Origin of the sequence: Bradyrhizobium pachyrhizi (assembly GCF_029714545.1) — a bacterium.
Lineage (GTDB): Bacteria > Pseudomonadota > Alphaproteobacteria > Rhizobiales > Xanthobacteraceae > Bradyrhizobium > Bradyrhizobium pachyrhizi.
Window position 1 is genome coordinate 1,815,245 of sequence record NZ_CP121667.1, and the last position, 115,343, is coordinate 1,930,587.

The 115,343-nt window shown below is 65.3% G+C and carries 100 protein-coding genes and 1 pseudogene (2 of these 101 running past the window's edge); 50 read left to right on the forward strand and 51 right to left on the reverse strand.

Features of this window, described 5'->3' with window-relative positions:
- Nucleotides 1-568: the beginning of a glucosamine inositolphosphorylceramide transferase family protein gene (locus tag QA639_RS08270; protein WP_283089513.1), read on the reverse strand. 986 nt of this gene lie to the left of the window's left edge; the window shows 568 of its 1,554 coding nt (coding positions 1-568); it begins with the start codon at nt 566-568; the stop codon falls past the left edge of the window.
- Nucleotides 569-583: 15 nt separating this feature from the next.
- On the reverse strand, nt 584-1,774 hold the full coding sequence (locus QA639_RS08275) for a glycosyltransferase family 4 protein (protein ID WP_428841171.1): 1,191 nt from the start codon (nt 1,772-1,774) through the stop codon (nt 584-586).
- 279 nt (nt 1,775-2,053) lie between these two features.
- Here QA639_RS08275 and QA639_RS08280 point away from each other — a divergent pair, with 279 nt between their 5' ends.
- Nucleotides 2,054-4,159, forward strand: coding sequence for a GumC family protein (locus QA639_RS08280; protein ID WP_283089515.1), 2,106 nt, complete (start codon nt 2,054-2,056; stop codon nt 4,157-4,159).
- 120 nt (nt 4,160-4,279) lie between these two features.
- Here QA639_RS08280 and QA639_RS08285 read toward each other — a convergent pair whose 3' ends face one another.
- Entirely contained in the window at nt 4,280-5,605 is a 1,326-nt protein-coding gene (locus tag QA639_RS08285) for a lipopolysaccharide biosynthesis protein (protein WP_428841172.1), read from the reverse strand.
- A gap of 618 nt (nt 5,606-6,223) precedes the next feature.
- Between QA639_RS08285 and QA639_RS08290 the strand changes: the two genes are divergently transcribed.
- Nucleotides 6,224-7,444, forward strand: coding sequence for an FAD-dependent oxidoreductase (locus QA639_RS08290; RefSeq protein ID WP_283089516.1), 1,221 nt, complete (start codon nt 6,224-6,226; stop codon nt 7,442-7,444).
- A 24-nt stretch (nt 7,445-7,468) separates the two neighbouring features.
- Here the strand turns inward: QA639_RS08290 and QA639_RS08295 are convergent, their stop codons facing one another.
- The gene (locus QA639_RS08295; RefSeq protein ID WP_283089517.1) at nt 7,469-8,599 is read right to left on the reverse strand and encodes a GNAT family N-acetyltransferase; all 1,131 of its coding nucleotides are present in this window, start codon (nt 8,597-8,599) and stop codon (nt 7,469-7,471) included.
- Between the two features lie 463 nt (nt 8,600-9,062).
- Between QA639_RS08295 and QA639_RS08300 the strand changes: the two genes are divergently transcribed.
- The 3 genes from QA639_RS08300 (at nt 9,063) to QA639_RS08310 (ending at nt 12,300) form a co-directional block, all read left to right on the forward strand.
- Entirely contained in the window at nt 9,063-9,908 is an 846-nt protein-coding gene (locus QA639_RS08300; RefSeq protein ID WP_283090557.1) for a WecB/TagA/CpsF family glycosyltransferase, read from the forward strand.
- Between the two features lie 83 nt (nt 9,909-9,991).
- On the forward strand, nt 9,992-11,281 hold the full coding sequence (locus tag QA639_RS08305; protein ID WP_283089518.1) for an O-antigen ligase family protein: 1,290 nt from the start codon (nt 9,992-9,994) through the stop codon (nt 11,279-11,281).
- Nucleotides 11,278-12,300, forward strand: a complete 1,023-nt coding sequence (locus QA639_RS08310; RefSeq protein WP_428841145.1) for a glycoside hydrolase family 5 protein — start codon at nt 11,278-11,280, stop codon at nt 12,298-12,300. Before QA639_RS08305 ends, QA639_RS08310 begins: the two co-directional genes overlap by 4 nt.
- Nucleotides 12,301-12,327: 27 nt before the next feature.
- On the opposite strand, the gene QA639_RS08315 is transcribed toward QA639_RS08310, so the two are convergent.
- Entirely contained in the window at nt 12,328-13,539 is a 1,212-nt protein-coding gene (locus QA639_RS08315; protein WP_028334883.1) for an amidohydrolase family protein, read from the reverse strand.
- Nucleotides 13,540-13,726: 187 nt separating this feature from the next.
- Between QA639_RS08315 and QA639_RS08320 the strand changes: the two genes are divergently transcribed.
- Entirely contained in the window at nt 13,727-14,947 is a 1,221-nt protein-coding gene (locus QA639_RS08320; RefSeq protein ID WP_283090558.1) for an MFS transporter, read from the forward strand.
- 118 nt (nt 14,948-15,065) lie between these two features.
- Here QA639_RS08320 and QA639_RS08325 read toward each other — a convergent pair whose 3' ends face one another.
- The 5 genes from QA639_RS08325 to clpB all read right to left on the reverse strand — a co-directional run bounded on the left by QA639_RS08325 (nt 15,066) and on the right by clpB (nt 20,324).
- Complete coding sequence (locus QA639_RS08325; protein WP_028334885.1) at nt 15,066-15,257, reverse strand: hypothetical protein; 192 nt, start codon at nt 15,255-15,257, stop codon at nt 15,066-15,068.
- Between the two features lie 81 nt (nt 15,258-15,338).
- On the reverse strand, nt 15,339-16,154 hold the full coding sequence (locus tag QA639_RS08330) for a family 1 encapsulin nanocompartment shell protein (protein WP_283089520.1): 816 nt from the start codon (nt 16,152-16,154) through the stop codon (nt 15,339-15,341).
- Nucleotides 16,147-17,208 (reverse strand): Dyp-type peroxidase, encoded by a 1,062-nt coding sequence (locus QA639_RS08335; protein ID WP_283089521.1) that lies wholly within the window; start codon nt 17,206-17,208, stop codon nt 16,147-16,149. The genes QA639_RS08330 and QA639_RS08335 overlap by 8 nt, the downstream gene beginning before the upstream one ends.
- A 148-nt stretch (nt 17,209-17,356) precedes the next feature.
- On the reverse strand, nt 17,357-17,611 hold the full coding sequence (locus QA639_RS08340; RefSeq protein WP_028334888.1) for a DUF2171 domain-containing protein: 255 nt from the start codon (nt 17,609-17,611) through the stop codon (nt 17,357-17,359).
- A gap of 100 nt (nt 17,612-17,711) precedes the next feature.
- Complete coding sequence (clpB, locus tag QA639_RS08345; RefSeq protein ID WP_283089522.1) at nt 17,712-20,324, reverse strand: ATP-dependent chaperone ClpB; 2,613 nt, start codon at nt 20,322-20,324, stop codon at nt 17,712-17,714.
- Nucleotides 20,325-20,992: 668 nt separating this feature from the next.
- Between clpB and QA639_RS08350 the strand changes: the two genes are divergently transcribed.
- The 5 genes from QA639_RS08350 (at nt 20,993) to QA639_RS08370 (ending at nt 24,214) form a co-directional block, all read left to right on the forward strand.
- Nucleotides 20,993-22,372 carry a hypothetical protein gene (locus QA639_RS08350; RefSeq protein ID WP_283089523.1) on the forward strand — a complete coding sequence of 460 codons (1,380 nt, stop codon included), beginning with the start codon at nt 20,993-20,995 and terminating at the stop codon, nt 22,370-22,372.
- 83 nt (nt 22,373-22,455) lie between these two features.
- Nucleotides 22,456-22,638 carry a hypothetical protein gene (locus QA639_RS08355; RefSeq protein WP_050386906.1) on the forward strand — a complete coding sequence of 61 codons (183 nt, stop codon included), beginning with the start codon at nt 22,456-22,458 and terminating at the stop codon, nt 22,636-22,638.
- Between the two features lie 125 nt (nt 22,639-22,763).
- Nucleotides 22,764-23,666: a J domain-containing protein gene (locus QA639_RS08360; RefSeq protein WP_283089524.1), complete on the forward strand. Its 903-nt coding sequence runs from the start codon at nt 22,764-22,766 to the stop codon at nt 23,664-23,666.
- On the forward strand, nt 23,663-23,938 hold the full coding sequence (locus tag QA639_RS08365) for a chaperone modulator CbpM (protein ID WP_283089525.1): 276 nt from the start codon (nt 23,663-23,665) through the stop codon (nt 23,936-23,938). The genes QA639_RS08360 and QA639_RS08365 overlap by 4 nt, the downstream gene beginning before the upstream one ends.
- 51 nt (nt 23,939-23,989) lie before the next feature.
- Nucleotides 23,990-24,214, forward strand: a complete 225-nt coding sequence (locus QA639_RS08370) for a hypothetical protein (protein WP_016843345.1) — start codon at nt 23,990-23,992, stop codon at nt 24,212-24,214.
- An 86-nt stretch (nt 24,215-24,300) separates the two neighbouring features.
- Here QA639_RS08370 and QA639_RS08375 read toward each other — a convergent pair whose 3' ends face one another.
- Both QA639_RS08375 and ybaL read right to left on the reverse strand, forming a co-directional pair.
- Nucleotides 24,301-24,534, reverse strand: a complete 234-nt coding sequence (locus QA639_RS08375; RefSeq protein WP_283089526.1) for a hypothetical protein — start codon at nt 24,532-24,534, stop codon at nt 24,301-24,303.
- Between the two features lie 61 nt (nt 24,535-24,595).
- Nucleotides 24,596-26,317, reverse strand: coding sequence for a YbaL family putative K(+) efflux transporter (ybaL, locus tag QA639_RS08380; protein WP_283089527.1), 1,722 nt, complete (start codon nt 26,315-26,317; stop codon nt 24,596-24,598).
- Between the two features lie 114 nt (nt 26,318-26,431).
- Between ybaL and QA639_RS08385 the strand changes: the two genes are divergently transcribed.
- The 11 genes and pseudogenes from QA639_RS08385 (at nt 26,432) to QA639_RS08435 (ending at nt 39,011) form a co-directional block, all read left to right on the forward strand.
- On the forward strand, nt 26,432-27,097 hold the full coding sequence (locus QA639_RS08385) for an HAD family hydrolase (protein WP_283089528.1): 666 nt from the start codon (nt 26,432-26,434) through the stop codon (nt 27,095-27,097).
- A 9-nt stretch (nt 27,098-27,106) separates the two neighbouring features.
- Entirely contained in the window at nt 27,107-28,060 is a 954-nt protein-coding gene (locus QA639_RS08390) for a sugar-binding transcriptional regulator (RefSeq protein WP_283089529.1), read from the forward strand.
- Nucleotides 28,061-28,475: 415 nt separating this feature from the next.
- Nucleotides 28,476-29,789, forward strand: a complete 1,314-nt coding sequence (locus QA639_RS08395) for an ABC transporter substrate-binding protein (protein ID WP_050386839.1) — start codon at nt 28,476-28,478, stop codon at nt 29,787-29,789.
- Nucleotides 29,790-29,998: 209 nt separating this feature from the next.
- A pseudogene (locus tag QA639_RS08400) lies at nt 29,999-30,870 on the forward strand (carbohydrate ABC transporter permease).
- A gap of 4 nt (nt 30,871-30,874) precedes the next feature.
- Nucleotides 30,875-31,705 (forward strand): carbohydrate ABC transporter permease, encoded by an 831-nt coding sequence (locus QA639_RS08405; RefSeq protein ID WP_069279505.1) that lies wholly within the window; start codon nt 30,875-30,877, stop codon nt 31,703-31,705.
- A 16-nt stretch (nt 31,706-31,721) separates the two neighbouring features.
- On the forward strand, nt 31,722-32,729 hold the full coding sequence (locus tag QA639_RS08410) for an ABC transporter ATP-binding protein (protein ID WP_283089530.1): 1,008 nt from the start codon (nt 31,722-31,724) through the stop codon (nt 32,727-32,729).
- Between the two features lie 93 nt (nt 32,730-32,822).
- Nucleotides 32,823-33,596, forward strand: a complete 774-nt coding sequence (locus QA639_RS08415) for an SDR family NAD(P)-dependent oxidoreductase (RefSeq protein WP_283090559.1) — start codon at nt 32,823-32,825, stop codon at nt 33,594-33,596.
- Nucleotides 33,597-33,638: 42 nt separating this feature from the next.
- Complete coding sequence (locus QA639_RS08420; RefSeq protein ID WP_283089531.1) at nt 33,639-35,291, forward strand: FGGY-family carbohydrate kinase; 1,653 nt, start codon at nt 33,639-33,641, stop codon at nt 35,289-35,291.
- A gap of 9 nt (nt 35,292-35,300) precedes the next feature.
- Nucleotides 35,301-36,239, forward strand: coding sequence for a carbohydrate kinase family protein (locus tag QA639_RS08425; protein WP_283089532.1), 939 nt, complete (start codon nt 35,301-35,303; stop codon nt 36,237-36,239).
- A gap of 406 nt (nt 36,240-36,645) precedes the next feature.
- The gene (locus QA639_RS08430; RefSeq protein WP_283089533.1) at nt 36,646-38,355 is read left to right on the forward strand and encodes a pyrroloquinoline quinone-dependent dehydrogenase; all 1,710 of its coding nucleotides are present in this window, start codon (nt 36,646-36,648) and stop codon (nt 38,353-38,355) included.
- Between the two features lie 89 nt (nt 38,356-38,444).
- Nucleotides 38,445-39,011, forward strand: a complete 567-nt coding sequence (locus QA639_RS08435) for a c-type cytochrome (protein WP_244482525.1) — start codon at nt 38,445-38,447, stop codon at nt 39,009-39,011.
- Between the two features lie 352 nt (nt 39,012-39,363).
- Here the strand turns inward: QA639_RS08435 and QA639_RS08440 are convergent, their stop codons facing one another.
- Complete coding sequence (locus tag QA639_RS08440; RefSeq protein WP_038377577.1) at nt 39,364-40,182, reverse strand: class I SAM-dependent methyltransferase; 819 nt, start codon at nt 40,180-40,182, stop codon at nt 39,364-39,366.
- A gap of 299 nt (nt 40,183-40,481) precedes the next feature.
- Nucleotides 40,482-41,396 carry an ankyrin repeat domain-containing protein gene (locus tag QA639_RS08445; RefSeq protein ID WP_283089534.1) on the reverse strand — a complete coding sequence of 305 codons (915 nt, stop codon included), beginning with the start codon at nt 41,394-41,396 and terminating at the stop codon, nt 40,482-40,484.
- 223 nt (nt 41,397-41,619) lie between these two features.
- On the opposite strand from QA639_RS08445, the gene QA639_RS08450 reads away from it, so the two are divergent.
- On the forward strand, nt 41,620-43,041 hold the full coding sequence (locus QA639_RS08450; RefSeq protein WP_283089535.1) for an amidase: 1,422 nt from the start codon (nt 41,620-41,622) through the stop codon (nt 43,039-43,041).
- Nucleotides 43,042-43,076: 35 nt separating this feature from the next.
- Here QA639_RS08450 and bla read toward each other — a convergent pair whose 3' ends face one another.
- Nucleotides 43,077-43,976 (reverse strand): class A beta-lactamase, encoded by a 900-nt coding sequence (gene bla, locus QA639_RS08455; RefSeq protein ID WP_283089536.1) that lies wholly within the window; start codon nt 43,974-43,976, stop codon nt 43,077-43,079.
- A gap of 100 nt (nt 43,977-44,076) precedes the next feature.
- On the opposite strand from bla, the gene QA639_RS08460 reads away from it, so the two are divergent.
- Entirely contained in the window at nt 44,077-45,039 is a 963-nt protein-coding gene (locus QA639_RS08460; protein WP_050386846.1) for a LysR family transcriptional regulator, read from the forward strand.
- Between the two features lie 187 nt (nt 45,040-45,226).
- On the opposite strand, the gene QA639_RS08465 is transcribed toward QA639_RS08460, so the two are convergent.
- The 7 genes from QA639_RS08465 to QA639_RS08495 form a co-directional block, all read right to left on the reverse strand.
- The gene (locus tag QA639_RS08465; protein ID WP_028334909.1) at nt 45,227-46,195 is read right to left on the reverse strand and encodes an ABC transporter ATP-binding protein; all 969 of its coding nucleotides are present in this window, start codon (nt 46,193-46,195) and stop codon (nt 45,227-45,229) included.
- Nucleotides 46,192-47,172 (reverse strand): ABC transporter ATP-binding protein, encoded by a 981-nt coding sequence (locus QA639_RS08470; RefSeq protein ID WP_283090560.1) that lies wholly within the window; start codon nt 47,170-47,172, stop codon nt 46,192-46,194. Before QA639_RS08470 ends, QA639_RS08465 begins: the two co-directional genes overlap by 4 nt.
- Nucleotides 47,169-48,086 (reverse strand): ABC transporter permease, encoded by a 918-nt coding sequence (locus tag QA639_RS08475; RefSeq protein WP_283089537.1) that lies wholly within the window; start codon nt 48,084-48,086, stop codon nt 47,169-47,171. Before QA639_RS08475 ends, QA639_RS08470 begins: the two co-directional genes overlap by 4 nt.
- Entirely contained in the window at nt 48,052-49,008 is a 957-nt protein-coding gene (locus QA639_RS08480) for an ABC transporter permease (RefSeq protein WP_016842735.1), read from the reverse strand. Before QA639_RS08480 ends, QA639_RS08475 begins: the two co-directional genes overlap by 35 nt.
- Nucleotides 49,009-49,287: 279 nt before the next feature.
- The gene (locus QA639_RS08485) at nt 49,288-51,078 is read right to left on the reverse strand and encodes a peptide ABC transporter substrate-binding protein (protein ID WP_283089538.1); all 1,791 of its coding nucleotides are present in this window, start codon (nt 51,076-51,078) and stop codon (nt 49,288-49,290) included.
- 470 nt (nt 51,079-51,548) lie between these two features.
- Nucleotides 51,549-52,967: a M20 family metallopeptidase gene (locus tag QA639_RS08490; protein WP_157346681.1), complete on the reverse strand. Its 1,419-nt coding sequence runs from the start codon at nt 52,965-52,967 to the stop codon at nt 51,549-51,551.
- A 219-nt stretch (nt 52,968-53,186) separates the two neighbouring features.
- The gene (locus QA639_RS08495; protein WP_283089539.1) at nt 53,187-54,278 is read right to left on the reverse strand and encodes a mandelate racemase/muconate lactonizing enzyme family protein; all 1,092 of its coding nucleotides are present in this window, start codon (nt 54,276-54,278) and stop codon (nt 53,187-53,189) included.
- A 349-nt stretch (nt 54,279-54,627) separates the two neighbouring features.
- Between QA639_RS08495 and QA639_RS08500 the strand changes: the two genes are divergently transcribed.
- A complete protein-coding gene (locus tag QA639_RS08500) occupies nt 54,628-54,978 on the forward strand; it encodes a hypothetical protein (RefSeq protein WP_050386850.1) in 351 nt (116 codons plus the stop codon).
- Between the two features lie 139 nt (nt 54,979-55,117).
- On the opposite strand, the gene QA639_RS08505 is transcribed toward QA639_RS08500, so the two are convergent.
- The 4 genes from QA639_RS08505 to QA639_RS08520 form a co-directional block, all read right to left on the reverse strand.
- On the reverse strand, nt 55,118-55,330 hold the full coding sequence (locus QA639_RS08505; protein WP_028334916.1) for a hypothetical protein: 213 nt from the start codon (nt 55,328-55,330) through the stop codon (nt 55,118-55,120).
- Between the two features lie 399 nt (nt 55,331-55,729).
- Nucleotides 55,730-56,104 (reverse strand): response regulator transcription factor, encoded by a 375-nt coding sequence (locus tag QA639_RS08510; protein ID WP_028334917.1) that lies wholly within the window; start codon nt 56,102-56,104, stop codon nt 55,730-55,732.
- Nucleotides 56,101-56,967, reverse strand: coding sequence for a S1C family serine protease (locus QA639_RS08515; RefSeq protein ID WP_028334918.1), 867 nt, complete (start codon nt 56,965-56,967; stop codon nt 56,101-56,103). The genes QA639_RS08510 and QA639_RS08515 overlap by 4 nt, the downstream gene beginning before the upstream one ends.
- Before the next feature lie 96 nt (nt 56,968-57,063).
- On the reverse strand, nt 57,064-58,092 hold the full coding sequence (locus QA639_RS08520) for an AraC family transcriptional regulator (RefSeq protein WP_283089540.1): 1,029 nt from the start codon (nt 58,090-58,092) through the stop codon (nt 57,064-57,066).
- Between the two features lie 249 nt (nt 58,093-58,341).
- On the opposite strand from QA639_RS08520, the gene QA639_RS08525 reads away from it, so the two are divergent.
- Both QA639_RS08525 and QA639_RS08530 read left to right on the forward strand, forming a co-directional pair.
- Nucleotides 58,342-58,791: a cupin domain-containing protein gene (locus QA639_RS08525; protein ID WP_157346685.1), complete on the forward strand. Its 450-nt coding sequence runs from the start codon at nt 58,342-58,344 to the stop codon at nt 58,789-58,791.
- A 121-nt stretch (nt 58,792-58,912) separates the two neighbouring features.
- A complete protein-coding gene (locus tag QA639_RS08530) occupies nt 58,913-60,406 on the forward strand; it encodes a flavin-containing monooxygenase (RefSeq protein WP_283089541.1) in 1,494 nt (497 codons plus the stop codon).
- Here QA639_RS08530 and QA639_RS08535 read toward each other — a convergent pair.
- A complete protein-coding gene (locus QA639_RS08535; protein ID WP_283089542.1) occupies nt 60,403-61,128 on the reverse strand; it encodes an alpha/beta hydrolase in 726 nt (241 codons plus the stop codon). The two genes, QA639_RS08530 and QA639_RS08535, sit on opposite strands and share 4 nt — an antisense overlap.
- 140 nt (nt 61,129-61,268) lie before the next feature.
- Here QA639_RS08535 and QA639_RS08540 point away from each other — a divergent pair, with 140 nt between their 5' ends.
- Nucleotides 61,269-62,249 (forward strand): helix-turn-helix domain-containing protein, encoded by a 981-nt coding sequence (locus tag QA639_RS08540; RefSeq protein WP_283089543.1) that lies wholly within the window; start codon nt 61,269-61,271, stop codon nt 62,247-62,249.
- 20 nt (nt 62,250-62,269) lie between these two features.
- Nucleotides 62,270-63,337: a maleylacetate reductase gene (locus tag QA639_RS08545; RefSeq protein ID WP_283089544.1), complete on the forward strand. Its 1,068-nt coding sequence runs from the start codon at nt 62,270-62,272 to the stop codon at nt 63,335-63,337.
- On the opposite strand, the gene QA639_RS08550 is transcribed toward QA639_RS08545, so the two are convergent.
- Nucleotides 63,338-64,792, reverse strand: a complete 1,455-nt coding sequence (locus QA639_RS08550) for a GH1 family beta-glucosidase (RefSeq protein WP_283089545.1) — start codon at nt 64,790-64,792, stop codon at nt 63,338-63,340.
- 248 nt (nt 64,793-65,040) lie between these two features.
- Between QA639_RS08550 and QA639_RS08555 the strand changes: the two genes are divergently transcribed.
- The 7 genes from QA639_RS08555 to QA639_RS08585 all read left to right on the forward strand — a co-directional run bounded on the left by QA639_RS08555 (nt 65,041) and on the right by QA639_RS08585 (nt 76,845).
- Nucleotides 65,041-67,707, forward strand: coding sequence for a M1 family metallopeptidase (locus tag QA639_RS08555; protein ID WP_283089546.1), 2,667 nt, complete (start codon nt 65,041-65,043; stop codon nt 67,705-67,707).
- 78 nt (nt 67,708-67,785) lie between these two features.
- Nucleotides 67,786-69,438, forward strand: coding sequence for an acetolactate synthase large subunit (locus QA639_RS08560; protein ID WP_283089547.1), 1,653 nt, complete (start codon nt 67,786-67,788; stop codon nt 69,436-69,438).
- Between the two features lie 245 nt (nt 69,439-69,683).
- Nucleotides 69,684-71,324, forward strand: a complete 1,641-nt coding sequence (gene pgm / locus QA639_RS08565) for a phosphoglucomutase (alpha-D-glucose-1,6-bisphosphate-dependent) (RefSeq protein ID WP_283089548.1) — start codon at nt 69,684-69,686, stop codon at nt 71,322-71,324.
- A 23-nt stretch (nt 71,325-71,347) separates the two neighbouring features.
- Complete coding sequence (locus QA639_RS08570; protein ID WP_028334928.1) at nt 71,348-72,304, forward strand: NAD-dependent epimerase/dehydratase family protein; 957 nt, start codon at nt 71,348-71,350, stop codon at nt 72,302-72,304.
- Nucleotides 72,297-73,172, forward strand: a complete 876-nt coding sequence (locus QA639_RS08575; protein WP_057019254.1) for a dihydrodipicolinate synthase family protein — start codon at nt 72,297-72,299, stop codon at nt 73,170-73,172. The genes QA639_RS08570 and QA639_RS08575 overlap by 8 nt, the downstream gene beginning before the upstream one ends.
- 97 nt (nt 73,173-73,269) lie before the next feature.
- Nucleotides 73,270-74,358: a S1C family serine protease gene (locus tag QA639_RS08580; RefSeq protein ID WP_283089549.1), complete on the forward strand. Its 1,089-nt coding sequence runs from the start codon at nt 73,270-73,272 to the stop codon at nt 74,356-74,358.
- Nucleotides 74,359-74,517: 159 nt separating this feature from the next.
- Nucleotides 74,518-76,845 carry a xanthine dehydrogenase family protein molybdopterin-binding subunit gene (locus tag QA639_RS08585; protein WP_283089550.1) on the forward strand — a complete coding sequence of 776 codons (2,328 nt, stop codon included), beginning with the start codon at nt 74,518-74,520 and terminating at the stop codon, nt 76,843-76,845.
- Between the two features lie 100 nt (nt 76,846-76,945).
- Here QA639_RS08585 and QA639_RS08590 read toward each other — a convergent pair whose 3' ends face one another.
- Genes QA639_RS08590 through QA639_RS08600 form a run of 3 tightly spaced genes read right to left on the reverse strand, consistent with a single transcriptional unit; the run spans nt 76,946 to nt 80,164 of the window.
- Nucleotides 76,946-78,142: an acyl-CoA dehydrogenase family protein gene (locus QA639_RS08590; protein WP_157346705.1), complete on the reverse strand. Its 1,197-nt coding sequence runs from the start codon at nt 78,140-78,142 to the stop codon at nt 76,946-76,948.
- Between the two features lie 13 nt (nt 78,143-78,155).
- Nucleotides 78,156-79,301, reverse strand: a complete 1,146-nt coding sequence (locus QA639_RS08595) for an acyl-CoA dehydrogenase family protein (RefSeq protein WP_157346707.1) — start codon at nt 79,299-79,301, stop codon at nt 78,156-78,158.
- Between the two features lie 8 nt (nt 79,302-79,309).
- Nucleotides 79,310-80,164: an enoyl-CoA hydratase gene (locus QA639_RS08600; protein WP_082190771.1), complete on the reverse strand. Its 855-nt coding sequence runs from the start codon at nt 80,162-80,164 to the stop codon at nt 79,310-79,312.
- A gap of 160 nt (nt 80,165-80,324) precedes the next feature.
- On the opposite strand from QA639_RS08600, the gene QA639_RS08605 reads away from it, so the two are divergent.
- The 3 genes from QA639_RS08605 to QA639_RS08615 are packed head-to-tail and all read left to right on the forward strand — an operon-like array spanning nt 80,325 to nt 82,357.
- The gene (locus QA639_RS08605) at nt 80,325-80,942 is read left to right on the forward strand and encodes a LemA family protein (RefSeq protein WP_028334935.1); all 618 of its coding nucleotides are present in this window, start codon (nt 80,325-80,327) and stop codon (nt 80,940-80,942) included.
- A 21-nt stretch (nt 80,943-80,963) separates the two neighbouring features.
- Nucleotides 80,964-81,860, forward strand: coding sequence for a TPM domain-containing protein (locus tag QA639_RS08610; RefSeq protein WP_157346709.1), 897 nt, complete (start codon nt 80,964-80,966; stop codon nt 81,858-81,860).
- A 2-nt stretch (nt 81,861-81,862) separates the two neighbouring features.
- On the forward strand, nt 81,863-82,357 hold the full coding sequence (locus tag QA639_RS08615) for a TPM domain-containing protein (RefSeq protein ID WP_028334937.1): 495 nt from the start codon (nt 81,863-81,865) through the stop codon (nt 82,355-82,357).
- 208 nt (nt 82,358-82,565) lie between these two features.
- On the opposite strand, the gene QA639_RS08620 is transcribed toward QA639_RS08615, so the two are convergent.
- The 3 genes from QA639_RS08620 to QA639_RS08630 form a co-directional block, all read right to left on the reverse strand.
- Nucleotides 82,566-83,180 carry a glutathione S-transferase family protein gene (locus tag QA639_RS08620; protein WP_028334938.1) on the reverse strand — a complete coding sequence of 205 codons (615 nt, stop codon included), beginning with the start codon at nt 83,178-83,180 and terminating at the stop codon, nt 82,566-82,568.
- Between the two features lie 227 nt (nt 83,181-83,407).
- A complete protein-coding gene (locus QA639_RS08625; protein WP_028334939.1) occupies nt 83,408-84,217 on the reverse strand; it encodes an MBL fold metallo-hydrolase in 810 nt (269 codons plus the stop codon).
- Nucleotides 84,214-84,588, reverse strand: coding sequence for a Crp/Fnr family transcriptional regulator (locus QA639_RS08630; RefSeq protein WP_018273297.1), 375 nt, complete (start codon nt 84,586-84,588; stop codon nt 84,214-84,216). Before QA639_RS08630 ends, QA639_RS08625 begins: the two co-directional genes overlap by 4 nt.
- A gap of 204 nt (nt 84,589-84,792) precedes the next feature.
- Between QA639_RS08630 and QA639_RS08635 the strand changes: the two genes are divergently transcribed.
- From QA639_RS08635 to QA639_RS08645, 3 genes are all read left to right on the forward strand, one after another.
- Nucleotides 84,793-85,866 (forward strand): hypothetical protein, encoded by a 1,074-nt coding sequence (locus QA639_RS08635; protein WP_028334940.1) that lies wholly within the window; start codon nt 84,793-84,795, stop codon nt 85,864-85,866.
- A 90-nt stretch (nt 85,867-85,956) separates the two neighbouring features.
- Nucleotides 85,957-87,504: a hypothetical protein gene (locus QA639_RS08640; protein ID WP_283089551.1), complete on the forward strand. Its 1,548-nt coding sequence runs from the start codon at nt 85,957-85,959 to the stop codon at nt 87,502-87,504.
- Nucleotides 87,505-87,603: 99 nt separating this feature from the next.
- Entirely contained in the window at nt 87,604-87,768 is a 165-nt protein-coding gene (locus QA639_RS08645; RefSeq protein WP_283089552.1) for a hypothetical protein, read from the forward strand.
- A 26-nt stretch (nt 87,769-87,794) separates the two neighbouring features.
- Here the strand turns inward: QA639_RS08645 and QA639_RS08650 are convergent, their stop codons facing one another.
- Together QA639_RS08650 and putA are read right to left on the reverse strand one after the other, a co-directional pair.
- A complete protein-coding gene (locus QA639_RS08650; RefSeq protein WP_028334942.1) occupies nt 87,795-89,000 on the reverse strand; it encodes a CaiB/BaiF CoA transferase family protein in 1,206 nt (401 codons plus the stop codon).
- A gap of 303 nt (nt 89,001-89,303) precedes the next feature.
- The gene (gene putA, locus QA639_RS08655) at nt 89,304-92,312 is read right to left on the reverse strand and encodes a bifunctional proline dehydrogenase/L-glutamate gamma-semialdehyde dehydrogenase PutA (protein ID WP_028334943.1); all 3,009 of its coding nucleotides are present in this window, start codon (nt 92,310-92,312) and stop codon (nt 89,304-89,306) included.
- A gap of 114 nt (nt 92,313-92,426) precedes the next feature.
- Between putA and QA639_RS08660 the strand changes: the two genes are divergently transcribed.
- The 3 genes from QA639_RS08660 to QA639_RS08670 all read left to right on the forward strand — a co-directional run bounded on the left by QA639_RS08660 (nt 92,427) and on the right by QA639_RS08670 (nt 95,933).
- Nucleotides 92,427-92,891 carry an Lrp/AsnC ligand binding domain-containing protein gene (locus QA639_RS08660; protein WP_024583796.1) on the forward strand — a complete coding sequence of 155 codons (465 nt, stop codon included), beginning with the start codon at nt 92,427-92,429 and terminating at the stop codon, nt 92,889-92,891.
- Between the two features lie 119 nt (nt 92,892-93,010).
- Nucleotides 93,011-93,634: a hypothetical protein gene (locus tag QA639_RS08665; RefSeq protein WP_428841173.1), complete on the forward strand. Its 624-nt coding sequence runs from the start codon at nt 93,011-93,013 to the stop codon at nt 93,632-93,634.
- Between the two features lie 208 nt (nt 93,635-93,842).
- Nucleotides 93,843-95,933 (forward strand): tetratricopeptide repeat protein, encoded by a 2,091-nt coding sequence (locus QA639_RS08670; RefSeq protein ID WP_283089553.1) that lies wholly within the window; start codon nt 93,843-93,845, stop codon nt 95,931-95,933.
- 198 nt (nt 95,934-96,131) lie between these two features.
- On the opposite strand, the gene QA639_RS08675 is transcribed toward QA639_RS08670, so the two are convergent.
- The 5 genes from QA639_RS08675 to QA639_RS08695 all read right to left on the reverse strand — a co-directional run bounded on the left by QA639_RS08675 (nt 96,132) and on the right by QA639_RS08695 (nt 100,482).
- The gene (locus QA639_RS08675; protein ID WP_016842427.1) at nt 96,132-96,332 is read right to left on the reverse strand and encodes a cold-shock protein; all 201 of its coding nucleotides are present in this window, start codon (nt 96,330-96,332) and stop codon (nt 96,132-96,134) included.
- Between the two features lie 283 nt (nt 96,333-96,615).
- On the reverse strand, nt 96,616-96,927 hold the full coding sequence (gene sorB / locus QA639_RS08680; protein ID WP_028334946.1) for a SorB family sulfite dehydrogenase c-type cytochrome subunit: 312 nt from the start codon (nt 96,925-96,927) through the stop codon (nt 96,616-96,618).
- Between the two features lie 11 nt (nt 96,928-96,938).
- The gene (sorA, locus tag QA639_RS08685; protein WP_157347150.1) at nt 96,939-98,138 is read right to left on the reverse strand and encodes a SorA family sulfite dehydrogenase catalytic subunit; all 1,200 of its coding nucleotides are present in this window, start codon (nt 98,136-98,138) and stop codon (nt 96,939-96,941) included.
- 208 nt (nt 98,139-98,346) lie between these two features.
- Nucleotides 98,347-98,574: a hypothetical protein gene (locus tag QA639_RS08690; protein WP_028334948.1), complete on the reverse strand. Its 228-nt coding sequence runs from the start codon at nt 98,572-98,574 to the stop codon at nt 98,347-98,349.
- 162 nt (nt 98,575-98,736) lie between these two features.
- Nucleotides 98,737-100,482 carry an adenylate/guanylate cyclase domain-containing protein gene (locus QA639_RS08695; RefSeq protein ID WP_428841146.1) on the reverse strand — a complete coding sequence of 582 codons (1,746 nt, stop codon included), beginning with the start codon at nt 100,480-100,482 and terminating at the stop codon, nt 98,737-98,739.
- A gap of 220 nt (nt 100,483-100,702) precedes the next feature.
- Here QA639_RS08695 and QA639_RS08700 point away from each other — a divergent pair, with 220 nt between their 5' ends.
- Nucleotides 100,703-102,244, forward strand: a complete 1,542-nt coding sequence (locus QA639_RS08700) for a glycosyltransferase family 39 protein (protein WP_283090563.1) — start codon at nt 100,703-100,705, stop codon at nt 102,242-102,244.
- A gap of 115 nt (nt 102,245-102,359) precedes the next feature.
- On the opposite strand, the gene QA639_RS08705 is transcribed toward QA639_RS08700, so the two are convergent.
- Nucleotides 102,360-103,391, reverse strand: a complete 1,032-nt coding sequence (locus QA639_RS08705; RefSeq protein ID WP_283089554.1) for a YcjF family protein — start codon at nt 103,389-103,391, stop codon at nt 102,360-102,362.
- Nucleotides 103,388-104,851 carry a YcjX family GTP-binding protein gene (locus QA639_RS08710; protein WP_283089555.1) on the reverse strand — a complete coding sequence of 488 codons (1,464 nt, stop codon included), beginning with the start codon at nt 104,849-104,851 and terminating at the stop codon, nt 103,388-103,390. The genes QA639_RS08705 and QA639_RS08710 overlap by 4 nt, the downstream gene beginning before the upstream one ends.
- A gap of 194 nt (nt 104,852-105,045) precedes the next feature.
- Between QA639_RS08710 and trhA the strand changes: the two genes are divergently transcribed.
- Entirely contained in the window at nt 105,046-105,741 is a 696-nt protein-coding gene (trhA, locus tag QA639_RS08715; RefSeq protein WP_028334953.1) for a PAQR family membrane homeostasis protein TrhA, read from the forward strand.
- Between the two features lie 148 nt (nt 105,742-105,889).
- Nucleotides 105,890-106,684, forward strand: a complete 795-nt coding sequence (locus QA639_RS08720) for an SDR family oxidoreductase (protein WP_157347142.1) — start codon at nt 105,890-105,892, stop codon at nt 106,682-106,684.
- A gap of 114 nt (nt 106,685-106,798) precedes the next feature.
- On the opposite strand, the gene QA639_RS08725 is transcribed toward QA639_RS08720, so the two are convergent.
- Nucleotides 106,799-107,413: a TetR/AcrR family transcriptional regulator gene (locus tag QA639_RS08725; RefSeq protein WP_244978702.1), complete on the reverse strand. Its 615-nt coding sequence runs from the start codon at nt 107,411-107,413 to the stop codon at nt 106,799-106,801.
- Nucleotides 107,414-107,504: 91 nt separating this feature from the next.
- Between QA639_RS08725 and QA639_RS08730 the strand changes: the two genes are divergently transcribed.
- Nucleotides 107,505-109,061, forward strand: a complete 1,557-nt coding sequence (locus tag QA639_RS08730) for a 4-hydroxyphenylacetate 3-hydroxylase family protein (RefSeq protein ID WP_038377579.1) — start codon at nt 107,505-107,507, stop codon at nt 109,059-109,061.
- Nucleotides 109,062-109,141: 80 nt separating this feature from the next.
- On the opposite strand, the gene mdlC is transcribed toward QA639_RS08730, so the two are convergent.
- The 4 genes from mdlC to QA639_RS08750 form a co-directional block, all read right to left on the reverse strand.
- Entirely contained in the window at nt 109,142-110,770 is a 1,629-nt protein-coding gene (mdlC, locus tag QA639_RS08735; RefSeq protein ID WP_028334956.1) for a benzoylformate decarboxylase, read from the reverse strand.
- 141 nt (nt 110,771-110,911) lie between these two features.
- Nucleotides 110,912-111,799 (reverse strand): BJP family subclass B3 metallo-beta-lactamase, encoded by an 888-nt coding sequence (blaBJP, locus tag QA639_RS08740; protein WP_283089556.1) that lies wholly within the window; start codon nt 111,797-111,799, stop codon nt 110,912-110,914.
- 128 nt (nt 111,800-111,927) lie between these two features.
- A complete protein-coding gene (locus QA639_RS08745; RefSeq protein WP_283089557.1) occupies nt 111,928-112,311 on the reverse strand; it encodes a tautomerase family protein in 384 nt (127 codons plus the stop codon).
- A 98-nt stretch (nt 112,312-112,409) separates the two neighbouring features.
- Nucleotides 112,410-112,916, reverse strand: a complete 507-nt coding sequence (locus tag QA639_RS08750) for a winged helix-turn-helix transcriptional regulator (RefSeq protein WP_283089558.1) — start codon at nt 112,914-112,916, stop codon at nt 112,410-112,412.
- 113 nt (nt 112,917-113,029) lie between these two features.
- Between QA639_RS08750 and QA639_RS08755 the strand changes: the two genes are divergently transcribed.
- Nucleotides 113,030-113,629 carry a VOC family protein gene (locus QA639_RS08755; protein WP_283089559.1) on the forward strand — a complete coding sequence of 200 codons (600 nt, stop codon included), beginning with the start codon at nt 113,030-113,032 and terminating at the stop codon, nt 113,627-113,629.
- Between the two features lie 119 nt (nt 113,630-113,748).
- Here the strand turns inward: QA639_RS08755 and QA639_RS08760 are convergent, their stop codons facing one another.
- From QA639_RS08760 to hisC, 3 genes are all read right to left on the reverse strand, one after another.
- A complete protein-coding gene (locus QA639_RS08760; protein ID WP_028334959.1) occupies nt 113,749-113,937 on the reverse strand; it encodes a Rossmann-fold NAD(P)-binding domain-containing protein in 189 nt (62 codons plus the stop codon).
- 107 nt (nt 113,938-114,044) lie between these two features.
- Nucleotides 114,045-114,935 carry an MBL fold metallo-hydrolase gene (locus tag QA639_RS08765; RefSeq protein ID WP_157347135.1) on the reverse strand — a complete coding sequence of 297 codons (891 nt, stop codon included), beginning with the start codon at nt 114,933-114,935 and terminating at the stop codon, nt 114,045-114,047.
- 94 nt (nt 114,936-115,029) lie between these two features.
- Nucleotides 115,030-115,343: the end of a histidinol-phosphate transaminase gene (gene hisC, locus QA639_RS08770; RefSeq protein WP_283089560.1), read on the reverse strand. Its footprint extends 739 nt past the window's final position; 314 of the gene's 1,053 nt are visible here — the last part of the coding sequence; its start codon lies beyond the right edge, outside the window; the stop codon is at nt 115,030-115,032.

Sequence of the window (115,343 nt, forward strand, 5' to 3'; positions counted from 1 at the left end):
CAGGATTTCGCGGCGCGCTGGCCGCCGGCACAGCCAGTTGCGGCACCAGTCGCGGAGCCCCCGACAGGATCGGCGGCAGCATGGACAAGGTACGCGCCATCACCGTTTCGAGCCCGCTGCTCAGGCCGGCGGCGATTTCCGCCGAGGGATGGCCGCGGTCCATCACCGCGCCGTCGAGCTCGTTGACGATTTCAATCACCGGCAGGTCGCCGGCGAGAATGGCGGCCAGTGCGGCGGCTTCGCCCGCCTGTCCGTTGAAGCGTGGACGGAGGTAGAGCCCGGCGGAGCAGTTCGGGTCCCGCGCGGCAGTGGTGAAGTCGACCACCACATCGGGGTTGCCCATGCGCGGTCGTTCCGCAATCGTTTTCAGCCTGTCGGCCTCGCCCGCCTTGCCCTTGCGCAGCACGATGCGTTCGAGCTCGAACAGCATGTCGAGGCCGGCGGGCCTGGGCCCCGGCGTCGTCGTCCAGGCGATTTGAACGGGAATATCCTGATCGTTGACGCGCAGCGTCTCGCGACGCATCCAGAGCCGCGCCTGCGCTCGATCGCAGCGAAACTCGATAATCATGTCCAGCCCAATTTCCTAGTGCGCGTCCACTCCTACGGCATTGCCGAGAATCCGGACGTATTCCTCTATCATGGCATCCAACGAATAACGCGACTTCAGGCCTACGGCGCTTTGCCGCAGCTGGTCGCTCAACAAACGATCGGTCAGGACTTTCGATACGGCGGCCGAAAACTCTGCCTCGTTAGCCGCGTCAACGAAGACCGCCGCGGGCCGTCCGTCATAGGACAGCACCTCGCGCAGCACGGGTAGATCGTTGACGACGCAGGGGATGCCGGCGCTCGCGGCTTCGACCGCGGCGAGGCCGAAGGTTTCGGCCTGCGTCGGAAATACGAAGACGTCGAGGCACGCCAGAAATTCGGCCATCTGGCGCGGTGGAATCTCGCCGATGAAGTGCAGCCGGTCCGCGACATCAAGCTCGTTCGCCAGGGCTCGCAGCCGTTCCTCATCCGCGCCTTGCCCGGCGAGGGCAAGATGCCAGGATTGGTCGGCGGCCAGCAGGCGTATCGATGCATCGAGCCGCTTGTGCGGATGCAGCCTTGCCGCGCAGCCGAGCAGCGTGCGATCCGGGGGTAGCTTGAACTGCTGCCGCGCGACGTTCTTCGGCAGGCTGTGCGACTTGTCGTCGAAGCCATGGGGGACGTGCGTCATGCGCGCGCGATAGGTCGCGGGATAGCGCGCGTATTCACGTTCCATGTCGCGCGAGTTCAGCGTGATACACTGGAAGAAGCCGGTCGAGCCCATGATGATGTCGGCGGCTCGCACCGGCATGCTCATCGACATCGCCGAGGACACCTGGTTGGCGATCACCGGGGCGCGGCTGACGAAGCGCGAGACGCCTCCGCCGATCACATTGCCGAAGTGCTGGAAGGTCAGCACGACATCGGGCCTGAGGGTCCTGAGATGACCGGCGAGCGTCCACAGCATCCGCAGCAGCGCCAGCGGGTTTCCCGGACGGCTCGGCGCGCAATAGAATGTATTGGGCGGCTCGTCGAACGAATCCGATTTGCGGAAGAAGAACAGGTTGGCGACGTCATAGCCGCGCGCGCTGAGGCCCGCGCCGAGCAGCCGCGATATCTCCTGCGCGCCGGCGTTCTCGGCCTGGGTCTGCACCAGGACGACACGCAGCTTTGGCTTGCCCACGTTCGATTGATCGCGTGATGCGGTCGATGCCTCGCGCAATTCTGTGCTTGGCCTGTAATGGAGCACGGCTTCCTCACCCGTCGAAGGAGTGGAATCGTCCCCCTCGCTATTGCGCGCGTACTTATCACGCGAGGCGCGCTCGTAGACCGAGTAGCGCGTGTTGAGGTTACTGCTCATTTCGTGCGATCAGACATTGCCAGCAATCGTGAGCCATTGTTTCACACATAGGGTACAGCCGGCTCGTTAACTAATTGGTTACGTCCGCATGAGGAGGGGGTAACCGTGGATTAACCATAGATATTTACGTTGGAGCAGTACTGTCAGTTGAATTCGAGTCACAGCCCCATGAAGTTCGGTAGCCGCGTAGGCCCGAGACGTTCCGAAGCCACGGAACCCGCCGCGTCGTGGGAAACTGCCGGCGTGCAGACCAGCCAATCCTCTGCGGAAACCACCAAAGGCGTGCTTAGCATTCCCGGCGTGGTGGCTTTTTTCCGCGAGAACGGTCAACGCATTCTAATGCTCGCCGCGGTGATCTTCGCGGTCGGCGTCATTCTGCTGATGTTGATTCCGGCGCGCTATGCCGCGACCGCGCTCGTCGTGGTCGACCCGCGCGAGCAGCGCGTGACCACCGATCAGGACGTCCTGCCGGGCATCGGTCAGGATGCCGCAGCACTGCAGAGCTATGTCGAGATCGCCAAATCCGACGGATTTCTCGGGCCGCTGATCGAGCAACTCAAGGTCGCCGAGGACAGCGACATCTCCGGCGGCAGGACCGACCCGACGCGCCTGCTCGACCGGTTTCGCAACCGGCTCGACATCTCCCGGCGCGGATTGACCTATGTCATCGCCATCAAGTTCACGTCCAACAACCCGCAGCGCGCGGCGTACTACGCGAACGCGGTGGCTGAGGCGTTCGTCGCCAGCCAGCGCGGCACGCGCAGCGTGGCGACCGACGAAGCCGCCGACTGGCTGAAGAGCCGGCTCAAGACGTTGAACGACCGCCTGCGGTCTTCGGAAGATGCCGTTGCGAAATTCAAGCTCGAGCACCGGATCGTCAACGCCGGCAAGGAATCGACGACGCAGCAATTGCGCGTCACCGATCTGACCCAGCAGGTCGCCGCCGCGCGCGCCCGCACCGAGGAGGCCAAGGTTCGCTACGAGCAGCTGCAGCGCGACCTGAAGGCCAATGTCGACGGGCCGGTCAAGCAGGACCTGCTGAGCGCGCTGCGCGCCCAGCGCTCCGCGCTCAACGACCAGATCGCACAAAAGCGCGGGGTGCTGGGCGATCGTCATCCGGACCTCGTGATGGCCCTCAGCCAGCTCAGCGATCTCAACCGCCAGATCGAGATCGAGCGGAAGAAGAACATCGACACCGCGAAGTCGGAATATGAGGCGCAGCGCGATCAGCAGAAAGCGCTCGAGGATCAGCAGAAGGCGGTCGAACAGCAAATCCTGATCGACGGTCAGGCGCTGGTCAAGCTGCAGGAATTGCAGCGCGACGCAGATGCCAACAAGAATATCTACGAGCAGTTCCTCTCGCGCTACAAGACCACCGACGAGCAGCGGCTGCTGCAGAGCTCGCAGACCAAGGTCGCATCGCCTGCGACGCCGCCGGTGCGCTCGACGCTGCCGCCGCTTCCGCTGTTGCTGGTCGCGCTCGCGATCGTCTCGCTGCTGACGTCGACGGCGATCGTCGCCGTTCCCGGTCTGAATCTGAAGCAGCTCCCGATCAAGGCCATTCCGCCGCTGCGTCAGGCCGAGGCGCCCGCACTTGCGCCGGCCGCGCCGCAACCTGCGCTGCCGCCGGGATTGCCCGTGCTGGCCCACATTCCCAACATCGCGTCGTTGGACGCGGTCAGGAGCGTCTGGCAGACCCCGATCTCGTCGACGGCCGAGCCTGATCTCAGTCCGCATCTTGAGCTGCTGATCGAGAACATCGAGCAGCTTCCGGGAGAGCACGGCAAGGTGGCACTGCTGCTGTCGGTCGAGGCCGGTGCCGGCGGCAGCACCGTCGCACGGTCGCTGAACCGATCCGCGCTCAAGAACGGAATGCTCAGCGTGCTGATCGAGATGGAATCCAGGCGCGCCGAGACCGCGCCGCCGCAAGGCTCGGGGATCATCAAGGCCGACCTGCCGTCGGTCGTCGAACTGCTGGGCGCCAGCAGCAAGGCGCCGCCCTATCCGCCGGACGATATTCGCGCCGATTTCGGCCTGATCATCGTCGACGCATCGTCGCTTGCGCTGCAGCCTGCCGCGGTGGCGCTGGCTGCCCATGCCGACCTGGTGATCCTCGTGATTCGCGAAGGGACCGCCAACTCGGCCGCGATCGGCAAGGCGCGGGCCGATCTATCCGGGTATGGTTCGGTCCCAACCGCGCTGGTCGTCAATCGCGTGGCGGTCAATGACGCCGTTCGCGGTCGCCAGGGCGAGGCGCTCGGCCTGGCGAGCTGAAGGCGGTTCAGCTGAAGCTAGCGCCTTTTCCGTTCCGATAGTTTCGGAACGTGGCTCCGGATTCTTGTTTTGACGCGTTTTCTTCGGGCGAACCGGTATCCACTTCGCTCGAAAAACGCTCTAGTCGTTGCTGTCCGCAACGCGGACCGCGTAGGCATCACCTTTCGACGGCCACAGATGCGACAGCACCAGAATGGATGGGTCGACGCCGGTCCGCCGCCGGCACAACACGTTGAGCGCGATGGTGGCGAGGACCAGCGAAGCCGTCGCCGCGATCGCGGCGCCGAGCACGCCGAGCCAGGGGATCAGCACGACAAATCCCAGCAGCCGTAGCGCCACGTTGGCTGCGACGACGGGAACATAATCGCGCTCATGGCCTGTCAGCTGCAGAACAGCGGCAGAGGGCCCGCCCGCCGCCTGGAAGGCCGTTCCGATCGCGAGCACGATCAGCACCCACTGCTGCGCCGCAAAGTGCGGCCCGAACAGGCCGAGCAGATAGGGGGCACCCACCCAGACAATGACGAGCCCGCTGAGCACGCAGAGCGCGGTCACCTCAGCCATCAGCTTCAACGTATGTTCGAGCTCGCCGTGGTTCTTGCTGAAATACAGCGAGGGCAGCCGGCGCGCCCCGAACGTGTAGAGCGCAGCCGACAGCATCGCGAAGATGTTCGCCAGCCGCGAGGCGGCGAAATAGACGCCGGCGGTGGCCGGATCCAGCATCCAGTAGACCAGGATGACGTCGAAATACTGGTTTGCCGCCTCGAGAATGGAGGCGAGCCAGAACCGGAATGCGCTCTTGTTCCAGCGCGAGGCCTCGAAGCGCGCCGTGACCGACCGCAGGTTCGGCAGCACGCGCACGATCGATACGATCTGCACGACGAGCCCGAGGGCCATCGCGCCCGACATCGCGCTGAACAGCTCGGCGGGGGTGAGCTGCCGGTGGCCGAACAGCACCGCGATCAGGAACAGGACGACGGCGACGCGCCAGAAGAACTCCCGATTGCCTTCGCCCATCAGGATGCTGACCAGGGATCGCGCGATCTGGCTGCCGAGCATGAGCCCTGCATTGATTGCGGTGAACGCCGAGACCGACAGGATCAAGAGCCACCACTCGCCGCGAATGCTTGCCACCGCGGCGATCGCGGCGATCGAGATCAGCATCCCGATGGCGGAGTTCTTCAGGCTCGACAGCAGCACACCCTTGGTGAACTCGGTCTGGCCGCGCACCTCATACTCGTTGAGGAACCGAACCAGGAGCAGCTCCTGGCCGACCAGGCCCACCACCGAGGCGATCTGGGCGACGGAGAGCAGGGTTGCGAAGTTTCCAAACGCGTCGGGCGTCATCGCCCGCGCGGCGAGCGAGAACAACGCGAATGCGAGCCCGCCGCTACCAACCTTGAGCAGGATGGTCCCGGCAACGCCGCGCGTAACGTCGCGCCGTAACAGTTGGAGCACGGAGGCAATCACCAGAGACGTCTCAATATCCAGTGGGGCTGTTGACCGCAGCAATCGGTGAAGCCTGGAGTGTTAATGTTCTCTTGCTAAGATTCCGTTCCTTTCGAATGGCTGCCGGGCCCAACGCAGTTGTGAACAGGGCCAGGTCGCGTTGCTCCATTCTGGAACGGCGCCGTCTGCCCTGTCTCCAAACGGCGCAGGTTGGATTTGCCTCGAGCGTCCGGTCCAGTGGCGCGGACCTAGCCGGATGAGACTGCGTTTGCGCGTCAACGCCGTCTGTCGCTGCTCGATGGCCTGGCAATCGCCTCGCCATCCCGCTGCGGAGCCTGCAAAGGTTCAGTTTCATGGCTGACCGTCGTGCAAGCCATGTGCCGAGAGACCACTGACCGTGGTCCGGACGTTTTCATTAACCTCGATTCTGGAACTCGCCGTGCTCGATCGGCAAGGCGACACCGCAGGCAAGGAAATTGCAGTTCTGCGGCCAACCAGAGCTTTTCCCGTTCCGATCGAATCGGAACGGCGCTCTAGATTCTTGTTTTGACGCGTTTTCTTCACGCGAACCGGTATCCACTTCGCTCGAAAACGCTCTAGCCGTCGGAGCGGACAAACATGATTGCCGAGAAAAGTGCGACCAAGCCGATCGTGGCCTGCGAGACCGAGGTCATCGAAGCGGACGTCGCAATTGTCGGAGCCGGTCTGGCAGGCTCGCTTGCAAGGGCTGTGCTAGCCCGAGCCGGATACCGCGTCGTCCTGATCGACAAGCGATCGATCCCGCCGGATGAATTCCGGGTCGAAAAGATCGCCGGACGGCAGATCGATATCCTGCGCCGCCTCGGCTTCATCAACGACGTCGAGGCCATTGCCGCGCCCTATGACCGGGTGCTCAACATCAGGAGCGGCAAGCTGGTCGATATCGGCGTCGGCCGGTCCTACGGGATTTCCTATGCCAACCTCGTCAACATGGCACGTGGCCTGACGCCCGATGCGTCGAGCTTGCTGCTCGACCAGGTGACCAATGTCAGCTGCAGCGAGGAACGTCAGCAGTTGACGCTGGCCTCCGGCAAGCGGGTCGTCTCGCGCCTGGTCGTTCTGGCGACCGGCATGGCGAACGTGCTCGGCCACAGTCTCGGAATGCGTCGGCAGATGCTTGCTGCGCGCCACTCTGTCTCGTTCGGCTTCACGATCGCACGGCCGGACAACGCGCCGTTCGATTTCGATGCGCTGACCTGCTATGGCGAGGAGGCGGCTGACGGCGTCGACTATCTCAGCCTGTTTCCGATGTCGGGCGGCATGCGGGCGAACCTGTTCATGTTCCGCGATCCGACCGATCCGATCATGCGCGAGCTGCGCCGCGACACTAGACGGACGCTGCTTCGCCTGATGCCGGGATTGCAGCCCTATCTCGGCGATTTCGAGGTGGTCGGCCAGGTGCAGAACTGGGTCATGGATCTGACCGTGACCGAGGGGCATCTGCAGCCCGGCGTCGTGTTGATCGGCGACGCGTTTCAGACCAATTGTCCCGCGGCCGGCACCGGCGTCGGCCGCCTGCTGGTGGATGTCGAACGTCTTTGCACGGACTATGTGCCGCGCTGGCTGGAGACAGCCGGTATGGGCGTGGACAAGATTGCGCAGTTCTATTCCGATCGGGACAAGCTCGCCGCCGATCACCACTCGCTGCAACTGGCGAACTTCCGCCAGGCCCTGACGTTGAACACCGGTGTACGCTGGAACTTGCGGCGGAAGCTGCACTTCCTGCGCCGCATGATCACGCACCGGGTGGACCGGATTCGTCCGGGATGGGTGATGCGCGTCCGCAGCGCGCTCCGCTGATCGGGCTGCCAGCGCCGGGCGGCGCTAGCGCGTGCCGGTCGAGGTGCGGACCGGCCTGAAATCGGTCACACGCTTGGCGGCCTGCTTGATCCAGGGCGCCTGCTTCAAGGCAAACAGCGCGAGCGAGCCGGCGGCGCTCGCGGCCTGTGTCACGCCCGACATCGGCGTCGGCTGACCGCCGAACTGCATCTTGTAGGGTTCGTCACCGATGGTGAAGTCCAGCACCCGACCGCCGCGCTCGATGCAATCCCTGGCGACGCTCTCGAATGTCAGCGCGCCGATCGATTGGCTCTTGTACCCCTCGACATCGAACGCCGTCATGACGACAAGGACGCTGTCACGGTGAACCAGCCCGAGGGCCGCCGCGATGACGTTGCCGTCCATCTTCATGGCGTAGAGCCGGGCAAACGAGCCCATGCCGCGAAGCGCCACGCTCGAGTAGAAATCGAAATACTCCGGTCGCTGCAACAGGTCGCCATCACCTTGTTCGTGAAACCGCGGACCGCGAAACTTTCTCATCGTCTCCATGGCTTCGCCGATCGAAGCGCTATCGTCGCAGCTTGAGAAGGTCAGCGTGCCCTTCCTGTGGATCTGGCGCCATTTCTTTGCCAGCTCCTTCTGGTACGACTTTCCCATTGCATTGATCTGCCATTGCTCGAACGGCGCGACCAGGACCGTCGCGTAAGCATTGGTATCCATCAGGCTGCGATGGGGCGCTCCGAGCAGATTCTCGATCGGCATCCTTGCATCGAGCAGCTTGGGTATGCGCAGCAGATCGAACGGCCGCAGCAGCTGTCGAAGCCTTTCGCAGGCACGCTGGTCTTGCAGCAGGTCGGTGAAGGTCGCGATGCTGCACACCGGCGACAGATAGTCGGACACGCGGAGATCGGCGAATTCGATGGTGCGCATCGGGCCGCGCCGCACGCGCAGCATCGGCAGCACGGCCGCAAGCGACTTGTTCGCACGATGGCGGATGGCGACGACCAGCGGCTTGGCCGACGCGGCGGGAGCGAGCTTGCGATAAAGGCTGTCCAGCCATAGCGGATGCTGGAAGGCGGTCGCGTCCGAGCCTTCAAATAACTTCACGTACTCTTCAGACAGGAAGTCGAATGCGTCGTCGATGCTGACATCGAACGCGTCATCATTCTTATTCATGTGAGACCAAACAAAACGACAGTTTCAAAGCGCCGATTGTATCCGGCACGTGGCCCTTATAGCAAAGGTCGATCGGCTCGGGCAGCGGCAGAATACGATTTGTATTAATGCAATGCGTCGACCTTTGCACATTGTTGCTGGGTCGAGCCATTTGCTTCATCGCATCGACTGCGATCGGCTGTCATCTCAACGTGGCCGCGTCTGAGGGATCGGCATCGTTAACAATCCCTTAAGGATGCGTTCAATCGCGCCGTGGTGAGATATCGCACCCGGGCTGGACCGGATATTGCAGTTAAGGGCTCGCAAGTCCTGGAGTCCCGCCGAAATGCTGAGTCACAGCCAAAAAACCCGCGCTTCCTACGCAATTTCGTCCCCGCAGGCCGACCGCAAGCCGCCTCGGCGTCTCAATTCGGACATGGCTGCTCCGCCTGTCCGGATTTGCGACACGTCGCGGGCCGAGCAGATGTCCTCGGCGCCGGCGCAGATCGGATCATTGCCGCACGGCGCGCGGGAGCGGCGTATCAATCCTGTCGGCAGGGCTGCGACGGCCGGTGTCCCCCGGGCGACCATCGGTGGGCTGCGGCTCGCCGTGCTCGATCGGGAGCAGACCGCCGAGTTCATGGTCGAGGCTGTGCATCCGAACCGGCGCGCCAATCGTCCGCTGTATCTGACCTCCGCCAACGGCGAGGTGCTGTCGCGCTGCTCGACCGAGCCGATGACGGACCGGCTGTTCCGTACCGCCGACCTGATCAACGCCGACGGGCAACCGCTGGTCATGGTGTCCAAGCTACGGTCGCCGAATCCGCTTCCCGAGCGCGTCGCGACCACGGATCTGTTTCACGACGTCGCGCGCAAGGCGGAAGAACTCGGGCTGACTTTCTACCTGTTCGGCGCCAACGAAGCCGAGAACAAGGCCGCCATCGCCAATGTCCGCCGGGCCTATCCGGCACTCAAGATCGTCGGCCATTCGCACGGCTACCTGCGCGGCGACGCGCTGCGGACCAAGGTCGACGAGATCAACGCCCTGGCGCCTGATTTTCTCTGGGTCGCGCTCGGCGTGCCCTATGAGCAGGCTTTCGTCGACGAATTCATGCCTCGGCTCGGCAATGTCGGCGTCATCAAGACCTCGGGCGGGCTCTTCAACTTCCTGTCTGGCTCGCGGCCGCGTGCGCCGAGATGGATGCAGATCGTCGGCCTCGAGTGGGCCTGGCGCCTGTGGCTCGAGCCGCGGCGGCTGTTCTGGCGCTACCTGACGACCAACCCGCACGCGCTCTATCTGCTCTTCAACCGGACCCGATCCCGTCAATGAAAGACTGACGCCTCTAACGAGTGCAATGTGCCGCTCCGATCCACCGGAGCAGCAAGCTCATTCCATGAGCGGAGTACAACCGAATGGACGGACGTGCGATCGACAGTTCGATCTGGCAGGCACCCGGCGTCGGGGCGGAAAATTTCGCCAGGACCGTCGTCGGTTGGTCGATCACCATCAATGTGATCATGTCGATGGGGACCTTCCACGCCGCGCTGCTTCCGACCGAATTGACCCTGGTGCAGCAGGCCGTCGCCCTGCTGATGTGGGGTGTCCTGATCTACGCAAGCCTGTTCGTCCGTCCCTGCCTGCGGCTGGCCCCCAATCTCGACACGCTCGTGATCGTCGCGTTCTATGCGTTCGCCACTGTTTCCGTGCTGTGGACCAACCTCGGCGTGGCGGCCCTGATGAAGGCCGCGGCGCTCGCAATCACGACGCTTGGCGCGTTTTGCATGATCACCCGCGTCGATATCGACGACATCGTGACATCGGCCACCCGCGGCCTGTTCGTGCTGATCGCGGCCTCTGCGCTCTGTGCGGTGATCCTGCCGGACATCGGGATCGATCAGACCTGGATGCACAAGGGGCAGTGGCAGGGGGTCTTCGAGTCGAAGCAAACCCTCGGCTTCGCCGGGGCCTATCTCATGTTCTTTGCCTGTTATCGAAAGATAATCGGGCAGGGATGGCTGCCATTCCTCGTGACATTCGTGCTCGCCTCGACCTGCGTCGTCCTCTCGGAGTCGCGCGGCGCGGGCGCTCTCGCGCTCGTCGCCTGTGCGCTGATGCTGACGTCGCTGTGGTCCGTCCGCTGCATGCGGGTCTATGCGGTGCTGCCATGTGTCATGTGCGTCGCTGCCGTGCTGTTGATCCTGTACTTCTATACGACCGGCTACGACTCAATCCATGTCTTCGACACGACGATCGACTTCACCGAGCGAACCTTCATCTGGCAGTACGCCATCAGCCACTTCGATGACGCGCCGCTGCTCGGATTTGGCATCAACGGATTCTGGACCAATCCGGCGATCTACGATTATTTCAATCAGAACCACGGCTGGGTGCTCGACAATTATCACAACGGCTATATCGCCATTCTCGTCGAGACCGGATTCCTGGGCTATTTCCTGTTCACGGCGAGCGTCTTCCTGTTTTCCTACAAGGTGCTCTGCCTGATCGCAGGGCGGGCGATCGACCGTCTGCACTGTGCGTTGATCATCGGGTTCGTCTTCCTCAACTGCCAGACCAATTTCACCGAGACGGTCTTCCTTCGCTCAACGATGTTCACCTCGGTGCTGCTGATCGCATTCTTCCTCGCCATTTGCCGGCCGGTGCCGTCGTCGCGCGTAGAGCCGCGCGAATTGGAGCAGCCATGATCGCGTTCCGATTGCTTCTGCAAAGAGCCTTCGTCATGCTGGCGGCGGCGCTTGCTGTCCCGCTGACCGCACCGGCGAATGCGGCGGGGCGGGGGGCATCGCCGGTCGCCGTGGCATTGGGGCGCGGAATCAATATTCTCGGCTATGACGGCATCTGGGAAGGCTACCAGAATGCGCCGTTCCGCCTGGAAAACCTCGCCGCGATTCGCAAGGCCGGCTTTTCCCATGTCCGGATCAATTTCTTCGGCTTCAGGCATATGGACTCCGGCAACATCCTCGATGATGCCGTCCTGCGGCGCCTCGATGCCGTGATCGAGAAGGTGCTGGCCAGCAGGCTGGTTCCGATCCTCGATGAGCACGACACCGAGCTCTGCCAGCGCGACGTGGCCGAATGCGGCGTGAAGCTCAAGGCATTCTGGCGCCAGATCGCATCGCGCTATGCGGGGAAATACCCGGCGCTGGTGTTCGAGATCCTGAACGAGCCCGGTGGCAACATGACCTCGGCCGAATGGAATGCGCTGCTCGGCGATTGCCTTGCCATCATCCGGGATGCGAATCCGAAGCGCAACGTCGTGGTCGCGATCCTGAACACCGAGGAGCTGCCGATCGATCAGCTGGTGCTGCCGGCCGGCGACCGAAACCTCATCGTCACATTCCACTATTACCTGCCGCTGCGATTCACCCACCAGGGCGCGCCATGGTCGCCGACCTTCTCGAAGATCGGTCCGTTGAGCTGGGGCTCCGCGGAAGACTTGGCCACGGCCTCGGCCGATTTCGACAAGATCCGATCCTGGTCCGAGAAGGAGCAGCGCCCGATCTATCTTGGCGAGTTCGGCGTCTATGAGCGCGCGCCGGCGGAGAGCCGCGCGAAGTATCTGTCGTTCATGGCGAGACGCGCGGAACGCAATGGCTGGGCGTGGGCTTACTGGCAGTTCGACCACGATTTTGCGGCGTTCGACGGCGCCCGGCAACGCTGGAAGGCGGATATCCTCCGCGCGATCATCCCTCCGGTCCGCTAAGCCCTTCGATTGGACGCAGCGTCCGCTTCAGGATCGGCCGGCGGCCTTGACGACGCGGTTGTCCCGCGCGGTGAGCACGCCACCCTTGTAAACTGAACGCCCGGACGGCCGCGCCACCACGGCCTCCTGGATATGCACGGCGTTCAGTGTCACGAAATCGGCCTTGGCCCCCACATGCAGGCCGTAGTCCTCGAGCCTGAGCGCCTTGGCGCCGGCCGCGGTGATCATGTCGAACGCGATCGCGAGCTCCTCATCGGTGTAGAAGCCCGAGCGGTATCCGATCATCATGGCGCGGCCTAGCATGTCGCCGTCGCCATAGGGCCACCAGGAGTCGCGGATGTTGTCGTTGCCGCTGAACACCGTGACGCCGGCCTTCCTCAACAGGGCGACCGGCGGGAACGGCCGGCTGCCCGGCGCATTCGTCATAATTGCCACGCCCGAACGCGCCAGACTGTCGGCGGTCTTCTTCAGCGCATCGGCGGGAATGTCGCCGAGCCCGTAAGCGTGGCTGACGGCGACGCGGCCCGCCATGCCGAGCGCACGCGTGCGCGCCGCGATCTGCTCGACCTCGAAGGCACCGAGCATGCCGCCGTCATGAAGGTGGATATCGACATCGACGCCGTGCTTTTGCGCGACGCCAAAGACGACGTCGAGATGGCCCTCGATATCCCGGTCGAAGCTTGCCGGATCGAGCCCGCCGACGGCGTTGGCGCCGAGCTTGATCGCCTCGTCGAGCAGTTGCGGCGTGCCGGGACTGGTGAGGATGCCGTTCTGGGGAAACGCCACGAGCTGGATATCGATCAAGTCGCTGTATTCCTCGCGAACCCCGAGGATGGTCTCCAGCGACTTCAGCCCAACGGAACCGTCGACCATGACGTGACTGCGCATCTGCGTCGTGCCATGGCCGATGCAGAGGTCGAGCTGGTTCCGCGCGCGCACGTCCATCGGCGCGGCGCCGGCAAGGTTCTCGGCCTGAAACGCCACCCGCTCATGGACGTCGAATCCGTCGGTGCAGGGACGGTGCGGCCGCCATGTATCGCCGTAAAAACTGGTGTCGAGATGGATGTGGCCTTCGACGAAGCCGGGCACGACCAGCGCATTGCCGAGATCGACGATTTCGACCCCGCTGGGGCGTTCGCCGTTCGCCTCGATCGCAACGATGCGGCCGCCACGGACCAGCATATCGCGGCTGGCGTCGTCACCGAACCTGGCGTTGATGAAGAGTTTGTCGGCTGGCATCGGATCTGTTCCTCTGGTCGCTTGCGTCGCATGCAGATCGCGCGGCTCTCCATGCCTTGCCTAACATGGTCGGAGGAATAATACTCCGCTCGCACAAGCAGACAAGGAACCGAGAGCGTTGCCGGAGATTGCAAGCGGGGAACAGTTCGATGTCAAGCGCGCAGCCTTTGCCGCGACCATCGGCAATATGCTGGAGTTCTACGACTTCATCACCTACAGCTTCTTTGCGACCGAGATCGGCCGCACCTTCTTCCCCGCGCACAGCGAATACGGCAGCCTCATGCTGTCGCTTGCGACCTTCGGCGCCGGTTTCCTGACGCGGCCGATCGGCGGCATCGTGCTCGGAGTCTTCTCCGACCGGGTCGGCCGGCGGCCGGCGATGCTGCTGAGTTTCGCGCTGATGGGCGGCGCGATCCTGACCATCGCGCTGACGCCTTCCTATGCCGCCATCGGCATTGTGGCGCCGATCATCGTGATCCTGGCGCGGATGGTGCAAGGGTTCGCGCTGGGCGGCGAGGTCGGGCCGACCACGGCCTATCTGATCGAGATCGCTGCACCGAGGAACCGCGGCCTCGTCGTCGCCTGGCAGCCCGCCAGCCAGGAGATCGCGGCGACGATCGGCGCGCTTGTCGGTGTCATCCTGAGCAGCGCGATGGCACCCGACATGCTGCAGGCCTATGGATGGCGCATCGCGTTCCTGCTCGGGGCCGTGTGTCTGCCGTTCGGTATCTGGATGCGCCGCACGCTGCCTGAAACGGTCTCGCACGGCGAGCACGTCGCCGGGCAGGTCGAACGCTCGAGCCATGTGGCGCTGGCGCGGCGGCATCTTCGGGTGATCGTGCTGGCGGTGATGATCCTGGCCAGCGGCACGATCTCTACCTATGTGACGCAATACATGACGACCTACGCCAAGAATACGCTGCATGTGTCGCCGTCGCTGGCGTTCACGGTATCGCTGGTCAGCAACGGACTGCAGATCATCGGCGCGGTGCTGGGCGGCTGGCTTGCCGACCGGCTCGGACGCAAGCCGATCATGATCTGGCCGCAGCTGGTCGTGCTGGTGCTGACCTATCCGGCCTTCCTGTGGATCGTCCAGGACCCCGGTGCGTGGTCGCTGTTGTTCGGCTTCGGCATCCTGTCATTCATCGGATCGCTGCCGTTCACGGCGTTCTATGCCGCCTTCACCGAAGCGCTGCCGCAGAGCATTCGCGGCGGCGTGTTCGCCACGATCTACGCGGTCGCCATCGCGACGTTCGGCGGCACCGCGCAACTCGTGGTCACGTGGCTGCTGCACGTGTCGGGTGATCCGCTGGCGCCGTCCTGGTATCTTCTGCTCGCGGCGGCGGTCGGCATCGTGGCCATGAGCCTGATGCCCGAGACCGCCCCGGTGAAGGTCGGCGAGAAGTAGAGCGTTTTCGAGCGAAGTGGATACCGGTTCGCGTGAAGAAAACGCGTCCAACAAAAATCTTGAGCTCCCCTTCCGATTCAATCGGAACGGATGAGGCTCAAGGCGCCGGCAGACGCGCTCAATCCATGTCGCGAAAGGCGTGGCCGTTGGCCTCGATTTCCTTCACGAGCTGCGGCGGCAGATTGGCCTGCGCCGAGGTGCCGTCGAACACCCAGTCCTTGGCATCGGCAAGGTCGGGAAGGCCGGCGCCCTTGCGGACATAAAGACCGACCGATGTCTTCTTCGGATTGATGTAGAGATCGTAGTCCATTGCGCGCCTCCTCTCCGTTGCAGTTCAACGGAAGCTCCGGCCACGGCCGGAGACTTCCCGGATGAGTCAACGCCGGTAAGGCTAGGCGGGTTTCTTCGCCTCCGGCGCAAGCACCACTGACGCCTCGCTCGTCAGCATCAGGAAGGTGATGGTCTCCTGGAAATACAGCTGAACCGATTTCGCCGAGTGGCTGAGATAGCCGATCGAAAGGTCCTGGCCGATCGAGAGCTGGAAATCGCCGCCGCGGGTGGTCAGCAGGACGCCGCCCTCGATCGCGGGCGCCCAGATGATCTTGCCGTCGATCAGGCGCTGGATGTGCTGCAGCACCGGATAGCCGTCGTCGGTCGCCCCGCCGATCGCGGTATAGGGCTCGGTGCCGAGCAGCAGCGTATAGGGACCGTTGACGCCGGCAAGCCGCAACTGGCTGACCGCCTGCGCGACCACGGCGGGATAGTTCTTGACGCTCGACGGCAGCGTCAGCACCGGGTTGCTGGTGCCCTGACGGATACCCTCAATGCCGGCGGCCGCGTAGCCGTCGAACACCGTGCGATCCTCGGCGAAGGCAATCTTGCGCGCGGCATCCTTGAGCGGATCCCAGTCGGAATCATTCGCGCCGCGCTCGACATCGTCGATCGCCTGGCGCGAGAGCTCGAACGGCACGCGCAGCTCGACCAGCGCGCGGACGTCGCGCTGCGTCGCCTCGACCCCGTCGCCCGGCGCCGCGATCTTCTTGAGATGACCGGTGCCGACCGCGGAGAAATCCGTTCCCTTCGGACCGTCGACGTCGACGACACGGCGCGCCGCCAGATGGCGCTTCAACGTGCGCGAGGCCTCCTCTTCGATCTGGGCCCATGCCGCGTCCGAGATAGGGGCGAGTCCCCGATGAAGATTATTCATGTCCAGCCTCTCCTTTCAGTGAGCCGATCCCGAGCGAGCCGTCGGCCGGCGGTATTCCTGGTGCAGGTGCGTTGTCGGCCCCGGCGTCGTCCAGCGACGGCTCGGCGGGCGAAGGTGCCGGCGCCTGGCTCGCGACATCCTCCAGGAAAGTCGCCGACGGGACGAAGAACAGCATGCCGGTGACGGCGCGGCTGAAGTCGAGCAGGCGGTCGTAATTGCCCGGCGGCTTGCCGACGAACATGTTCTCCAGCATCTGCTCGATCCGCTGCGGCGACTTGGCATAGCCGATGAAATAAGTGCCGAACTCGCCCTTGCTGATATTGCCGAACGGCATGTTGTCGCGGACGATATCGAGCTCCTCGCCATTCTCGATGATCGTGGTCAGCGCGTTGTGCGCGTAGCTCGGCTTCACCGCATCGTCGAGCTCGATGTCGGACAGTTTGGTTCGGCCGATGATCTTTTCCTGCATCTCGACCGGCAGCTCGTTCCACTTCTTCAGGTCGTGCAGGTATTTTTGCACGATCACATAGCTGCCGCCGGCGAACGCCGCGTCCTCCTCGCCGATGATGGTGGCGTCGGTGGCCGCCTGGTCCTCCGGATTCTCCGTGCCGTCGACGAAGCCGAGCAGGTCGCGTTCGTCGAAATATTTGAAGCCGTGCACCTCGTCGGAGGTCGCAACCGCATCGCCGAGCCGCGTCATGATCTGGGTCGCCAGCTCGAAGCACAGATCCATCGGCACGGCGCGGATGTGAAACAGCAGGTCGCCCGGCGTTGCGACGGCGTGGTGGACGCCATTGATCTCGCGGAACGGATGCAGACCTTTCGGCTTCGGCGCACCGAACAGCCGGTCCCATGCGTCGGACCCGATGCCCATGACGCATGACAGCCGGCCCTCGAGATCGCGGAAGCCCACGGCACGCAGGAGCGCGCCCAGGTCGGCGCACAGCGACCGCACCACCGCATCATATTCCGGATTGGGCTTGAGCGTGACCGCAAGGAAGATGGCCGCGCGCGTCAGCTTCGCAGCGACCGGTTGCGGAACGGCTGATGGCACGCATGTCTCCTTGACTAAAACGGCACTTCCACGAGGACAAAAGGCAAGCGCTGGACGCCTGATCGGCGTCCAGACAGGGGCAGAGGAGCATGACAGTGGAACCTTTACAAGGGCTCGAATGGCTCACGCTCTTGCAGAGGTGCCTGCCTCAATCGACGGGCTTGCCGGACTTCTCTTCCTCGAGGGTCACCGCAATCGCGGCGTTGGCCGAGAGCCGAACCTTGGAGCCTTCGACACCCGCCACGAAGCCGAGCTCGATGAAGTGGTGATGGCCCTTGTGGAAGCCGTCGCTATCGCTTTTCTTGAGCTTGATGCGGTTGCCCTCGACGTGATCGACGGTGCCGACATGCACGCCATCGGCGCCGATGACCTCCATGTTGTCCTTGATCTTGTGCTGCGTCATGGCGCTCTCCTGGTTGCAGGTCAGCTGGTATATTCGGCTTGCATATGATGCGCCCAGACGACGCGGCGATGACAGCGCGTCGTGGGCAATCGGGCCTGTCTCACACCGGTTCGAATTCGTCCGCCGCTGCGTTCTCCGGCTTCTTGCCGTTGAAGGTGAGGCCGGCCCTGGTGGCCGAGAGTTTTACCTCTGAGCCGTCGCGCACGTCGCCGGAAAGGATCATCTCCGCCAGCGGATCCTGCACGCTGCGCTGGATCACCCGCTTCAGCGGGCGGGCGCCGTAAGCCGGGTCCCAGCCTTTCTCCGCCAGCCAGTCGCGCGCCTTCGGGTCGAGCTCCAGCTCGATCTTGCGATCCTCGAGCAGCTTGCGCAGCCGCGAGAACTGGATCTCGACGATGCGGCCCATGTCGCTCTTCTGCAGCCGATGAAACAGGATGATCTCGTCGATCCGGTTGAGGAATTCCGGGCGGAAGTGCGCCCGTACCATGTTCATCACCTGCTCGCGCACCGCGCCCGTGCTCTGGCCTTCCGGCTGGTTGACAAGATACTCGGCGCCGATGTTCGAGGTCATGATAATCAGCGTGTTGCGAAAATCGACGGTGCGGCCCTGGCCGTCGGTCAGGCGGCCGTCGTCGAGCACCTGCAGCAGCACATTGAAGACGTCGGGATGCGCCTTCTCGATCTCGTCGAACAGCACCACTTGATAAGGCCGCCGCCGCACCGCTTCGGTGAGGGCACCGCCCTCGTCATAGCCGACATAACCTGGAGGCGCGCCGATTAGCCGCGAGACCGAGTGCTTCTCCATGTATTCGGACATGTCGAGGCGGATCATCGCGGTCTCGTCGTCGAACAGATATTCGGCAAGCGCTTTTGCAAGCTCGGTCTTGCCGACGCCGGTGGGTCCCAAGAACATGAACGAGCCGATCGGCCGGTTCGGGTCCTGCAGGCCGGCGCGGGCACGGCGCACCGCGGTCGACACCGCGCGCACCGCCTCGGCCTGGCCGACGACGCGCTTGCCGAGCATCTCCTCCATGCGCAGCAGCTTGTCCTTCTCGCCTTCCAGCATCTTGTCGACCGGAACGCCGGTCCAGCGCGACACCACCTGCGCGATATTGTCGGCAGTCACGGTCTCGCTGGCGGACGAGGTCTCGCTGGCCTCGACCGCCGCGAGCTTCTTCTCGAGCTCGGGAATGCGGCCATAGGCCAGTTCGCCCGCCTTCTGGAATTCTCCCTTGCGCTGCGCATTGGCAAGCTCGGTACGCAACTGTTCGAGCTCGCCCTTCATCTTCTGCGCATCGGAGAGCTTGCTCTTTTCCGACCGCCATTTCGACGTCATGTCCGCCGATTTCTTTTCCAGGTCGGCGAGATCCTTCTCGAGCGTCCGCAGGCGGCTCTTGGAGCCGAGATCGGTCTCCTTCTTCAGCGCTTCCTGCTCGATCTTCAGCCGGATGATCTCGCGGTCGAGCGAATCGAGTTCTTCCGGCTTCGAATCGACCTGCATCTTCAGCCGCGCCGCAGCCTCGTCCATCAGGTCGATCGCCTTGTCGGGTAGGAAACGGTCGGTGATGTAGCGGTTCGACAGCGTGGCGGCTGCGACCAGCGCTGAATCCGCGATGCGCACGCCGTGATGCTGCTCGTACTTGTCCTTCAAACCGCGCAGGATCGAGATGGTGTCCTCGACCGTCGGCTCGGAGACGAACACCGGCTGGAAGCGCCGGGCCAGCGCCGCGTCCTTCTCGACATGCTTGCGGTATTCGTCGAGCGTGGTGGCGCCGATGCAATGCAGCTCGCCGCGGGCGAGCGCGGGCTTCAGGAGGTTGGATGCGTCCATCGCACCGTCGCCCTTGCCGGCGCCGATCAGCGTGTGCATCTCGTCGATGAACAGGATGATGCCGCCCTCGGCCGAGGTCACTTCCTGCAGCACTGCCTTCAGCCGTTCCTCGAACTCGCCGCGATATTTTGCGCCGGCGATCAGCGCGCCGAGATCGAGCGCGAGCAGCGCCTTGTCCTGCAGGCTTTCCGGCACGTCGCCGTTGACGATGCGCAGCGCGAGGCCCTCGACGATCGCGGTCTTGCCGACACCGGGCTCGCCGATCAGCACAGGATTGTTCTTGGTCCGCCGCGACAGCACCTGGATGGTGCGGCGGATCTCCTCGTCGCGGCCGATCACCGGGTCGAGCTTGCCGTCGCGCGCGGCCTGGGTGAGGTCGCGGGCGTATTTCTTCAGCGCGTCATAGGCGTTCTCGGCCGATGCGCTGTCGGCGGTGCGGCCCTTGCGCAGCGCGTTGATGGCCGCATTCAGGTTCTGCGGATTGACACCGCCCTTGGCGAGCAGCTTGCCGGCCTCGCTGTCCTTGTCGGCTGCGAGTGCTTGCAGCAGGCGTTCGACCGAGACAAAGCTGTCGCCGGCCTTGTCGGCGGCCTGTTCCGCCGCCGCGAAGGCGCGCGCGGTCTCGGGCGCCAGATAGATCTGTCCGGAGCCGGCGCCGCTGACCTTCGGTACCTTCGCCAGCGCCTCTTCGGTCGCCTTGAGGATCGCGCGCGAATTGCCGCCGGCGCGGTCGATCAGGCCGGCTGCGAGGCCTTCGGGATCATCGAGCAGCACTTTCAGGATGTGAAGCGTCGAGAACTGCTGATGGCCCTCGCGCATCGCGAGCGATTGTGCCGACTGAATGAAGCCGCGAACGCGATCGGTATATTTTTCAATGTTCATCGTGGCACCTCAAGGCAGCGCAGGCTCGTCGAGATCAAGTCAGCCACGCAGTCCCGCCGGCGACAGATGGCGGAACGATGACATCCATCATGCAACAGCCCCGTGCAATTGCGCCGGCGGAAAACCGCGGGCCAAAGGCTGCCGCATCTCGCATCGTGTGGTCCTTTCGGGAGAGTGTCAATCGCGGAGCGCGCTCGCTGGGATGCTGCGATTAAGCCGTTGCGAGGGTTGATGTTCGTCTTTGGCACTCATCCGCTGGCACTGCTACAGCCGCGCCGGCAAGCCGGATGCACGCGTCGCGCTGATTGCGGTTCGATAGATCGCCGGGCTCGCGAAGCGAGTGCTGGATGAGCATGGATCGCCGTGATCGTACAAAGGCCAAAGTCATGATCGTGACACGCTATCGGAATCGATCACGTCGCGATTCGCGCAGCTTGCATCGATGATGCAGAGAAGCAACGCGCGATGTTCCACTGCATCGCGCAACGTTGCATCACGGCGCACTCTGAACTGACCATGAATACCGGACGAGCGCGTTTCCGTTTGCGTCGATGCGTTTCAGGCTGGTGTAAGGTCAGGGCGCTAGCGATGAAGTGTGTCGGTGCATTGCCGACGCACGGAACTTTTGTTCCGTCTCACGTCGAACGTGCTAATCGAAGAGGCTCCCAATGACAACTCGTCTCCTTTCGACCGTGTCGTGTGCAGCGATTGCCACGGCGCTGTTCTCTGCGACCGCCGTGCCCGCAATCGCGCAGGATGCGGCGTGCGCGCCGGTCTCTGCCGTCGAGACTGCGCCGCCGCCGTTGCCGACCTACGATCAGCCGCCGGTGCCTGGTCCCGGCTACATGTGGTCGCCGGGCAATTGGTCGTGGGATGAGGATCGCGGCGATTACTACTGGGTGCCGGGCACCTGGGTGCAGCCGCCGCGGGTCGGACTGCTGTGGACGCCCGGCTACTGGGGCGCGTTCGGCGGCGGCTTCATTTTCCACCAGGGCTATTGGGGTGATCGCGTCGGCTTCTATGGCGGCATCAATTACGGGTTCGGCTACGGCGGCTCGGGCTATGAAGGCGGCCGCTGGGATCACGGCAATTTCTTCTACAATCGCACCGTGAACAATCTGCAGGGCGCGCGGATCACCAACGTCTACGAGAAGAACGTCACGATCAATCAGACCACCGTCAACAACGTCAGCTACAATGGCGGCCGCGGCGGCATCGAGGTGCGGCCGACGCCGGCCGAGCGCACGATCGCCAAGGAGCAGCACTTCGCGGCGACGCCGTTGCAACGCAAGCAGGTCGAGACCGCAAGCCAGGATCCGAGCCTGTTCAAGCGGACCAACAATGGCGTGCCCGCAGTCGCCGCAACGGCGCGTCCCGGCGACTTGAAGGGACCGGGCGTGGTTCGCGCGCGGCCGGCCGGCGAGGCGGTGCCTGCCAACGCCGCACGGCCGGCGGCCGGGGAGCCGGCGCACCCGGGAGCTGCATCCGTACCCGCAACAGCACCGGCTGCCTCCCATGCGCTCCCGGTCCCGGGAAAGGAGCTTCCGGCGGCGCATCCGCCCGAGGCGAACAAGCCCGCGGCCGAGGAGAAGCGCGCGGCACCTGTTCCCGAGACCAAGGCCGAGCCGCATCCTGCTGCGCCGGCGCCTGCCGGATCCCACGCGCTTCCGGTTCCCGAGAAGGGCGTTGCGGCGCATCCGCCCGCCGAAGTGAACAGGCCCGCGGTCGAAGAGAAGCGCGCAGCGCCTGCCGCCGAGCCGAAGCTCGAGCCGCATCCTGCAGAAGCGGCGCGGCCTGCCGTGCAGGAGAAGCGACCCGAAGAGGTGCGCAAGGAAGAGCCGCGTCCCGAGCCTGCCGCGAAGCCCGTCGCGCGGCCCGAGCCAGCGAGGCCCGAACCGCGACCGGAGACGATGGCGCGCCCTGAGCCGCATCCGCAGCCGCAGGCCGCCCATCCCCAGCCGGTGGCACGGCCGGAGCCGCACGCCGCTCCGCATGCCGCGCCCGCGGCAGGTCATCCCGCGGAGGAGAAGCGGCAGGAGCAACACTAGGGCACGTCCGCGCTCCGCTGGCTCGTTCCGGCGGAGCGCGGTATTGTCCCGCCTGTGCAAGCGATCATCACTGGAGGTTGGTCATGGCACAGAGGCACGGCGGCGATGGACAGCTCGACGATGGGAAGCCGCGTTTGAGCGAGGACGACATACAGCGGGCCCTGCTCGGTCCGCGGGGCGTGCCGGGTAAGCCGGATACTGCCAAGATGACGCCGCAGCAGCAAAAGAACATGCCGAACTATCTGGACCCCGGACATACATCCTGACTCGTCATGTGACGTGAGCGCATGCTGCGTCGGCCGCTTCCGGGCGGCGCGCCTGCGCACTTGCAAATCGCCTGCTTTTGCGCCCTCATGATTGCAGGTGCACTCACGGTGTTGCGGAGCAGGTTGTGAGAAATCCGTACGAGGTCCTTGGCGTTGCCCCGACGGCGTCTGCGGCCGATATCCAGAAGGCCTATCGAAAGCTGGCGAAGAAGCTGCATCCGGATCTCAATCCGGGCGACAAGGCGGCCGAAGACAAATTCAAGGAAGTCGCGGCTGCGAACGATCTGCTCTCGGATGCCGAGAAGCGCAAGCGCTTCGACGCCGGCGAGATCGATGCGGATGGCGCCGAGCGACCGCAGCATCGCTACTACCGGGATTTCGCCACCGCCGATGCGGGGCATCCCTATGCCGACAGCTCCGGCTATGCCGACTACATGGACCAGGACGACGCCTTCGCCGAATTGCTCCGGCGCAGCGAGCAGGCGCGCGCCAACCGGCGCGGTCGCGATTTGCATTACGCTCTCGCGATCGACTTCGCGGAATCGATCACCGGTGCGAGCAAGCGGCTGACGCTTCCCGACGGCGGTACGCTCGACGTGACGATCCCGCCGGGGCTCGTCGATGGCCAGATCATTCGTCTGCGCGGCAAGGGCATGCCCGGCAGCGGCAAGGGCGGTCCCGGCGATGCGCTGATCGAGGTGGAAGTTCGCCCCGACCCGCGCTTCACCCGGGAGGGTGACGACATTACGCTGGAACTGCCGATCTCGCTGTCCGAGGCGGTGCTCGGCGGAAAAGTTCGCGTTCCGACGCCGACGGGGGCCGTGACCATGACGGTTCCGAAGGGATCGAACACCGGCACGACCATGCGGTTGCGCGGCAAGGGCGCGCCCCGCGTTGGCGGTGGCCAGGGTGACGAACTCGTCAAGCTCAAGGTGGTCCTGCCCAAGGGACCCGATCCCGAGCTCGAGGCGTTTGTGTCGAACTGGGATCGAAAGGCATTCGATCCGCGCGAGGATGGTGCATCATGAACAAGCAGCAGTTCCTCATCGATGCGGGTCTGGAGGTGCAGACCCTGGAGTTCTGGATCGAGCAGCAATGGCTGGTGCCGGACGAGACCACCAGCGAGATCAGCTTCTCCGACACCGACGTGGCGCGCGCGCATCTGATCCGCGACCTGAAGGGCGACTTCGGCGTCAACGACGAGGGCATCGACGTCATCCTTCATCTGGTCGATCAGCTGCACGGCCTGCGCCGCGCGTTCGAACAATTGCACAAGGACATGGCATCAACACCGCGCTAGGCGCCTCACTTGCGACGAACCTCAGCCTTGGGATCAGCCTGGGAGACGATCATGACGGACAAGCCGACGCCGCTGGCGCATGGCGAGATCGACGTTCTTATCCTGCAGGCGCTGGTGCGCAAGCTGATCGCGAAAGGCGTGCTGACGCCGGACGACGTCCGCTCGATGCTGTTCGAGGCCGCCAAGAATCTTGACCTGGTCGGCAGCGAGCTGACGACGGAAGCCGCCAACATCATCGTGCAGGAAGACCTGGCGCCGGCATTCCTTGGCGGCTAGGGAATAATCCGGAATAGTGGAAGCCGGTTTTCCCTTGCGACAAATGCGAAGCGTTTGCGCGGAGATCATGCTCGAATAAGGAGGCTTCAGGTCTGGCCGCCGCGGGTGGAGACCAGCCGGATCCGGGTGACCTGACCAGCATTGCCGACGAGATAGGCTTGTGCGTCACGCACCAGCCGCTCCACGGCGGCCGCGTCATAGCTCGGATGACGGGTGTTCAGATGCAGGTCGGTCTCGATCTGCATGATATTTGTCGTGTCAGCGGCGCCGATCTCGACCGAGAACGACACCAGCGAAATATGCGGGCTCTTGAAGGCCATCGCTCGATCTCCCTCATCGCGTGACGCGCGGCGCGCATCGGTACGGCGAGCGCAATCTATCTCAAGCTGCCGAATCCTGCTCGGCCGTTCGCATCGCAGCCCGACGCGCCCTGTCGAGTTCCTCGATCATGCCGCGGGCGATCTCGCGCTCGCCCATGATCACGATGTCGGCGCCAAGTGCCTTGAGATGATCGACCTCGGCGTCGGAATGCGCACGGGCGATGATCTGGATCTCGGCATTCGCGGCGCGCGCCTGCTCGACGATCTGGCCGGCCTCGAAGGCTTCGGGAATGGCGATGACCAGCGATCGCGCGGCGGCCGGATTGGTCGCGCGCAGCACGCTGGCGCGCGCGGCGTTGCCCATCAGGGCTTCGATGCCGCGCTCCTTGAGCTTGGCGACCATGTCGTCGGACGCCTCGACCGCGAGGAACGGCACGCTGCGTTGATGCAACGCATCGCCGACGATGCTGCCGACCCGGCCGTAGCCGACCAGGATGGTGTGATCCTGCAATTCGGTGACCGGGATCGGTTCAGAGGCTGCGGCGGTCGGCGAGGAAGCCTGCGGCTTCTCGAGCCGCGACGTCAGCCAGTCGACCACCGCGAACACCAGCGGGTTGAGCATGATCGAGAAGATCGCGCCCGCCAGGATCAGGTCGCGGCCGGCCTTCGGCAGCAGATTGAGCGCAACGCCGAGTTCGGCCAGGATGAAGGAGAATTCGCCGATCTGGGCGAGGCTCGCCGAGATCATCAGGGCGGTTGCGATCGGATGACGGAACAGCACGACGATCAGAAGGGCGGCAATCGACTTGCCGACCACGATGACGAACAAAGTCGCTGCGAACGGCCAGGGCTCGCGAACCACGCTGAGTGGATCGAACAGCATGCCGACGGAGACGAAGAACAGCACCGCGAACGCATCGCGCAGCGGCAGGGTCTCCTGGGCCGCGCGCTGGCTGAGCGGCGATTCCCGCAGCATCATCCCGGCGAAGAAGGCGCCGAGCGCCAGCGAGACACCGAACAGCTTGGTCGCGCCGAACGCGATGCAGAGCGCGATCGCGAGCACGGTCAGCCGGAACAGCTCGCGCGAGCCGGTATGCGCAATGTAGTGCAGGACCCACGGGATCAGCCGGCGCCCGACCACCAGCATCAGCGCGATGAACACGGTGATCTTGATCAGCGTCAGCACCAGCACGCCGGTGAGCCCGAGACCGAAACGGGCGGCGAGCGGATCGGAGATGAGCGCCGCGCCATCGCCGCCCTGCAAGCTCGCCACCGCCGGGAACAGCACCAGCGCCAGCACCATGGCGAGGTCTTCGACGATCAGCCAGCCGACCGCGATCTTGCCGCGTTCGGTGTCCATCAGGCGGCGCTCCTGCAGCGCGCGCAACAGCACGACGGTACTTGCGACCGACAGCGCGAGGCCGAACACCAGACCGGCGCCGACGGTCCAGCCCATCAATAGCGCGAGGCCGAGGCCCATCAATGTGGCGACCGCAATCTGCGCAATCGCGCCGGGCACCGCGATCGCGCGCACCGACAACAGATCGTTCAGCGAGAAATGCAGGCCGACGCCGAACATCAAGAGAATGATACCGAGCTCCGCGAGCTCGGTTGCCAGCGCCTGATCGGCAACGAAGCCGGGTGTGAAGGGACCCACTGCCACGCCCGCGAGCAGATAACCGACCAGTGGCGGAACCCGAAAGCGCTGGGCGATGGTTCCGAAGACAAAAGCGAGGCCGAGGCCCGCGACGATGGTCGCGATCAGAGGTGTGTCATGCGGCATTTCGCCTTGTCGCACAGCATCCCTGGCGGTGCACCGCGACCATTTGAGGCGCGGCATTCCGCGCGAAAATTGTGATCTATTGCTCATAACGTGAGCATATGATCTCATGCCGGGATGGATCCGCGGCTTCCCGAGACTGATTTGGTCATCTTCGACTGCGACGGCGTGCTCGTCGACAGCGAGGAATTGAGCTGCCGCTGTCTTGCCGAGGCGATGGTCCAGACCGGCATCGAGATGAGCACCGAGCGGGCGCTCGAACTCTTCCTCGGCCGCAGCACCGCGGCCGTGGTCGACTACTGCCGGGGCGTCGGAAAGCCGTTGCCCGAGACGTTTCTGCCTGACCTGGCGCTGCAGGTCCGTGAGACCTTCCGCTCCCGGCTGAAGCCGACCGCCGGCATCGCGGCGGTGCTCAAGGAATTGCGGCTGCCATATTGTGTCGCCTCGTCGAGCGATCTCGATCGGGTGAAGTTCTCGCTGGAGCTGACCGGCCTCGCCGCCAGCTTCGGGCCGCGGCTCTACACCGCGCAGATGGTCAAGCACGGCAAGCCGGCCCCCGATCTGTTCTTGCATGCGGCAGGCGCAATGGGCGCTGCGCCGCGCCGCACGCTCGTGATCGAGGACAGCGTCAGCGGCGTGATGGCCGCGAAGGCGGCGGGCATGAAAGTGTGGGGATTTGTCGGCGGCGCCCACTATCGGTTGGCGGATGGCAGTGCTCTGCTGCGGCAGGCCGGGGCGGATCGAATCTTCGCTGCGATGACGGATTTCTGGATGGAAGGCTGACGCAAGACGATGGCTGCGCCCGACAACGAAAAGTCTCGCCTCGACGATGCGGCGCGCGCCGGCTGGCTGTATTTCATCGCCGGCCACACCCAGGATGAGATTGCGAAAATGCTGCAGGTGTCGCGCGCCTCGGCGCAGCGCCTGGTGTCGCTGTGCCTGGCGGAGCGGCTGATCACGTTTCGCCTCGAACATCCCATCGCGGCCTGCATGGAGCTGGCTTCCCGGCTGAAGGCACGGTTCGATCTGGTGCATTGCGACGTCGTGCCGACCGATCCGGCGGCGCCGCTGTCCAATGCAGGGATCGCCGAGCGCAGCGCCAATCTGCTGGAGACGACGCTGCGCTCGGAGACGCCCGTGATCGTGGCGCTCGGCACCGGCCGCGCGGTGCGCGCCGCGGTCGAGCGGGTCTCGCCGATCGAGCGGCCCGATCACCAGATCGTCTCGCTGGTCGGCAACATCTCCGCCGACGGCTCGGCGAGCTTCTACGACACGGTGGGACGGCTCGCCGACCGCACCGGCGCGCGCCATTACCCGATGCCGCTGCCGTTCCTGATGTCGAGCGAGGACGAGCGTAACCGCATGGTGCGCATCGATCCGATCGCGCGGGTAAGGGCGGTCGCCGCCAAGGCCGATCTGCGGCTGATCGGCATCGGCCAGATGGACCAGAAGGCCCAGGTCCATGTCGACGGCTTCGTCACCCGCGAGGAGTTGCTGGAGATGATGCGGCTCGGCGCGGTCGGTGAGGTGACCGGCTGGGCCTATGATACCAAGGGCCGCCTGATCAAGGGCGGCACCAACAAGCGGCTGACGAGCATTCCGCCGCAGATCCCCGCGGAAGCGACCACGATCGCGGCAGCCGTCGGCGCCGCCAAGGTGCCGTCGATCAAGGCCGCATTGGCGGGCCGGGTGGTCAACGGCCTCATCACCGATGAGGCCACCGCGCGCGCGGTGCTGGACCGCTAGGCGCCACGGATCGGGCTTCACCTCGCCCCGCCTGCGGGGAGAGGCATAGGCCGCCTTCGGCGGCCGTTCTCAAGAACGCCGAAGCAAGGCTTCGGCTATGACGCATCGTCAGATGCGTTCCGGGTGAGGGGGAGTTTCCACGCATTCCTGTGGGTCCGTATGCGCGGAGAGAGCCCCTCACCCCAACCTCTCCCCGTAAGAATGGGGCGAGGGAGTGCGGTCCCGTCGTGGTCGCAGTTCGACTTCTCAGGCGTCAGCCGCTCTCTTCGCCTCCGCAAGCAGCTCCATTCCAGCGTGCAGCGGAACCCGCTATCGCGCGGGACGGCGCTCCCGCGCGCTTGACAAAGTTTGGCGACGGGATGAACATACGCTCAACACGTGGGCATATGCTCAACGTGACATAAGGGAGGTCACCTTGAAAAACGTCCTTTGCGCCGTTGCGGGCGCGGCTGCTGTTTTGATCTCTGCCCCCTCGATCGCCCAGACCACGCTGACGGTGGCGACCGTCAACAATGGCGACATGATCCGCATGCAGGGGCTCACCAGCGAATTCACCGCGAAGAATCCCGATATCACCGTCAAATGGGTGACGCTCGAGGAGAACGTGCTGCGCCAGCGCGTGACCACCGACATCGCCACCAAGGGCGGCCAGTTCGACGTGCTCACCATCGGCACCTATGAGGTGCCGATCTGGGCCAAGAAGAACTGGCTGGTGCCGCTCGACAAGCTCGGCGCCGATTACGACGTCGGTGACCTCCTGCCCAAGATCAAGGATGCGGTCTCGGTCGACGGCAAGCTCTACGCCGCGCCGTTCTACGGCGAGAGCTCGATGGTGATGTATCGCACCGACCTGTTCGACAAGGCTGGCCTGAAGATGCCGGAGAGCCCGACCTGGGACTTCGTGGTCGACGCCGCCAAGAAGCTGACCGACAAGTCCGCCGGTGTCTACGGCATCTGCCTGCGCGGCAAGGCCGGCTGGGGCGAGAACATGGCGTTCCTGACCGCGATGGCCAATTCCTACGGCGCGCGCTGGTTCGACGAGAAGTGGGAGCCGCAATTCACCTCGCCGGAATGGAAGAAGACGCTGACGACCTATGTCGACCTGATGAAGCAGGCCGGCCCTCCCGGCGCCTCTTCCAACGGCTTCAACGAGAACCTCGCGCTGTTCAACGCCGGCAAATGCGCGATGTGGATCGACGCCACCGTCGCAGCGTCGTTCGTCAGCAATCCGAAGGAATCCAAGGTCGCCGACAAGGTCGGCTTCGCGCTGGCGCCGAACACCGGGCTCGGCAAGAACGCCAACTGGCTGTGGGCGTGGAGTCTCGCGGTTCCTGCCGGTTCGAAGAAGGTCGACGCGGCCGAGAAGTTCATCGCCTGGGCGACCGGCAAGGATTACACCAAGCTGGTCGCGTCGAAGGAAGGCTGGGCCAACGTGCCGCCGGGCACGCGCACCTCGCTGTACAAGAACCCCGACTACCTCAAGGTCGCGCCCTTCGCCAAGCTGACCTTGGCCTCGATCGATGCCGCCGATCCGAACAAGCCGACGGTGAAGCCGGTGCCTTACGTCGGCGTGCAGTATGCGGCGATCCCTGAATTCCAGGGCATCGGCACCCAGGTTGGCCAGCAGTTCTCCGCGGCGCTGTCCGGCTCGACCTCCGTCGATGCGGCGCTCACCGCGGCGCAGTCCGCCACCGAGCGCGAAATGAAGCGCGCGGGCTACATCAAGTGAGCATGATCCTTACCCGGAGGGCCGCGCTAGCGCAAAGTGTGAAGCGGTTTTCCGAAAAGATCATGCTCAAAACAAAGCCGCGACTCGATAGCCAAGGCGCGACAGCCGCCTTGGCCGCCCGACCAGCTTAGACCTCCCGAGCTGGGCCACTTGCGACCATCCTGTCCCGCAGCGGGATGGTCGCTCCTTTCCTTGAGAAGGAGGCGGGGATGGCGACCCAGCAGACCCAACTGCTCGCACGCACGCTGCCACGCCCGCGGTGGCGTTGCTGTTCATCTGGATGATCGTGCCGCTGGCGCTCACGATCTATTTCGCGACCCTGCATTACAATCTGCTCGATCCCGGCTCTGAATCATTCGTTGGCTTGGAGAATTTCCGCTATTTCCTGACCGATCCGGCCTTCCTCGCCTCATTGCAGAACACCCTGGTGCTGGTCGGCTCGGTGCTCGCGATCACGATCATCCTTGGCGTGCCGCTGGCGCTGCTGCTCGACCAGCAGGTGGTCGGGCTCTCGATCGTCCGCCTGATGGTAATCGCGCCGTTCTTCGTGATGCCGACGGTGAGCGCGCTGGTATGGAAGAACCTGTTGATGCATCCGGTGTCGGGCCTGTTCGCCTGGATCGCGCATCTGTTCGGGCTGCCGGCGATCGACTGGTTCAACGACGCGCCGCTGTTCTCGGTGATTCTGATCATCTCCTGGCAATGGCTGCCATTCGCGACCCTGATCCTGCTCACCGCGCTGCAATCGCTCGACGAGGAGCAGAAGGAGGCGGCCGAGATGGACGGCGCGAGCGCGATCTCGACCTTCATCTACATCACGCTGCCGCACTTGGCGCGCCCGATCACCGTGGTGATCCTGATCGAGACCATCTTCCTGCTCACGGTGTTTGCGGAGATCTTCGTCACCACCGGCGGCGGCCCCGGCTTGCAGACCACCAACATCGCCTTCCTGATCTATTCGCAGGCGCTGATCCAGTACGACGTCGGCAGCGCCTCGGCGGGCGGCCTGGTCGCGGTGGTGCTCGCCAACATCGTCGCCTTCTTCCTCGTCCGTATCGTCGGCCGGAATCTGGAGGCGTAACGTCATGGCGCGGATGGTCACGACACGGCGCAAGGTGATCTCGACGGTGGCGGCCTGGCTGGTCGGCTTCCTGATCTTCTTCCCGATTCTCTGGATGGTGCTGGCGAGCTTCAAGACCGAGCTCGAGGCGTTCGCGATCCCGCCCTCGTTCCTGTTCTTCCACTGGACCACCGAGAACTACGCCACGGTGCAGGAGCGCAGCGACTATTTCCACCACGCGCTGAACTCGATCATCATCGCCGGCGGCTCGACGCTGATCGCGATGCTGATCGCGATCCCGGCGGCGTGGTCGATGGCGTTCTCGCCGACCAAGCGCACCAAGGACGTGCTGCTCTGGATGCTGTCCACCAAGATGATGCCGCCGGTCGGCGTGCTGGTGCCGATCTACCTGATCTACCGCACCTTCGGCCTGCTCGACACCCGCTCTGGCCTGATCTTCATCCTGTGCCTCGGCAATCTGCCGATCGTGATCTGGATGCTGTTCACCTATTTCAAGGAGATCCCGAAGGACATCCTCGAGGCGGCGCGGATGGACGGCGCCACGATCGGGCGCGAGCTGATCTACGTGCTGACGCCGATGGCGGTGCCGGGGCTCGCCTCGACGTTGCTGCTCAACCTGATCCTGGCGTGGAACGAGGCGTTCTGGACCCTCAATTTGTCGACGCTCGAGGCCGCGCCGCTCACTGTCTTCATCGCGTCCTATTCCAGCCCGGAAGGATTGTTCTGGGCGAAATTGTCGGCGGCGTCGACGCTCGCGATCGCGCCCATTCTCGTGCTCGGCTGGTTCAGTCAGCGGCAGCTCGTCCGCGGCCTGACCTTCGGCGCGGTCAAGTAGCAGAAAGGCTTTCGCCATGGGTCAGATTACGCTGCAGGGTGTGCAAAAATCGTTCGGGCCGGTCCACATCATCAAGGGCGCCGATCTCGACATCGCCGACGGCTCCTTCGTCGTCTTCGTCGGTCCGTCCGGCTGCGGCAAGACCACGCTGCTGCGGCTGATCGCGGGGCTCGAGGATGTCACCGGCGGCGCCATCCTGATCGACGGACGCAATGTGGTCGACGTGCCGCCGGCCAAGCGCGGGCTGTCGATGGTGTTCCAGTCCTACGCGCTCTATCCGCATATGAGCGTGCGCGGCAATATCGCGTTCGGCCTGAAGATGGCCGGCATCGCCAGGGACGAGATCAACCGCAAGGTCGAGGCCGCCGCGGCGACGCTCAACCTGACACCCTATCTCGACCGCAAGCCGCGCGAGCTGTCCGGCGGCCAGCGCCAGCGCGTCGCGATCGGGCGCGCCATCGTGCGCGAACCGAAGGCGTTCCTGTTCGACGAGCCGCTGTCCAATCTCGACGCCGCGCTGCGGGTGCAGATGCGGCTCGAAGTGACACGCTTGCAGAAGCAGCTCGGCACCACGGCGATCTACGTCACTCACGACCAGGTCGAGGCCATGACCATGGCGGACAAGATCGTGGTGCTGAACGGCGGCAAGATCGAGCAATACGGTTCGCCGCTCGAGCTCTATGAGAAGCCGGCCAACCTGTTCGTCGCCGGCTTCATCGGTTCGCCGAAGATGAATTTCGTCACCGGTGAGATCGCCAAGCAGCAGGGCGCCGCGACCATCGGGGTGCGGCCCGAGCATTTGAGGGTCGAGCGCGACGGGCAGGGCGGCTGGCACGGCACCGTCTCGGTCGCCGAGCATCTCGGCAGCGACACCTTCCTTTATGTCGACGCCGGACCGCTGGGAATGCTGACCGCGCGCTATGTCGGCGAACTCGACCTGCATCCCGGCGACCGGGTGTCGCTGATCCCGGATCCGGCGCGCATCCACCGTTTCGACGACGGCGGAAAATCGATTCACGCGTAGAGCATGATCCGGACTCGGAGGGCCGCGTTAGCGCAAAGTGCGAAGCGGTTTTCCGAACAGATCATGCTCAAGAAGAAGCTAAGGAAGAAGAAAATGTATCTCGAGAAATTCAGGCTCGGCGGCAAGACCGCCATCATCACCGGCGCGGGTCAGGGCATCGGGCTCGCCTGCGCCGAGGCGCTCGCCGAAGCCGGCGCCAAGGTCATCATCGGCGACCGCGACGCCAAGGTTGCCAATGACGCGCAGGCGGCGCTGAAGGCCAAGGGCTTCGACGCCGACATCGCGCTGATGGACGTGACGGATTCCGCTCGCGTCGCCGCGGTCGCCGACGAACTGGTCGGCAAGTATGGCAAGGTCGACATCCTCGTCAACAATGCCGGCATCGCCCGCAGCGAGACGCCGGCGGAAACCGTGACCGACGAGCACTGGCTCAACGTCATCGACGTCAACCTGAACGGCACCTTCTGGTGCTGCCGCGCCTTCGGCAATCACATGCTGAAGGCGAAATCCGGCACCATCGTTAATGTCGGCTCGATGTCCGGCTTCATCGTCAACAGGCCGCAGGAACAGTGCTTCTACAACGCTTCCAAGGCCGCGGTGCATCACCTGACGAAATCGCTCGCCGCCGAATGGGGCGCGCGCGGGGTTCGCGTCAACGCCGTGGCGCCGACCTATATCGAGACGCCGCTGAATGCCTTCGTGAAGAACAGCCCTAGAATGTACGACGCCTGGATCGGTGGAACCCCGATGGCGCGGATGGGGCAGGTCGACGAGATCGCCTCCGTGGTGCTGTTCCTGGCGTCCGAGGCGGCGAGTCTGATGACCGGAAGCATCGTTCTGGTCGATGGCGGCTACACTTGCTGGTAGGCTTGCGCCCGGGGATCATGCTCAACGGAAGATAGAGCGGTCATGCGGCAAGCCTATATCGGGGTGGACGTCGGCAGCACCAGCGCCCGGGCGGGCGTGTTCGACGAGTCGGGCAAGCTGCTCGGGTCGGCCCGGCATCCGATCCGGGTCTGGCACGAGCCCGGCGATATCGTCGAGCAATCGTCCGATGACATCTGGGCGGCCTGCGCCGCCTCGGTGCGCCATGCGATGCGGGAGGCTGCGGTTGCCGCCGAACACGTCAAAGGCATAGGCTTCGACGCGACCTGTTCGCTGGTCGTGCTCGACAGAGCGGGCCGGCCGCTCACCGTCAGCCCGTCCGGCGATCCCGTACGCAATGTCGTGGTCTGGATGGATCACCGCGCGATGGACGAAACCGAATTCGTCAACGCGACCGGCGACAAGGTGCTGCGCTATGTTGGCGGCGCCATCTCACCGGAGATGGAGATCCCGAAAATCCTCTGGCTGAAGCGGCATCTGCCCGCGACCTTCGAGGCCACCGGGCATTTCTTCGATCTCGCCGACTATCTGTCGTTCCGCGCCTCCGGCTCGCTGGCGCGCTCGACCTGCACGGTCACCTGCAAATGGACCTATGTCGCGGGCGAGGGCGGCTGGAGCGAATCCTTTTTCGAGCGGGTCGGGCTCGAGGCGCTCGCGGCCGACCGCTTCGGGCGGATCGGCAGCGAGATCGTGCCGCCCGGCTCGCCGCTCGGCCGCGGGCTGTCCGAGGATGCCGCGCGCGATCTCGGCCTTGTGCCGGGAACCGCGGTCGGTGCTTCCCTGATCGATGCCCATGCCGGCGGCGTTGGCGCGATCGGCGGCCGCGATGGCTCAGGCGCCGAGGTCGATGTCTGCCAACGGCTCGCCTACATCATGGGAACGTCGGCCTGCATCATGGCGACGACGGTCGATCCCTGCTTCGTGCCCGGCGTCTGGGGGCCGTATTTCGAAGGTATGGTGCCCGGCTTCTGGCTGAACGAGGGCGGCCAATCCGCGGCCGGCGCTGCGATCGATCACCTGCTCAAGTCGCATCCGGCGCACGCCGGGGTTGCGCTCGCGGCGAAGACCGACGGCGTCGACGTCATCGAATATCTCGAGAGGCGCATCCTGGCGCGCAGCGGCAATGCCGGTGTTGCGGCGCTGCTCGCGCGCAACGTTCATGTTCTGCCGGAATTTCTCGGCAACCGTTCGCCCTATGCCGATCCCGGCTCGCGCGCAGTGATCGCGGGGCTCGATCTCGACACCGACGTATCGGCGCTGGAGCGGCTGTTCATCGCCGGCCTGTGCGGGCTGGCCTATGGCCTTGCCGACGTCATCGACGCCTTGCAGGCGCATGGCGTCAACGGCAAGACCATCGTGATCGGCGGTGGCGCGAGCCGCAGCCCCCTGGTGCGCCAGATCATGGCCGACACGACAGGCTACACCGTGGCGCTGCCGCAGACGCAGGAACCCGTCTTGCTCGGCGCCGCGATGCTGGGCGCGGTCGCCAGCGGTGCGCACAATTCGATCAATGCGGCGATGGCCGGCATGTCGGCGCTCGGGCGGTTGAGCGAGCCGACCAGGCCGGAACTTGCCGAGTTCCACCGCAAGAAGCGCGGCGTGCACAAGATGCTGCGAGAGCTTGACCGCGACAGCCGCGAGGCGATGAGGCCGGCGCCCGGCGAAGCGCCGACGTAAGGTTTGCCCATGCTGCTGAGTTGCGGAGATGCACTGATCGATTTCCTGCCGTCGAAGACGGCGGATGGACGCGAGGCCATGACGCCCGCGGTCGGCGGCTCCTGCCTCAACATCGCGATCGGCAGCGCCCGGCTCGATGTTCCCACCGGCTTTGTCGGCGGCATCTCGACCGACACCTTCGGCAGGATGATCGCCGATCATGCCGCGGCGTCCGGCGTCGATCTTCGTCGCGCCACCCGCAGCAATCGCCAGGCCACGCTGGCCTTTGCGCGCGTCACCGGCACCGAGACGCAATACGCCTTCTACGACGCCGACACCGCATCGCGGAACTGGACCTATCGGCGCGATGCGGTCGCGCTTGACGAGGTCACCTGCGTGCATACCGGCTCGACCACGCTGGTCCATGACAAGGGTGCTGCGGAGACGCTGGCCTTGATCGAGGATGCGCGGCCGAACGTGACGATCTCGCTCGATCCGAATTGCCGGCCGAACCTCGTCAAGGACAAGGACGCCTATCGCGCGCGCATGCTTGCGTTCTGCGGCAAGGCCGACATCGTGAAGATGTCCGACGTCGACTTCGCCTATCTGTTCGGTGACGAGGCCCATGCTGCGCGGGCCGAGGCGCTGCTGTCGGGCGGCGCATCGCTCGTCGTCATCACGCGCGGCAATGATGGCGCCTGTGCCTGGCATCGCAAGGCCGGACCGATCGCGGCCGAAGCGCCGGTGGTGAACGTCGTCGATACGATCGGCGCCGGCGACAGCTTTCAGGCGGCGCTGCTCGCCGCGTTGCATCGGCTGGACCGGATCGCGCAGCCGCGGTTGCGCGACGTCTCCGCGGCCGAGCTGACCCGTGCGCTGTCCTTTGCTTGCAAATGCGCCGCCTTCACCTGCACGCGGCCCGGCGCCGATCCGCCGCGGAGCCGGGAGTTGCCGGCCGACTATTGGTAGGCCATGCACGGCCTCAGCCGGCGCTGCCTCCCGCGCGATGCCGTCGCTTGACGCTTAGTCTCATTTTGCGTGCTGCGCCTGCGAAGGCAAATCTGCCCGGCGATGCGTGAAGGCGTCCGAAGCACCCGATATCGCTCGGATTTGATGCCAACCCGCGATCGCTGCGTTTCGAGCGTGCGAAGTCATGCTGCTTCGGCTTCGCTTTGAGCGCATCGGTTGTCTTTGTGAAAGACCGCGCTAACATGGAACCCATCCATCGATACCTGTCGTCGTCTTTTTTTGATCGTCTATTGCAGCGCAACCAGGCCACGCAATGGGTTGCGGGCTCGCCAGGGCGACCGGGCCTCGAAGGGAAGTAGCAGACACGCATCCCTAATATTGCAACCAAGAAATAACGGGGGAAGATATGTATGTGAAAGGGATTGCGGCATTCGCCGCCGCACTCGGCGTTGGCCTGTTGTCGGGCGCCGCCATCGCGCAGGAAGTCAAGCAGGAGAAGCAGTCGGTCCTCGGCAACGCCAATGTTTCTTCGGTGACCCAGGAGCAGCTCAACGCCGCCGACAAGAGCACCAGGGACTTCCTGCTCACCAACGGCAACTATGCCCAGACGCGATTCTATCCGGGCAAGCAGATCAGCCGGGACAATGTGAAGAACCTGCACGTCGCATGGATCTTCCAGACCGACGTCAAGGAATCGCTTGAGACATCTCCGATCGTCGTCGATGGCGTGATGTTCGTCACGACGTCGTTCAGCCATGTCTATGCGCTCGACGCCAAGACCGGTCAGCAGCTCTGGCACTATGCCCACAAGATGGGCCCGATCACGGTTTATTGCTGCGGTCCCAACAATCGTGGCGTCCAGGTGCTCGGCGACCGGGTCTATCTGGCGACGCTCGATTCCAAGCTGATGGCGCTGAATGCCAAGACCGGCGAGGTGGTCTGGACCACCAACATCGCCGATCCCGAGCTCGGCTACAGCGAGACGATGGCGCCGACCGTGGTCAAGGACAAGGTGCTGATCGGAACCAACGGCGGCGAATACGGCATCCGCGGCTTCGTGCGCGCCTATGACGCCAAGACCGGCAAGCAACTCTGGAATTTCCACACCATTCCGGAGAACTCCGTCGGTGTCTGGGCGACCAAGGACGCCACCGGCCGCGACATGCATCGCAATATCCAGGCCGAGAAGGACATGCTCGCCAAGATCGGCGATCCCTATGCCAAGCTCGGTGGCGGCGTGTGGCAGAACCCGTCGGTCGATCTCGCGACCAACCGGATCTACTTCGTCGTCGGCAACCCGTCGCCCGACCTCGACGGCTCGAACCGGCCCGGCGACAACCTCTACACCAACTCGCTGGTCTCGCTCGATCTCGACACCGGCAAGTATGTCTGCCATTTCCAGTACATCGCCCATGACGTCTGGGACCTCGACGCGGTCAGCCCGACGGTGCTGGTCAACGTCAAGGACAAGAGCGGCAAGACGATTCCCGGCGTCATCCATGCCGGCAAGACCGGGCACATCTATGTGCACGATCGCAAGGACTGCAGCCTGATCCGCTTCTCCGAGGCGATGGTGCCGCAGGAGAACATGTGGGTGCTGCCGACCAAGGAAGGCGCGCGCATGCTGCCCGGCGCCAATGGCGGCGTCGAATGGTCGCCGATCGCGACCGATCCGGGACAGGAGCTGGCCTACGCCATCAACCTGCACCAGCCGATGACCTACCACGTCGAGAGCTCGGCCTATCCGAACGGCAAGCTGTGGCTGGGCGGCGCCTTCAAGGTGATCCCGGGCGAGAAGCAGGCGGGCAACATCACCGCGGTGAACTACAACAACGGCAAGATCAAATGGCAGGTCAACACGCCCGAGCCGATGATCGGCGGCATCCTCGCCACCGCCGGCGGCCTGGTCTTCACGGGCGAAGGCAACGGCAAGTTCGCGGCCTACAATTCGTCGAACGGCAAGGAGCTGTGGAGCTTCCGCGCCGGCGCCGGCGTCAATGCGCCGCCGTCGAGCTACATGGTCGGCGGCAAGCAATATATCGTGGTCGGTGCGGGCGGTAACACCCAGCTCGACTACAAGCGCGGCAACAACATCATCGCCTTCACGCTCGACTGAGCCTGGGCCTGATGCATCATCACGCGTGCAAACATTGACGGCGAGGCGGGACCGGTTCGGTCCCGCCTCTGTTTTCTACGGATGAGCAGATGTTCAGTAGATGGATGATTTGCGGCGTCGCGCTGTTGCTGATGGCGGCGCAGGCGCGCGCAGAGACGATTGAGGAGAAAGTACAGGTCTGCGCCGGCTGCCACGGCGAGAGCGGCAAGCCGGTCGACAAGACCATTCCGACGATCTGGGGCCAGCAGGCCGGCTATCTCTACATCCAGCTGCGCGATTTCAAGCGCGGCGATCGCAAGAGCGAGATCATGCAGCCGATCGCGGCCCAGTTCGAGCGCGACGACATGCTGGCGATCGCGGAATATTTTTCGCAGAAGCCGTGGCCTGACCTCGGCCAGCCGCGTGCGCCCAAGGACGTGGCGGAGAAGGCGGTCAGCGCCAGCCGCTCGGTCGGCTGCCCGGCCTGCCATCTCGATCGCTTCCAGGGCGACGGCACGGTGCCGCGGCTGGCCGGGATGGGGCGGGATTACCTCGCCAAGACCATCGCCGATTTCCGCACCCGTGCGCGCGGCAACAATCCCGGCATGTCCGACCTGATGCTGGCAACGTCGCCCGACGACCTTGCCGCACTGGTGGAGTATCTGGCGGGGCTGTGAGCGGCGGGCAGGCTAATGGGATGAGGTCGGATAGCGCGCGATGGAGGTGCGCTCCCTCTCCCGCTTGCGGGCAGGGCAATCGCATATGGCTCCAGCACCGGTGTTTCCGCGCCGTCATGGCCGGGCCTGTCCCGGCCATCCACGTCTTTCGCGGAAACCAAGATGTGGATGCCCGGCACAAGGCCGGGCATGACGAGTTTTGTGGAGCTATCGAGCCCATATGCGATTGCCATGCGCTTGCGGGGGAGGTCGAGCCAGCTGCCGTCAGACCGCTCAGCCTCACTGGTTCTTGGCCCGTTGCTAACCTTGGCGCTCGCTCGCGCGGCGTCCAAAAGTGAACCCAAAACAGACATTAGCGGAGGGAAGCAATCGCTACGAACGATTGCTGCGGAAATGTCAACTTGCCACCTGCCAGCATCGAATGGTCGAGACGAGAGGCAGCATCCTCGGAAATCGAGATGATTAGCCGCTCCCGCTCAAGCGCCTCTTTGTCCTTCAAGAGGCCAGCCATCGGCGTTGCCGTGAGCTGAAAGCGGACATAATCCAACATTGACGGGAACTTAATCTGTTGGGTCACAGCGGCCACATCGACAAAATCAAAGCCCGCCTGTTTCGTCCAATCGGCAATCTCCTGAGCATCGCAAGAGAGGTGCTCGGAACGTTTGGTGCGCGACGCCTCTTTTCCCAGGCACTTATCGAGTGCCTGCACAAAAGCGTGTGCTGCTGGAGTTTTCTCAATTGCGCTGTAGACGCTGAACCCAGCGCGTCCTGCGGGCTTCAGCACCCGCACCATTTCCTTTAGCGCAAGAAGCCGGTCTGGAAAAAATTGAAGCCCAAGTTGGCAAAGCACCACGTCGAAGCAGTCTGCTTCAAACGGAAGGTCAAGCGCGCTCCCCTCAACCCATTCAATTTTTGGAGATTTCGAGCGCGCAATTGCGAGCATCGCAGTATTGAGGTCAAGGCCAACCACTCGTCCCGCCAAGCCTAGTTGCTGCGTCGACCTCGCGACTATGCCGGTCCCACAGGCGACGTCGAGCACGCTTTCGCCTTGCCTAGGTGCGATGCGGTCGAGCAGGTCACTCGCCCATACCGAAGTAATGGCTGGTACAAGATAGCGTTCGTAGAGTTCCGGCGCGCTGGCATCCATTTGCCAATGTTCGTGGACCGACATGACTTCCCCTACCGCGAGTGGAAAGTATCGAACGTCTTGAGTGTTGATGCTGGCCTATTGGATGGCAAGCTGCAAGGGAGTCTGCTTATGGCCCATCTGCGACCTCAGGGAATGTCCGCTCTTCAGCCGCTGCCGCTTAATGAGTACATGCCCTGGAACGCCGAAGCAGAGCTTCGGCTATGTCGCATCGTGAGACTCGATCCGGGTGAGGGGGAGTCTCCGCAAACCCATCTCTTGCTGTGTACGCGGTGATAGACCCTCACCCCAGCTCTCTGGAGAGGGAGCACGGTCATCATGCCTCAACGCGGCGTCAGCTCCTCGCGCAGCGCCGACAGGATGGTGAGATCGGCGGCATGCTTGCCGGCCTTGTCGGCCAGCGCCGCATCGGCGCCATGAGCGAGCAATGCCTTCGCGATTGCAGGATGATTGCCCTCGGCGGCGATCATCAGTGCCGTGCGGCCGCGCGCATCGCGGTCGTCGACCTTGGCGCCGGCGTCCAGCAGGTACGAGACGACCTCCAGTGCCTGCGCCTCCGGCACGGTCTCGTCAGGGCCGGCGGCCCACATCAGGAGTGTCAGATCGTTGGCGTAGCGCACGTTGATCTCGATCTCGCGCGCGAGCAGCTGCTTGACGATGCCGAGCTGGCCGCCCGCCGCGGCATAGACGACCGGCGGCTTGCCGGTGTCGTCTGCCTTGCGGCCGTCGGCGCCGTGCGCCAGCAGCATGCGCACCACCATGTCCCTGCCGGCATAGGCCGCGGCCGCGACCGGGGAGGCGCCGCTGCGTCCGGTGAGATTGACGTCGGCACCGCGGTCGATCAGGCGCTGCACGATCGCGACATGGCCGCGCTCGGCGGCAAAGTACAGCGCGGTCGATCCCGCGAGGTTGCGCGCATCGAGCGGCGCGCCGCGCGCCAGCAGCAGGTCGACCATCGCGAGATGGCCGGAGCGGGCGGCGTGGCTCAGCGGCCTTGCGCCCAGCCGGTCCCGCGCATCGACCGAGGCGCCGTGATCGAGCAGCTCGGTGGCAAGGTTGATGCAATCGGCGTTGGCGGCCGCAAACAGCGACAGCGAGATCTCGACCGCGCTGAGCTGGGCCTTGTCGGTTTCGTATTTGCGGATCAGCTCGCGGCACCGCGCCGGATCGGGCCCCGCGAGGCTGCCGTGCACGCTGCCGGCAACGATCAGCGCGGCGAGGGCAATGTGGCGATACAAGGCGTGGTCCTCCGTCATGCTGACAGCAGCGCCATTCGGTTCGAGCGTCGCATGATCCTCGGTCGCTGCCAAGCCGCGCGGCAGGGAAGGGCCCGCCGATTCGGCAGGCCATGCGCCGTCGCGGCTCCGTGGCGGCACGCCATGCGTCCGAGCCGATGGACTTGCGGCATGCCACGCGGCACGATGCGTCCGTCGACCATCTTTGACGCGAGTCCACGCCCAAATGAGCGACGATCTGTGTCTGCTGTCTGCCGTTGAGCTTCGTGGGCGCATCGCCCGCAAGGAGGTCTCGCCTGTCGAGATTACGCGCGCGGTGCTCGCCCGTGCCGAGCGGCTGCAACCCGAATTGAACTGCTTTATCACGCTGTGCGGCGATGCGGCGATGGCGCAGGCGAAAGCCGCCGAGCGGCAAATCACGGCTGGCGAGCCGCTCGGTCTGCTCCACGGCATCCCCTTCACGGTGAAGGACATCGTCAACACCAAAGGCGTCCGGACGACCTTCGGCGCGGTGCCGTACCGGGACAACGTGCCCGACAATGACGCCGTCGCCGTGGCCCGCCTCCGTGCCCAGGGCGGCATATTAATCGGCAAGACCACGACGCCGGAGTTCGGCAGCAAGTGCCTGACGGATTCGCCGCTGTTCGGACGGACGCGCAATGCATGGAGTGCCGAGCGGTCCAGTGGCGGCTCCAGCGGCGGCGCGGCGGTCGCGGTCGCGAGCGGCATCGCGCCGCTGGCGGTTGCGACCGATGGCGGCGGCTCCACCCGGATTCCGGCCGCCTGCAACGGCGTGGTCGGAATCAAGCAGAGCAACGGGGTGATCCCGCATAGCCAGGTGCAGGACGCTTTCGGCAACCAGACCTATGTCACACCGACCACGCGCACCGTTGCCGATACGGCGCTGATGATGCAGGCGATGGCGGGAGAGGATCCGTCGGATCCCTGGTCGATCGGGGTGCCGGTGCCTGACTATCTCGGGCTTGCCGCGCCGCGTGGCGACCTCAAGGGCCGGCGGGTGCTGTTCTGCGTGTCGCCGCCGGGGCGCCCGGTCACGTCCGATGTGGCCGCGGCGTTCAAGTCCAGCCTCGACGGGCTGGCGAGCCTCGGGGCCGAGCTCGAAGAGTTTTCCGGCGACGGCTTTGACATCGAGCCGATCTGGCGTGCGATCAACCACACCGTCTGGCGCACCCGCTTCGAGAAGCTCGCGGCCGATCATCCGAATGATCTCAGCGCAACCTTCCTGAAGCAGCTCGCGCTGGCGGCGCAGGTCAGCGGTGTCGACTACCAGCGGGCGATGTTCGAGCGCACCGTGCTGTTCCGCCGGGTGCAGTCGCTGTTCGCGCGCGGCGATCTCCTGGCGATGCCGACCTTGACCCGGTCGGCGCTGCCGATCGACCAGGACCTGTTCGGCACGATCGAGATCGATGGCCGGAGTTTCGACAGCGTGCGGCCGCACTGGTTTCCCTGGACCATGCTGTTCAACATGACCGGGCATCCCGCCGTCAGCATCCCCGTAGGTTTCGGTCGCGACGGCCTGCCGATCGGACTGCACCTGGTCGGCCGCTTCCGGGCCGATGCCGAACTGTTGCGCGTTGCTGCGTTGTTCGAGGCGGCGAGCGACTTGCTTGGTCGCTGGCCGACCTGATGTTGTCGGCGCCGCTCGATCGCGACGCCGCCGGTTTAGCCGTTCTGCCCGGTGCTCGCACTCGCGACGGCGCGCGCGACATTGGCGATCACCTCGTTGCACGTCTCCATGGGTGCGCTTGCCCCCGTCAGGTAAACCGTGACCACGATCGGCTTGCGGCCGGGCGGCCAGAACACGCCGATATCGTTGTAGGTGCCGCGCTCACCGGTGCCGGTCTTGTCGCCGACCCGCCAGTCGCGGGGCACGCCGGCACGCAGCCTTGCGTCGCCGGTCTTGTTGGCGACCATCCAGTCCACCAGCTTCTGGCGCGAGGCCGCGGACAGGACATCGCCGAGCAGCACGCGCTGCAAATCCTTCAGCATCGCGACAGGACTCGTGGTGTCGCGCGGGTCGCCGGGCACGGCTTCGTTCAGCTCCACCTCCCAGCGGTCGAGCCGGCTGACATTGTCGCCGATGGTGCGGAAGAAGCTGGTGAAGCCGGCGGGCCCGCCGATCTCGCGTAGCAGCAGGTTGGCGGCGGTGTTGTCGCTGAGCGTGATCGCAGCCGCGCAGAGTTCGGACAGCGTCATGGCCGAACCAACGCGTCCCTTGGTGACCGGCGCGTAGGCCAAGATATCTTTGGCCTCGATCTGCACGCGCTGATCGAGGCTGGATTCGCCGCGGTCGACCCGGTGCAGCACCGCGGCCGAGGCCAACGCCTTGAAGGTACTGCACATCGGGAACCGCTCGTCGCCGCGCCGGCTCGCGCGCAATCCCGTCTCCATGTCGAGTACGGCGACGCCGAGCCGGCCGCTGGTCGCGAGCTCGATGCGCGCAAACTCCTGCTGCAGCCGCTGCGCCGGCTCGCCTGGTCCTGCCGCTGCGCCTTGCCGCGGCAGGGTGCAGGACACCGCAAGGCCCAGCGCGCGCAATCCAAATGTCCGTCTCGTCAGCATTTCGAATCTCCCGTTGGCGGCGCGAACCTGCCGGGCGGCGTGACGGCGCACAAACAATCATTTATACAGCGAGGCATGAGGAAAACTTGGTCATGACGCCGTGCGCCGGCACCTCCCGCTGAACGCGCTGCGCGCCTTCGAGGCCTCGGCGCGGCTGCTCAGCTTCACCCGCGCCGGGATGGAGCTGCGCGTGACGCAGACCGCGATCAGCCATCAGGTCAAGCAGCTCGAGGACCTCCTGGGTACGAGCCTGTTCCGCCGGCTGCCGCGCGGGCTGGTGCTCACCGACGAGGGGCTGGCGCTGCTGCCGGTGCTGTCGGACGCGCTCGACCGGATCGGCGCCGCGATCGACCGCATCGAGGCCAAGGGCACGCGCGAGGTCGTGACCGTCGGCTGCGTCACGACGTTCGCGACCGGATGGCTCTTGCAAAGGGTCGACCGCTTCAAGCGCGCGCATCCCTATATCGATCTGCGTCTGCTCACCAACAACAACCGCGTCGACATCGCAGGCGACGGGCTCGATCTCGCGCTGCGCTTCGGCGACGGCTCGTGGCACGGCACCGAGGCGATCCATCTGTTGTCCGCACCGCTCTCGCCGGTGTGCTGCCCCGACGCGGCGGACCGGCTGCGCAAGCCGTCCGATCTCGCGCAGGAATTCCTGCTGCGCTCCTACCGCGCCGAGGAGTGGCCGCTATGGTTTGCGGTCGCCGGCGCGCCGTGTCCGAAAATCCAGGGGCCGATCTTCGACAGTTCGGTCGCGATGGCCGAGGCCGCCGCGCGCGGCGTCGGCGTCGGGCTGGTGCCGATCGCGATGTTCGACAATGAGCTGGCCTCCGGCCGGCTCAAGCGGCCGTTCGCGGCCGAGGTCCCGGCGGGATCCTACTGGCTGACCTGGCTGAAATCGCGCGAGGTGACGCCGGGCATGCGCGCGTTTCGCGACTGGCTGCTCGAGACGCTGCGGACGGAGGTGAATGAGGTTGAGGACGCCGTCGCGCCCGCACCGCGGCGGAAGATCAAGACAAAGGCCGGACCGAAGCCGCGGACCAACACCAAGCGGCGTTAACGTCTGACGACGTGATTTCAACTATCGTCGCCACTATTTCGGAATTATCGAATAATGCCGATGATTTGCCCGACATGTCAAGTGCCGTGTCGAACGCCCGCAGCCGCCGGCCACTTTGCATGGGGTTGTTTTCGATATTTTGGCGGTGCGCTCCCGCGCCGGCTGGCTATCGCATCTGGCGCGCGACCTACGCCAGATGGCACGCCACGGAATGCCCGTTCCTGCCTTCCAGCAGTTCCGGCGCGCTCTGCCGGCAGCGCTCTTCGGCGATCGGACAGCGGGTGTGGAAGTGGCAGCCCTTGGGCGGATTCATCGGGCTCGGCACGTCGCCCTTCAGGCGGATGCGGTCGCGCTTCGCCTTGGGATCCGGCACCGGCACCGCCGAGAGCAGCGCCTTGGTATAGGGATGCTGGGGGTTGCGGTAGAGATCGCTGGCCTTGGCGAGCTCGACGATGCGGCCGAGATACATCACCGCGACGCGGTCGGAGATGTGCTCCACGACCGAGAGATCGTGGGCGACGAACAGATAGGTGAGGTTCAGCTCGGCCTGCAGATCCTCGAGCAGGTTGATGACCTGGGCCTGGATCGAGACGTCGAGCGCGGAGACCGGCTCGTCGCACACGATCAGCTTCGGCTCCAGCGTCAGCGCGCGGGCGATCGCGATGCGCTGGCGCTGGCCGCCGGAGAATTCGTGCGGGTAGCGCCGCATGTGCTCGGCCTTCAGTCCGACCTTGACCAACAGGCTCGCGACGCGGTCCTCCCGCTCGCTGGCCGAGCTCACGAGGTTATGGATGATGAAGGGCTCGCCGAGGATCGCGCCGACCGTCATGCGCGGATTGAGCGAGGCGAACGGATCCTGGAACACCAGCTGCATGTTGCGCCGCATGGCGCGCAGATCGCCGCCGCCCAGACCCGTCACGCTCTGGCCGTCGAACACGACCTCGCCCGAGGTCGGCTCGATCAGGCGCAGCACGCAGCGGCCGGTGGTCGACTTGCCGCAGCCGGATTCGCCGACGAGGCCGAGCGTCTCGCCGCGATTGACCGAGAACGACACGCCGTCGACCGCATAGACCTGGCCGACCTCGCGCGACAGCAGGCCGCCCAGCACCGGAAAGTGCTTCTTCAGATTGGAAACGCGCAGCAGCGGCTCGCTCATGACACGTCTCCGAGGTGGCAGGCCATGCGATGGCCGGGCGCGATCTCGCGCAGCCGCGGCTCCTTTTCGGTGCAGATGCTCATGGCGTATTTGCAGCGGGCGGCAAAACGGCAGCCGGGCGGCGGATTGATCAGGATCGGCACCGAGCCGCCGATCGCCTCCAGCCGCGTCTTGTGCGCGGCGTCGAGATCGATGCGCGGGATCGAGCGGATCAGGCCCTGGGTGTAGGGATGGCGCGGATTGCCGAACAGTTCGTCGACCGGCGCCTCCTCCACCACCTTGCCGGCGTACATCACGACGACGCGTTGCGCGGTCTCGGCGACCACGCCCATCGCGTGCGTGATCAGCATCACCGCCATGCCGAAGCGTTCCTTCATGTCCTGCAACAGATCGAGGATCTGCGCCTGGATGGTGACGTCGAGCGCGGTGGTCGGCTCGTCGGCAATGACGAGCTTGGGCCGGCACGCCAGCGCCATCGCGATCATCACGCGCTGGCGCATGCCGCCGGAGAACTGGTGCGGATAATGATGCACGCGGCCCGCGGCGTTGGGGATCTGCACCAGCTTCAGCATCTCGATGGTGCGCTCGAGCGCCTGCTTCTTGGTCACCGCCTCGTGGCGGCGCAGGCTCTCGGCGATCTGCTCGCCGATGGTCAGCACCGGATTGAGCGAGGTCATCGGCTCCTGGAAGATGAAGCCGATCTCCTTCGCCCTGATGTCGTCGAGCTGATGGCTGGTCAGTGGCACCAGGTCGCGACCCTCGAAGATGATCTCGCCTTCGACGATCTTGCCCGGCGGCATCGCGATCAGCTTCAGGATCGACATCGCGGTGACGGTCTTGCCGCAGCCGGATTCGCCGACCACGCACAGCGTCTCGCCGCGGTTGATGCTGATGTCGACGCCGTCGACCGCCTGGAGGATGCCGTCGTCGGTGCTGAAATGGGTTTTCAGGCCCTTGATGTCGAGCAGCGCCATCAGATCACCTTGCGCGCGTCGAGCGCGTCGCGCAGCCCGTCGCCGATGAAGTTGATGGCGACCACCGCGATGAAGATCGCGCCGCCCGGAAACAGCGCCCAATGCGGCCCGATGTCGAGAAAGTCCTTGGCGTCATAGAGGATGCGGCCCCAGGTCGGCGTATCCGGCGGAAAGCCGAGGCCGAGGAACGACAGTGTCGATTCCGCGATGATGGCGGCGGCGACGTCGATCGTGCCGGCGATGATCACCGGTCCCAGCGCGTTGGGCAGGATGTGGCGCACCACCTGGCGCACCGGGCTCGCGCCGAGCGCGCGCGCCGCCTCGACGAATTCCTTCTCGCGCAGCGACAGGAACTGGGCGCGCACCAGGCGCGCGACCGGCATCCAGCGCAAGCCGCCGATCACCAGCACGATCAGGATGAAGATGCCGCCCTCCGGGCCGAACATCGCCTTCAGCCCGTCGCGGAACAGATAGATCAGCATCAACAGCAGCGGCAGTTGCGGCAGCGACAGGAACAGATCGGTCAGCCACATCAGCGCGTAGCCGAGCGCGCCGCGCGACATGCCGGCGAGCGCGCCGATCAGCGTGCCGACGAACACCGAGACCAGCATCGCGGCGAGACCGACCGCGAGCGAGATGCGTCCGCCATAGATCATGCGGGCGAGCAGGTCCTGGCCGAGATCGTCGGTGCCGAACGGATGCGCCAGCGAGGGGCCCTGCAGGCCGGCCACGACGTCCATGTCGCTGATCGAGACGCGCCAGACGAACGGGCCGATCACGACGGCCGCGATCAGCAGCAGCAGCAGCACGGCGCTGACCGCGGCCGGCCGGTGCCGGCGGTAGCGCCGCCAGGTTTCGCGCCAGGGCGAATAGCCGCGCCGCTCAGCGGAAGGAGATGCGAGGGTCAAGCCAGCCATAGAGGACATCTGCGATCAGGTTGAACAGCACCACGAGACACGCGAAGACGAAGGTCACGGCCATCACGACCGGCGTGTCATTGGCGAGGATGGAAGAAATCAGGAGCGAGCCGATGCCGGGAATCCGGAAGATCTGCTCGGTGACGATGGCGCCGCCGAACACGGCCGGCATTTGCAGCGCAATCAGCGTGACGACCGGGATCATCGCGTTGCGCATCACATGCTTGACGATCACCTTGGCCTGCCCGAGTCCCTTGGCGCGGGCGGTGGTGACATAGTCGAGCCGGATCACGTCGAGCATCGCCGAGCGCACGAAGCGGGTCATCGACGCCGCCTGGAACAGGCCGAGCACCATCACCGGCATGATCGCCTGCCGGATCATCTCCAGCAGCCAGGGAATGCCGCTGCCCGGCACGTCGGTGTAGACGAAGGGCAGCCAGTCCAGCTTCACCGAGAACACCAGGATGAACAGGATGCCGGTGAAGAAGGTCGGCAGCGAGAAGCCGATGAAGGCGAAGGTGTTGGCGAGCTGGTCGAAGATCGAATAGGGCCGGGTGGCGGCATAGACGCCGACGGGGATCGCGATCAACAGCGCCAGCAGCTGCGCCGAGCCGATCACGTAGAGCGTGGTCGGCAGCCGCTGCAGGATCAGCGTGTCGACATTGATCCGGCTGACAAAGGAGAAGCCCCAGTCGCCTTGCGCCATCGCCGCGAGCCAGTGCAGGTAGCGAAGATAGATCGGGTCGTCGAGGCCGAACTTGGCGCGCAGCGCGGCCTGCACCTCGGGCGGCACGTTCGGATTGGTCGCGAGCTCGCTGAACGGATCGCCCGGCGCGAGCGCCAGCACCACGAACAGCACGAGCGAGATCCCGAGCAGGCTCGGGATCGCGATCATCAGGCGACGCAGGATATATTGACTCATCGAGAGATCATCTAACTAACGCTCGCACCTTGAGCACGTTGATCTTGCTTCCAGTCGAAAGGCGAGCTTCACCTCGCCCCGCGTGCGGGGAGAGGTTGGAATTCAAGCACAGCTTGAATTCCGGGTGAGGGGGAGTCTCCACGAACTCATCTTTCACGGTATTTGCTGCGAAAGCCCCTCACCCCAACCCTCCAAGAGCGAGCTCCGCTCGTCTCGACCCCGTAAGAACGGGGAGAGGGAGAAGATGCACCTACTCAACTCCGAACCTGTCCTCGTGTCTCAGGTTTCACGATACCAGTCTTGCAGATTGTCGGTCTGGTTGGCCCAGCCGGAGAGCGCGGGCCGCACCGTGTTGGAGCAGGCTTCCACCGCGAGGCGGTGCATCACCGGGATCACCACCGTGTCCTGCCACATCAGATCGTTGCACTTGATGTAGAGCTCAGCCCGCTTGATCGGATCGGTCTCGGTATCGGCCGCTTCGATCGCGGCGTCAAAATCCTTGTTGACCCAGCGCGGGAAGTTCTGCCCTTGCCACTTGTTCTCCTTGGTCGCGGCATTGCGCGACAGATAGCGGCGCATGTGCAGGCCCGGGTCGGGTTGCGTCATCGGGATCTGGAACATCTCGATGTCGGCGTAGAACTTGGAATAGGTGTCGGGGTTGGCGACGTCGGACGAGAAGAACACCGAGGCCACCACCGACTTCAGCTCGACGTCGATGCCGGCCTTCTGGCAGGCCTGCTTGACGATCGCCTGGGTCTTCTGCCGCGGGCCGTTGATCGAGGTCTGGTACAGCAGCTTCAGCTTCTTGCCGTCCTTCTCGCGAATGCCGTCGGAGCCGACCTTCCAGCCGGCCTGTTCGAGCAGCGCGCTCGCCTTCTCGACCGAGAACTCCCATCTGGTGTTCTTGGAAACGAACTCCTCGGGGCCGTTGAGATAGTTGGCGGTGGTGCGGCCGGCGCGGCCGTAGATCACCTTCTTGACGGAGTCGCGGTCGACCAGCAGCGCCAGCGCCTTGCGCACCGCCGGATCCGACAGGATCGGATGCTTGGTCTTGATCGACGAGCGTTCGCCGTCGACCTCGGTGTTCGGGTCGGTGAAGTTGATGGCGATGAATTCGATGTCGCCGCCGACGGCATAGAGCGTCTTGCCCTTGCCGCCCTTTTCCAGCCGCAGCAGCACCTCGTCCTCGACCTGGATGTTCCAGGCGAAATCATACTCACCGGTCTGGATCACCGCGCGCGCCGCCGACACCGCATCGCCGCCGCCCTTCATCTCGATCGTGTCGAAATAGGGCCGGTTCGGCATGTGGTAATCGGGATTAATCTCGCCGCGCACCAGATCGCCCGGCTTGAACTCGACGAACTTGTAGGGGCCGGTGCCGACCGGCTTCAGATTGTTCGGCGCCTCGCGCGACTTGCTGCCCTTGTACTCAGCGAACAAATGCTTCGGGATGATGCAGCCATAGGCGCCGACGAACGCGTTGGCCCAGAACGGAGTCGGATCCTTGAACTTGATGCGGACCGTGAGGTCGTCGACCTTCTCCACGGTCATGCCGGAATAGGTTCCGCTCGAGACGGCTGCGGTCGCGGGATCGGTGGCATATTCCCAGTTGAACACGACGTCGTCGGCGGTGAAGGGTTTGCCGTCATGCCATTTGACGCCGGGCTTGAGTTTCCAGACCACCGTCTTGGCGTCTTTGGAAAGCCCGCCGTTCTGGATCGAGGGGATTTCGGCGGCGAGGATCGGGTTGAGGTGGCCGTCGACGTCCCAGCTTGCCAGCGGTTCGTAGAACAGTCGCGAGCCGTCCTGGTCCTTGGTGCCGGTGGCGAAGTGCGGATTGAGCAGGGTGGGGCCCTGCCACCACAACAGCTTCAGCGGACCGCCGCCGCCGCGCTTGGTCGGCTTGTAGGGATTCGGGCTCTGCGCCATCGCGACGCCGCCGATCGCAAGGATCTGGTTGGCCATCGGCGCGGTGAGGCCGACGGCAATCATTCGCTTGACGAAGGCGCGGCGATCCATCCGCCCGTCCTTCACGTCGTCGATCATGCCACGCAGATTCTTGTCGAACATTGTCCCCTCGGTCCGGCTCAATTGGTTATTGCGGCGGGCCGTGGAACCGGCCGCCGTGTTGGCGGCAGGATGGCACACCGAATGACCGCGAAGGTCAACGCCTCCCGCCGTTCAGCGCCTAGGTCTTTTGGCTATCGCTTGTGCAGAACCTCCCCTTGCCGCACATCGGTTCAGCAGATCGGCGCCAAAAGCGCGCCCTTGCGCGCCTCGCAGTGCGGAAAATTTGTTCGTTATCCTTTGTTCCGAGATGCTTTTTTGCCACGCGGGCCGGAGTTCGCGTCTGAAGGCCGAGCTATCGCATATGCGCTCGATCCGTCCACAAACTCGTCATGCCCCGCCTTGTGCCGGGCATCCACATCTCCGTTTCCGCGTGAGAAAGACGTGGATGGCCGGGACAAGCCCGGCCATGACGATGCGGGTATGCGATTGCTTGATCCCGGAGAGCAGGCCCGGCCCGCTCAATGCGGCTCTCAGGCGATCGACATGTCCAACGGCGGTGCAACATTCGCCGGCAGCGGACTGACATACGGCGTTCTTGTCGTCCGCTTCGTGAGGTCGGCCTTGGCGGCCGCGATCAGCTCCGGCTCCATCAGCGCCTTGACGCCGAGGCCGGCCATCGCCTTGGCGGCCTGCACCATCGCCTTGTGCGCAGCCGGCGTCTTGCCCTGCGCCACAACCTGCCAGGTGTGGAACGGCGTGCCGATTGCAACCGTCGGTGCATGGACCTGCACGGTCGGCACCACCCAGCTGACGTCGCCGACGTCGGTCGAGCCGATCAGCGGATTGCGCTTGGCGTCGATCGGCACCAGGAAATCGGCGAGCGGCCGGTCGGTCGGCTCCATGCCGATCGCGTAATAGACCGAGGCGATGTCCTTGTCGGTCAGGGTCGCGCGGATCTTGCCGGCGAAATCCTTGTCGGCATCGTCGAAATGCGGCGGGCCGAGCTCTTCCATGATCCGGTGCAGCGTCTGTTCCAGCGGCGTGTTGGGCAGGATGTTGGAGACCGCGGAGATGATCTTCATCTCCACCTTGGTCTCGGTCATCAGCGCCGCGCCCTGCGCGATCTTGTGCACGCGCTCGACCAGTTCGTTCATGCCGGGCAGGTCGCGGGCGCGGATCGAATAGCGCACCCGGGCATGGGCCTGCACCACGTTGGGCGCGATGCCGCCGGTGTCGAGCAGCGCGTAGTGCACCCGCGCGTCGCTTGGCATGTGCTCGCGCATGTAGTTGACGCCGACATTCATCAATTCCACCGCATCGAGCGCGCTGCGGCCGAGATGCGGCGAGGCTGCCGCATGCGAGGTGCGCCCGGTGAAGATGAAATCGGCGCGGGTATTGGCGAGCGACGGCGTCACCGCCACCTCCCAGAAGCTGTGCGGATGCCAGGTGATGGCGATGTCGGCGTCCTCGAACGCGCCACAGCGCACCATGAAGGCCTTTGCCGCGCCGCCTTCCTCGGCGGGGCATCCGTAATAGCGCACGCGCCCCGGCACCTTGTTGGCGGCGAGCCAGTCCTTCACCGCAGTCGCGGCGAGCAGCGCGGAGGAGCCGAGCAGATTATGTCCGCAGCCATGGCCGTGGCCGCCGCTCTCGACCGGGCGATGCTCGGCGATGCCGGCCTCCTGGCTGAGGCCAGGCAGGGCGTCATATTCGCCGAGGAAGGCGATCACCGGGCCGCCTTTGCCCCATTCGCCCATCACCGCGGTCGGGATGTCGGCAACGTTCTCGGTGATGCGAAAACCCTGATGGCGCAGTTCGGCCAGATGTTCGGCGGATGAGCGCGCCTCGGTGTAGCAGACCTCGGGCATCGCCCAGACGCGGTCGCTCAATTCGATGAAACGCGGCTTGATCGCGTCGACGCCGCGCCAAACATCACTACGGTTGTCCATTTGCTCCGATCCCTTAACGCTAGAGCATGATCCGGAAAAGTGTGAAGCGGTTTTCCGAAAAGATCATGCTCAGACAATGAGCCAAAGCGCGATGATCTCATCGCGCGTTGGGCAATCTGAAGCGCGAAACGCTAGCAGCTTGTCGCGACGCCGCCTAGCGCGCGCCGGCAGACCTGCTTTTCCGAATGTCACGTCTTGGTGTGCAGAAATGTTTCTGCGTCAGGCGGCGCCGAGCCGCTCCAGGCCTTTCCAGTCGAAGGCGATGCCGTGCCCCGGGCGATCCGGCGCGATCGCCATGCCCTGCTCCAGAACCAGCGGGTGCTCGATATAGCGGTCGAGGCCGAAGCCGTGCGCCTCGAGATACGACCGGTTCAGGCACGCCGCCAGCAGATGCACGGTGATGTCATGCGCGCCATGGCTGGTAACGGGAATATTGAAGGCCTCGGCGAGCCGGGCGATCTTCATGAAACTGGTTACGCCGCCGCAATTGGTGACGTCGGGCTCGGCATAGGACAGCGCGCCGCCGGCGATATAGGGCTTGAACTCCCATAGGCTGCGGAGGTTCTCGCCGGCCGCGATCGGCACGCCGCCGGCCTGCAGGATGCGGGCGTGTCCCGCGACGTCGTCCGGAATCGTCGGCTCCTCGAGCCAGGTCAGGTCGAACGGCTGCAGGGCGCGCGCGGCGCGGATCGCTTCCTCGACGGTCCATTTCATGTTGGCGTCGGCCATCAGCGGAAACTCGTCGCCGAGATGGCCGCGCATCGCCTTCACGCGCGCCACGTCGGACGCAAGGCTCGGCCGGCCGACCTTCATCTTGATGGCGCGAAAGCCCTTGGCAAGATTGTCGTCGGTCTGCTTCAGCAAACCATCCAGAGGCAGATCGAGATCGATGCCGCCGGCATAGCAGGGCACGCGGCGGTCGAAGCCGCCGAGCAGCCGCCACAGCGGCATCGATGCCCGCCGCGCCTTGAGGTCCCACAACGCGATGTCGAGCGCAGACAGCGCCAGCACTGCCGGCCCGCCGCGACCGCCGTAATGCAGCGCCCACCACACCTTGTGCCAAAGCTGCTCGGTGTCGTCGGCCTCCATCTCGCGCGCGATCTCGGTGATTTCGCGGCCCAGGATATCGGCGATGGCGCCGCCATTGCGGCCGACCGTGTAGGTGTAGCCGGTGCCTTCCGCGCCGTCGGCATCGCGGGCGCGGATCGTGACGAGCTCGAACGCCTTGATCTCGCCATGAGTGCTGTCGCTCAGCACCACCGGGAGCGGGATCTTGTAGAATCCGATGCTGAGGTCCTTGAGGATGGCCACGCCGGAACTCCTTGTCATGGGACGAATGCAACGCGTGACACACGATCTCAAAAGCGCCGGCTGCCTGCAACCTTGCGCCTGCGAATGTCTGCCTTGAGCGATCGGCGTGCCTTCGGAGATGCAAGGCACATGACCGCTGTGTAGATCGGCGGTCATGACGGACTGGGACCGTGCGGGTGTCGTGGCGACGAGCGATGCCACGCGCTGGACGTCGGCGCTGCGGCTGAGCGGGCCACGACGCCCGCATTGCGGTCGCATTGGCTCCAATGAATGGCCACGGAAAAATCAGACGCCAGCCAAACTTCGCGCGTAGGTTTTATCGCTTGCTGACCTCGAAAAGGAATCGACCATGCGCAATCTCACAGCATTCGTCACTGTTGCCGCGCTCGCCCTCGGAACGCCCGCCTTGGTGCAAGCGCAAGGCGCGCAACCCAAGGCGCCGCCGCAGTCATCTGATCAATCCACTGTCATTCGGAGCATACAGGTCGTCGACATCAAGGACCTCAAGCCCGAGATGCGATCGAAGATCGAGGATGCGATGGCAAAGACCAAGGATGACGACATCCAGTCGCTTCGGAAGTCGATTGACGCGACACCGCAGGCGGTCTCCGCGCTCAAGGCCAAGGGCCTGACTTCGTCGCAGGTCGTCGCTATCAACATTGCCGATGGCGTGCTGACGATGTTCGCCAAAACAGCCTGACCAGGGTCAGCGAATGTCGGTATCGGTGGTTGGACCTCCCCGCGGTCACCGATGCCAACAACTCCCGCAGCCGGCGCTGCGGGAGTTTTCATTTCTGATAGGCGCGGCCCGTCCAATGGACTTTCACCGGGGAGAGCGATTAGTCAGGCTGGTTGGGCCTGGTACGTTCCGCGCGTTTCAATTCGCGATCGATCAGCGTGCAGACGCGCCGCCGCGCCAGCAGGTCGAGCCGCGCGCGCGTGCTGCCTTGCCTGGTCTTGCCGTTGATGTCGAACGACCAAGCCCAGAGGTCGGGTTCGATGTTGGTGAGTGTGTATTGAATGTCCCGATGACGACCGATCAGCTTCTTCATGCCGTTTCTTCTTGTTGGCTGAAGATTGCATAGCCAGATCGTGAAGGCGTCTGTATCCGGTCGAATACTGAGTCGGGTGTCCGCAGGGCGGAATTTTCCAAATCGCTGATTTGGGGTCGCTGTGCAGTGGCTGCGTGCAACTGACGAGTGCGCACGAAGATTCGCCGTCGTCCTGTCGAAGGCCAGGACCCCATTACCCCAAGTGCGCATTGTTGCGCGACGCTGGGGCCACGATCTCGTTCACAATCAAATGCTGTGATTATGGGCCCTGGCTTTCGCCAGGGCGACGATGATGAGTCTCGCCTGCAACATCCGCCGCGGCGTATGGGTCCCTGCTTTCGCAGGGACGACGGGTGGAGAGATCTCGGCTCAGCGTCACTACAACAGTCATCCCACCCCTCACAAATTGATCACCCCGCGCCGCGCGGCGTGGGCGACGGCGTCGGTGCGGCCGGTGGCGTCGAGCTTGTCGAGCAGCGAGCCGACATGAAACTTGGCGGTGTGAACGGAAATCCCGAGCCGCTGTGCGATCATCTTGTTGGACGCGCCTTCCGCCAGCAGCGCCAGCACGTCGAGCTCGCGCGGCGTCAGCTCGAAGTCGCCGGCGCCCGCTGCCTCGCGGTTGCGCGCGACGACCGCCGCCGTGGCCTGTTCGCCCGGCGCGGCGAGCCGCAGGCCGGCGACGCCGCCCAGCAGGGTCGCCAGCCGGTCGGCGAGGACGGCGTCGTCGACCTCGAGCGCGATGACGATGTCGTTGGCCGGCTTATCGCTCACGTCTCGGGCCTCTCGCCGACTGTCACCTTGAAGTTCAGCGGCTCGCCGCCGCGATGCACGGTAAGCTCGACCACCGTGCCGACGCTCTGCGGTCCGAGGCCGCGCGACAGCGCCCGCACGCCGGACAGCTTCTCGCCATTCACGGCAATGATCACGTCGCCCTGCCGGATGCCGGCGGCAGCCGAGGGGCCGGTCTTGTCGACGTTCATCACCATCGCGCCGAGGCCGTCGTCGAGCCGGACCGGCTGCAATCCGACGCCAAGATATCCGCGCGCGATGCGGCCGCTCTTCTCGAGCTGGCCTGCGACCCGCTCGATGGTCGTCGCCGGGATCGTCAGCACGCGGCGCGGGCCGAGCACGGCCATGCCGAACGGCTCGCCCGCGGCGTTCAGCGCGAGGCCGCCCTGCTGGCTGTGCCGCAGCCGGACGTCGAGCTCGATCCGTGCATCGATTTCGCCGCCACGCAGGCTGCGCCAGGCCGGGCCCGACAACGCGACCATGCCGAGCCGCGCGGTCGGCGCGCCGCGGTCGGCGGCGACGATCACCGCGAGCGATCCCAGCGCGGGGCTCCCGGTCGAGAGCTTGACGGGGGCGACATCGCCTTCGACGCGCAGCAGCGCGACGTCGGTGGTGTGGTCGCGTCCGACGACGGTCGCCGGCCTGCGGCTGCCGTCGGCGAACTGGATTTCGATCTCGCCCTCGTCGGCCAGCGCTTCGTCGGCGGTGACGATCAAGCCCGCCTTCCAGACAAAGCCGGAGGCGCGCGCGCGATGCGAATGCACGGAGACGATGGCGGGCGCAGCGCGCGCAATGGTCTCCGCAAGGGCTGATGACAGCGAGGACAGGATATTCGTTTCGGTCATGGGAAACTCCGTTGGCTTCCCTCAATCTGGGATGTCGCGGCTGACGGCGATACTGGCCGGATGGGCAGGGCGTGGCCGGGCCGCCGGAACCGCCGCTCAGCTCAGCCGCTGCAGGGTCGCCTTCGGGCTCTCGCCGAACTTGGCGCGGTAGGCGCTCGCCATCCGGCTCAGATGGGTAAAGCCGAGGTCGAATGCAATATCGACGATGCGCTCGCCCGGCCGCGCCGTCTTGAGGCGGGCGTTGAGATGGGCGAGGCGGATGTCGAGCAGCATCTCGGACACGGTGGTGCCGAAGTGACGGCGGAAACCGAGTTGCAGCGCGCGGATGCCGGTGCCCGCGATCTCCGCAAGCTCGGCGAGGTCCAGCGGCTCGGTCGCGCGGTTTTCCAGATAGGCGCGCACGCGTTTCAAGGCGGCCGGCTGGGCCTCAGTGCGGCCGTTGAAGACATCGATCGCCGAACTCAGGCTGTGCCTCTGTTCATTGAGCAGGACATTGAGAAACGACTCGCGCCAATCGGCCGCCGCGACCGCCGACAAAGTCTTGCGCGGCCCGAGCTGCTCGGCGGCCGTGACAAGCTGCTCGATTCTGGCCGAGAGCGTCTGCCCGAGTGGCCCGGCCAACGCGACGGCCGGATCGAACTCGACCGGCCTCACCGCCACGCCGCCAAGCGCCGCGGCGCGATGCTCGACCAGCTTGCGGTCGAGCAGCAAAATCAGCTGGGCGCAGTCGCCGCGCCAGGTCATTTCGGTCGGAATGGTCGGCGACAGCAGCGAGGCGGTGTGCCGTGGTCCGGTGGTGAGCTCGTGCGCGGCGGTCCGCACCGAGGCCGAGCCGGACAGCGGCATTTGCAACAGGAAGAAACGGTCGAGGCAGCCGGGATTGATCGCGACCGATCCGCCATAGGCGACATAGCTGACGGAGAAGCCGTCGAAGTCGGCGCAATTGTGATGCGCGGAGAAATCGCTCGCGGAGTGATCGACCGGCGTCAGATCATGCGGACAGAAGATGCGGCCGATCGCTTCCGCCGCGTCATCGACGCGCGCCGTCGCGACGCGTGCGAAATCCTTGAGCCTTGCGCTTGCCGGATTCGCGCTTGCCGAAACCTCGTTGCCAACAGCAGTCACGCCGGCCGTCCGGAGTTGTTTGAGGTCTAAAACATCAGGCAGCCTAGAGCATCCCGCGGCAAAGGGGAACGCCGTTTCGTCGTGCAATCTGCCCGATCGGCGGTCAGGACGATGCGGCGGCATTGGGCGTAATGCTCCCGCATTGCAGCATGAAGGTGCCGGGTGCGGATTCGTTTATCGGCTAGACAGCCTCACCGGCCGGCGACAGGCTCCGTGCCGGCACTGCGCATCAAAACTGGAGAGGCTGACATGGGCACGCTCGAAAAAGGCATTACCCGAACCGGCACCGGCTACGGTGGCAAGACCTGGAATATCCTGGGCCAGGTCTACTATCCGAAGGCGATCACCGACTCGACCTTCGCGTTCGAGACCAACAGCGATCCCGGCCAGTTCGTGCCGGTGCACATCCACCCGACCCAGGACGAGTTCATCCTGGTGCAGGAAGGCGTGCTCGACCTCAAGCTCGACGGCGTCTGGGTGCAGGCCAAGGCCGGCGACCTCGTACGCATGCCGCGCGGCATTCCGCACGGCTATTTCAACAAGTCGGACAAGCCGGCGCGGGCGCTGTTCTGGGTGTCGCCGATGCAGAAGCTCGAGGCGCTGTTCGAGAAGCTGCACAATCTGCAGGACCCCGCCGAGGTGGTGCGTATCTCCGCCGAGCACGAGGTGGACTTCCTGCCGCCGGAAGCCAACGACTAGCCCGGCGGTCAAGCGGACAATACGCACACGAGGCGGCAATCGCCGGAGCTGGACTCCGGCGATGACGGGGACGCGTGCGCTTAACGAAATTGGACCTGTTCATTCAATTCGGAGCGGTTTCATGGTCAAGCAGAAGCATGTGTGCGTCATCGGCGCCGGCATTTCCGGGCTCGCCGCCGGCAAGGCCTTTGCCGGTCGCGGTCACAGGGTGACCATCATCGAGCGCAGCGGCGATCTCGGCGGGGTTTGGGAGCCGGCGCGCTCCTACCCTGATGTGCAGACCCAGAGCCCGAAGGAGCTCTATCGCTACACCGACAAGGCGATGCCGGAGTCCTATCCGGAATGGCCGAAGGGCCCCCAGGTCCATGCCTATTTGCGCGACTACGCCCGCAGCCATGGGCTCGACGGCGCGATGCGGTTCGACACCAAGGTCGAAGGCATGAAGCGCCGCGCCGACGGCAGGCCGGGCTGGACGCTGGCGCTGCGCTCGACCGACGGCGCCACCGGCCACGAGGATTTCGACTTCGTCGCGGTCTGCACCGGTCAATTCAACGAGCCGCAGACCTTGCCGCTGGCCGGCGAGGACGGCTTCAAGGCGCAGGGCGGGCAGATCCTGCATTCATCGCAATACGGCGATCCCACGCTTGCCAAGGGCCGCAAGGTGGTGGTGCTCGGCGGCTCCAAATCGGCGACCGACATCGCGGTGAATGCGGTCAATTCCGGCGCCAGCGAAGTCACCATCGTGTTTCGCGAGCCGGTCTGGCGGATTCCCTATTTCGTCGGCGGCCTCGTCAACTTCAAGCGCATCCTCTACATCCGCGCGCAGGAGCAGATGTTTGCCAGCTGGGGCATCGGGCCGATGGCACGCCTCGCGCATGTCGTGGCAAAGCCGTTCGTGTGGGCGAACTGGCGCGGGCTCGAGAGCATGCTGAAGGTGCAGCTCAAGCTGAAGCAGTGCGGCATGGTGCCGAAGGAGCGGATCGAGGAGGGCGTCAACTGCTCGGTGCCGATCGCAACCCCCGGCTTCTATCCGATGGTCGCCGACGGCCGGATCAAGGCAGTGCGCGGCACCTTCGACCATTACGACGGCAAGACCATCGTGATGAGCGGCGGCCAGCGCGTCGGGGCCGACGTCGCAGTGCTGGCGATCGGCTACAAGCTCGGCGTGCCGTTCCTCCCCGAGGAGTATCAGAACAAGCTGGTCGAGCCCGACGGGCAGTACCGTCTCTACCGGCTGATCGCCAATCCCGATCTGCCCGACATGGGCTTCGTCGGCTTCAATTCGAGCTTCTGCACCGTGCTGTGCGCGGATCTCGCCGCGAACTGGCTGGTGCGCTACGCCGACGGCCAGCTGGCGCGGCAGCCGAGCGCGGCCGAGATGCACGACAACATCGCGATGATGCTGAACTTCAGGCGCGTCGAGCGTCCGGCAGCGGGCGTCTATGGCGGGCTGTGCGTCGCGCCATACCACTTCAAGCATTTCGACGAGCTGATGGCGGACATCGGCACCAAGGCGTCGCGCCGCAACCCGCTCGTCGAAAAGTTCACTCCGCCGGATGCGGACGCCTATGCCCGCTTCCTCGCAACCGCGCCCGCGTACAGAGCGGTGGCCTAATCGCGGCCGGCGTCGAGGAAGGCTTGTGCCAGCCGCTCGGGGTTGGAGAAGCAGAGCTCGTGGCTGCCCGGCACCTGGACCAGGCGGAACAGCCCGAGCTTCTCCGACAACCTCGGATGCCAGGGCAGGCTATGTGGCATCGCGGTGTCCTCCGTGCAGTTCACGTAGGACTTTGCGATCGGCATCTCGGCAGGATTGGTGCGCAACGAGATCTTGTCCTGGAAGGTCTTCAGGGGATGCGGGTTGAGCTTGTCATAGGCGCGCTGCGCCGTCTCGAGATCGGCGTCGTTGATGAAGGCCTCGCGCCAGATCGGGAACGGCAGCACCACTGAGCCGTCGCCGCGCTCGGCGTGGATGGCGTCGACCAGGCCGCGATAGTGCGGCGGCACCATGTCGTTGAGGCACTCGCCGTTATCAGGCACGAACGCGTTCCAGTAGACGAGGCGGCGGATGCGGTTCGCGGCGGCGTCGGCAACGCCGGTGATGACCATGCCGCCATAGCTGTGGCCGACCAGCACGATGTCGCTCAGATTATGCTCGGCTAGATAATCCGCGATCGACTGGATCGCCTCGGCGAGCCCGGAGTCCTTCCGGTCGCCGGGGCGGTTGCCCCTGATGGTCGGGGTGTGGACGACATGGCCGGCCTTGCGGATGGCAGCCGCAACCGGCTCAAACTCGGCGCCGGTATGCCAGGCGCCATGGACGAGAACATAGGTCGACATGTTGTACCTCCCTGTCTGGATTGCCGCGTCCGGACGGCCCGGGATACGCGCAAGTTTCATTCGCTTCCTGATGGATATTGACCTGGACCCGCGGAACGCGCTTGGCTGTGAGCGAACCGGACTGGGCTCGGAGTGAACTGATGCAGCAAATCGCCGCCGCGGATCGCTCGCGCAGGCTGAGTTGGAATACCGCGGACACGAGGCCCGGCGAGCAGTTCGCGTATTACCGCGAGGCGATCTGCCGGGCCTTCATGAACCTGACGCCGGAGCCGCCGGCGACGCCCGGCTTCCTCGCCCGCGTCGAGACCGTTGGGCTCGGCGACGGCGCGGTCAACCGGGTCAGCTTCCCGGAGCATGTCGTGCGGCGCTCGGCCGCCGACATCGCCGTGTCCAGCCGGCGCTGCTACTACCTCAATCTGAAGCTCGCCGGCCGCTGCCGGATCCGGCAGGCGGGACGCGAGATCAGCCTGTCGCCGGGGCAGGTCGGAATCTTCGACAGCGGCCAGCGCTTCGCGCTGCTGCACGACCGCGGCCCGGCGCTGCAGGTCGCCTCGTTCTGGGTGCCGGCCGAGGCGCTGGATGAACGGCTGCCGTCGGCGCCCGAGGTCGCGCCGGCGCGGGTCTCGGATGATCCCTTCGTCGGCCATCTCATCACCGAGACGGCGCAGGTTCTGAACACATCCGCGCTCCGTGCCTCGGATGCGGACAACGCGCGGCTGTTCGGCGTGTTGCTCGATCTGGTCGCGCTCAGCCTGTCGCGCAGTGGTCGCGCAGGCGTCGCAGAGAGCGCAAGCCTTGCCGATGCGACGTGGCTTGCGCTGCGCCGCGCCGTGGACCGCAGGCTGCGCGAGCCCGGGCTCGGCGTTACCGCCATTGCGGCTGCGATCGGTATCAGCGAGCGCTATGTCCACAAACTGTTCGAGCGCGCCGGCACGACATTCGCCAGCCATGTGATGGACCGCCGTCTCGACGGCGCCGCGCGCGATCTGAGGGATCCCGCGCTCGCCGGGCGCGCGATCGGCGACATCGCGTTCGACTGGGGCTTCTCCGACCTGTCGCATTTCACGCGGCGCTTCAGGCACCGCTTCGGCTGCACGCCGCGCGACTGGCGCCGCGGCTGACCAACCCTTCGGAAATCGCCATGGCGCAGCCGTTCACCTACCAGGTCAGCCCGATGCGGGTCGTGTTCGGGGTCGGCACGGTCGCGCAGCTGGCGGACGAGCTCGACCGGCTCGGCATCGGTCGCGCGCTGGTGCTGGCGAGCCGGCGGCAGCAGGCCGAGCTCGGCGATCTCGCTGACCTGACCGGCGGCCGTGTGGCCAGATTGTTCGACGGCGCAGTGGTGCATACGCCGGTGGCGGTGACCGAACATGCGATGGAGATCGTCCGCGAGCTCAAGCCCGACGGCGTGGTTGCGATCGGCGCCGGCGCCGCGACCGGCCTCAGCAAGGCGATTGCGCTGCGCACCGACCTGCCGCAACTGATCGTGCCGACCAGCTATGCCGGCTCCGAGATGACGCCGGTGCTCGGCGAGACTGTCGACGGCGTCAAGACCACGCAATCATCGCCGAGGATACTGCCCGAGACCGTGATCTACGACGTCAACCTGACGATCTCGATGCCGGCAAAATTCTCCGCGATCTCCGGCCTCAATGCGATCGCGCATGCCGCCGAGGCGCTGTACGCGCGGGACGGCAACCCGATCACCTCGCTGATGGCGGAAGAGGCGATCGCAAAGCTCGCATCATCGCTCCCCGACGTGATCGCGCGGCCGCGCGATCTCGATGCGCGCGCGGACGCGCTCTATGGTGCGTGGCTGTGCGCGGTCTGTCTCGGCACCGTCGGCATGGCGCTGCACCACAAGCTCTGTCATACGGTCGGCGCGTTGTTCGACCTGCCGCATGCCGAGACCCATGCAGTGCTGCTGCCGCACACCATCGCCTACAATACGCCGGCCGCGCGCGATTCAGTTAGCCGCGCGGCGAGGGCACTTGGAGCGACCAGCGCCGCCGACGGCTTGTTCGATCTGTCGGCAAGGCTCGGCGCGCCGCGCTCGCTCGCCGAGATCGGCATGCCCGAAGACGGCATCGCAAAGGCCGCTGCGCTCGCCACCAAAAATCCTTACTGGAATCCGCGGCCGATCGAGGAGAGCAGCATCCGCGACCTGCTGAAGCGCGCGTGGTCCGGCGCGCGGCCGCAGGCCGGATGATCAGACCCCGATCGCGTTGCGCGCGATCACGTCGCGGTAGAATGCCGCGCTCAATTTCGGCACCCGGGCCTGGGTCTCGAAATCCACCCGGTAGAGGCCGAAGCGCTTCTCGTAGCCGAATATCCATTCGAAATTGTCCATCAGGCTCCACAGGAAATAGCCATGGACCGGGACCCCGTCGGCGGTCGCGCGCTGCAATTGCGCAAGGTAGTTGCGCAGGAACATGATGCGGTCGAGATCGTAGATCTGCCCGTCCGGATGCACCTTGTCCTCGCCGGACGTGCCGTTCTCGCTGATATAGATGCTCTTGATGTTCCACAGCTTGGCGGCGATCCGCGGCGCCCAATAGATCGTCTCCGGCGCGATCCGCAGCCATTCCGAGCTCATGTGCGGGAAGGAAGCCGGCATCGGCAGCGGCTTCCAGCCGGGGGCATGCTCGGTGGCAAGGATGTAGCATTGCGGCGCGTAGATGTTCAGCCCGACGAAATCATTGGGCTGCGAGATGATCTTCAGCTCGTCCGCGGTGAATTTGGGCGCATCCGCGCCGGCATATTGCAGGAAGCCTTCGGTGTATTTGCCTTCAAGGACGACACCGAGGAAACCTGCGTTGAGCTCGCGGGTCGCGATCTCGGTGGCGCGGATGTTCTCCGGCGTGTTGAAGGCGGGCACGCAGGCGGTGATGTTCTCGGCCGGCCCGACCCGCGTGCCGGCACGGCCTTTGGCGCGGATCGCCTGTACCGCGAGCCCGTGCGCCAGCGCCACATGATGGCGCGCCTGGTTCACCTCGCGCGCCGGCAGCTTCAGCCCCGGGGCGTCGACGCCGAGCGCATAGCCGAAGGGGAGGAAACGCCCGACCTCGTTGAGGGTGAAGACGTTCTTCACGCGGTCGGTCAGTCGCTGTGCCACATAGCCGGCATAGTCGCCGAATGCCTTCGAGGTGTCGCGGGAGCGCCAGCCGCCGACGCGGTCCTGCAGCGCCTGCGGCAGGTCCCAGTGATAGAGCGTGGCGTAGGGCTCGATGCCGTTCGCCAGCAGCTCGTCGACCAGGCGGTTGTAGAAGTCGAGGCCCTTCGGGTTCGGCGTGCCGGAGCCGTCGGGAAATACCCGCGGCCAGGCGATCGAAAACCGATACGCCTTGGCGCCGAGATCCTTGATGAGACGAACGTCCTCCTTGTAGCGGTGATAGTGGTCGTTGGCGCGGTCGCCGGTCGAACCGTCCTCGATCTTGCCCGATGTATGGGTGAAAGTGTCCCAGATCGATGGGCCGCGGCCGTCCTCATTGACCGCGCCCTCGACCTGGTAGGACGAGGTTGCGGTGCCCCAGACGAAGCCCGTGGGAAAGTTCGTGCCGTCCGGCCGCGACGCACGGTTTGCAGCCTCGGCAGAGCCGGCCAAACCGAGCGCCGAGAGGCCTGCAAGGCCCCCAAACTGCCGGCGCGAGAACTTTCCGAACATTGCTGTCTCCCGTCGCGGACGTTGCCGCTGGATGCGGGCCGTAGGTTAACCTTCCATCCCGCCGTTGAGCAACAAGGGTCGGCGGGCCAAAGCGCCGTGGCGAACGTCGCACCAATCAATGCGAACCATTGTGATGTCAATGTCGCGGAGTTGTCAGTTTTGTGGCGACATTTTCTCTACTAGATTGCCTGCTACGTCTTTCCGCAATGACATCCGAATATCCCCGAAATTCCCGTGAGCTGCGCGCGATGAACAAGCCTGCAACCCATGTCCGAAGGGCGCTGCTGCGTCGTCTTGCCACTGCGATCGGCTTGGCTTTGGCGATGGCCGCAAGCGCGCAGGCCGAGCAGACATTTTCGTTCGACCGCACGCCCGGAAAGTTGCCGAAGACGGTGGTCCCGTTGCATTACGCGATCGAGCTGACGCCTGATATCGCGGGCCTCGCTCTGCCCGGCGTCGAGACCGTCGACATCGAGGCGCGCGAGGCGACCGCGCAGCTGACGCTGAACGCGGTCAACACGACATTCGCAGAGGTTACGATCGATGACGGCGCGCAGCGCGCGGAGGTCGCGACCGATGCCGCCGCGCAGACCGCAACGCTGACCTTCGCCAGGCCGCTTGCGGCCGCCCGCCACAAGCTGCGCATCGCCTTCACGGCGCAGATCAACAAATTCGGCACCGGCCTGTTCTCGGTCGACTACCCGACCGGGACCGGGATCAAGCGGATGATCTCCAGCAAGCTGGAGCCAGCCGATGCAAGGCGGATCTTCCCGTGCTGGGATGAGCCGTCGTTCAAGGCGAGCTTCGCGCTGACCGTCGTCATTCCGCGCAATCTGCTCGCGGTCGGCAACATGCCCGTGACCAGCGAAGAGCCGGTCGCCGGCGATCTCAAGAAGGTTGCGTTCGCACCGACGCCGAAGATGTCGAGCTATCTGTTCGTGCTCACGGTCGGCGAGCTCGAGCGCGTCACAGCGGATGCGGGCGGCGTCACAGTCGGCGTGGTGACGACGGAGGGCAAGAGCGGGCAGGGCCGGTTCGCACTCGACAGCGCGGTGAAGCTGCTCGGCTATTACAACGACTATTTCGGCGTCAAATATCCGCTGCCGAAGCTCGACCTGATCGCCGTTCCCGGCGGGTTCGGCGGCGCAATGGAAAACTGGGGCGGCATCACCTTCTTCGAGAGCCGGCTGCTGTTCGATCCTGCGACTTCCGCCGAGACCGCGCGGCGCGGCATCTTCGCCATCATCGCGCACGAGATGGCTCATATGTGGTTCGGCGATCTCGTCACCATGGCGTGGTGGGACAATCTCTGGCTCAACGAGGGTTTTGCCAGCTGGATGGCAACCAAGGCCTCGGAGCAGTTCTATCCGCAGTGGCAGGGCTGGCTGAACGGTTACGGCGCGAAGCAGTTTGCCATGGCGCTCGATGCGCGGCGCACCTCGCATCCCGTGCAGCAGCCGATTGCCGATCACAGCGAAGCGGTGACGGCGTTCGACGCCATCACCTACAACAAGGGGCAGGCGTTGATCCGCATGCTCGAGACCTATCTCGGCGAACCGGCGTTCCGCGACGGCATCCGCAAATACATGGCCGCGCATGCCTACAGCAACGCGACAACCGCTGATCTCTGGCAGGCGCTCGAGAGTAGCGGCGGCAAGGCGATCACTGGGATCGCCGCCTCCTTCACCGAGCAGGACGGCGTGCCGCTGGTCGTGGCCGAGACGGACTGCGATGGCGCGGCGCAACGGCTGACCTTGCGGCAGGATCGCTTCGTGATCGCGCCGGCCAACAATCCGCCGCTGCCGGCCCGCAACTGGCAGATCCCCGTTGCGGTCGGACCGACGCATGGCAAGCCGTTTGACGAGATATTGCTGAAGGGAAGCACCGATATGCCGGCCGGCGCCTGCGGCGATGCGATCAAGGTCAACCTCGGCGACGTCGGTTACTTCAGGGTCGAGTACGGTCCGAAGAACCGTGCGGCGTTGCTGAACGCATTCCCGCAAATGCAGGTCGCCGACCGTCTCAATGTCGTTACCGACAGCTGGGCGCTGGTGCAGGCGGGCCGCGCGGAGGCGCCGTCCTATCTCGCGCTGTTCGATGCGCTCGATGCCGGTGACCATCGCGCGGTGTGGGACCAGGTGATTTCGACATTTGCGGCGCTGAACCGCCTGGCTCGCGACCGCACCGAGCGGCCGGTGATCCAGGCCTATGCCCGCGCCAAGCTGCGCCCGGTGTTCGATCGGATCGGATGGGACGGCGCCGGTTCAGGCGACGATGACATTGCGTTGTTGCGTGCAAGCCTGATCTCGACGCTTGGCGATCTCGGGGATGCAGCTATTCTGGCGGAAGCGAAGCGGCGCTTTGCGGCATTCGTCGATGATCCCAATTCGCTTCCGACCGCATTGCGCGACGCCGTCACGCATGTTGTCGGTGTGACCGCCGATCGGGCGACCTACGACCAGCTGCTGGCGCTGGCACGTAACAGCACGGCAACCAATGAACGGCTGCGCTATTATCTCGCGGCGGCAAGTGCCCGCGATGCTGAATTGGCGCGGGCAACGCTGGCGTTGACGCTGACCAACGAATTGCCCGACACGATCGTGACGGGGATGATCAACGCGGTTGCGTCCGCCGGCGAGCAGCCGCAGCTCGCCTGGAACTTCGTCCGGACCAATTTCGATACGTTGCTGGCGAGGCAGGGGCCGAACTTCCGCGACCAGTTCGTGCCGAACTTCATGACCAACTTTACCGATGAGGCACACGCGGCGGAACTGGCTGCGTTCGCTCCGTCGCAATCGACCACCGGCGGACGGGTGATGGTGGCGCGATCGGTGCAGGCGATCGCAATCTCGGCCGATCTTGCCGCGCGCGTGCTGCCCGCCGCCGACGCCTGGATCAGGGCGCACAAGCCGTGAGATCGCGAGGGAGTTTCCGGCGGCGCGCGATGCGGCTATGCTCCGTGCGCGGCATGCAATCAACGATGCGAGGCTGAGATGGTCAAAGGTTCCGATTTGCTGGTCGCTGCCCTCGAGAATGAGGGCGTGGAGCGGGTGTTCGGCGTTCCCGGCGAGGAGAATCTCGACGTCGTCGAGAGCCTGCACAAATCCTCGATCAACCTGATCGTGACGCGCCACGAGCAGGCCGCGGCATTCATGGCGGCGACCTATGGCAGGTTGACCGGAAAGCCCGGCGTCTGCATGACGACGCTCGGCCCCGGCGCGCTCAACCTCACCACCGGCGCCGCCTATGCGCTGCTCGGCGCGATGCCGATGGTGATGCTGACGGGCCAGAAGGGCATCTTGAGCAGCCGGCAGGCCAAGTTCCAGATTGTCGACATCGTCAATACGTTTCGTCCGCTGACCAAGCTGTCGCTGCAGATCGTCAGCGGCGCGACCATTCCGACGCTGGTCCGCGACGCCTTTCGCATTGCGACGCAGGAACGGCCGGGGCCGGTGCTGCTCGAACTGCCGGAGGACATTGCGGGCGAGGAGACTGCGCCGGTCGAAATGATACCGCCGCATCCGATCGAAATTCCGATCGCGCACGCCGCCGCGCTGGACCGCGCCGCCGACATGATCCTGAAGGCGCAGCGCCCGCTGATCATGCTTGGTGCTGCGGCATCGCGTCCGCGCTCCACCGCCGGGATCGGCGACTTCGTGCGGCGCACGAAGATCCCGTTCATTACTACGCAGATGGGCAAGGGCACGGTGTCGGGCGGCACCAATCAGTATATGGGGACCGCCGCGCTGAGTGAGCGCGACTATGTGCATGAGGCGATCGACCGCGCCGACCTCATCATCGCGATCGGTCATGACACGGTCGAGAAGCCGCCTTTCATCATGGGCCCGAAGGGGCCGCAGGTGATCCATGTCAGCTACATGCCGGCAACGGTCGAGCAGGTCTATTTCCCGCAATGCGAGGTGATCGGCGATGTCGGGCCGAGCCTCGAATTGCTGGCTGATCGGGTCGAGGGAAAGCTGCCGCATGCCAGCGCGCTGCTCAGCCTGCGCGAGAGCATTCTGGCCAAGGTCACCGATCGCGCCACCGAGGGCCGCTGGCCGCCGACGCCGCAGCGCATCGTGCACGATGTGCGGCAGGTCATCCCGGAGGACGGCATCGTCGCGCTGGACAACGGCATGTACAAGATCTGGTTCGCACGCAACTACCGCACGCTGCTCGCGAACTCGCTGCTGCTCGACAACGCGCTCGCGACCATGGGCGCCGGCCTGCCGTCGGCGATGATGGCGGCGATGCTGTATCCGAAGAACCGCGTGCTCGCGGTCTGTGGCGATGGCGGCTTCATGATGAACTCGCAGGAACTCGAGACTGCCGTCCGCCTCAAGCTCAATCTGGTGATTTTGATCCTGGAGGATTCCGCCTACGGCATGATCCGCTGGAAGCAGGCGGTCGACAATTTCCCGGATTTCGGCCTGACCTTCGGCAATCCGGATTTCGTCAAATACGCCGAAAGCTACGGCGCCAAGGGTTCGCGGATCGCGAGCACGGATGCGATCGTCCCGACCCTGGAGCGCGCCTTCTCCGGCGGCGGCGTGCATCTTGTCGTGGTGCCGATCGACTATACCGAGAACAAGCGGGTGCTGGTCGACGAACTGCGCGAGAAGGTGCAGCAGATCGATGTGTCGTAGAGCATGATCCGGACCCGAACGGCCGCGTTAGCGCAAAGTGCGAAGCGGTTTTCCCTCGCGACAAACGCAAAGCGTTTGCGCGGAGATCATGCTCAAACAAGAAGCTGAAGCATGGCTGCGATGGGCAAGGAACGAAAAGCCCTCGGCTTGATTGAACGTAAGCCGCCATGGTAGCACGCCAAGATATTACGCGATGGCATCACTCGTTGTGCTGATGGCCGGCGATACCAGATCTGAGAGGTCACGTGACTGCACCAAATCCTGCCGCCGGCAAACCCATCGATCCCGCCGCGCTTGCCAATGTGCCGCGGCTGGTCACGGCCTATTTCGCCGGCAAGCCCGACGCCGGCGATCCCGCCCAGCGGGTTGCGTTCGGTACCTCGGGCCATCGCGGCTCGTCGCTGAAGAATTCCTTCAACGAGGACCATATCCTCGCCACCACACAGGCGATCTGCGATTACCGGCGCGAGAAGGGCCTCACCGGGCCGCTGTTCATCGGCATCGACACCCATGCGCTGGCCGAGCCGGCGCTGGCCAGCGCGGTCGAGGTGTTCGCGGCCAACGGCGTCGAGATCATGATCGATGCGCAGGGCGGCTACACGCCGACGCCGGTGATCTCGCACGCGATCCTGAGCTACAACAAGGGCCGCAGCACGGGCCTTGCCGACGGCGTCGTCATCACGCCGTCACACAATCCTCCGGAGGATGGCGGCTACAAATACAATCCGCCGCATGGCGGCCCGGCCGACACGGACGTCACCGCCGTGGTCGAGAAGAACGCCAACCGCTACATCGAGGCAGGCCTCAAGGGCGTCGCGCGGCTGCCCTATGATCGCGCGCGCAAGGCAGCGAGCACGCATCTGCACGACTACATCACGCCCTATGTTGCCGATCTCGGCAACACCGTCGATCTCGCGCTGATCAAGTCCGCCGGCGTCAAGATCGGCGTCGACCCGCTCGGCGGCGCGGCGGTGCACTACTGGCAGCCGATCATCGCGCGCTACGGCATCAACGCCACGGTCGTCAATGATGCGGTCGATCCGACCTTCCGCTTCATGACCGCGGACTGGGACGGCAAGATCCGGATGGACTGCTCGTCGCCTTATGCGATGGCGAGCCTGATCGGGATGCGCGATCGTTTCGACGTCGCCTTCGCCAACGACACCGACGCCGACCGCCACGGCATCGTGACGCGCTCGAACGGGCTGATGAACCCGAACCACTTCCTCGCCACCGCGATCGCCTATCTGTTCGCGCACCGGCCGCAATGGAGCAAGGACGCCGCGATCGGCAAGACCATCGTGTCGAGCTCGATCATCGATCGCGTCGCGACGAAGCTGGGCCGCAAGCTGGTCGAGACGCCGGTCGGCTTCAAATGGTTCGTCGACGGGCTCGGCAGCGGCGGCTTCGGCTTTGCCGGTGAGGAGAGCGCGGGCGCATCCTTCCTGAAGCGCGACGGTTCGGTGTGGACCACCGACAAGGACGGCATCATCCTCGGCCTCCTGGCGGCCGAGATCATCGCCAAGACCGGCCGCGATCCGAGCGAATTGTTTGGCGAGCTGACCGCCGAACTCGGCGTTCCCTATTACGAGCGCATCGATGTGGCGGCGACGCCGAAGCAGAAGAACGCGCTGAAGGCGCTCGGGCCCGATCAGCTCAACATGACGCAGCTCGCCGGCGATGCCGTGCGGGCGGTCAGGGCCAAGGCGCCGGGCAACGACCAGCCGTTCGGCGGCATCAAGGTCGAGAGCGAGGCGGGCTGGTTCGCCGCGCGTCCCTCTGGCACCGAGGATGTCTACAAGATCTACGCCGAAAGCTTCCGCGGGCCGGATCATCTCAAGCAGATCCAGGGCGACGCGCAGGCCGCGATCGCCAAGGTGTTCTGAAACGCGCGAGCCGGGCGGACCTCATGCGAATATTGTTGACCGGCTCCTCCGGCTGGCTCGGCCGTTTCCTCGCGCCGCGGCTTCGACAGGCCGGCCATGATGTGGTCGGCCTCGACGTCGTCCCGGGCGAGGCGACCGATGTCACAGGCTCGGTAGCCGAACGATCGGTGGTCGAGCGCGTGTTCGCGGATTACGGCATCGAGGCCGTGATCCATGGCGGCGCGCTGCACAAGCCCGATATCGCGCGGTTCGCGCCGCAGGCCTTTGTCGACGTCAACGTGTCAGGCACGCTCAATTTGCTGCAGGCAGCCGTTGCTGCCGGCCACGACCGTTTCGTCCTCACCTCGACGACCTCGCTGATGATCTCGCAGGCGATCCGCGACGAGGAAGGCCATGCTGCGGTGTGGCTCGACGAGACGACAGGACCGCTCGAGCCGCGCAACATTTACGGAGTGACAAAACTCGCCGCTGAAGGGCTGTGCCGGCTGTACAGCCGCGAGCACGGGCTGAACTGCGCGGTGCTGCGCACCAGCCGCTTCTTCCCCGAGGATGACGACACCATCCGCGACATCCATGGCGAGAACCTGAAGGCGACCGAGCTGCTGTACCGCCGCCTCACCGTCGAGGACGCCGCCGATGCTCATGTCGCGGCGCTGGACAAGATCCGCGGCTTCGAGGTCTTTGTCATCAGCGCGCCGACGCCGTTTGCGCGCAGCGATGTCGCCGACCTGAAGACGGACGCGGCCGGGGTCATCGCGCGCACCTTCCCCGATGCGCCGGCGCTGTTCGCGCGGCGCGGCTGGCACCTGCCGAAATCGATCGGCCGGATCTACGACGCGAGCAAGGCCGAACGGCTGCTCGGTTTCCGCGCCGGCACGGATTTCGCAGCGGTGCTCGGCGCCTTGCGCAGCGGCACGCCGCTTCCCTTTGCGCACGATCCCGATTATGTCTCGCCGTCAACGAGGCTCGCAAATGGCTGACTTCCACGGCGTCTTTCCGTATCTGGTGTCCCCGGTCGACCCTGCCGGCCATGTCCGCACCGAGGTGCTGGGCCGGCTCTGCGACGATCTGGTCAAGGCCGGCGTCCACGGCCTGACGCCGCTCGGCTCGACCGGCGAGTTCGCCTATCTCAACAATGCGCAGCGCATGCAGGTGGTGGCGACCACGATCGAGGCCGCGCAGGGCCGCGTGCCGGTGGTCGCCGGCGTCGCCTCGACCTCGACGGCGGATGCGGTGGCGCAGGCCAAGGCCTACCAGAAGCGCGGCGCGACCGGCATCCTCGCGATCATGGAGGCGTATTTTCCGGTCGGCGACGCGCAGGTCGAAGCCTATTTCCGCGCCATCGCCGATGCCGTCGACATTCCGGTCGTGATCTACACCAATCCGAATTTCCAGCGCTCCGACCTCACGCTCGACGTCATCGCGCGGCTCGCCGGGCATCCGCGCATCGGCTACATCAAGGACGCCTCGACCAACACCGGGCGGCTGCTGTCGATCATGAACCGTTGCGGCGACAGCCTGAAGGTGTTCTCGGCCTCCGCCCATATTCCGGCCGCGGTGATGCTGATCGGCGGCCACGGCTGGATGGCGGGTCCTGCCTGCATCATCCCGCGGCAAAGCGTCGAGCTCTACAATCTGTGCCGCCGCACCCGCTGGGATGAGGCGATGGCCCTGCAGCGCAAGCTGTGGCGCATCAACGAGGCGTTTGCCCGCTTCAACCTCGCCGCCTGCATCAAGGCCGGGCTCGCGAGCCAGGGCTACGACGTCGGCGATCCCGTGCCGCCGCAGGCGCCGCTCACGGCCGAGCAGCGCAAGGTGGTCGAGGCGGCGTTGCGCGATCTGGCCTGAAGCCGTCGGGGGCCACGCGGCAAAATGCCGGGCAATCCGCCCTGGCTATGCCGGAAACCTCCGCTTGGTCAGCGCGTTTGTTGCGTGGAGCACAGCAATGAATCGGCGTACCGTCCTTGTCCTGGCCGTGATCGCGGCCGTTCTGCTGATATTCGCGGCCGGCAGCATCCGTCAGGCGCCGTGGAGCGGCCCGGCTGCCCGCGCGGTCACCGAGCGCGGCGCGCTGTCGGACGCCGAAAAGGCCAATGTCGAGATCTTCGAGAAGGTCTCGCCGTCGGTCGTGCAGGTGGTGACGCAAACTGCCGCCAATCCGCTGAGCGAGGAGCAGGAGGGCGGCGCGGCGTCGGGCACCGGCATTGTCTGGGACAATGACGGCCACGTCGTCACCAACAACCACGTGGTGCAGAATGCGAGCCAGGTCGCGATCCGCTTCGCCTCCGGCGAGGCGGTACGCGCCGAGATCGTCGGCACGGCGCCGAACTACGACCTGGCGGTGCTGCGCATCCGCAGCGCGCGCAACCTGCCGCCGCCCCTGGCGCTCGGCAGCTCCGCCGATCTCAAGGTCGGCCAGTTTGCCTATGCGATCGGCAACCCGTTCGGGCTCGATCAATCGATGTCCAGCGGCATCATCAGCGCGCTCAAGCGCCGGCTGCCGACCTCCAGCGGCCGCGAGATCTCCAACGTGATCCAGACCGACACCGCGATCAATCCGGGCAATTCGGGCGGCCCGTTGCTCGATTCCGCCGGCCGGCTGATCGGCGTGACCACGGCGATCCTATCGCCGTCGGGCTCGAATGCCGGCATCGGCTTCGCGATCCCGGTCGACATCGTCAATCGCGTGGTGCCCGAGCTGATCCGCAACGGCCGCGTGCCGACGCCGGGGATCGGCATCGTCACCGCGAATGAGGCCGTCGCCACCCGTATCGGTGCCGAAGGATTGATCGTGGTGCGCACGACACCGGGGTCGCCGGCCGAGCGCGCCGGGATACGCGGGGTCGACATGTCGACCGGTGAGCTCGGCGACGTGATCACCGCGGTCGACGGCAAGCCGGTGCACCGGCTCTCCGATCTGGCCGACCAGCTCGAGCAGATCGGGGTCGGCAAGAAGGTCCGGCTCAGCGTGAACCGCGAAGGCTCGGCGCGCGATGTCGAGGTCGCCATCGTCGATATCGGCCGGACGCAATAATGTCGTCACTGCCCTGACGCGTACCGCCGGATTGTGCTTTCGCGCGCCGCGCGACGAGATGCCTGTCCTTCGGCTGGCGTGTGGTTGTCAGGCCGCCAAAATCCGCTAAAACCCCCGCCAAATTCTCTGGAAATTCTTGGAAGCTCGAAGGACCCTCTGATGAACATTCTTCCCGGCAATATGCGTTTTGGTGCGGGCCAGCCAGTCAAGCGTCTGGAAGACCAGCGGCTGGTCACCGGGAAGGGGCATTTCATCGACGACAAGCCGCAGGACGGTGCGCTCTGGCTGCATGTGCTGCGCTCGCCGCACGCCCACGCCAACATCAAGTCGATAAACGCCAAGGCGGCGCTGGAGATGCCGGGCGTCAAGGCCGTCTATACCGGCGCCGACCTCGTCGAGGACGATATCGGCACGCTGCCGACGCTTGCGATCTTCAAGCGGCCCGACGGCTCGCCGATGACCGTGCCGCCGCGACGCCTGCTGGCGCATGAGGTGGTGCGTTACGCGGGCGAGGGCGTCGCGGCGGTGGTCGCGACCTCGCGCGTGCTGGCCCAGACCGCGGCCGAAGCGATCGAGATCGATTACGAGGTGCTGCCCTCGGTGGTCGATCCGGTCGAGGCGATCAAGCCGGGCGCGCCGGCGGTCTGGCCGGAGGCACCCGACAACGTCGTGGCCGCGATGAGCTATGGCGATGCCGCCAAGGTCGAGGAAGCCTTCGCCAACGCCGCGCACAAGGTGTCGCTCGACCTGGTCAGCCAGCGCCTGGTGCCGTCGGCGATGGAGCCGCGCTCGACCATTGCCGAGATCGAGAAGAAGACCGGACGGCTGATCCTCCACGTGCAGTCGCAGACCCCGGGCTCGACCCGCGACCTGCTGGCGGAATCGATCCTGAAGCGACCGAAGGACAGCGTACGCGTGCTGGTCGGCGACATCGGCGGCGGCTTCGGCCAGAAGACCAGCCTGTATCCGGAGGACGGCATCGTCGCCTATGCCGCGACCAAGCTGAACGAGAAGATCCGCTGGCGCGGCGACCGCACCGACGAGTTCGTCGGCGGCACCCATGGCCGCGACCTGACCTCGACCGGCGAGTTCGCGCTCGACGCCAAGGGCCGCGTGCTGGCCTATCGGGTGCGCTCGATCGGCGGTACCGGGGCCTATTCGTCGGGCACCGCCAACATCATCCCGCTGGTGCTCGGGCCGTTCGTGCAGACCGGCGTCTACGACCTGCCGCTGGTGCATTTCGAGGTGAAGTCGGTGATGACCCACACCGCGCCGGTCGGGGCCTATCGCGGCGCCGGCAGGCCCGAGGCGGTGTTCATCGTCGAGCGGCTGTTCGATGCCGCCGCGCGCCAGATCGGCATGGACCCGCGCACCATCCGCAAGGTCAACTACATCAAGCCGGCGCAGCTGCCCTACACCAACGCGGTCGGGCAGGTGTACGATTCCGGTGCCTTCGCGCACATGCTGGAGCGCGCGTCTGATTTGGCGGACTGGAACGGCTTTACCGCGCGCAAGAAGGCGGCGAAGAAGAAGGGCCTGCTCTACGGCCGCGGCCTGACCAGCTACATCGAATGGACCGGCGGCCGCGCCCACACCGAGAACGTCTCGCTGCATGCGACCGCGGAAGGCCGCGTCATCCTGCATTCCGGCACCATGGCGATGGGGCAGGGCCTCGCCACCACCTACACCCAGATGATCGCTGATACGCTCGGCATCGCCATGGACAAGATCGACGTGATTCAGGGCGACACCGACCTCGCCACCGGCTTCGGCAGCGTCGGCTCGCGTTCGCTGTTCGTCGGCGGCACCGCGGTTGCGGTCTCCTCGAACGACATGATCAACAAGGCGCGCGACAAGGCCTCCAATTTGCTGGAAGCCTCCGTCGAGGACATCGAGTATCGCGACGGCTTCCTCACCGTGGTCGGCACCGACAGGCGCATCAGCCTGTTCGAGATCGCGGCGAAGGAAAACGGCGCAAAGCTCTCGGTCGAGAGCGAGGGTAATGTCGACGGGCCGAGCTGGCCGAACGGCACCCATATCTGCGAGGTCGAGATCGATCCGGAGACCGGCGTCACGCGGGTGGCGCGCTACACCACGGTCGATGACGTCGGTGTTGCCGTCAATCCGATGCTGGTGACGGGGCAGGTGCATGGCGGCGTTGTCCAGGGTATCGGCCAGGCGCTGTACGAAGGCGTGGCCTACAGCGAGGAAGGCCAGCTGCTGACCGCGAGCTATCAGGACTATTGCATCCCGCGCGCGGACGACATTCCGCCGATCACGGTGACGCTCGATGGCTCCGCGCCGTGCAAGACCAATCCGCTGGGCGCCAAGGGCTGCGGCGAGTCCGGCGCGATCGGCGGGCCGCCCTGCATCACCAACGGCGTGATGGATGCGCTGAGCGAGGTCGGGATCAAGCAGCTGAACACGCCGCTGACGCCGTCGAAGATCTGGCAGGCGATCCAGAACGCGAAGGCGGGGGCTGCTTAGCCGTCATTCCGGGGCGCGCGCTAGCGCGAACCCGGAATCTCGCGCCACAACATCGAGGTTCCGGGTTCATCGCTCTGCGATGCCCCGGAACGACGGTGCCCTACAGTCCCAGCACCATCTTCGCGATGATGTCGCGCTGGATCTCGGACGATCCGCCGAAGATCGTATAGGCACGGCCGTTGAGATATTCCGGCACCACCGGCAGCAGCTCCTCCGGAATCGCCGGCTCGTGGTTAAGCCGGTAGAACGGCCGCGCCGGCTCGACGGCAAGGCCGTCCTGGCCGATCACGTCGACGCCAAGCCGCGTCACCGCCTGGCGGATCTCGCTGACGCGGAGCTTGATCAGCGACGACACCGCGCCCGGATTCTGCCCGGTCTGCAGCGCCGACAGCACCCTGAGCTCGGTCATCTCGAGCGCATCGATGTCGACCTCGACCTCCGACATCCGGATCGCGATATCGGGATCCTCGATGGCGCGGCCGGTGACCTCGGAGCCTGCGAGATCGGTGATCGTCTTCAGCGCCTCGCGCAGCTTGGCCGACGCGATGCCGGAGCCGCGCTCGAATTCGAGCAGATATTTGCCGTAGGTCCAGCCCTTGCCTTCCTCGCCGACGCGGTTGGCGACGGGCACGCGGACGTCGTCGAAGAATACCTGGTTGACCTCGTGGTCGCCGCCGATGGTCAGGATCGGGCGGGTAGTGATCCCCGGCGTCTTCATGTCGATCAGGATGAAGCTGATGCCGTCCTGCTGCCGCTCGCCGTCATTGGTTCGCACCAGCGCGAACATGCGGTTGGCGTGATGGGCGTGCGTGGTCCAGATCTTGGTGCCGTTGATGACGTAGTCGTCGCCGTCGCGCACCGCGCGCGTCTTCAGCGAGGCGAGGTCGGAGCCCGAGCCCGGCTCGGAATAGCCCTGGCACCAGTAATCCTCGCCGGAGAGAATCCGCGGCAGATAGAAATTCTGCTGCTCGGGCGAGCCGAACCCGATGATGACGGGGCCGACCATCTTCACGCCCATCACGTTGACATTGGGCACGCCGGCGCGGGCGCATTCGGCCTCGAAGATCCAGCGCTGCGCCGGCGTCCAGTCCGGTCCGCCATGTTCCACCGGCCAGCCCGGGGCGCCCCAGCCCTTCTTATGCAGCGCGCGCTGCCACGCCATGCCGATGTCGGGATCGGAGAACACCGACGGCGTCAGCGCGGTGGCGCGCTTCATCTCCGGCGTCAGGCTCCCGGCAATGAAATCGCGGACTTCCTGCTCGAAAGCGCGTTCCTCGGCGCTGAAGGTGAGATCCATGGTGCGCTCTCCGTTAGGCGTGCGCGCGGCCGCTCAGCGCGGCGTGGCGGCGATAATGATGGGCGCTGTTGCCGAACAGCGTATCGAAGGCGAGCAGCCGCTTGAAATACGCGCCGATGTCGAGCTCCTCGGTGACGCCCATCGCGCCGTGCAGCTGCACCGCCTGCTCGGCGACGAAGCGCGCGCAGTTGCCGATCTTCGCCTTGGCGCCGGACGCCGCACGGCTGCGGGCCACAGGCTCGGCATTGGCCATCAGCGCGGCGCGCAACGCCATCGAGCGCGCCTCGTCGACCTGCATCGCCACGTCCGCGAGGCGATGGCGGATCACCTGGTTGGCCGATAGCGGCCGGCCGAACTGCTTGCGGATTTTGGTGTATTCGAGCGTAGTGTCGAGCAGCGTCTGCATGATGCCGACCGCCTCGGCGCCGAGCGCGGCCATCGCGCGGTCGACCACGGTTTCGATCGCGGGCAGCGTATCGCTGCCGTCGCCGAGCAGCGCATCGGCGGGCAATTGCACATCCTTCAGATCGAGATTGCAGCCGCGCCCGCCGCCGAGCCGCGCGTAGTCGCGCAGAGTGAGCCCGGGCGTCCCCGCCGGCACCAGGAACAGGCCAAGCTTGCCGGACGCACTATTGGCGTTGGCGATACGGGCCGAGACGATGATCTGGTCGGCTGCTGCGCCGTCGAGTACGGCGATCTTGCTGCCGTTCAGACGCCAACCGTCGGCCGTCTTGCCGGCCGTCGTGTCGACATGAGCGAGATCGAAGCGCGCGGCGCGCTCGGAATGCGCGAAGGCGAGCGTAAGCTTGCCCTCGGCAACATCAGGCAGGATCGCCTGCTTCTGCGCCTCGGAGCCGCGTTCGGCGACCAGCGCGGCGCCGATCACGACCGTGGAGAGGAACGGCTCGGACACCAGCCCGCGGCCGAACGCTTCCATCAACAGTCCGATCTCGATCGCGCCGCCGCCGAGCCCGCCATGGGCTTCGCTGATCGGCAGCGCCAGCCAGCCGAGCTCGGCGAACTGTTTCCAGATCGCGGGCGAATAGCCCAGCGGATCGTTCGCCGCTTTTTTGCGATGCTCGGGGCTGAAGGTTTCCGCCACGAAGCGGTCGGCACTTTCGCGCAGCAGGCGCTGCTCGTCGCTGAGGGTGAGGTCCATCTGGCTTGCTACACGTTGGCGGTTTTCTTGACGGAGGGATGCAGACCTGCGGGGTCCACCACCATGCCGAATTCCTGAAGGTTGTGGGCGTGGCAGAGCTGATGCAGCGCGAAGGCCTGATCGATCGCGGCAGGCTGCCCCATGATGTCGATCGAGCGGTTCACCGCCTCCTTGGAAAGCTTCAGCGCAAAGGCGGGCTTTGCGGCGATCCGCCGCGCCAGCGCCAGCGTGAACGACGAGAGATCGCCGCGTCGCACCACGTGATTGACCATGCCGAGGCGATGCGCCTCGTCGGCACTCCAGACGTCGGCGGTGAACAGCATCTCCTTGGCCTTGCGCGCGCCGAGCTCCCAGGGATGCACGAACCACTCGACGCCGCAGACGCCCATCGTCACCACGGGGTCGCAGAACTCGGCATCGTTGCTGGCAACGATCAGGTCGCAGGCCCAGGCCAGCATCAACCCGCCGGCAATGCACTTGCCGTGCACCTCGGCGATCGTCGGCTTTGCCAGATTGCGCCAGCGCCTTGTGATCTGCAGGTAGATCTCCTGCTCGCGCGCGAAGCGGCCATGGGCGTTTGGCTCGGCGAAGCCGCCCCAATTTCCGACTGGCGGGAAATCAGCGCCGGCCTGGTTCTTGGCCCCTGGCCTGAGATCGTGACCCGCCGAGAAATGTGGGCCGTTGCCGGCGAGGATGATGACCTTGACCGCGTCGTCCTGCACCGCCCGGTCGAAGGCGGCGTTGAGGTCGTAGGTCATCTGCAGGTTCTGGGCGTTGCGGGCCTCGGGGCGGTTCATCACGATCCGCGCGATCGCGGGCTCGGGCCGTTCGACAACAATCGTCTCGAATTGTTCAGACGCCAATGGATCCTCCCGCGATTGATTTTTTCGCCATGATGAACGGCGCGGGCAGGGATAGGCAAGCGTCATCATCCGCAAAAGAAGCCGCGAAATCCGCCGCACGGGATTATCCGGCGAAAATCTGTTACGCTGACGCAGAATCCACCCGGGGAGGACCATCTTCATGCGCAAGCTTTGGACCGTACTCGCAGCGCTGGCGACATTGAGCCTGACCAACTGCGGCTACAACGCGATCCAGACCAGTGACGAGCAGGTCAAGTCGAGCTGGTCGGAGGTGGTGAACCAGTACCAGCGGCGCGCCGATCTCGTGCCCAACCTGGTCAACTCGGTGAAGGGCTTTGCGCAGCAGGAGAAGGACGTGCTGCTCGGCGTCACCAACGCGCGCGCCAAGGTCGGCAGCATCCAGGCAACGCCCGAGGTGCTCAACGATCCGGCGGCGTTCCAGAAGTTCACGCAGGCGCAGGGCGAATTGACCAGCGCGTTGTCGCGGCTCCTGGTCGTCACCGAAAACTATCCGCAGTTGAAATCGGACGCGCTGTTCCGCGACCTGATGGCGCAGCTCGAGGGCACCGAGAACCGCATCACCGTGGCGCGCAATCGCTACATCAAGGCAGTGCAGGACTACAACGTCGGCATCCGCACCTTCCCGAACAATTTGACCGCGATGGCGTTCGGCTACAAGGAGAAGCCCAACTTCACGGTCGACAATGAAAAGGAAATATCGACCGCGCCGAAGGTCGATTTCAATAATCCGTCGCCGGCCCCTGCGCCGTCGAAATAGCGCCGGCGCGCGCGCATCGCGATGACCGCCGCACGCGTCATCCTGCTCGCCTTCCTGCTGGGCTTCGTGTGCCCGGCATGGGCCGAGGTCGCGGTGCCTCCGCTCACCGGCCGCGTCGTCGACCAGACCGGGACGCTGTCCGCCGGCGATGTCGCGACGCTCACCGACCGGCTGAAGGATCTGGAAGTCCGCAAGGGCAGCCAGATCGCGGTCCTGATCGTGCCGACCACGGGCGAGGAAACCATCGAGCAATTCTCGATCCGCGTGGCCGAGGCCTGGAAGATCGGGCGCAAGAAGGTCGACGACGGTGCGCTCCTTGTCGTCGCCAAGAACGACCGGCACTTGCGCATCGAGGTCGGCTACGGCCTCGAAGGCGTGCTGAGCGATGCCGTCACCCATCGCATCATCGACGAAGACATCACGCCGAAATTCAAGGCCGGCGATTTCGCCGGCGGCATCTCGGCCGGCGTCGACCGGATGATCCGCCTGATCAATGGCGAGAAATTGCCGGCGCCGGAGCCCGAGCATTGGCAAGGGCCGAACCTGGTCGACTTCGCCAATCCGGTGACGATCTTTATCGTCATCATCGTGGCCGGCGTGTTGCGTGGGATACTGGGACGGTTGTTGGGCTCGGTCGCGACCGGCGGTGTTGTCGGCGTCTTCACCTGGATGGTGGCCGGCTCGCTCGCCACGGCGCTGGTGGTCGGCCTGTTCGCCGCCGTCGCGGCGCTGATCTTCGGCGGATTGAACTTCGGCGGTCCGGCGGCAGGCTCGGGACCGTACCGGCGCGGCGGCGGTTATTCCGGCGGCTGGTCCGGCGGCGGGGGCTGGAGCAGCGGCTCGAGCTCGAGCGATAGCGGCGGTTTCAGCGGCGGAGGCGGCAGCTTCGGCGGCGGCGGCGCCTCGGGGAGCTGGTAGGCATGGGCATCAAGCGCATCGGCAAGCATCTGATCGAACACCGCTGGCGGGTGCGGCGTGATTTTCCGCCGCGCGTGCTCGACGCCATCGAGCGGGCGATCAAGGCCGGCGAGGCCACTCATTCCGGCCAGATCCGTTTCGTCGTCGAGGGCGCGCTCGACGGTGTGCCGCTGTTCCGCAATCAGCCTGCACGGGAGCGTGCGCTCGACGTGTTCTCGCATTTGCGGATCTGGGACACCGATCACAACAATGGCGTTCTGATCTATCTGTTGCTCGCCGACCGCGACGTCGAGATCGTCGCCGACCGCGGCATCGACGCGAAGGTCGGCCATGCCGGCTGGGAGGCGATCTGCCGCACGATGGAAACGGATTTCCGTTCCGGCCGCTTCGAGCAGGGCGTGATCAAGGGGATCGAGGCGGTGTCGCGGGAGCTGGCAGAGCATTTCCCGCCTCCGGCCGGCCCGAACGAGCTACCGGATAAGCCGGTGGTGATTTGAGGAGCTGGGTGTGCTCAGTGTCTTTTCACCCTCCCCTGGAGGGGGAGGGTCGCTGTGCATGCAGCGAAGCGGAATGCGCAGCGGGGTGGGGTGATCTCTCCACTCGGACGCCGCCCGTAACGAGAGACCTTCACCCCACCTCGGTTCGCATTGCGCTATTGCTTCATGCGAACCGATCCTCCCCCTCCAGGGGAGGATAAGGGAGAGCCTACGCCTTCACCGATGGCCGCGCGCCGACGCGGTTGAACCAGGCGACGATGTTGGCGTTCGACTGGTCCAGCGGCTGGCCGACCTGATTGCCGAAATCGAGCCAGCAATAGAGCAGCATGTCGGCGAGAGTGAAGCGCTTGCCGCAGATGTATTCGCGGCCGTCGGCCATCTGGTCGTTCAGCCACTTGATGCGGTTGGCGGCGATCATCTTCAGGCCGGGCGAGGCTTCGGGCGCGACGGGAATGCGTTTCTCGAAGAATTTCAGCGCTTCACCGAAGCGGTAGCCGTTGGCGAGCGGCTCGGCGATGTTGAGATCGACGCGGCGCGTCCACATCCGGCATTCCGCGCGCTCTTCCGGCGTGGTGCCGATCATCGCGGGCGAGGGGTGCTTCTCCTCGAGATATTCGCAGATCGCCGTGATCTCGGAGAGGTAGTTGCCGCAGTCGAGCTCGAGCGCCGGCATCTGGCCGTGCGGATTGCGCTTCAGGTGTTCCGTCTCGCGGTTCTCGCCCTTGCGCAGGTCGACGGTCTGCTTGGGTATCTCGATGCCCTTCTCCGCCATAAACATGCGCACGATGCGCGGATTGGGTCCGATCGAGTCGTAAAGCTTCATGATCCTCGCTCCCTGTTTCCTAGGCGTTGTTATTGCCGCTGTTGAACAGGCCGCGTGCGGATTTGTCAAATGTGAAGGTGTTCAGCCCTCAAAACGTCATTGCGAGGAGCGTTTGCGAGGAAGCGATCCATCCTTCCAGCTATGCAGAGCCATGGTGCTTCGCGGAGCCTGTCATCGGGCGCGCGTTCGCGCGACCCGTTGGCTCGCAATGACGAAGGAGGCGAAGCTCAATCGTCGAGCTTGTTGAGGTCGCGCACCGACTGCATGATCGGCTCGAAATTCGAGCGCGCATCGAGTGCATCGAACAGTTGCGCGGTGTCCTCGAGCAGGCCGTGCGAGCGCTGCAGCGCGATCCGGACATCGTCCTGCGGCGTGTCGGATAGCCGGCCATGACCCGACAGCAGGATCTTCGAGTTGAGGCCCTTCAGCCGCTCCAGCGACTGGATGTAGTCGGCGATCGAGCCGGAGCCGAACACACCGCCCATCACGCCGCCGGGCATCAGCGTGTCGGCGGCGAACAGCAGGCCCTTGTCTTGGTCGAACAGCGTGATGCAGGCCGAGGTGTGGCCGGGCGTGTACATCACATTGAGGCGGAAATTGCCGAGGTCGATCAGGTTGCCTTCCTCGAGCCAGATGTCGATATCGATCGGCACGTTCGGCTCGTTGAACATCTTGCGCAGCATCGAGAAATCGTCGCGCAGCATGATCTTGTTGGCGGCGAGCCGATGCGCGGCGATATAGGCGCTGCCGTGGAAATGATAGGCGGCGCCGATGTGGTCGAGATGCTCATGGCTCAGCACCACCATGTCGATCATCTCGGGCGTCACCCCGAGATGGTTGAGACAGGCGACGAGCGACGGATAATTGCTCGACAGTCCGACGTCGATCATGATGGTCCGCTTGCTGCCGCGCACCAGATAGGCGTTCGCCGCACGGTTCTTGAAGCGGATCTGATAGACGTCGTCGGCGGCCTGGATCAGCGTTGCGACCTCGGCGTCGAACAGCGTCTTGAACGGGCTTGGCTTGCGGTCGCTCATGGGGTTGCCGCCGTCCGGTAAGTGACCGCGTTGGACGCGCGCAGGCGCTTCGAGAGCGCATCCATCACCATCAGCGCAAACGCCGGCTGCTGGCTGACCAGATAGACGAAGCGGGCGTGGTTGATCCGCATCACCCGTGTTGCGGGCGCGGAGGCGATGGCGGTCGCCGAACGCGCCGAGCCGTCGATCACGGCCATCTCGCCGAAGAACTCGCCCTTGCCGAGGCTGACGATAACAGTCTTGTTTCCGCGATCGATCTTGGCGATGTCGACCTTGCCGTCGAGCACGACAAACAGCTCGCGGCCGGTCGAGCCTTCCTCAAAGATGACGTCATCGACACCAAATTCCTTGATGCATTTCTCGATCGTCATGGTGCTCTCCTGCCTTCTGGCTGGAAGATGACGGTATGTTAATCGGGAAAGCGCCGCGCGCAAACGGAAGCGACGCAGATTGCCGCAGGGCAGCATCGCCCAAATCCGGCCCGGAAAACTCCCTAAAATTTAGGTAATGGCGGAGCGGGGTAACCATTTCGCAAGCAATAAAAGTTACCGAATTGTCAACCTAGTCTGGAGACTTTGAACGTGAGTGAGCAGCAGAGCGAGCCGGTCAGCGGTCAAACCGGCGCCGAAACGGCGGCGAAGAGCGAGCCCGTGATGGCCGCGACCGGTGTCGAAGCTCCCCGGCTTGCGCCCGAGCAGGAAGAGACGTCGCCGAAGGCGGACGCGCCCCGGATGGACGCGCCGAAGGCCGAAGCCCCCAAGGTTGAGCCGTCCCGGCTGGATCCTGTGATCGAGGCCAAGATCGATGCCAAGATCGACGCCAAGGTCGAGCCGACCAATATGGACGTGCCTGAGGTCGAGACCGGCAAGCGGGAAGAGCCGCGCTTTCCGGGCAAGCTGATGATCATGGCGCCGGGTGACCGCACCTGGGACCATGAGGCGACGGCATCCAGGCCGGGCGCCGAACAGGCGGCCAAGGCGGCAGGCAAGCCGGCCGGCACGCGCCGGATCGGCGCGATGGCCGCGGTGATCGCGCTGGCGACCGTGGCCGGCGCCATCGGCGGTGCGCTCGCGACCGCGGGGCTCGGCCATCTTGCCGCCCCCGCCGCTGCTTCCGTCAGGGATGTGGCTGCCAAGGACGCCGCCGCCAACAATGAGGCGGCCGATGCCGCGCTCGCCCGGATCGAATCCGAGGTCGCCGCGCTGAAGGCCAGCGTCGAGCAGACCGCCAAGGCCGGCCAGGCCCAGTTCAGCAAGGCCAGCGACCGGATCGAGAAGGTCGAGAAGGCCCAGGCCGAGCCGATGGCCAAGCTCAACAAGCTCAGCGAGGCGGTCGACAAGCTCCGCGCTACGCCGCAGACGACCGTCGCCGCGGCGACGCCCGCCCGCGAGGTCACGGGCTCGATCACCCCGGCGACTGCCGCGGCGGCGCCGGCCGCCCCCAGGCCCGAGGTCGGCCGCCTGCCGGTGGTCGACGGCTGGTCGCTGCGCGACGTCGGCAATGGCGGCGCGCTGATCGAAGGCCGCGGCGGCATCTACGAGGTTTACGCCGGCGACCCCGTCCCGGGTCTCGGCCGCGTCGACGCCATCCGCAAGCAGGACGGCCGTTGGGTAGTCGTCACCAGCAAGGGCCTGATCGTTTCGCGCTGATCGGCGAAACACGACCATACCAAGGCGCTTCACCGCGATGTGAAGCGCCTTTTTTCTTGAATAGGGTTTGCCGCGCGGTGTTATTGGGGCATGAGCCGTGCGTTGAAATGCCTCCTGGTGATGTCCGTTCTGCTCTGCGGCGCCGCGCCTGCACGTGCCGCCGAGGATCGCGCGCTCGAGCGCGGCGCCGCGGTCATCGATCCCGCCATCCTGCGCGAGCTCGATCACGGCCGCTTCTACCTCGGCCGTATGCTCGCGCCGGTGCGTTCCGCCGACACGCCGCTGTCCAACCGTGATCTGTTCGGGCTCGCTGCAATGGCGCCGGTGCGCGAGGCGCTGGATCGCGAATTCGATCGCTATGTCGCAAAGCATAAGGCAAGCCTGCCGAACGAGAGCATTGGCGTCGGCGACGGCTTTGCGTTTCAGCTGTTCGATCGCGCGCTGCTTGAATCCCCCGACGTCCGCTTCGTTCTCGCAGGCATCGTCAACCGCATGGACCGTGCCTATGTGGCGCCGAAAGACTGCGGCGAGATCCGGCTGATCTACCGGCTGACCCGTACCGATGTGCCGCCGATCGGCGAGAACGCGGTGTCGCAACGGTTGCCGATGACACTGAACCTCGTGCTGAAGGCGAAGGGCGACGGCAATGACGCATCGCTCAGTTGTGGCGAAATCGCGCGGCGCTGGCTGGCGATAGGTAGCGCACCGCCGACGATGGAGAAGTTGCTCGGCAAGGATGGTCCGCTCGACCTGATCGATGCGCGCAACATCGATCGCATCGAGACCAATCTGCAGATCGCGCACGCGCCGAAATCCGCGGTGCGCGATTTCCGTACCGACTATCTGCTCAAAGTGTTCGATTATGACGGCGGGGCAAAGCGCTTTACCGAAGCGCCGCTGGAGAACCAGATCGATCGCGACCGCATTCTGGCGGACGAGGCACTGAGGCGCGACTTCAAGGCGTGGCTGCTCGATCCCAAACATTTTGCCGAGCTCGATCGCGGCACCTTGCTGATCCCCGATCGCTTCCTCGCGACCGCAGCGGTCGCGCCGACGCCGACCGGTTTCGATGTCAGCGAGCTGGAGCCCGAGTTCGGCATGGTGCAGGGCGAGGGCACTGCCGGCAATGCGGTGTTCTCGGATGGTGACGTCGTCGGCGCCCTGCAGAAGGCTGCAGCCGACGGAACTAAGCTGCAAAACATCCAGTCGCTGGCCGGCTTCGAGCGGCGCCTCAACGATGTCACCTGCGCGGGCTGCCACCAGACCCGTGGCATCGGCGGCTTCCATTTCCCCGGCGTCGACTGGATGGCGGCAAAGCCGTCGAACTCCACCGTGGTGCCGGCCTCGCCGCATTTCTTCGGTGACCAGCCTCGCCGCCGCGATATCCTTGCAAGCTTCCGCGACGGCAAGGCGCCGGACTTTTCGCGCGGCTTCTCCAACCGGCCGCAGCTGCGCGGCAGCACCGAGCTCGCCGGCACCGAATACAGCGACGGCTGGGGCGCGCACTGCTATCTGCCGGGCGCCAGGCCCGCCGAGATCGACCGCAGCTTCCAAGGCTGGACCTGCGCCGAGGGCCTTGCCTGCCAGGTTGCCGGGAAGACTTCGCACATCGGCATGTGCTTCGTGAAAGGTCGGTGATTTCGGCCGGAACCGAAGCGGCTGCGCGTCATTATTTGATGCTACATTCCGCGTCGCCACCACACCCCGAACAGCCCAGCCTTGAGCGGAGACCGGCCGATGAGTGCTCCCGAGGACGACAAGCAGCGCGACCGCGAGATTGCGGCCAACGAGGCCGAGCGTCAGGCGGTCAGCGCCGTCCGCGTCAGCACCTGGGCGATCGGGCTCGCGGTCGTCATCGGCATCATTGCGGTGGCCCTGGTCTGGGCCTGGATGAAGCGCTGAAGCGACGCTCGACGGAGATCGATCCGCTACGCCACCGCGCCTGACGCGCGCAGCTTCTGGATCGTGGCCTCGTCGTAGCCGGCCTGGCGCAGGATCTCGTCGGAATGCTCGCCGACCTCGGGCGGCTTGCGCGGCTGCACCTTCCTCGCGCCGTCGATGAAGATCGGGCTGTTGACGGTCAGCATGGTGTCGTTCTCGAACCGCACCAGCACCTCGTTCTCGATCATCTGCTTGTCGTTCGGGATGTCGTCGAGGATGCCGACGACGCCGAATACGAGACCATTGCCGTCGAGGATCTTGCGCCATTCGGCGAGGTCCTTGCCGGCGAACACCTCGTCGAAGATCTTGATTAGCTCGACCGAGCGCGCATGGCGGTCGGCCTTGGTGGCGAAGCGCGGATCGGCGATGAGGTCCTCGCGACCCATGCAGCGCGCCAGCGTCGGCCATTGCCGGTCTTCGTTGAGCAGCGACAGGATCAGCCAGCGGCCGTCCTTGCACTTGTAGTGGTTGGTGACCGCGTTCAGCGCCTCCTCGCGCGGCTTGCGCTTCTTGAACTTGGCGCCGGCGAGCTTGGCCTGCGCCAGCACGCCATTGGCCCAGACGCCGTTGGCCATGAGATTGGTCGAGACATGCGAGCCCTTGCCGGTCCTCTCGCGCTGGAACAGCGCGGTGACGATCGCGCCGTAGAACGCCATCGCGCAAGGGTGATCGCCCATGCCGGCGACGGAACGGGCCGGCGTGGTCTCCTCGTCGGCGCGCACCAGATCCATCAGGCCGGAGCGGGCCCAATAGGCGTTGGAGTCGAAGCCGGGCTTGTTGGCCTCTTCGCCCTTCTCGCCATAGCCGGTGAAGGAGGCGTAGATCAGCCTGTCGTTGAGATGGGCGAGATGGTCGTAGGTGATGCCGAGCTTCTGGCGCACCTGCGGCGGCATGTTGGTGATGAACACGTCGGCCTCGGCGACGAGCTTGTACAGCACCTGCTGCGCGTCAGGCTTGGTGAGGTCGAGCGCGAGGCTCTTCTTGTTGCGGGCCTCCAGCATCCACGCGAAATTGTGCTCGCTCGATGGATAGCCGGGCAGATTGGGCAGATTGCGGTAGGGGTCGCCGGCGCCGGGCGGCTCGATCTTGATGACGTCGGCGCCGAAGTCGGACAGCACGGTGGCGGCCGCGGGCGCCGCGATGAAGCTCGCGCAGTCCAGGACCTTGAGCCCGTCAAAAATGCCTTTTTCCATCGTGCCGTCGCTCCCGTGGCGCTTGTTGGTGTTTTTTCCGGTAGCTGGAATTATCGCAAAGCGATGATCCCGATCGGACCGCCATTTGACCCATCTGGGGGGCACGATGCAACGGCACTTTCTTACCCTCCCCTTTACCCTCCCCTGGAGGGGGAGGGTCGACGCGAATGAAATGAGCGGCGGGGTGGGGTGACGGTCTCTCCACTCGTGTGTTGCCCGTGCGGAGAGATCACCCCACCCCGACTCACATTTCGCTTCGCTCAATGCGAGTCGACCCTCCCCCTCCAGGGGAGGGTGCGCACTTTACTCCACCCCCGCCATCAGCGCCGCGTTGCCGCCCGCGGCGGCGGTGTTGATGGTGATCGTCTGCTCGCTGGCGAAGCGCGCGAGGTAATGCGGGCCGCCGGCCTTGGGGCCGGTGCCGGACAGGCCGTTGCCGCCGAACGGCTGCACGCCGACCACCGCGCCGATCATGTTGCGGTTGACATAGATATTGCCGACCTGGAGGCGGTCGATCACGTGCTCGATCGTGTCGTCGATGCGGGAATGGATGCCGAGCGTCAGCCCGAACCCGGTCGCCTCGATCGCGCTCAGCACCTCGCCGAGCTTGTCGGCGCGGTAGCGCACGACGTGCAGAATCGGGCCGAACACCTCTTCCTTCAGTTGCCCGGCCGCCGACAGCTCGAAGATGTGCGGCGCGACGAAATTGCCTGATGGCGCCTCGCCGGCGAGATGCACGCGCGCCTCTTGCTTCATCCGCACGATATGCGCATCGAGCCGCTGCTTGGCCTCGGCATCGATCACCGGTCCGATATGCGTCGACGGTTCGGAGGGATCGCCGATCTTCAATTCGCGCGCGGCGCCCGCGATCATCTCGATCATGCGGTCAGCGACGTCGTCCTGTACGAACAACAGCCGCAGCGCCGAGCAGCGCTGGCCGGCGGACCGGAACGCCGAGGTCACGACATCGTCGGCGACCTGCTCCGGCAGCGCGGTGGCATCGACGATCATGGCATTGATGCCGCCGGTCTCGGCGATCAGCGGCACGATCGGGCCGTCCTTGGCGGCGAGCGTGCGGTTGATCGACCGCGCGACCTCGGTCGAGCCGGTGAAGACGACCCCGGCAATGGCGGTATGCGCCACCAGCACGGCGCCGACCGCGCCGTCGCCCTGGACCAGATGCAGCGCCGATGGCGGCACCCCGGCCTGATGCAGCAGCGCGACCGCTTCGGCCGCGATGCGCGGCGTCTGCTCGGCCGGCTTTGCGATCACCGCATTGCCCGCCATCAATGCCGCCGTCACCTGGCCGAGGAAGATCGCGAGCGGGAAATTCCACGGCGAGATCGCGACGAACGCGCCGCGGCCGTGCAGCTCCAGCACATTGCTTTCGCCGGTCGGGCCCGGCATCGTCTCGCCTTCGCCGAACAGCTTTTGCCCCAGCGCGGCATAGTAGCGGCAGAAGTCGATCGCCTCGCGCACTTCCGATAGCGCATCATCGAGCGTCTTGCCGCCCTCGCTTTGCAGCAGAGCGAGGAAATGGGCGCGGCGCTGTTCGAGCAGGTCCGCGGCCTTGTCCAGGATCGCCGCACGTTTTGTCGCCGGCGTGGCGTTCCAGGCCTTGAAGCCGCGGCGCGCCGCGGCAACGGCGGCATTCGCCTGCTCGGTTGTTGATGGGGTGACGGAAGGCGGGGCCTTCCGCTCGGCCGCGATCGCCGATGTCATCGTGTCGAGCGCTTTGCGCTCGCCGAACTCGATGCCGTGCGAATTCTCGCGCTGCGGCCGATAAAGCTCGGCCGGCAACGGAATCGCGGAATGCGACGCCTTGTCGTCGCGACCTACGATCTCGGCCGGGCGGCGCAGCAGGTCCACGATGGACACGCGATTGTCGGCGGCCAGCGCCACGAAGGACGAGTTGGCGCCGTTCTCGAGCAGCCGCCGCACCAGATAGGCGAGCAGGTCGCGGTGGCTGCCGACCGGCGCATAGGTGCGGTGAGCGATCTCGGGCCTGTCCTCGCCAAGCTGCGCGTAGAGCGCTTCACCCATGCCGTGCAGCCGCTGGAATTCGAAGCTTGAGGGATCGGCGGCGAGTTCGAGGATGGTCGCGACCGTCAGCGCGTTGTGGGTGGCGAATTGCGGAAACAGCCGCGGCCGCAGCGTCAGCAGCTTGCGCGCGCAGGCGACGTAGTTCAGGTCGGTCATCGCCTTGCGGGTGAACACCGGATAGCCGTCGAGCCCGCGCTCCTGCGCGCGCTTGATCTCGGTGTCCCAATAGGCGCCCTTGACCAGGCGCACCATCATCCTGCGGTCGAGGGCGCGCGTGAGCGCATCGACATAGTCGATGACGTCGGCGGCGCGCTTCTGATAGGCCTGGATTGCGAGGCCAAAGCCGCCCCAGCCGGCCAGCGAGGGGTCGGCGAACGCGGCGGCGATGACGTCGAGCGACAGCTCCAGCCGGTCGGCCTCCTCGGCATCGACGGTGAAGTTGAGGTCGAACGCCTTGGCGCGGCGCGCGAGATCGATCAGCTGCGGCACCAGCTCGGTCATCACCCGCGCGTGGCTCACCGCCTCGAAGCGCGGATGCAGCGCGGATAGCTTGACGGAGATGCCGGGCCGGTCGGGCAGGGGCTGATCGCCGGCCGCCTTGCCGATCGCATCGATGGCGCGGGCGTAGGATTCGAAATAGCGATGGGCATCGTCGGCGGTGCGCGCACCTTCGCCCAGCATGTCGAACGAATAACGCGAGCCGCGCGCGGTGTGCGCTTGCGCGCGCGACAGCGCCGCCTCGATGGTCTCGCCGAGCACGAAATGGCTGCCCATCAGCCGCATCGCCTGTCGCGTCGCGGCGCGCACCGCCGGCGCACCGAGTCGCTTGGTCAGCCGCCCGATCGTGCCCTGCGGCGTCTCGCCGGGCTGGATCACGCGCGCCGACATGCCGAGCGCCCAGGCCGAGGCGTTGACCAGGAACGCGCTCGATCTGGTCTCGTGGTTGACGAAGTCGCCCTGGCCGAGCTTGTCCTCGATGAACTGGTCGGCGGTGCGCGCGTCGGGTACCCGCAGCAGCGCCTCCGCCAGCACCATCAGCGCCAGCCCTTCCTTGGTCGACAGCGCGAACTCCCGCAGCATGTCCTCGACCCCGCCGAGCGGATCGTCATTGGCCCGGATCGCCTCGATCAGGCGCGTCGCGGTGCGGTCGATCCGTGCCTCCGCCTCCGCGCCGAGCGTTGCATCCTGGCGCAGGCGGGCGGCGATGACGGCGTCGTCGGGCGCGTAGGGCGCGCTGAACGGGGGCGGGGGCGGCAACGGGTCTGGCATGGCGGTTCCTTGAGATTGTGTGGGAACACGTACGCGCTAGCGAACCGTAGTTCGATAGACAAATTAGCAGATTTACCTTAGAAAATAAGGACCAATTAGAGAATTACCGCAGATATGACAGAGATCGACAAGACTGACCGCAAAATCCTCTCGATCCTGCAAGGGGATGGCCGGATTGCCAATGTGGAACTGGCGGAACGGATCGGCCTGTCGCCGACCTCGGTCGGCGAACGGCTGAAGCGGCTGCAGCGCGACGGCTTCGTCGAGGGCTATGGCGCGCGGCTCAATCCGCACCGGCTTGGCCTCGGTCTCTTGGTGTTCGTCGAGGTGCTGCTCGACAAGACCACGCCCGATGTATTCGAGAAGTTCGCCAAGGCGGTGCAGACCGCGCCGGAAGTGCTGGAGTGTCATATGGTGGCCGGCGGCTTCGACTATCTGGTCAAGGCGCGGGTCGCCAACATGACCGCCTATCGCAGGTTTCTCGGCGAGACCCTGCTGGCGCTGCCGGGCGTGCGCGAGACGCGAACCTACGCGGTGATGGAGGAAGTCAAGCGCGACGCGCCGCTGCCGGTCGGCTGATATGCCCCGATCCGATCCACAGCCATGCGCCGGATGTCTTGGCATCGTGGCGCACCCGCGATAATCCTTTGGTCGAGTTGGGGCAGTGGTTCATGAAAGACGCAGATCAGCCGATACGAATGAAGCGGGCCGGATTTGCCGGCGCGCTTGCTGTGCTCATGCTGTCGTTGCCATCGGCCATGCCGGTCCGCGCGGCCGAACTCAGCTCCGGCATCATGCAGCTCTACACCTCGGTCTCGATCTATCCGCCGTCGGCCACGGGGATGACCGTCTGTTACGGCTTCGTCTGCCGGCGTCGCGAGATGCTCGACTTCAGCGCAGTCGACCGGGCGGCCCTGGCCAGGATCATGGCCACGGGCCGCGCCAATGCCGCCGCCGAACGCGCGGCCGTGCAAAAGGCCGTGATCTGGTTCGACCGGCGCATGGGGCCGATCCTCGGCACCGACAAGCGCGTGGCGAAAGCGGATTTCCGCGCCAACGACGACAAGCACAATTATGATTGCTGGGACACGACGCGGAACACGACCAGCCTGATGCTGGTGATGCAGGCGTGGAACCTATTCAAGTTTCATGACGTCGGGGATCCCCACTACCGCGGATTTTCGTTGGCGCAAACGCCGCACAACACCGCCGTTCTCGTCGAGCGCGCGACCAAGGTGGAATGGGCTGTCGATCTCTGGCCCCGCGGCTATCTGCAACCGCCTGATGTCATGACCGTCGCCAAATGGGTGACGGAAGATTGAACGGCTGAGCGTCGCAGCCGCGCGTTCCGCGCTGTTCCGTCCTTATTGATCGCAGGATAGCGTTCCGCGTGACGCTGGGAACCGAATTCCAAGACTCGAACAATAGCTTCGAACGATATGGTTCCAAAAAATACGTTCAGCGCCGATCACCATAAGAACCAAGTGACGCGTTAACACCGGCAGCATTCGGTCAACCCGAGGCTACCATATGCGTTCACGTTCGATCTGCATTGATGCCGCCAGCGGCGGCGTTCGTTTCCCACTGCTGCTGGCGCTTGCGCTGCTGCTTTGGCCTGCGCTTGCCGGCCCGGCCCGCGCAGGTGATGTCGAGGATTGCGGCGGGCCGCCGACGGACAAGGCCGAGGCGGCCTGCTCGGGCATCATCAACGATACCGCACGCTCCACGGAGGACCGTACCAAAGCCTTCACCGGCCGCTCGCGATTTGACATCGCGCGCGGCAAGATCGATCAGGCCCTCAGCGATGCCGATGCCGCGGTGCAGCTGAATGGACAATTCGTGCCGGTGCTGATCGCGCGCGGCTATGTCCAGCAACGCAAGGGCAGCCTGGATCAGGCCCGCGCCGATTTCGATCGCGCGATCGAACTCGAACCGAAGAACCCGTTCGGCTTCCTGGCGCGCGGCAATCTGCGCGCCGACCAGCACGCCTGGAGCGATGCGATCTCGGATTACGGCCAGGCGATCACGTTGCGGCAGGATCTCCCCGCGGCGCATGTCGGGCGTGCGCGGGCCTATGTCGAAACCGGACAGCCCGATTTGGCGCTGGCCGACGCCAACACCGCGATTGCCGTCAACGCCGGCACGCCGAATGCATTCTACTGGCGCGGTCAGGCCTATCGCCGCAAGGGCGACATGGATAAAGCGATCGAGGATTTCTCGCGCGCGATCGCGCAGGCGCCGCAGGCCGAGCGCAACGCCTATTTCGCCCGTGCCCAGCTCTACAGCGCCAAGGGCGACTATGTCAGGGCCATTGGCGACTTCGACCGGCTCTTGACAATGCTTCCCGACAACAAGGAGATCCAGCAGCAGCGCCAGCAGGCGCTGGCGATGCAGGCCGAACTGGCCAAGGCAGGCGGCGGCACGCCGCCGCATGCCGCGCCGACACCGGCGACGCCAGCTCCAGGCGCGACGGCGCCGCGAACCGCCGCACAGGCGCCGGCGGCGGGTAACCAGCAGGTCGAGCAGGCCAAGCAGCTCGTCGCACAGGGCAACTATGCGGGCGCCGTTGCCAATCTCACCCAGGTGCTGGGCGGCGATCCCCGCAACGAGGCTGCGCTGCGCCTGCGTGCACTGGCCTATTCAAAGCTCGGCCGGTCGGCGGACGCGCGCAACGATCTCAATGCCCTGCTCAAGCTCAAGCCGGACGATCCGCAGCTGCTGGCGTCCCGCGCGCTCAATGCCGCCGGCATGCGGCGGTTCGATGAAGCGATGGCCGACGCCGGCCGTGCCATCACGCTCGATCAGAACAATTCGTTGGCCTATCTGGCGCGCGGCCTCGTCAAGGCCGGCACCGGCAAGGTGCAGGACGCGCTCGCCGACTACGATCATTCGATCTCGCTCAATCCCAAGGAGACGCTCGCTTTCACCGAGCGTGGGCTCGCTCATATCGGCCTCAACCAGCTCGACAAGGCGCTCCTGGATTTCGATCAGGCCCTGGCGCTGGTGCCGACCAATCTGATCGCCAAATCGTGGCGCGGCCTCGCGTTGATGCTCAAGGGCCGCGCAGATGAGGGACTGGTCGATATCGACGCTGTGCTGGAGCGAAGCCCGAACAATCCGACGGCACAGCTCGGCCGCGGGCTCGCGATGCTGACTTCCTCCCAGTACGACCGCGCCATCGCCGCCTTCGACCAGATCATCACGCGGGCGCCCAACGATGCCTTCCCGCATGTGCTGCGCGCGCGGGCCTATCTCGGGCTGAAGAAGCCGGATAACGCGATGAAGGATCTCAACTTCATCCTCTCTGCGCGGCCCGATTATCAGCCGGCGCTGACACTGCGCGGCATCACCTGGTCGGCGTTGCGCAACTACGACAAGGCGGTCGAGGATCTTGACCGGGCGATTGCGCAGAAGGAGACGGTTGAGGGCCTGTTCGCCCGCGCCAAGGCGCATGAGGCGCTCAACCATGCCGACAAGGCGACCGAGGACTTCCGCAAGGCAACGCGGCTCACGCCGTCAAGCGTGTTCGACGTGCTGGCGCAGGCCGAGTCGAAGCGCAAGGTCCAGGAGCTGTCGAAAAGGGTGCCGTGCGGCAACGGCCAGAGCGGCACGTGCCTGTGATGCTGCAACGCGCAGCCGCGCGCTTCCCGGCGCAAAAGGTAGTCGTCGGCGCGCGAGCGGTGGCCGCCGAAATAGTTCAACGCCGTGGCGCGCGGGCAGCGTGCCCGCCCCGCCGAACGTCACGTTGTCTGGTGTGTGGATCGGCCCCCACTCCCGGATGGCGTCCGAGAGTGCGCCGCCGGATCTGGCGCTGTGACGCTAGACCTTGAGGTTTTCGGCTGACGTCTTGCCGCGATTTGCAATCTCTTCGTATTCAACCGACTGACCTTCGTTGAGGGTCTGAAGGCCAGCCTTCTGAACTGCTGAAATATGCACGAAAATGTCCTTGCCGCCCGTTGCGGGCTGGATGAATCCATAACCCTTGGTCGGGTTGAACCACTTCACTGTACCTTTGGGCATTCCAGTCGTCTCCGCGGAATCAATCGAAAACAGACCAGTCGGTCCCCGCAAAAACCGGCTTGTCCGCAACGACAGGATAGCAGTTTGAAAAAAGCTGGGTAGATCAAACGACGGTGTGTTTTTGGCCGGAAACAACCCGCTTTGCGGGGGTTTTACGTCGGATTGCCCGTTTCGTGGTCAATTGATGCGCTGCAAAAACGGATCGGTTCCAGTGTACCGAACTGGATCGATCGTCCCGCGCGCTGCCTTTTCGGCCGGCGCGCGGGGATCGACCGGCCGCGTCTTAATAGGTCGCGGAGAGGTATTCGACGATCTTGCCGACGTCGGCTTCGTCGATCGGCGCACCGTAGACCTTGATCATCTTGGTCACCTCGGCCTGCCAGAAATCCTTCTTGAACTTCTCGCCCTGCGGCTGGGTCTTGATGTAGTCGGCCGAGTGGCAGGCCGTGCAGTTGTTTTGCACCACGTCGAGGTTGGGACCCGGCTTGAAGGCCGCGATCTCCTCGGGGACCGTGTAGTTCACGGGCGCGGCGATGGCGGCGCAGATCGACAGCGCGGCGATCGCGGCGAGGGATGGAAGCAGCTTGCTGGTCATGATGCTTCTCCTCACGCTGCGGTGACGCGCACGGTTTCGACGACGTTGCGCAGATAGCCGGCCGGATTCCACAACGGATCCATCGGCTGGGTGTCGCCGGCATTGTTGGTGGCGCGCACCTTCAGCTCTGCGGGACCGGCTGCGAGTTTCACCGGCAACTTCCATTCGCGGAAGGCGTATTTGCCGAGGTCCTTGCCGAGCTTGGCCGGCGTCCAGCTCTTGCCGCCGTCGGTCGAGACCATCACCTCCTTGATGCCTTTACCGCCGTCGAAGGCGATGCCGCGCAGCATGCTGCGGCCGGCCTTCAGCTTGGCACCGTCGGCAACGCTGGTGATGAACGAGCGCACCGTGAAGCGATTGATCGGGATCGTGGCCTTCGGTGCGGTGCCGGGCTCGACCGCATTGTTCGGCGTATCCGGTATCCGGTACGCGGACTTCATCCAGAAGCCCTCGAACACGTTGTCGATCACGGTGATCTCGTTGAGGTGCTTCACCCAATAGGTGCCGTAATAGCCGGGCACCACGAGGCGGAGCGGGAAGCCGTTGAGGAACGGCAGGTCCTCGCCGTTCATGCCCCAGGCCAGCATCACCTCGCCGTCGCGGGCGTGATCAACGTCGAGCGCCTTGACGAAATCCGGCGTCTTGTCGCTGACCGGACCGTCCATGCCGTTGAAGGTGACCTGCCTGGCGCCGGCTTGCACGCCGGCCATGTCGAGCACGGTCTTCAGCGGCACGCCATGCCAGCGCGCGCAGCCCATCGCGCCGTTGCCGAGCTGGCCGCCGGCGACGCGCGGACTGAAGAAGCCGCGGCTGTTGCCGGAGCACTGGTTGACGGCAACGATCTCGGTTGCCTTCAGCTTCCTGATGTCCTTCAGCGACAGCTTCAGCGGCTTGTCGACCTTGCCCTTGATCTCCAGCGTGAACTTGTCCGGATCGAGATTGTAAGGGAGGTCGGCGAGATGATAGCGGACAAAGAACGCATTGTTCGGCGTGATCGGGCCGTCGTTGAAGATCGCAAACGGCGTTTCCAGCTGCGGCGGACGGGCGGTCAGGCCGATCATCGGGCGCTTTTGCGGGTAGCGCACGAGCGGCCGCTCGCCGTTGCCGAAGGGCAGCGTCACGGTGTCGAGGGCGAATGCGCCCCTTGATCCCAGCCCCGTCACCAAAGCGGCCAATCCGGCGCGCTTCATCAAGTCTCGTCGATCGAGCATTCCGCTTCCTCCGAAGCTGTTCTGTCGTGAGCCGGTCATCACCGGGCCCAGATTGCCTTGCGCGCCTTCGCATCATGGAATGCGCGCGGTCCAAATGTCGCACCTGACAACCGCGAGTCAATTGAGCTTTCGCAGCGTTGCGTCGCAACAACGAAAAGCCCCGGTCGCGTGGACGACCGGGGCGTTTCCATCCAAGTAGAAGGTTCGATCAGTAGCAGACGTTCACGGTGCGATAGCGATAGCCGTAGGGCGTCAGCACCAGGCGGGTGGCGTAGCAGCCGGAGTCGACGAAGCCGACGGCAACGCCCGGGCCGCCCCAGAAGTGATGGTGATGCGGATGCCAGAAGAACGGCTTGGCGGAAGCTGCGGTCGGCGCCAGCGCGGCGGCACCGAGGGTTGCGGCAGTGGCGAGAGCGAGCGTGACTTTGCGAAACATGGTCTTCTCCTTCGGATGCGCGTTGAGCTCTGTCGCGGCGCGGTTGCAGTGTTACCCATCGCCAGTCAGTCGCATCCGGCACCGGGCACGTTCGAGCATCTCTGCTGAACGCACCGTCGGATGTGCGGCAGGTCACATTGGGCTAAAGCGGAGATGAACCGGTCAAGCCGCGACGGCACGCCGGTCGTCGACCAGCGTCGACAGGAGCTGCGTCTTTTCGACCGTGCGCACGGTCATCGGCTCGTTGCGGCCGCGGATCGCGACCTCCTGCGCCGGCAGGGCGTCGTCGGCTAGCCCGGCGGTGACGCGCACCTCGTCCGAGATGATCGCCTCGCAGGCCAGCGCCTTGGTCATGTCCTGCAGCCGTGCCGCGACGTTGACGGCATCGCCGAGCGCGGTGAACACCATATGGTCGCGATAGCCGATATCGCCGACGATCACCTCGCCGCCATGGATGCCGATGCCGAAGCGGATCGGCTCGCGCAGATCGTGGCTCAGGAACTGATTCAGCTCGTCGATATGGGTTGCGATCAGCGCCGCCGCGCGCAACGCCTGGCGGCAGGCCACCTGCCGGTCGGTGGCGAGCCCGAACAGCGCCAGCATGCCGTCGCCGATGAACTGGTTGGGCCGCCCGCCGGCCTCCAGCACCGCCTGCGACACCGCGCCGAGGAAGCGGTTGACGATGAACACCGTGTCGAACGGCAGCCGCTTCTCGGCAAGCTGCGTCGAGCCGCGCATGTCGACGAACATGCTGACCAGATAGCGCTCCTGGCCGACCCGTGCCGGATTGGCGGCGTGCGCGTTGGCCGATGTCGTGCTCGGCAGGAACAGCTGGAAGAAGTTCAGGTCGGCGGTGGGCCGCAACTGGCAGGCCAGCCGGATCGACGGATCGTCATTGCCGACCCGGTGCAGCACGAAGGCTTCGCGCGGCGAGGGCTCGGGCAAGCCGGCGTGATCGCCGATGATGCGGATGCGGCAGGTCGAGCAGCGTGCGCGGCCGCCGCAGACGCTCGCATGCGGCACGTTGTAGCGCAGGCTTGCTTCCAGCACGCTCAATCCCTTCGGTACCCGCAGCGTCCGACCGTTGCCGTAGGACAGCGCGATCACGCCGCCGCGGCGCTCCAGCAGGGCCCGCGCGCCGCGCGCCAGCAGCACGAGGCCGAGCAGGCCGAGATAGCCGATGGTCAGGCCGTCGGTGATCTTCTCGAGCGTGGTCCCCTGCGCCGCGGTGCCGAGCTTCTGCACCGACAGCTCCTCGCGCCGCCAGTCGGGATCTTGATAATCCGCGATCGTAGCGCGGCCGCCCTGGTAGATACCGAGCATCGCCAGGGTTGGGATCAGCACGGCTCCGGCGAGCAGGAACGGCGCGGCGCGCTTGAAGAACGGACGCAGCCGCAGCCAGAAATAAAGGCCGATGCAGCCATGCACCCAGGCGATCACCAGCACCGCCAGCATCTGCCACAGCCGGTTCGGCGAGGCGATGAAGAAGGTGTACAGCTCCTGGGGGTAGAGCTTCTCTTGCCCGTACAGGGTCTGGCCGAGCCGTACGCCGACAACGTGCGCAACGATCAGCATCGGGATGCTGAGGCCGAGCGTGAGCTGCAGCGGCTCGATCGCCTTCCAGTGGAACTCGCGGCGCTGATAGAGCGCCCAGATGCCGAGCCCGGTATGCACCAGGCAGGCGATGTAGAACACGATCGCGACCGGCAGGAACTGCCAGAACTCGGTGTGGTAGTAGACCCCGATCGCCAGCGCCTGCGTCGAGATATTGCCGAGCGCATGGTTGAGGAAATGGCTGATCAGGTAGGCGAACATGATCGCCCCCGTGACGATGCGGACCTGCCGCAGGCCGATACCGCGGGCCATGTCCTGCAAGTGCTCGCGCGAGGGGGAGGCCATGTGATTCATGATCGGCAAGTCTAGTGGTTAATTCCCGCGCTGAACACCACCGCGGGTCCGCACGAGCCGTGAGGGCAGGCCGCGCGGCACGTTGACACTCCGTTAAGAGTCGAACAAAAAGCGCGCCGTGACGATAGCCCAAACCGAACCTGGAGCCGATAACAACAGCGTTAAGCCGGCCCGTTCGCGCGCGCCGGATTGGCGGGGCGTCATCGCCGTGATCGTTGCCATGACCGCGATGCGGCTGGTCTACGCCCATGCGCTCGATCTGCGCACCGACGAGGCCTATTACTGGACCTGGTCGAAGGAAAATGTGCTGTCCTTCCTCGACCATCCGCCGATGGTCGCCTGGTTCATCCGCTTCGGGACCGCGATCCTCGGCGATACCAATCTCGGCGTCCGCCTCGGCGGCATCGTGGCGATGCTGGCCACCCAGCTCCTGCTCGCCGACATCGTCCGGCGCGTGACGGCCAACAACATCCGCGCGGTGATGCTGGCGCTGCTGCTGCCGGAGGCGGCGCTGTATTACGGCCTCTTGATGGCCAAGGTCGCGCCCGATACGGCGCTGATCCCGTTTTCGGTGGCGATGCTGTGGTCGCTGGTCCGGCTTGCGCAAAGTGGTGACGGGCGCTGGTGGCTCGCGGCGGGGCTGTTCGCCGGGCTGGCGCTGCTGTCGAAATTCACCGCGATCATGTTCGCGCCGGCGGTGCTCGCCTTTGCGCTGGTGCCGGACTGGCGCTGGCGCTGGTTGCGCAGCCCGTATCCGTATCTTGCCGCGCTGATCGCGATTATCGTGTTCGCGCCGGTGCTGATCTGGAATGCCGAGCATGACTGGGCCTCGTTCCGCTTCCAAGCGGTGCGCGCCACCGCCGAGCGCGCCTTCACGCTGCGCACCGTCGGCGAGTTCATCGGCATGCAGTTCGGCCTGGTCGGCTTCGTGCTGCTGCCGGTGACGCTGTTCGGCACCGCGCTGACGGCATGGCGCGGCTACCGCAAGCGAGAGCCGGTCGCGATCCTGCTGGCGACCGCGGTGCTGGTGCCGTTCATCTACTTCCTCTGGAAGTCCTTGACGCTGCGGGTCGGCGACACCTGGCCGATGTTCCTGTGGCCGGCTGGCTTCGCGGCGGTTGCCATCAACGTCACGCGGATGCCGTTCGAGGGCTGGTCGGTCGGGCTCGTCAAATCGACGGTCTATTGGGCGCGGACCGCGATCACATCAGGCGTCGTGTTCGTCGTCTGCGTCTTCCTCTATTACATGTTCGCGCCGTGGAATCTGATCGGGCGCACCGATCCGATCGGCACCGAGGCAGGCTACGATGTGGTGGCCGCGCGCACGCTGGCGCAGGTTGAGGCGACCGGCGCGACCTGGGTCGCGACAACAGATTATCGCACCTATGCGATGCTGCGCTGGTTGCTGCGCGGGAAGGTGACGGTCATCGAAATCAACGAGCGGGGCCGCTTCCAGGGCTTTGCCGATCCCGGCATGAGCAAGATCCGCGATCACGCCGGCATTTATGTCGGGCGCGAGCCCGAGAACAATCTGCCGCTGTGGCGCGAGACATCAGCGGTGCGCCAGCCGCTGGAGCGCGTGACGCGCAGCTGGCGCGGCATGGCGATGGACACCTATGCGCTGGAGAAGATCAGCGGCTGGACCCCCGATCTGTCGCCGCCGCCGGACACCACTTTCTTCCGCTGGCGGGTGCTGGCCGCCTCCTTCTCCCCGCTTGCGGGGACGAGACGATCAGAGCTCGCTCTGCGAAGGTCGGGATGAGGGGGAGTCTCCGCGGGGACGGCGAGAATTGGTCTCGCGGAGACTCCCCCCCACCCGGAATTTGCGCTTCGCGAAAATTCCGGCCTCTCCCTGCAAGCGGGGCGAGGCAAGCACCTCATTCCTCTTCCTCGCGCTTGCGGATCAGGTCCTTCGCGAGATCAGTCAGCGCCGGGCGCGGCAGGGCGTTGAAGGGAAGCGGGCGGGTGACGTCGATCGCGGCGAGGCCGAGCCGGGCGGTCAACAGGCCGTTGAGCATGCCTTCGCCGAGGCGTTGTGACAGCTTTGCCGCGATGCCGTGACCGAGCATCTGCTGGATCAGGCTGTCGCTGGCGGCCATGCCGCCGGTGATGGCGAGGTGCGCGATGACGTGGCGCAGCAGCCGGATCATGCCGAGCGCGCCGGGCCGGCCGCCATAGAGCCGCGCCAATTGGCGGATCATCCGCAGGCTCGCCACGAACACGAACAGCACGTCGAACAGCGCGCGCGGGCTGACCGCCGTTACGACCGAGACGCGCTGCGCCGCCGTCGACACCAGCCGCCGCGCTTCCTCGTCGAGCGGCGTCATCAGCTCGCGTTCGGCGAGGCGGATCATGTCGGCGCCGTCGATGATGTCGTCGGTGTGACTCTGCAGCGCGCTGCGGGCGCGGGCGAGCTGCGGGGTCTGGTGCGCGAGCTTGAGCAAATCGGCAACGATCGCGCGGCTTGCGGCCCGGTCGTCGCTGATCAGCACCTCGGCGGCGCGCAGATGTAGCTTCTCGATCGTCGCAAGCCTCGCCAGGCCGACGAGTTCGCGCGTGGTCACGACCGCGAGCGCCACCGCGGCGATGACGGCGAGCGCGAGCCCGAGGAAGCCGAGGCCTTCATTGCGCGCGAACAGGTCCTCGACCAGATTGATGACGCCAAGCCCGGTGCCGAGCACCACGAGGCCCGCGACCGCGCTCCAGAACAGCGTGCCCCAGCGGAAGCCGCGGCGCGCCGGCACCAGCGGCGTGTCAAGCGGCACCGGGAGCTGCGCGGGCTCGGCCTCGGGCACGATCTGGATCGCGCCGCGGGTGAGGCGGCCGCCGTCGTCCGGATCCATCACGACCACGCCGGGATCGTCGAGCTTGAACGTCGCCGGCCGCCGCGGGGGCGTCTTCTCGTTCATTGCAGTTTGTCTCCGATCAGGAACTGGAGGGCGCGGTCAAGGCGGATGTGAGGCAGCGCCGGCTCTGCATCGCCGTTTCGTTCCAGCTTTGGCGGCCGGAAGCGCAGGAAGCGGTAGTCCGCGGCCTCTGTGTCCGAGCTTGAGAGACCGCGGAAACCGCCGTTGAACAGCTCCTCCGGATTGTCGGGCAGGTCGCCCGGAAAGGTCGCAACTTCCGTCTCGCCGTCAAGCGGCTCGCCATTGGCGACCTCGCCCGGCGCCGGCGTGCCGAGGATCGACGGCAGCCGGTCGCGCCCGCGCTGGACCTGCGCCTCGCGCGTGGCGCGCACCGCGGCGAGCGCGACGACGTCGATGTCGGCGCCGGCATATTCGGCGCGCTCGGCGGCCTTGGCCACGATCCGCCGCAGCACGGCCTCCAGCCGGTCGTGGCTCTGGTGGTGCAGATGGTCGGCCTTGGTAGCCGCGAACAGGATGCGGTCGATGCGCGGCCGGAATAGCGCGCTTAGGATCGTGCTGCGCCCGATCCGGAAGCAATCGAGAATGCCGGCGAGTGCGGCCTCGAGATCGTGCAGCGCCTCGGGGCCGGCATTGAATGCGGCGAGCGCATCGGCCAGCACGATCTGCCGGTCGAGCCGCGCGAAATGGTCGCGGAAGAACGGCCGCACCACGACGTCCTTGTAGGCTTCAAAGCGCCGCCGCATCATGGTCCACAGCGAGCCGTCGGATGCGCTGCTGCCTGCGGGTACGTCGAGCGGCGCAAAGGTGAGTGCCGGCGTGTCGGCGAGATTGCCGGGCATCAGGAAGCGGCCGGGCGGCAACAGACTCATCGCGAAGCGCTCGTCGCGGCAGGCGCGCAGATAGTCGGTGAATAGCCTTGCTTCGGTCAGCGCGGCCTGCTCGTCCTCCTTGCCCTCTGGCTTCAGCGTCGCGAGATGCGCATGCCAGGGCGCCGCGAGTTTTGCGCGCAGCGGCTCGCGCGACAGCGCAAGGCTCTCCGCCGACCACTGCTCGTAGCTCTTGTTGAGCAGCGGCAGATCGAGCAGCCACTCGCCGGGATAGTCGACGATATCGAGGGTCAGCGTGCGGTCCGCGCCATTTTGCCGCTGATACTCGATCACGAGACGGAGTTCGGAGATGTCGGTGGTCGAGCTCGGCCAGCGCCGCTCCTCGACCAATGTACGGACATGGTTCTCGTAGGCGAAGCGCGGCACCGCATCGTCAGGCTGCGGGGCGAGATAGGCGCGCGCGATCCGCCCCGAGGCATAGGCCTCGAACACCGGGAAGCGGCCGCCGCGGGTCAGGCCGTGCACCAGCGCGGTGATGAACACGGTCTTGCCGGCGCGCGATAGGCCGGTGACGCCGAGCCGCACCGTCGGGTTGAAGAACCCCTCGCCATAGTCGAGCAGCGCCCGCGCCGAGAGACGGGCTTCCTCGACGATATCAGTGAAGCTGGGGGGCATGGAGGGTTAACGAAAACCCGGCAGGAGGGACCAAAAGGGGCGGGCGATCACCCGCAAGGTGGCGATTATCGGGCCAAAATCAAGCTTCACATTTCCGGCGCCTTTGCAGGCGAGGGGATTGTCGGGGGCACGGGAATTGAACGCGTCACACCGCCCGCGCTCCCCATCGTCCATCGGCCTACGGGAAAGCCTGCATGACGGTCTTCCGCCTGAAGCAACTTGCCTCGACCTCGATCCACGCGGCCGGCGCCGCGCTGTGGAACTACGACCGTGCCGAACTGATCGCCGACGGCGTCGTTCATCTCGTCGGCGTCGCTTTCGGGCTGGTGGCCGCCACCGCGCTGATCGTGCTGACCGCGGTCTATGCCGGTCCGTTCGACATCGCCGTGGTGTCGGTCTATGTCGCCGGCCTGCTCGCGATGCTGGTGCTGTCGGCGACCTATAATCTCTGGCCGGTGTCGCGCGCCAAATGGGTGCTGCGGCGCTTCGATCACTCTGCGATCTATCTGCTGATCGCCGCGACCTATACGCCGTTCATCGTGGAACTGAAGGACAGCACCTTCGCGATCGCGCTGCTGGTCGGGGTGTGGTGCGTGGCGATCGTCGGGATCTGGCTGAAGCTGCGCTATCCGGGCCGCTTCGACCGGCTCTCGGTCGGGCTTTATCTCGCGATGGGCTGGAGCGGCATCATGCTCTACGACCGCGTCGTGAAGGCGCTGCCGGCGATGGCGCTCGGCTTCGTGCTGGCCGGCGGCATCCTCTACAGCCTGGGCGTGATCTTCCACTCCTGGCGGCGGCTGCGCTTCCAGAACGCGATCTGGCACTGCTTCGTGCTGCTCGGGGCCGCCTGCCACTACACGGCCGTGTTCGACGTCGTGCTGGCGAGCTGAGCGGTCCGCCGCCGTTACGCACAGGGCCAGGCCGGCCTCGCGAAAAGATCATGCATCGGCAAAAGATGGGATATCATGATCCCTCTGTTTGAACATGAGACCGGCTTTCCGGATCATGCGCTGAAATCAAGATATCGGGAGGATGGCCATGCAGGTGGCAGGTAAGGTTGTGGTGGTCACCGGCGGTGGCAATGGCATCGGCAAGGCGCTGTGCGAGGCATTCCATGCCGCGGGCGCGTCGAAGGTCGTGGTCGTCGACCTCGATCATGGCGCGGCCGAGAAGGTCGCGGCAACGGTCGGCGGTGCCGCCTTCAAATGCGACGTCGGGCAGGAGAAGAACATTCTGCATGTGATCGACGAGACCGAGCGCATGTTCGGCCCGATCGCGCTGTTCTGCTCCAACGCCGGCATCGGCGGCGGCTTCGACCCATTGTCCAAAAATGCCGGCGGTACCTCGGACGAGCCGTGGTCGCGGAGCTGGGCGATCCATGTGATGGCGCATGTCTATGCGGCGCGGCATCTGGTGCCGCGCATGAAGACGCGCGGCGGCGGCTACTTCCTCAACACGATCTCGGCCGCGGGCCTCTTGTCGCAGGTCGGCAGCCCGGCCTATTCGACCACCAAGCACGCCGCGGTCGGCTTTGCGGAAAATCTCGCGATCTCGCACCGCGCCGACAACATCAAGGTCTCGATCCTCTGCCCGCAGGGCGTCGACACCAACATGCTGCGCTCGATCCCGAAGGGCCCGCAGTCCGGCGACGGCGATCTTTCCGCCGAGCAGGTCGCGCAGGATGCACTCAAGGGCATCGAGCAGGAGACCTTCCTGATCCTGCCGCATCCGCAGGTGCTCGGCTACATGCGCAAGAAGACCGAGAATTACGACCGCTGGATCGGCGGCATGGCCAAGATTCAGGCCAAGATGCGGGAAGCGCACGGGAAGTGAGACCTGTAGCCCGGATGGAGCGAAACGTAATCCGGGTCGAACGTGCGCGCGTGAATCCTGGATTTCGCTGCGCTTCATCCGGGCTACGATATCGCCCGCGCAACTGAGGCGGCCTCAATCCTTTGCGATCTGCGCGATCTTGTCGCGCAGATAGGCATCCATCAAATCGGGCGCCGAGGCGCCGAACATCCTGATGCGGCCGGTGTGCAACAGCAGCAGGAGGCCGGTCGCATGCGCGAAGCAGTCCACCATCACCGTGTTCGCCTTCGACCTGGAGGCGCCGAGCGCCTCTGCAGCTTCGGCGATCGGATGCAGCGCCGCCTCCAGCGCGGCGTTCAGCGCGTGATCGCGGTCATGGCCGAGCCCGGCCGGCTTCATGCCGCCGCGGAACAAATAGAAGCCGAGATCGAGGTCGCGCGGGTTGTCCGCGTAATAGCGGAAGAAGCTCATGCCTGCGGCGTGCAGCTGCTGCCTGGCGCCGCGCGTCGTCGCGACTGCCGCACTGACGGCTTCGCCGAGCGAGGCCAGCGATTGCCGCAGCACCTCGGCGTAGATCGCTTCCTTGGAATCGAAATGGAAGTACAGCGCCGCCGGCGTGTAGCCGGCCCGCGTCGCGATCGCCCGCAGGCTCGCGCCCTCGAGGCCTTCCTCCGCGAACACGCTGCGCGCCGCGTCGAGGATCAGCTCCCGCTTGTGGCGGCTGACCGCTTCCTTCCTGCTCTCGCGCATCTGCATGTTCCGGCGAATCCGTTCTTGACTCAATTCTAACAGCGTTAGATAATTTAACAGTGTTAGAATAAATGAGCAAGGGAGAAGCGCCATGCTGATGACGGCTGCGGACTACCGGGAATCCCTGCGCCGCTACAAGCCGCGTGTGTTCGTCAACGGCGCGGCCGTTGCGAGCGTCGCGGACGAGCCGTTGCTGGCGCCGGGCGTGGCGGGCGTCGGCGTGACCTATGATTTCGCGCTGCAACCCGAGCATGTGCCGATCATGACGGCGCGGCAGGGCACCTCGGGCAAGACCGTCAACCGCATGCTCCACATCAATCGGAGCTCGCAGGACCTGCTCGACAAGCTCGAGGCGGTGCGGCTGGTGTGCAGGACGTCGGGCTGCGCGCAGCGCTACCTGACCCATGATGCGCTGAACGGTCTCTATCAGGCGACCAGGCTGACCGACGATCGCCACGGCACCGATTACAGCCAGCGCTTCCTCAACTATCTGCACGAGGTGCAGGACCAGGATCTGACGCTCGGCATCGCCATGACCGATGCGAAGGGCGACCGCTCGAAACGTCCCGGCCTGCAGGCCAATGCGGACGTCTACGTCCATATCAAGGAACGCCGGCCCGACGGCATCGTGATCCGCGGCACCAAGGCGATCGTGACCGGCGCGCCTTACATGCACGAATTCCTTGTCATGCCGTGCCGCACCCATGTGCCTGCCGACAAGGATTTTGCGGTCTGTTGCGCCGTGCCGGTCGATGCGCCCGGCGTCACCATCGTCGCGCGTCCGGCCGGCCGGCCCGGTGATGCCGCGGCGAAATTCTCCGCCAAGTACGGCCAGTCGGTCGGCGTCGTGATGTTCGACGACGTGTTCGTGCCGCATGATCGCGTGTTCCTCGCCGGCGAGACCGAGGAGGGCGGCTTCCTGACGACGTCCTACGCCACGCATCACCGGCATTCCTGCATCGGCGCCCGTGCCGGCTTCGGCGATCTCTTGATCGGCGCCGGCGCGCTGATGATCGAGGCCAACGGGCTCGATGCCGAGAAGCACGCGCATATCCGCGAGGCGATGGTCGAGCTCATCACCATCACCGAAAGCTTTTACGCCTGCGGCGTCGCCTCCTCGGTCTACTGCACGAAGGATCCGGCGGGCTCGGTGATGCCGGATGCGGTGTTCTCCAACATCGGCAAGCTGCTGCTCGCGACCAAGATCTACGACATGCACCGCGTCGCGCACTACGTCTCCGGCGGGCTGATCGTCGCGCTGCCGGGTCCCGACGAGGATCACAATCCGGAAACGCGCGCCTCGCTTGCCGCTGTCATGGGCGGACGTCCCGATATCCCGGCCGAGCAGCGCGCCGAGGTGGCGCGGCTGATCGAGGACCTCACCGTCTCGCACGAAGCCGGCTGGTATTCGGTGATCTCGTTGCACGGCGGCGGCTCACCGGAGGCGATGAAGCGCGAGATCTGGCGCAACTATCCGGTGATGGAGAAGGCCGAGCTGGTCGAGAATTTGCTCGGCCGCGGCCTTGTCGACCAGGGACAACGGGTGTCGAAGCAGCCAGGACGCTGCTGCGCAACAGGCTGCGAGGTGCCGACGCCGTCGGCGGCGGCGGCGCTGGAGCAGCAACACGCACTCTCGCAGGATGGGTAGAGCGAAGCGAAACCCATCAAATCCTATCCGCGGGCAGAACGATGGGTATCGCTTCGCTCCACCATCCTACGGACCCTTGCTCACGCCTTCTGTGTGTAAAGCAGCGGCACCGCGGAATCCACCATCACCTCGATCAGGCTGGTGCCCTGATGCGACAGCGCGCGCGAGTAGGCGCTTGCGAGCTCGGCCGACTTCGTCACCCGCACGGCGTCGCAGCCCATGCCTTCGGCGAGCTTGACGAAATCGATGCCGGGCAAATCGAGGCCGGGCACGTTCCGCACCTGCATAACCTGGCTGAACGAGCGCATCGCGCCGTAGCCGGAATTGTTCAGCACCACGACCGTCAGCGGTAGCTTGCGCTGCGCTGATGTCCACAGCGCCTGGATCGAATACATCGCCGAGCCGTCGCCGATCAGGCAGACCGTGCGTCCCTGACGTCGGCCGAGCGCCATGCCGACCGCGGCCGGCAGGCTGTAGCCGAGGCCGCCGCTCGCCATGGTGTAGAAGCTGTCCTGGCCGTGCATCGGCATCGCCTTCTGCATCAGCGGACGGTGGGACGGTATTTCCTCGATCAGCGCATCATGCGGCCCCATCGCGGCCGAGAGCGCGTGCAACGCATATTCGGCGGGGATCGGGTCGCCGGTGGCCGGCGCCGGCGGCAGGACACGGCCGGTCGGCGCGGCGCGTTTCGTCTCGGGCAGCATCTCGAGCAGCGCCGTCAGCGCCGGCTTCATCGTCGCGACGATGCTGTGGCCGGTCGGCGTCATCGCGGCGGCATCCGGATCGTCGGTGATCTGGAAGATCGTGGTCGAGCCGTCGAAGATCGCGGCATGGCCCTCGACATGGAAGGTGAAGACCGGCGCGCCGATCACGACGACAAGATCGTGATCGCGCAGCGCATCCGAGAGCTGGCCCGGCGCGGCATGCAGGAAGCCGGCGAATTGCGGATGCCGCTCGGGGAACGAGCAGCGCGCCGAGAACGGGCTCGCCCAGACCGCGGCTTTCGATTTCTCGGCGACCTTCACCATGAGATCGACCGCCTCGGCACGATCGACGGCCGGTCCGACGACGAGGGCAGGGCGCTTGGCCTCGCCGAGCGCGGCCACCAATGCCTGCATCGCCGACAGGTCGGGCCCGATCTCGCGGCTGACCCGGCGCGCGTCGAGCGGCTGCGTCGCATGCGCCCAGTCGTCGATCGGCACCGAGACGAAGGTCGGCCCGCAGGGCGGCTGCATCGCGACATAATAGGCGCGCGCGATCGCGGCGGGCACGTCTTCGGCGCGCGCCGGCTCGACCGCGAATTTCACGTAAGGCCGCGGGAATTCGGAGGCCCGCTCGGCATAGAGGAAGGCCTGCAGCGGCATGATCGAGCGCGCCTGCTGGCCCGCGGTGATCACCAGCGGGGTCTGGTTGCGATAGGCATTGTAGATGTTGCCGAGCGCGTTGCCGACGCCGGCCGCCGAATGCAGATTGACGAAACCGGCATTGCGCGTCGCCAGCGCATAGCCGTCGGCCATGCCGACGACGGAAGCCTCCTGCAGGCCGAGCACGTAGTCGATGTCGTCGGGCCAGTCGCTCAGGAACGGCAGCTCGGTCGAGCCGGGATTGCCGAACACCTTCTTGATGCCCCATGCGCGAAGCAGGCCGAAGGTGGCGTCCTTGACGGTGACGGTCTTGCCTTTGCTGGCGGCGGGTTTGCGCGACGACATCGGGCGGCTCCCATTTCTGTCTTGTTACGTTCCGTCATTGCGGGCGGCAAAAGCGGAAAGGCAATCCACCTGTCGATGGATTGCCTGACGATGTCAAGCCGCTGGGCCCATAGTTGCTGCGGCAACGGCCGCAAATTGCGGCTAGTTGGCCTTCTGCAGCGCGGCGGTCTGCTTGGCGAGCTGCTTGTCGAAATCCTGCTCCAGCCCGGCCACGTAGGTGGCATTTTCGCCCGGCTTGACGAACGGGTTCGGCGCGCCGTCCTTCATCTGCGCCCGCTTGGCCTGCATGTCGTAGACCTCCGGATGCGGCCCGAGCAGCACGTCGACCTTCATCGCCTTGACCTTGGTGAAGGTCGATCGGTAGTCGTCGACGATACCAGGATAGGTCGGACGGCCGACCAGCCGGTTCAGCGCTACCGTTCCGCTGCAGAAGAACAGCACGTTGCGCGCCTGGCTGCCATCCTTGACCGTGATCTCCCAGCTGGTGCAGCCGGGCGAATGGCCGGGGGTGGTGTGCGCGGTCAGCGTGGTGTCGCCGAGCGTCACCTTGTCGCCTTCCTTGACGGTGCGATCGACCTTCACCGGCGTAAAGGCAAGATCGGTGTTGTTCTCGTCGCCCGGATAATAGCCGCCCTCGAGCAGCGGCTTGTCGCGCTCGCCGGCGATCAGTTGCGCGCCGGTCTCCTTCTTGATCTCGGCAAAGCCGCCGGTGTGGTCGAGATGGGCGTGGGTGTTGAGGATGATCTTGATGTCGCCCTCCTTGAAGCCGACCTTGGTGATGTTGTCCTTGATCATGCCGGTCGACTGCTGCATCGCCGTGTCCATCAGGATCAGCCCTTGCGACGTTTTGATGACGTAGACCGCGATCCCGTCAGTGCCCACGTAGTAGATATTGTCGATGAGCTGGAACGGTTCGAACGGCGCGGTCCATTTCTTCATGACAACAGCCATGAAGTCCTTGAGCGTCTGTGCCTGCGCACCGGTTGCGATCAGCGTGAGCGCGCACAGCGCGGCTGCGATCGTCCTCATGGTTGCCTCCCTCTTTGTTGTTGTTCGTGCACGGGCGGCACTATGCGTGCTGGCAACGCCGGCCGCAAGCTGCGGACGGCAAGCCGCCGCGCAGGCGGCCGGCCGTCCGGCGCATTCCTGTTCTGCGTTCAGCTCGCGTATTGCGCGATGCCGTGGCCGAACGACCAGTTCTCCTTGGCGACCTCGACGAGGTTGATGACAACATCGTCCGGCCGTCCCTGCAGCTGGCTCTGATAGTCGTCCACGATCCGCTTGTAGAACGCCTTCTTCATCTCGACGGTGCGCCCGGCATTCATGGTAATCTGGATGAAGATGAGGTCGTCGCTGTAGGTGTTGCCGAGATAGTTGTCGGCGTAGTTCAGATCGCTGCGGTCGTGCTCGGTGATGACCTGAAACTTGTCGTTCTCGGGCACGTTGATTACGTCGCGCATCGCCTTGTAGACGATCTCGCCAAGGGTTTTGCGATATTCGGCGGACTTGCCGCGCTTCAGGTCGATGCGAACGAATGGCATGGTGGTCTCCTGTGTGATGCGGGACTCGGCCCCGCGTGATCGGGATGTGCGACAGTGCGAATGGGCATCGTCCGCTTGCGCCGGCGGCGTCGGTGCGTTCAGCGCGCCGCCTTGAAGGCCTCCCAGCGCGCATTGCGCTCTCTCTGATATTTGGGCGTTCGCTGCGCGACCATGTCCGCCCAATGCAGCGGCTTGCCGCACGACTGACAGACCGGACCAAGCCCCGCCGGCTTGCCGCAGACGACGTGGGTATAGTTCATGGAAAGACCGTCCCTGGGTGACTTGCACCAGGTCTCGCCCCAGGCGCGCAGCGCGAACATGACGGGGAAGAACGCCGCGCCCTTCTCCGTCAGATGATATTCGTGGCGCAGCGGCCGCTTGTTGTAGACGCGCCGCGTCACCAGTCCGTCCGCCTCCAGCTTCTTCAGCCGCGCGGTGAGCATCTGCGGGGTCGCGCCGGTATGGGCCTGAATCTCTTCGAAGCGATGGTTGCGCGCGAACAGCTCGCGCAGCACCAGCACGGTCCAGCGGTCGCCCACCGCGGTTTCCGCGCGCGCCACCGGACACAGCGTTTGGTCAGCAGGATTGCCCTTTGGCCTTGCCATCACGTTTTCTTCATCCGCATTGTTACTATGATTTTCATAGCAATATGGGTTATCGTCAATGTGGGTGCAACGGGCGTTTCCGGCCCGGTCCCTCACATTTCAAGGAGCGCGCCATGAGTACCGAAGGCAAGAAACCGGGTATCGACATGAAGCTCGAGGTCGTGGTGATTCCCGTGTCCGATGTCGACCGCGCCAAGCGCTTCTATGAAAATCTCGGCTGGCGGCTCGACGCCGATTTCGTCAGGGCGGACGGATCCCGGGCGCTGCAACTGACGCCGCCGGGCTCGCCGACCTCGATCCATCTCGACAAGGGATCCGCGCTGCCGCTCTTCCTGGTCGTGAGCGACATCGAGGCGGCGCGTGCCGATCTGATCGCGCGTGGCGTCGATGTTAGCGAGGTGTTTCATCGCGGGGCGGCGGGCCGCGTCAAGGGACCCGATCCGGAGCGGCCGAGCTACGGTTCGCTGGCGACGTTCAACGATCCCGACGGCAATGTCTGGCTGCTCCAGCAGGTCACGCAGCGTCTGCCCGGACGCGTCGACGGAAACAGCACGACGTTCACCTCATCGGCCGATCTCGCCGCCGCGCTGCGCCGCGCAGCCGCAGCCCATGGCGAGCACGAGAAGCGGACCGGCGGCCATGATGTGAACTGGCCCGACTGGTACGCCGACTACATCGTGCGTGAACAGGCGGGCAAACCGCTGCCGGAGTGAGCGATTAAACAGGAGTATCCGTCATGGCGGCGCGATCGATCGCGCAGTTTCGCGAACAGACCGCCGCGCTCGGCGTCAAGGTTGCCGGGACGTGATGTACGCCGGCCTGGTAGGCAGCGTTACGCCTTGAGGCTGGCACCGCGCTCGGACAAAACCTTCTCGGCCTTCGGCGTCAGCTCGTAGAGGTCGCCGTCCTTGGCGACGTATCCCTCCCTGATGAGCCGGTCGACCTCGCCTTGAACGTCGTCGGCGAAGGCAATGGATTGGGCGATGTCGCAGAGAACCGCGACCTGTTCGTCTCTAAGCATGGCGTCCTCCGTCAGGGCGGGGAACGCGCAAGCCGGCATTCGGTTCCAAGGGGCCGGATGATACACCCGGCTTTCACCCGGTGAGCTGTGGCTCCGGGTGTTGCATCTTACCCATGCCGCGCGTCGAACACCGGCGCGTAGCCACCGCCATCTCGACGAATATGAGCACAGCGCGGGCCGCGGAAGTGAGCCGGTATGACGAGACGGCCGCTGTCCGCGGCCTCTGCCAGGATATTCGTCCGCGTCTCGCGCGCCAGTTGCGGGTCGGTGCAGGATGATGTCGACAGGTCGGGCTGGAAGATCTGCACCGGATTGTGCACGGCATCGCCGCAAAAGATCGCGCGATGTTGTGCGTAGTCCACCATCAGCCCCATCTGGCCGCTGGTGTGGCCCGGCAGCGGGACCAGCCGCAGGCCCGGTCCCAACTGATGGCCATCGTCGACCAGATCGACACGGCCTGCCTCGACGATCGGTATGACGCTCTGCTCCAGGGCGCGGGCATGGATCGGCGGGGCACGCCCGGCATCATGCTGCGTCATCCAGTCGGCAAGCTCGCGGCGGCCGAACAGATACCGCGCGTTGGGAAAGGTCGGCTGCCAGCGGCCGTTGTCGCGGCGGGTATTCCAGCCGACATGATCGACATGCAGATGGGTGCAGAATACGACGTCGATTCCGGCCGGGTCGACGCCGCACGCGCGCAACCGATCGAGGAAGCCGCTGCCGCGCCGCCGATGCCAGGCCGGAATCTCGGGGATGTCCTTGTGCTCGCCGATGCAAGCGTCGATCAGCAGCGTTCGGCCGCCGGTTCGCACCACAAAACTCTGGATCGCGTGTTTCGCGACGCCCCTGGCGAGGTCGATGAACACCGGCTCCAGCGTGGTGCGATGCGCTTCGATCAAGCCGCGATCGTATCCGGGCAGGAATTCGGCTAGCGGAAGGCCGAAATCGTCGTCGTCGACGATGACGTCGACTGTGGCGTCGCCGATCGCAAATCGCATGACCGCTCCTTCCCGGAGAACCGTGCATCTTGCCGCACGGTCACTATGCAGGTTGGAGCCATCGATCGCAAGTTGCGTCGCTTGTGAACGGCTATCAGACCATGCCGCGCAGCAGGCCGATCAGGCGGCCGCACTCATCGTCCGTGCCGACCGTGATGCGCAGAAAGTCCTCGATCCGCGGCTTCTGAAAATGCCGCACCAGCACGCCGCGCTCGCGCAACCGCGCGGCGAGATCGGCGCCGCGATGGCTGGGATGGCGGGCGAACACGAAATTCGCCTGCGACGGCAGGACCTCGAAGTCCAGCTCAATGAGGCCACGGACCAGCGCCTCTCTGCTCCTGATGATGCGTTGCCGCGTCTCCTCGAACCACGCCTCGTCCTCGATGGACGCGACCGCGCCTGCGAGCG

Coding starts and splice junctions, on each gene's coding strand:
- QA639_RS08675 (WP_016842427.1), bottom strand. CDS start 96,332: ATGCCCAAAGGTACAGTGAAGTGGTTCAACCCGACCAAGGGTTATGGA.
- QA639_RS08420 (WP_283089531.1), top strand. CDS start 33,639: ATGCGGCAAGCCTATATCGGGGTGGACGTCGGCAGCACCAGCGCCCGG.
- QA639_RS08570 (WP_028334928.1), top strand. CDS start 71,348: ATGCGAATATTGTTGACCGGCTCCTCCGGCTGGCTCGGCCGTTTCCTC.
- QA639_RS08295 (WP_283089517.1), bottom strand. CDS start 8,599: ATGAATAAGAATGATGACGCGTTCGATGTCAGCATCGACGACGCATTC.
- QA639_RS08630 (WP_018273297.1), bottom strand. CDS start 84,588: ATGACGATCGAGAAATGCATCAAGGAATTTGGTGTCGATGACGTCATC.
- QA639_RS08290 (WP_283089516.1), top strand. CDS start 6,224: ATGATTGCCGAGAAAAGTGCGACCAAGCCGATCGTGGCCTGCGAGACC.
- QA639_RS08325 (WP_028334885.1), bottom strand. CDS start 15,257: ATGGACTACGATCTCTACATCAATCCGAAGAAGACATCGGTCGGTCTT.
- QA639_RS08615 (WP_028334937.1), top strand. CDS start 81,863: ATGGGCATCAAGCGCATCGGCAAGCATCTGATCGAACACCGCTGGCGG.
- QA639_RS08575 (WP_057019254.1), top strand. CDS start 72,297: ATGGCTGACTTCCACGGCGTCTTTCCGTATCTGGTGTCCCCGGTCGAC.
- QA639_RS08765 (WP_157347135.1), bottom strand. CDS start 114,935: ATGCGATTTGCGATCGGCGACGCCACAGTCGACGTCATCGTCGACGAC.
- QA639_RS08440 (WP_038377577.1), bottom strand. CDS start 40,182: ATGTCGGTCCACGAACATTGGCAAATGGATGCCAGCGCGCCGGAACTC.
- QA639_RS08485 (WP_283089538.1), bottom strand. CDS start 51,078: ATGTTCGACAAGAATCTGCGTGGCATGATCGACGACGTGAAGGACGGG.
- QA639_RS08320 (WP_283090558.1), top strand. CDS start 13,727: ATGCTGGAGTTCTACGACTTCATCACCTACAGCTTCTTTGCGACCGAG.
- QA639_RS08650 (WP_028334942.1), bottom strand. CDS start 89,000: ATGGAAAAAGGCATTTTTGACGGGCTCAAGGTCCTGGACTGCGCGAGC.
- QA639_RS08435 (WP_244482525.1), top strand. CDS start 38,445: ATGTTCAGTAGATGGATGATTTGCGGCGTCGCGCTGTTGCTGATGGCG.
- QA639_RS08300 (WP_283090557.1), top strand. CDS start 9,063: ATGTCCTCGGCGCCGGCGCAGATCGGATCATTGCCGCACGGCGCGCGG.
- clpB (WP_283089522.1), bottom strand. CDS start 20,324: ATGAACATTGAAAAATATACCGATCGCGTTCGCGGCTTCATTCAGTCG.
- QA639_RS08670 (WP_283089553.1), top strand. CDS start 93,843: ATGCGTTCACGTTCGATCTGCATTGATGCCGCCAGCGGCGGCGTTCGT.
- QA639_RS08410 (WP_283089530.1), top strand. CDS start 31,722: ATGGGTCAGATTACGCTGCAGGGTGTGCAAAAATCGTTCGGGCCGGTC.
- QA639_RS08620 (WP_028334938.1), bottom strand. CDS start 83,180: ATGAAGCTTTACGACTCGATCGGACCCAATCCGCGCATCGTGCGCATG.
- QA639_RS08660 (WP_024583796.1), top strand. CDS start 92,427: ATGACAGAGATCGACAAGACTGACCGCAAAATCCTCTCGATCCTGCAA.
- bla (WP_283089536.1), bottom strand. CDS start 43,976: ATGCTGACGAGACGGACATTTGGATTGCGCGCGCTGGGCCTTGCGGTG.
- QA639_RS08500 (WP_050386850.1), top strand. CDS start 54,628: ATGCGCAATCTCACAGCATTCGTCACTGTTGCCGCGCTCGCCCTCGGA.
- QA639_RS08695 (WP_428841146.1), bottom strand. CDS start 100,482: ATGAATCACATGGCCTCCCCCTCGCGCGAGCACTTGCAGGACATGGCC.
- QA639_RS08490 (WP_157346681.1), bottom strand. CDS start 52,967: ATGGACAACCGTAGTGATGTTTGGCGCGGCGTCGACGCGATCAAGCCG.
- QA639_RS08480 (WP_016842735.1), bottom strand. CDS start 49,008: ATGAGTCAATATATCCTGCGTCGCCTGATGATCGCGATCCCGAGCCTG.
- ybaL (WP_283089527.1), bottom strand. CDS start 26,317: ATGCCGCATGACACACCTCTGATCGCGACCATCGTCGCGGGCCTCGGC.
- QA639_RS08705 (WP_283089554.1), bottom strand. CDS start 103,391: ATGAACGAGAAGACGCCCCCGCGGCGGCCGGCGACGTTCAAGCTCGAC.
- QA639_RS08700 (WP_283090563.1), top strand. CDS start 100,703: ATGACCGCGATGCGGCTGGTCTACGCCCATGCGCTCGATCTGCGCACC.
- QA639_RS08370 (WP_016843345.1), top strand. CDS start 23,990: ATGACGGACAAGCCGACGCCGCTGGCGCATGGCGAGATCGACGTTCTT.
- QA639_RS08430 (WP_283089533.1), top strand. CDS start 36,646: ATGTATGTGAAAGGGATTGCGGCATTCGCCGCCGCACTCGGCGTTGGC.
- QA639_RS08310 (WP_428841145.1), top strand. CDS start 11,278: ATGATCGCGTTCCGATTGCTTCTGCAAAGAGCCTTCGTCATGCTGGCG.
- QA639_RS08330 (WP_283089520.1), bottom strand. CDS start 16,154: ATGAATAATCTTCATCGGGGACTCGCCCCTATCTCGGACGCGGCATGG.
- QA639_RS08465 (WP_028334909.1), bottom strand. CDS start 46,195: ATGAGCGAGCCGCTGCTGCGCGTTTCCAATCTGAAGAAGCACTTTCCG.
- QA639_RS08605 (WP_028334935.1), top strand. CDS start 80,325: ATGCGCAAGCTTTGGACCGTACTCGCAGCGCTGGCGACATTGAGCCTG.
- QA639_RS08745 (WP_283089557.1), bottom strand. CDS start 112,311: ATGCCATTCGTTCGCATCGACCTGAAGCGCGGCAAGTCCGCCGAATAT.
- QA639_RS08645 (WP_283089552.1), top strand. CDS start 87,604: ATGAGTGCTCCCGAGGACGACAAGCAGCGCGACCGCGAGATTGCGGCC.
- QA639_RS08550 (WP_283089545.1), bottom strand. CDS start 64,792: ATGTTCGGAAAGTTCTCGCGCCGGCAGTTTGGGGGCCTTGCAGGCCTC.
- QA639_RS08375 (WP_283089526.1), bottom strand. CDS start 24,534: ATGGCCTTCAAGAGCCCGCATATTTCGCTGGTGTCGTTCTCGGTCGAG.
- blaBJP (WP_283089556.1), bottom strand. CDS start 111,799: ATGAGGACGATCGCAGCCGCGCTGTGCGCGCTCACGCTGATCGCAACC.
- QA639_RS08665 (WP_428841173.1), top strand. CDS start 93,011: ATGAAGCGGGCCGGATTTGCCGGCGCGCTTGCTGTGCTCATGCTGTCG.
- QA639_RS08750 (WP_283089558.1), bottom strand. CDS start 112,916: ATGGCAAGGCCAAAGGGCAATCCTGCTGACCAAACGCTGTGTCCGGTG.
- QA639_RS08505 (WP_028334916.1), bottom strand. CDS start 55,330: ATGAAGAAGCTGATCGGTCGTCATCGGGACATTCAATACACACTCACC.
- sorB (WP_028334946.1), bottom strand. CDS start 96,927: ATGACCAGCAAGCTGCTTCCATCCCTCGCCGCGATCGCCGCGCTGTCG.
- QA639_RS08710 (WP_283089555.1), bottom strand. CDS start 104,851: ATGCCCCCCAGCTTCACTGATATCGTCGAGGAAGCCCGTCTCTCGGCG.
- QA639_RS08530 (WP_283089541.1), top strand. CDS start 58,913: ATGGTCAAGCAGAAGCATGTGTGCGTCATCGGCGCCGGCATTTCCGGG.
- QA639_RS08385 (WP_283089528.1), top strand. CDS start 26,432: ATGGATCCGCGGCTTCCCGAGACTGATTTGGTCATCTTCGACTGCGAC.
- QA639_RS08690 (WP_028334948.1), bottom strand. CDS start 98,574: ATGTTTCGCAAAGTCACGCTCGCTCTCGCCACTGCCGCAACCCTCGGT.
- QA639_RS08365 (WP_283089525.1), top strand. CDS start 23,663: ATGAACAAGCAGCAGTTCCTCATCGATGCGGGTCTGGAGGTGCAGACC.
- QA639_RS08525 (WP_157346685.1), top strand. CDS start 58,342: ATGGGCACGCTCGAAAAAGGCATTACCCGAACCGGCACCGGCTACGGT.
- QA639_RS08730 (WP_038377579.1), top strand. CDS start 107,505: ATGCTGATGACGGCTGCGGACTACCGGGAATCCCTGCGCCGCTACAAG.
- QA639_RS08535 (WP_283089542.1), bottom strand. CDS start 61,128: ATGTCGACCTATGTTCTCGTCCATGGCGCCTGGCATACCGGCGCCGAG.
- QA639_RS08355 (WP_050386906.1), top strand. CDS start 22,456: ATGGCACAGAGGCACGGCGGCGATGGACAGCTCGACGATGGGAAGCCG.
- QA639_RS08305 (WP_283089518.1), top strand. CDS start 9,992: ATGGACGGACGTGCGATCGACAGTTCGATCTGGCAGGCACCCGGCGTC.
- QA639_RS08545 (WP_283089544.1), top strand. CDS start 62,270: ATGGCGCAGCCGTTCACCTACCAGGTCAGCCCGATGCGGGTCGTGTTC.
- QA639_RS08415 (WP_283090559.1), top strand. CDS start 32,823: ATGTATCTCGAGAAATTCAGGCTCGGCGGCAAGACCGCCATCATCACC.
- QA639_RS08560 (WP_283089547.1), top strand. CDS start 67,786: ATGGTCAAAGGTTCCGATTTGCTGGTCGCTGCCCTCGAGAATGAGGGC.
- QA639_RS08315 (WP_028334883.1), bottom strand. CDS start 13,539: ATGCCAGCCGACAAACTCTTCATCAACGCCAGGTTCGGTGACGACGCC.
- QA639_RS08725 (WP_244978702.1), bottom strand. CDS start 107,413: ATGCGCGAGAGCAGGAAGGAAGCGGTCAGCCGCCACAAGCGGGAGCTG.
- QA639_RS08610 (WP_157346709.1), top strand. CDS start 80,964: ATGACCGCCGCACGCGTCATCCTGCTCGCCTTCCTGCTGGGCTTCGTG.
- QA639_RS08755 (WP_283089559.1), top strand. CDS start 113,030: ATGAGTACCGAAGGCAAGAAACCGGGTATCGACATGAAGCTCGAGGTC.
- putA (WP_028334943.1), bottom strand. CDS start 92,312: ATGCCAGACCCGTTGCCGCCCCCGCCCCCGTTCAGCGCGCCCTACGCG.
- QA639_RS08540 (WP_283089543.1), top strand. CDS start 61,269: ATGCAGCAAATCGCCGCCGCGGATCGCTCGCGCAGGCTGAGTTGGAAT.
- QA639_RS08580 (WP_283089549.1), top strand. CDS start 73,270: ATGAATCGGCGTACCGTCCTTGTCCTGGCCGTGATCGCGGCCGTTCTG.
- sorA (WP_157347150.1), bottom strand. CDS start 98,138: ATGCTCGATCGACGAGACTTGATGAAGCGCGCCGGATTGGCCGCTTTG.
- QA639_RS08280 (WP_283089515.1), top strand. CDS start 2,054: ATGAAGTTCGGTAGCCGCGTAGGCCCGAGACGTTCCGAAGCCACGGAA.
- QA639_RS08390 (WP_283089529.1), top strand. CDS start 27,107: ATGGCTGCGCCCGACAACGAAAAGTCTCGCCTCGACGATGCGGCGCGC.
- QA639_RS08760 (WP_028334959.1), bottom strand. CDS start 113,937: ATGCTTAGAGACGAACAGGTCGCGGTTCTCTGCGACATCGCCCAATCC.
- QA639_RS08405 (WP_069279505.1), top strand. CDS start 30,875: ATGGCGCGGATGGTCACGACACGGCGCAAGGTGATCTCGACGGTGGCG.
- QA639_RS08350 (WP_283089523.1), top strand. CDS start 20,993: ATGACAACTCGTCTCCTTTCGACCGTGTCGTGTGCAGCGATTGCCACG.
- QA639_RS08595 (WP_157346707.1), bottom strand. CDS start 79,301: ATGGACCTCACCCTCAGCGACGAGCAGCGCCTGCTGCGCGAAAGTGCC.
- QA639_RS08590 (WP_157346705.1), bottom strand. CDS start 78,142: ATGGATCTCACCTTCAGCGCCGAGGAACGCGCTTTCGAGCAGGAAGTC.
- QA639_RS08475 (WP_283089537.1), bottom strand. CDS start 48,086: ATGGCTGGCTTGACCCTCGCATCTCCTTCCGCTGAGCGGCGCGGCTAT.
- QA639_RS08640 (WP_283089551.1), top strand. CDS start 85,957: ATGAGCCGTGCGTTGAAATGCCTCCTGGTGATGTCCGTTCTGCTCTGC.
- QA639_RS08515 (WP_028334918.1), bottom strand. CDS start 56,967: ATGACCGAAACGAATATCCTGTCCTCGCTGTCATCAGCCCTTGCGGAG.
- QA639_RS08425 (WP_283089532.1), top strand. CDS start 35,301: ATGCTGCTGAGTTGCGGAGATGCACTGATCGATTTCCTGCCGTCGAAG.
- QA639_RS08340 (WP_028334888.1), bottom strand. CDS start 17,611: ATGACGCAGCACAAGATCAAGGACAACATGGAGGTCATCGGCGCCGAT.
- QA639_RS08450 (WP_283089535.1), top strand. CDS start 41,620: ATGAGCGACGATCTGTGTCTGCTGTCTGCCGTTGAGCTTCGTGGGCGC.
- QA639_RS08720 (WP_157347142.1), top strand. CDS start 105,890: ATGCAGGTGGCAGGTAAGGTTGTGGTGGTCACCGGCGGTGGCAATGGC.
- QA639_RS08555 (WP_283089546.1), top strand. CDS start 65,041: ATGAACAAGCCTGCAACCCATGTCCGAAGGGCGCTGCTGCGTCGTCTT.
- trhA (WP_028334953.1), top strand. CDS start 105,046: ATGACGGTCTTCCGCCTGAAGCAACTTGCCTCGACCTCGATCCACGCG.
- QA639_RS08585 (WP_283089550.1), top strand. CDS start 74,518: ATGAACATTCTTCCCGGCAATATGCGTTTTGGTGCGGGCCAGCCAGTC.
- mdlC (WP_028334956.1), bottom strand. CDS start 110,770: ATGTCGTCGCGCAAACCCGCCGCCAGCAAAGGCAAGACCGTCACCGTC.
- QA639_RS08625 (WP_028334939.1), bottom strand. CDS start 84,217: ATGAGCGACCGCAAGCCAAGCCCGTTCAAGACGCTGTTCGACGCCGAG.